Below are 113,188 nucleotides of genomic sequence, written 5' to 3' on the forward strand. Positions count from 1 at the left end.
GAAGGCACATAAACGCCGCGCAAAAGACCTGCGGCCAGGTGGTTGGCAAGCCTCCGGGCATCAACGGAGTCGGTTTTGCTGCGGCGCTCCTGGTCGGTGCCGGGGATGTCTGCCGGGTTCACGACGATGCATTCCATACCGGCGGCCCACAGCGCGCGGCATAGGGCGAAGCCAAAGGGTCCGGCTTCGTAGACGCAGTGGAACTGTGCTTCACCGTAGCGGGAGCGCAGGTGCTGCACCAGCAGGCCCGCGTCGGCTTCAATGGAAACATTCTGCAGAACGACACCAGAGCATAGTACGGCTACCTGCCAGCGCTTTTTGTGTACGTCAATGCCGACATAGAGTTCATGGTTGGAAAAACCTTCGCTTTTCATTACCTTGGAGACAGGGGCTGTCTCATGAGCTGAAGCCTTTGTGGTTGTTTTCATAACAGAAACATTTTGTCCCATTAAGTTACTTCACTGCAGCGCCGCTTCCGAGTGGATGACTGCCCGCCAGAGACGGCCCCTTTTACATATAGACTATGGTTATTTCCAAGAGTTTTATTACGCGAGTGCGCTTTTAAAATCTGCCTGATACATGGTTTCTTTTGTAGCAATGGCAAAGGCTTGTTTGAGCAGTTTATTGCAAACGGCGATGAGGGCTACATAGGGCAACTTTCCTTTTGCTAAAAGCCGGTCGTAAAGCTCCTTGCAGGCCCAGTTGCATTTTTTGGCCGTGAGCGCACACATGAATAAAACGCTGCGCAGGTAGCCATTGCCCATTTTGCAGATTCCGCGTTTTCCCTTTATGGAAGTGCCGCTTGTGTGCTCCCTGGGTGTTAGTCCTGCCAGGGCAATAAGCTGGCGGTAGTTGGTGACCTTTGTGAAACCGTCGGTGGCTATAATCAGCGTAGCCACGGCACGCTTGTCCAGGCCGGGAACGGAGCGCAGGCTCTTCATCTGATCCCCGCTCCATTGCTGCAACTCTTCGTTCATCGAAGCCTCCAGTTTTTGAAGCGCGCGCTCCAGTCTCGCGATGGAGGCCTGGATACTTTTTATTACTCCCTTATCGGCAAAGGGCATGTACAAGGTTTTTTGCTGTGTTGATTGGAATGACGGCGCTCTACCATCTGCCCTTGATGGCTTTTGGTGAACTGATGTGTAAGGATGATGAGGTGATCATAAAAAAGTCTACTAATGGTCAGCCAATCTTGCTGGTGGGCGGCGCGATTGGATGTCGTACTCATAAAAGCTCGGAACCTTCATTTCGATATCATAAAGTTTTGTTCGGTCCGGTTAAAGCGGTTTTTAAGGTGCATCAACCCAATCGGATAGCTAATGCTCGCCCGGGCTGATTCGGTTGTTGGCCGCTACCCGGCGCATTCCTTGCCAAAAAGAATCAGTTTACGACTGCACGAAACCAAAGACCACATGTCGGGATCACTTTACGGTGTCCGCGCGATCATTTTGCTTTTGGTAGTCGTATCCGGCTTTTATTTACTTCCAAAGAACATCCGGGCATACTTTCGGATTATTGTAGCTCTTGCACTGCTTGCACTTATCTGGCTTAGCACCGGCTTGCACGGAAATGCGATGAAACTGATCTTGTCCGTGATCATTCTCGGCGGGATGGTTCCGGCGCACTGGTATTTGCGCGACACTCCTGAAGAGGAGGCACAGGCTGAAGACTCCAATTTGCTCCGTTGAAGTACTCCTGCATTCCTCGCTGGGTGACATTCCGAGGCGTTTGTGTAGGCGTTGCCATCGATATCGCCAGGCTTATAAAATGATTCTGGCGGCTATGCAACAATGCGTTGCGCAATTCGTATCTTTTCAGTAGTTGCAGACCTAAGCAGCGATCCTATAAAGATGGTAACGATCGATAATTATTTAGATAGTCATTTTATCCACCGGAGCAACTGGCTCCGGGCGGCTGTACTCGGGGCGAACGACGGGATTATTTCCGTGTCCAGCCTCGCGATCGGTGTGGCTGCGGGCAGCGCATCGCGGGAGCCGATCCTGCTGGCTACCATTGCCGGGCTCGTTGCCGGGGCGCTTTCCATGGCCGCAGGAGAGTATGTTTCTGTCAGCTCGCAAACCGATATCGAGCAGGCCGATATAAAAAGAGAAGAGGCGGAGCTTCGTGAAATGCCAGAGGTAGAACTCGAGATTCTGACCCAGATCTACCAAAAGCGGGGCCTGAAACGGGAAACCGCCTTACTGGTTGCAAAGGAACTCACCGAAGCGGATGCTTTGGGCGCCCATATCCGGGATGAACTGGGTATCAACGAACTCACCCGCGCAAACCCGATCCAGGCTGCCTTTGCCTCTGGTGCCGCTTTTACTGCCGGCGGTATCCTGCCCCTGCTGGTTGCTTTTTTCGCACCCGTAAGAACGATGGAATATTTTCTCTATGGATTTACAATTGTTTTCCTCGTAATTCTGGGAGCGATGTCGGCAAAAACCGGAGGCTCCGGAGCCGGGAAGGCCATCCTCCGGATCGTCATCTGGGGAACGATAGCGATGGTCCTTTCTGCGCTCGTCGGTTACCTGTTTGGGGTGAACCTTTGAGGCGGACACTAATTGCCGCACGCGGTATATGGATTGTCGGATCTTCGGGGCCGGTAAGATTCACTAATTTATTTTCATGGCTTATTCCTTCACCGGTTTTATCGGTACCCTCGAGCCGGTTCAGCATATCTGCCGGCAATACATTTTCGCACGGGGCATTCCGCTCGGGCAGGAGATCTTCCTGGTGCCGCTTACTGAAGAATTGCAGGAGCAGATGAACGACATGCCCGGAAGCGCAGCCTTGATGGACGGCTTTGAGTTCCTTACACAGCCGATCGAATCGGTTCTGGTGTCGGCATCAGCGGCTGGACCGGTAGCCTACGCCGAGGTTTCTTTCTGGGCCGGGGAGGGCAACGAAGCCGGGATCATCTGGCAGGATGGAAGCCGGGTGCGCACCATCCGCTTTGGAAGGGGGGTGATCAACGCGATCCTCAAATACCTGGGATGTACCGCTACGGAGGGCCTGGATGAATTTGATACGATGGGATTCGGCATGCGCCGGTTTACCGACGACTGGCTTAAAGAATAAAGGGACGGCCACCTATCGGGAGGCGCGCCTTCCCCGCCTTATGGAGAAATAAGTAACCCGTTGCGCCTTTTCTCAGGAGCCTTTATACCACTCAAATTTCGACGATTTGTATTTCGGTCCCTGCGAGCTCGTGCCGGGACAGCCTTGTTTGGACGTGCGGCAGGCGACAAAAGCGGCCGCGATCAGCAAGACAGTCAGTTTTGCTTTCATAAGTTGGATGTTGTTTTGGTTGATTGCCCGGCAAAAATAGGTTTTAGGGCTGAGAAAGCGGGACGGCTGCCCCGAAGCGCCCCTGGTGCCACCGCCACTTCAAGGATGTTTCCTTTATCTTGACGTCTCAAACCCGCCTGATGAAAAAATCCTCGAACGCCCGGAACCGCGTCTTCAGAAGCCTTTTGCGGCTTTTCGGATTGTTGCTGCTTTTGGGGCTTGGCTTTGGCGCCTGGTACGCGTCGCGCGCCTTCCCGATCATCAGCGGCTACTTTGCCAAGAACCTGGCATCGGGCGTTTATGTGCAGCACCGCGATCCGGAAGCGGTGGTGCGGGAAGACCTTGCCGGCTTCCCTTTTTCCATTGCATCATGGAAGGTGAACCGGGCCGATTCATCGGTGGAGGTATCCGTATGGGGCCTTGCCCGCCATAAGGCCATCTACCGTCCGGGGCTGGGTTGTACGCTGCTGAACAAGCTGCCGGAGGCCCGGGTGCGGGCACAACGCTTTTTGTTGCCGCCTGTCCCTCCGCCGTCCGACAGCCTGCCCTGGCCGATGGGCGATAAGGTAGCCGATACTTTTCCCGCGGCGATCGACCGGCAGCGACTCGATGCCGCAATAAGCCATGCGATGAACGCGCCGGCAATAGAGGCCGGCAAGGCTGCCATTACCCGTTCCTTCCTCGTTGTCTACAACGGGCAGATCGTGGGGGAACGCTATGCGCCGGGTGCCGACCAGCGGCTTGTGCAGATCGGCTGGTCGATGTCGAAAAGCATCACCGGTGCGCTCATCGGTATCCTGGTGAAAGAAGGGCGTCTCAACCCGGATGCCCCGGCACCGGTGCCGGAATGGAAAGGGACCGAAAAAGAAAAGATCACCCTGCGCAACCTGTTGCAGCAAAGCAGCGGGCTCGATTTTGAGGAAGACTACAGCACGCCCTGCGAAGTCACCAATATGCTTTTTCGTTCCGATGATATGGCGGCATTCACCGCGGCACTGCCGCTCCGGGAAGCGCCCGGCTCCACCTTTTATTATTCCAGCGGGAATACCAATATCCTCAGCCGTATCATCCGGCAAACGGTGGGAGCGGAGCAATATGCCGCTTTTCCCTATAACGCGCTTTTTTACCGCATCGGGATGCGCTCGGCGCTGCTGGAGCCCGATCCTTCGGGTACCTATATCGGGTCGTCGTACAGCTATGCTACCGCACGCGATTTCGCCCGATTTGGTCTCCTGTATTTATACGGGGGGCGCTGGAACGGCGAGCAGGTACTGCCGGAGGGTTGGGTCGAAGCCTCCATGCGTCCGATACCTTCGGATCCGAACGGGCGGTACGGCTACCAGTTCTGGCTCAACGGCATGGACCCCGAACACCCCGGCCGCCGCAAGTTTCCCGATGCGCCGGCGGATCTTTTCTACGCCAAGGGGTTTGGCGGACAGGGCACCTACATCATTCCATCGAAGAAGCTGGTAATTGTCCGCCTCGGACAGAATGGCATCGACGAGAATACGTTCCTGCGCGAGGTAGTCGGAGCCCTGCGGTAGGACCGTTCTTTAACAGGAAAAAAGCGGTGACGCCCCTCTGCAAGGCCTGCAATGCCCGCAAACTGCGGTACCTTTGCGGCTCAATTTTGTGCTTTGCAGACCCCCGTTTTCCTCATAACCCCGCCGTTTACCCAGCTGAATACGCCTTACCCGGCCACGGCTTACCTGAAGGGCTTCCTGAACACCCGCGGCATCGCGTCGGTGCAGGCCGACCTGGGCATCGAGGTGACGCTGGCGCTGTTTTGCCGCCAGGGCCTCGAAAGACTCTTTGCAGCCATCGACGCCCGGCAGGGCGAATGGTCGGCCAACGCAGCGCGCATGCTGACGCTTCGCGACGATTACCTCGATACGATCGACGAAGTGGTGGCCTTCCTGCAGGGCCACCGGCCGACGCTGGCCCAACGCATCAGCCGCCGCGACTTCCTGCCCGAGGCTTCACGCTTTGCAGCCCTCGACGACCTGCAATGGGCATTCGGCTCGATGGGGCAGCAGGACCGCGCCAAGCACCTGGCTACCCTATACCTGGAAGATCTCGGCGACCTGGTAAAAGAAACGGTCGACGAGCATTTCGGCTTCAGCCGTTACGCAGAGCGCCTTGGCCGTTGTGCGCACAGCTTCGATGAGTTGTATGCGGCGCTCCGGCAGGAATATACTTTCATCGACCAGCTGCTTGTAGAAATACTGGAGCAGCGTATTGCTGCCGTGAACCCGCAGCTGGTAGCGCTCTCCGTGCCGTTCCCCGGCAATCTCTACACCTCGCTGCGCTGCGCTCAATGGATTCGGAAGCACTATCCTGATGTGCGCATAGCGATGGGCGGCGGCTTTGCCAACACCGAGCTCCGCTCCATTTCCGACCCGCGGGTTTTCGAATTTTACCACTTCATCACGCTCGACGACGGCGAAGCGCCCGTAGAGCAATTACTGGCGCATGTACAAGGGAAAGTGCCGCTCGAAGGTCTCAAGCGCACCTTCACCCTGCTTAACGGCGTGGTCACCTTTATTGACAACAGCGCCTGTTCCGATTACCGCCAGGGCCAGGTGGGAACGCCCGACTACAGCGACCTGCCGCTCGAACGTTATATCTCCGCCATCGAGGTGGTGAACCCGATGCACAGTCTCTGGAGCGACGGGCGCTGGAATAAGCTGACGATGGCGCACGGATGCTATTGGGGCAAGTGCACCTTTTGCGACATTTCACTTGACTATATCAAGAACTACGAGCCGCTCACCGCTTCACTGCTGGCCGACCGCATGGAGGAACTCATTGCGCAGACCGGGCAGAACGGTTTTCACTTTGTGGATGAGGCCGCACCGCCGGCGCTGATGAAAGCGCTCGCGCTCGAGATCATCCGCCGCCGCCTCGTGGTGAGCTGGTGGGCCAATGTCCGCTTCGAGAAGAGCTTCACCCGCGATCTCTGCCTCCTGCTCAAGGCCTCCGGTTGCATTGCGGTGAGCGGTGGTCTGGAGGTGGCCTCCGATCGCCTGCTCGGCCTTATCCAGAAAGGCATTACCGTGGCGCAGGTGGCCCGGGTGTGCCGCCATTTTTCCGAAGCCGGCATTATGGTGCATGCTTACCTGATGTACGGCTTCCCCACGCAAACCGAGCAGGAAACGATCGACTCGCTCGAGCTCGTACGGCAGCTATTTGCAAGCGGCGTGCTGCAGTCGGCGTTCTGGCATCTCTTTACCATGACGGCTCACAGTCCCGTTGGCCTGGACCCGGCCAAATACAAGGTGCGAAAGCGCACAGAGGCCATCGGCACTTTTGCCAACAATGATATCGATCACGACGATCCCATCGGCGGCGATCATGAGCGCTTCGGATTCGGGCTGCGCAAAGCGCTGCACAACTATATGCACGGTGCCTGCTTCGACTTCCCGCTCCAGAAATGGTTCGACTTCAAAGTGCCGCGCACAACCGTGGCACCCGACACCATTGCCCGGGCACTGGAGGAGCCTGCGCTTTCTGCAGGTAACCCAAGGGTTGTATTCCTGGGCCGGCAGCCCGCCGCCACAACCGTACAGCGGTCGAAAAAAGGCGTGCAGTGGGAAGTGCTGGCACTAAACTTCGAAACCCGTACGACGACGCACCCGGCGCAGGTAGAGCCCGAAAAAGGCCGCTGGCTGCTGGGGCTGCTGCCGCGTATCACTCCGGGTGCTCCACCCATGACCCTGCAACAGGTAAAGGCCGATTACGAAGCGGCCGGCCTCGAAGACTTCGAGCTGTTCTGGGACAACAAGCCGGTAAACAGCCTGCACAAGGCCGGTTTGCTTCGTGTGTAGGTGCCGCTGGTATAATTGTTTCATAGGATACGGCATGATCCTGAAGGTGCAGGCATACCAGGTTTCCGACAGTATCGATATCCGGGCATTCCGCGCGGCCGCTACTGCGGAGCTCTACTACAGTGACGCCGATGAGCTTTTCTACCGGCTCGACCCGCAGCGCTATCTATATGTATTCAAATACGGTGTGCTCTGCTTTCTTAATTGCGACGCGGCTACCATCGGCGATATCCTCCAAAGGGTACGGGCCGGCGCGAAAAATCCCCTGGAAGATCCGCTCATAGATGATTTCATAGTTGAAACCGATGCCACCGAGAACCGGATCTCCTACCATAAGATCGAGGTGAAGCGTACGGATGTGGAAGTGCTTCGCCTGGTGATGCTCAACGTGTCGCAGTCGGTAGCGCTGGATTATTTTTCCGAGCATGCCGAACGGCTGCTTACTGAAACGAACCGCCATACCCGTCACCTCGAGCACCATGGACGCCTCAGCATAACCGGGCGCAAGCTGCAACGCTATATCGCGCGCACGCTGATGCTGCGCAACAACATCACCGAGAACCTGTACATTTTCGACTCGCCGCCCGAAACCTGGGAAGACGAAGAGCTCAACCGAGTCGACGCCGGCATGAAACGCAACTTCGACCTGCAGGAACGCTTTCGCTATATCGCTGAAAGCCTCCAGATCGTAAAAGATAACCTCGACCTGTTTCGCGATATCATGAAGTACCGCCACAGCAACACGCTCGAGTGGATCGTGATCATCCTGATCGCCATCGAGGTCCTTCCTTTTATCTGGTTGCTGTTTTCCGGTAAAGCCCATTAAACAAAAAAGCGACGCAATGCGGCGCTTTTGGGTTTCTGTCTTTTTATATAGAACGCCTTTCGGCTGTCTTGGTTGTGCTGCCGGCGCCTATCGTGCCGCTCCCCTGGATGAAGCGGATCAGGTCTTTGTTAAGCCGCTCTTTATGGGTGTAGAAGAGCCCATGCGGCGCCCCGTCGTACACGATGAATTCGGCCCCGGGAATCAACTGCGCGGTGCGCTCGCCGCTCACCGCGATCGGCACCGTCTTGTCGGCGCTGCCATGAATGATGAGTGTCGGCACCTTTACGGAGGCGCAATCGTCGCGGAAGTCGGTATGCGCAAAGGCAAGCGCAGCCTGCTTTGTAGACCGTTGCGAGGCAAAGGAGGCCAGCATGCGGTAATACTCGAGCAGCGGGCTGCTCACGGGGTGGCTGATTAGCCCTACGCCGAAGAAGGTCTTGCCGAAGTCGTCGAGAAACGCGATCCGGTCGCTGGCGATGCCTTGGAGCATTTCGGCAAAAACGCTTTCATCGACGCCGTCGGGGTTGTCGCTCGTTTTGCCGAGCATCGGCGTCACGGAGCCTGCGAGCACGATGCGGGCAACGCGGTCGGAGCCATAGCGCTTCAGGTAGCGCACTGCTTCACCGCCGCCCATCGAAAAGCCTACGATCGTGGCATCGCGCAGGTCGAGCCCGGTCATTACGGCGTCGAGGTCATCGGCAAAAGAATCGTAATCATAACCGTCCCAGGGTTTACTCGACTTGCCGAAGCCGCGCCGGTCATACTTCACTACGCGCAGCCCGGCGTTGACGAGCGGCTCGAGCTGGTATTCCCACATTTCCTTGCTCAGGGGCCACCCGTGGATGAGCACTACCGGTTTGCCTTGGCCGTAGTCGCAATAGGACAGCTGGATCTCTTCACCACTGTTGCGATCAGTTGTTTTCAGGAATTTCATGCTGAATGCTTTTTGTGATTCACAATGCCTTTGCTGCGCCAAAAGCATTCCGCACTGGATTGTGCACACTCTGTGAAGGCTGGCGCCACCGTAATTCTACAGAAGAACCCTTATAGCCGGTAAATGGGGCAAAGGCTGAGTGGGGACGGGGAGGTGTTTTCCTATTTTTGATACATGAAAAACGGCATTATTCTTATCCTGATGGTGATGCTCACCGGACTTTTTGCCTGCAAGAAAAGCAGCAATGACCTGACACCCGAAAACATCGGGGGTAATTTGCAGGCCGGAACCTGGCGGATCACCAACTTCGTTGACCAGGGCCAGGATGAAACCAATCACTTCAGCGGGTACAACTTTACGTTCAACAGCAGCGGCACTGTTACGGCAACCAATGGGGCCGTAAACGCGAGCGGCAACTGGGGCGCTCAATACGACGACGGTGTATCGAAGCTGATCCTTTTCTTCAACGCACCGTTCGACTTCCAGGATCTTTCCGACGACTGGAAAGTGGTGGAAAGCTCCAATACCCGCCTGCGTCTGCAGGATGTGAGCGGTGGCAGCGGACAAAGCTCCACGCTCATTTTTGAGCGTAATTAATCCTAGTTTCCGGTGCGGATGGAGAAGCCAAGAGCTACGAAATTTTGTGGCGCCGCGTGGCTGAGCCCCACTCCGCCGGACAGATCCAGCTTGATATTCCTGCCGGGGTAAAAAGCAAGGCCGGCATCGAATACATGCTCGGGCTCATGTGCATGTTGCAGGTGGCCGTACACCTCGGCAAAGGCCTCCCAATGCTTCCCAAACTTCCATTCGGGTGAGAAGGTGTAGCGCCATTGCGGCTCGGTATCTTCGCCGGTCCATTCGGGACCCACATTATAGGTAAGCTTCCAGTCTTCGTTCAGTTTGTTTTCGAAAAGCAGCCGCACCCTGGGCGAAGCATAAGTGTTCCGGAAGGCTTCCGATGCAAGCTTTGGAATGCCCACCTGCGTGAGAAAAGAGATCGCGGGCCGTGCGCCTTTGGATTCGCAGATCTTTGCTTTGATGCCCGGCTCAACCGGAGCGAGCCCGGTTTGGGAGCCTTCCGTGAACCGGTCCTTTACCGTTTGCGGCCATAGTTCCGCCCGCAGCTCGATGATCTTGCCGAGGCCGTAGCGCAGCAAGGTATGCGGGTGATGATATGTATGGCTTTCATCATCGGTTTCACGTTCAAAGCCAAGCTCCGCCTGGAAGCGGCCTTTTTCAACCAGTTGGGTGGCCACCGTTTCACTCGGGCGATCGGCTTCGATGCGGTCTTGCTGGGCCATAGCCACGCCCGATGCGACAAGCAGCGCAGAAAGGAAGAGCATTCTTTTCATCCCGGATGAAATGCAGAATCCGTTCCATGCTTAATTTGCCCGCGGAGGTCGTTGTGGCCGCCACACCCGACCATATGACCGACCTTCCCCGCGCTTCCGCAAGTCCACTTGTCCCGGCCGACCGCTACCGGTCTTATGCCCGCAAGGCGCTGGTGCTCATCGGCCTGCTTTCACTCTTTCGCCTCCTGCTTGCATTCGGCCTGGAACTCGGAAACGACGAGGCTTACTATTGGATGTACAGCCAGCACCTCAAGTCGAATTACTTCGATCATCCACCGATGGTGGCTTTGTTGATCCGCTTGTCTACATTCAATGGCATCCTGCAGGGCGCAGGCTGGCTGCGGCTCGGCGCGGTAGCCGGCGGGGCAGCCGCCGCCTGGCTTTTGTTCCGCGCGGTGAGTGAGCTGCATAGCCCGCGGGCCGGGCTTTATACCTCGGTGCTTTACCTGTCGTCCTTTTATGCCGGCCTCACCGCGGGGGTATATATCATGCCCGATTCGCCGCAGATGATCTTCTGGACCGCGGCACTCTGGATGCTGGTGCGCATCGATGCGGATGAACGCAATTGGCGCAACTGGCTCCTGTTCGGGCTTTGCGCCGGCCTGGCCATACTCAGTAAGGTGCATGCTGGTTTTCTCTGGATCGGTCTTGGCGCGTATATCCTGCTGCACCGACGGCAGTGGCTGCGCCTTCCGCAACTCTATGCCGCGGCCGCCATCACCGCGGTGCTGCTGACGCCTATCGTGGTTTGGAATATTCAGAACGATTTCATCACCTATCGCTTTCACAGCCGGCGGGTTACTGTTGATCATTTCGATCTGCGTTTTTCTTACATGCTGAAGGAAGCCATCGGGCAGCTTGTTTTCAACAACCCGGTGAACGTGGCGCTTATTATCGGGGCGTTGTGGCGCTGGAAGCGATTGCCGGCGGAGACGAAAGGCGTGTTGTCGCTATTCTGCTGGATCGCACTGCCGCACGCGGCCTTCCTGCTCGCCGTTTCGCTGTTCCGGGATACCACCTTGCCGCACTGGAGCGGGCCGGCATATGTTACCCTGTTGCCGCTTGCAGCCGTGATGCTGGCCGGCGCCAGCCGCCGGCGGTTCCTGCCGCGTGCGGTTCTGGCGGCGGCCGGGTTGTACCTGTCGGTGTTGACGGGATGGTGGCTCACCGTACACTTCTACCCGGGCACCTATGGCCGGCGCGACCCAGCCACCCTGGGTACCGGCGACATCTCGCTTGACCTTTACGGCTGGGAGCTTGCAGGGAAAGCGTTTGGCGCACAGTACCGCGCTGCGGTGGATGCGGGCGCCGTCCCGGCCGGTACGCCGGTCGTCGCTTCCTACTGGTGGGGGGCGCATGTTGAATATTATTTCTGCCGCCCTTCCGGAATTGCTTTCCAGGCACTGGGTCCGATACCCGATGTTCGCGAATACCATTGGCGCAACCGCGGCCTGCCGGTGCCGCAACGGGCATTTTGCATCCTGGCCAGCGACGAAGCCTACGGGTTGCCCAAAGGTTTCCGTCAGACAAATGCGCAGTACCGGATCGAAGTAAGCCGGGGCGGGAAGCCGGCACATGCGTTTACTGTTTACCTGCTGACCCGCTGACGCGGTTGGCAACATACAGGCCGGCGCCGATGAATATAAAAGCGACGGCTGTGGCGGCACTGACTTTCTCGCCAAGGAGGAGCACCGCTTCGATGGCGCTGAGCAGCGGGATGCCGTTTCCAAACAATGCTGTGCGTGCCGGCCCAATGCGCCGGATGGCTTCGTTCCAGGCAAGAAAGGCGAGCACCGAGGCGCATACCGCGAGGTACGCGACGCTTCCGGCCACGACGGGTGTCCAGTTCACAGGAGCCGTGTGCGCGCGCTCCCAGAGATAGGCGGGCAGCAGGAGCACCGTGCCGGTGGTAAAGAGCACCAGCAGGTAGGCCCTCGGGCTTATCCCTTGCGGCCGCCGCCGCACCTGCAGCGTATAGAGCGCAAAGGACAGTGCGGCCGCTAGTATCCAGGCATCGCCGGAAACGAAGTGCAGGGTGCCGAGGGTTGAAAAATTGCCATTGGTAAGCAAGACAAGCAGTCCTGCCATACAGAGCAGGGCGCCCATCAAGGTTTGCCCCGCGAGCCGCTCCCGTAGAAATACAAAAGAGAAAAGCAATACAAAAAGCGGCGCGGCCGTTGTGCCGATCAGTGCGAGATGAATGGCGGGTACGGTGCGTCCGGCTATATAAATGAACGTGTTGAACAAGGTGATGCCGGTGAGCGCAGTGCCGAGGTTATGTGCCCACCTTCCGCGCAGGGCTGCGGCTTCGCGCCGGAGCGCGCCAAGGGCGAAGGGGAGGAGCAGGGCCGTGGCGCCCAGCCAGCGCCAGAAGGCAAGCGCGACCGGCGGAACGGAGGCGTGCAGCGCCCGCGCGATGATAAAGTTTCCCGACCAAAGCAGGACGGCCAGCAGGGCCAGCAATACGCCTTTGCGTTGCACGGCGGGATCAGCATTCATTGCGGTAAAAATACGGTTCCCCGGGAATGAAAAAGCCCCGGCAATTGCGCCGGGGCTTCCAGGTATCATCGGTTTAATAAGGCTTCGCCTGGTGCGATTCCCGATTGGCCTGTTGCACGCCTTCTTCGGCGTTGGTGCTGCCGATCGGCCCTTTCGATATGTTTTCGGGATGGCGGGCAAGGCCTTCGGCTACACGTCGCCCGTAATCGGGGTCGCAATGGGTGAACAGCTCGATCATGCGGCGCTGGATCAGCTCCTTGCAGGGGGCGAGCGTGTTCACCAGGTTCTTCACCAGCTCATCGCGCTCCCAGTCCTCAAAGGCGCGCCAGCGCTCGCCGGCCTGCCCGAAGTTGTTCTCCCGCGGAATCTTCTGGCGCACCAGGTGGGCATTGTAATGCGGGGTATGATCCTTGCCGGTGCGCTTCGCCTCCGCCACGTTGTTTTGCGAAGAAGGTTCGTAATTGACGTGCGGGTTGGATCCTTCTGCGATGTCCTGCACATATGCCATCTGGCCATCGCGCTGGTTCGTTGCCACCGGGCTTTTGGGCGCATTGATCGGCAGCTGCAGGTAGTTGGTGCCAACGCGGTAGCGCTGTGTGTCGGAATAGGAAAAGGTGCGTCCCTGGAGCAGCTTATCGTCAGAAAAATCGAGGCCGTCCACGAGCACACCGGTACCGAAGGCTACCTGCTCCACTTCGGCAAAGTAATTCACCGGGTTGCGGTCGAGTACCATACGTCCAACGGGCAGGAAGGGGAATTTGTCCGTCGGCCAGATCTTGGTGGCGTCGAGCGGGTCGAAGTCCAGCTCGGGATGCTCATCGTCGCTCATGATCTGGACGCACAGTTCCCACTCGGGGTATTCGCCGCGCTCAATGGCTTCGTAGAGATCCTGCGTGGCGTGGTTGAAATTTTTTGCCTGCACTTCCTGCGCCTCTTCCTGCTTCAGGTTACGGATGCCCTGTTTGGGCTCCCAATGGTATTTTACCAGCACACCGGTGCCGTCGGCATTCACCCATTTGTAGGTGTTCACGCCCGAGCCCTGCATCTGCCGGTAATTGGCGGGGATGCCCCATGGCGAGAAGAGGAAGGTGATCATATGCATCGCCTCCGGTGTATTGCTGATGAAGTCGAAGATGCGCTCGCCGTCCTGCTGGTTGAAAACAGGATCGGGTTTGAAGGCGTGCACCAGGTCGGGAAACTTGAGGGCGTCCCGGATAAAGAAGATCTTCAGGTTGTTGCCCACGAGATCCCAGTTGCCGTCTTCGGTATAAAATTTCACGGCAAAGCCACGCGGGTCGCGGAGCGTTTCGGGCGAGTGTCCCCCGTGGATCACCGTGGAGAACCGTACAAATACGGGCGTTCGCCTGCCTTTTTCCTGGAATAGTTTTGCCCGGGTGTATTTCGACACCGGCTCCTTGCCTACCGATCCGTAAGCTTCAAAGTAGCCGTGGGCGCCGGCGCCGCGCGCGTGCACAACCCGCTCCGGGATGCGCTCGCGGTCGAAGTGCGAGATCTTTTCCAGAAGGTGGTAATTCTCGAGCGTCATCGGGCCGCGCGGGCCTACCGTTCTTGTGTTCTGGTTGTCGTACACGGGGTGCCCCTGCCGCGTCGTGAGGTTGTTTGCCTGCGGCTGCCCGTCGCCGTTAGCCTTGCCGTTTATGTTCTGATCTTTTTGCATGGTAAAGGGTTTTCTATCGTTTCTTAAAAATAGGCAGGTGCCACGCGAAGGCAATGGACGAGCTGTTGCCTTACAGAACGGGAAGTTTACCGCATTAAAAAAATGCTAAAAGCAAACATGTACGAAAACTTTCGTTTATCATTGTAGTCAAATCCTGGTCATCATGAAAGCAATCGGATTACTCGTTTTAGCGCTCGTTTTTAGCAGGGTGGATGCTGCTGCCCAGCAGGGAAGGGAATCGGCAGAAGTCGACCGCTTTGTGCAGCGCCAGATGGACTCGCTCTCCATCACCGGGATGGCCGTGGGTGTGGTGAAAGACGGGCAGATCGTACACCTGAAAGGCTATGGCTTTGCCAGCCTTGAATGGAAGCAGCCGGTAACGGAACACACCAATTTCCAGGTCGCATCGTGCAGCAAGCTGCTATCGTCCACCGTGGTGCTGCGCTCACTGGCCGAAGGCCGTCTGCGCTTAAGCGACCCGGTGGCGCGCTATCTCGACAGCCTGCCGGCCTCGTGGAGCGGCATCCAGGTGCAGCACCTGCTCAATCACAGCAGCGGCATCCCCTTTTTCAATGGCGATCCTTACCTGGACGGGATGGCCGTGCTCCGGGCGCTCCGCGACTCGGCGCTGCAATTCAGCCCGGGAGCGCGACAGTCGTATATGAGCGGAGACGGCATTGTGCTGCGGCTGGTACTCGAAAAAGCCTGGGGCCGGCCCTACGACCAGCTGCTGAAAGACCTCGTAACTATTCCGGCCGGCATGACTGATGGGGGCTTCGATCATGAGCGCCGCAGCGGTAGCTGGATGCGGGCCGATGTGCTGCCCGGGAAGGCGACGACGTATTACCGCAATGGCAACATTGCCTACAAATTCATTTACCCGGAGTATATGTACACGGCAGGTGGATACTTTGCTTCGTTGCGCGATATGGCGCGCTGGGCAGTGGCGCTCGATAAGGAGCTTTTCTTTTCGCGGAAGCAGGAGGCTTTTGCCTATCAATGCGGTTCGGCGAGCGACAGCGCCTGCTTCAGCAATGTCGGGTGGGGCGTAGAGCGGGAGGGCGGTCTCACATTCGCTGGGCACAGCGGTGGGCCCGGCCTCGCCGACATCCTGCGCTTCCCGTCAAAAGGCTACACCATCATCGTGCTGTCGAATGACGGCGAGCTGCTGCCGGGCATGGCCCGCGCCGTTGCCGGGTTTTATATAAAAGAACTTGATCCGAAGTTATCGGCCGCGAAATTCAAGCGTCCCTGATCCTGATTTTTTTCAATGGCATAAAACACGTTCTGGCCTGCCAAGGGGCGCCTTCTAAATTCGTTATTCGTTATTCGATATTCGTTATTCGTTATTCTTTCACGCTTCGCCCATCATCAGTCCTTCAATGGTATGTGCCTGCACGATCGGCTCCAGTTGGTCCACTACCCGGCAGGTAAGGTGTTGGCGTACAGCCTCAGGAAGCGTTTCGTAAAAATGACGCGTTACCTGCAGGTCGTGCCGCTCGGCGTTGACAGCGCCGGGTGCGTCTGCGCCGAGCACCAATGCCGGCCTGGCGATGTCAGATGTATTTGCGGTACCCCGGTGTATGGTGAGTGCGGAACGCGCCGAGATATCGCCCATCTGCGGCAGCTTCCGCTGGGCACGGGCTTCATAGCGCGGGTAGTAGGCTCTGGGAGGAAACATGCCGTGTTCGAAGCCCTCCGGCAGGTCCCATTGCGTGCCTGGCGCAATCTCGAAGGGTCCCCTGTCTTCGGTCACATCTACGGTGGTGAGGTTAAAGGCAAGCGAATTGAGGCGGCGACCCGTGATGGTGTCGGGCGGCGCGGGAAAGTCACGGTGCCAGGGCTGCGCCACTGCGCCGGGGTTCGGTACGTCAAAGCCGATTTCTACGATCTTATATTCCGGCCCAAGCACGGTTGCGCAAACAGCTACCACCCAGGGATGGGTTACCAGGTCGAGAAAGCCGCGGATATCCTCGGGGTGTATTTCCACGTAATGCCGCTTAGGTCCGCGCCCCACCGCGCCGCCGGGCCGGCCGAGCGCTTCTTGGTATGCGCGGAGTATGTCTTCGTGGAGTTGCGCGACCCATTCGCGGCTGAATGCGCCTTTCAGGCCGATGATGCCCTCGCCGTACAATCCGCCCATGATTTTCGAAAGGTCATATGCGGGGTGCGGTGCCGCCTTATCGATTGTATGGGCTTCAGGGGATGCGGTTTCCATTTAGCTTTTCGGCACCGCCGCAACGATAGTGCCACAAGCGCGGTGCATACGGAGCAGCCGTTCCCGGGAGACCAGAGGCGCATTTTTTCAATAAACGCTTGCGTCCGTCTTTCTGCGCGCCGGCCACCAAAAGCGCCGCCACAGCCGGGCTGCCACCAGGATCATGAAAATGGCATACAGGATTCCTGCCTGCAAAAACGGGTCGCCGTACAGCTGCACACCCGCAATGCCGAGCACGGCGCCGCAAAGGAAAGCAGCCATTAGCGTGATCACCGGCATTACCACCACGTATTCGATCGCGGTCCGCCCGGTCAGGAACTGTTGCAGCACGAAGAAGCCATAGCTGGCCAGCAGGCTGCCTCCCACCAGGTAGCGCATCTTGAAGGAAAGGCGTTCAGCCGTGGGAATATCCGCCATGGCCACCTGCCGGAGCAGGAAGGCCATCAGGCCGGCATAAAGCAGGCAGAGTGCCAGGAAGATCCATCGCTTTGCGTTCATCAGCGGGGAAAGTTACGCCATTGTTCGACAGGGCGAGCGACGATCGCAAAGTGGCATCCCTCCACTTTTCTTTGCAATGGCAGGGTACGACATTTGTGTTTTACGAGTTTGATATTTTTTGCCATGAACGACCTGCAAGCCCGCATCGATAAAGTACTGCAGCAAGCCACCAGGACAGCTCTGGCTTACGCGCAGCGAACATTGGAAGAACGTAGCGCCTTCCTGAGCGCCATAGCTGAAGAGCTGGAGAAACGCAGCGATGTCCTCATCGACACAGCCGCCGGTGAAACCCACCTCGCGCCGGAGCGCCTCCGCACCGAGCTGCAGCGTACACAGTGGCAACTGTATTCCTACGGTCAGGCTTGCCGGGAAGGGGACTGGCTCGACATCCGGATCGACATACCCGATGGCGCGGGAACGGAAAATCCCGGTAACGGCGATGCCCCTTCCTGGACGGTTCACCGCCGGCAAAACGACCTGCGTAAAATGCTCCTGCCGCTGGGGCCGGTGGTTGTGTTCGGGGCCTCCAATTTTCCTTTTGCCTACAGCACTGCCGGCGGCGATACCGCCTGCGCCCTGGCGGCAGGCTGCCCGGTGATCGTGAAGGCGCACCCGGCACATGCCGCAACATCGCGCCTGGTGGCGGAGGCCGTGCAGGAAAGCGCGCGCCGGCTCGGTCTGCCGGAAGGCGTGTTTCAACACGTGGAAGGTGGCTTTGATGAAGGGCAGGCGCTGGTGCTCCACCCGCACACCCGCGCGGTGGGTTTTACCGGCTCACTCGAAGGCGGCCGTGCCCTTTTTGACCTTGCACAACAGCGGCCGGTGCCGATCCCGGTTTTTGCGGAAATGGGCTCGGTCAACCCCGTATTTCTACTGCCGGAGGGGCTTGCCGCCGATGCCGAAGGCTTTGCAAAACAATTCCTGCAATCCGTAACCGGCTCCGCCGGCCAGTTCTGTACGAAGCCGGGACTGCTGGTCGGCATCGACAGCCCGGCGCTCGACAGCTTCCGGGAATACCTGTCGGAAAATATCGGTTTGGTACCGCCCCAGGAGATGCTGCATCCCGGTATAGCGAAAGCCTTCCAGCACAAGCGGGCCGATGCCCTTGCCGTTGAATCGGTAGCCGTCGCCGGCACGCTTTCCTGCCCGGTGGGCAGGAACGACAGCATTCCCACGCTGGCAGAAACCGATGCGGCCGCCTTCCTGGCCAACCCGGTGCTGCACCACGAGGTGTTCGGGCCTTTTGCCCTGCTGGTGCGCTGCGCCGATGGCGGCGAGCTGCTGTCGGTTGCGGAGGCGCTTGAAGGACAGATCACCTGCACGCTGGTGGCAACCACAGATGAACTGCGGCATTGCCCGCAACTGATCACGGCGCTGCAGGCACGCTGCGGCCGCTTTATCCGCAACGGCGTGCCCACGGGCGTAGAGGTGGTGCCGGCCATGATGCACGGCGGTCCTTACCCCGCCACCACCGACAGCCGCTTTACCGCGGTGGGCGCGGACGGCATCCGGCGCTTTGCAAGGCCGGTTTGTTATCAAAACTGGGAAAACGAGTTGTTGCCGGCGGAGCTGCAGAATGAAAACCCGCTGGGGATCTGGCGCACGGTGAACGGCGTTCTCAGTCGCGATGCGCTGGGCAATAATTAAAGGAAATGCAGGCTCAGCGTCACTTTCTCGAGCAGGGCAATGGCAGCACTTTCCGAAGCCGGGTCGCAGGAGACCTTTAATTCGTAGGCGTCGCGGGCCTTGCCGTCACGCACCACGTAATACATGTCGCTCGACACATCCTGCCCGCCTTCGAAATGAAGCACTGAAATCTTTCGGTAGAGGGTGTGTCCGTTTACGGAATAGGGTCTGGCTTCCTTCATGGTATAACTTTCGTCTGAAGCCTTGTGGCCAGCGGCGATGGCCAGGGCATCCTTAGCCGTCACCGGCTTATCGTAAGTGTAGCGTGTTACGAGAAAGGGCGTGCGCTTGCCACCGACCACCACAATGCCTGCATGAATAGCTCCGGTATTTGATTTTTTCACCACGTCGAGCAGCAGGTTCGAAACTTCATTGCCTTCGGGCATTTCAATGGAGAAGGCCTTATCCACAATCACCGGATCGGCGGGTCGCGAAAAGGAAAGCAACAGAAAGAGCGGCAGCAGAAGAAAGGGTTTCATGTCACGGATTGTGTCTGCTAAACTACGCGTTCCGGCTGTACTTTTACCGCATGTTCGCCGCCGAAACGCTTGCTTACCGCGATACCCATTCCTTTACGAGAATCGTAAGCGATTACCTCGGGAACGCGGAAGCGCTCCGTCCCTTTTATAGTCACCGTCCCGACCTGGACGGAATCCGCTCCGCGCTGGAGCAGCGCTCCGGGGCTCCGGCTTACCGCCAGACCCTGGTGGCAGCCTTGCGCCGGCAATACGAAGGGGTAGAGGCGGGCGGCGCCGTCGGCGCCAATATCGGGGCGCTGCTTTCTTCCGAAACGTTTACCGTAACCACGGCGCACCAGCCCAATCTCGCTACAGGTCCGCTCTATTTTTTATACAAGATCCTGCATGCGATAAAGCTCGCTGACGACCTCGGGAAAGCCTTTCCCGGCAAGCGCTTTGTGCCGGTCTATTATATGGGTTCGGAAGACGCCGACCTGGAGGAGCTGAATCATTTTACGGTTGCAGGAAAACGTTATACGTGGAATACGGGCCAGAAGGGAGCGGTTGGACGGATGTACGTGGATAAAGCACTGACCGGCCTGCTTCGGGAGCTTGAAGGGCAGGTGGGCAATGAACCGCACGGAGCGGAGCTGCTTGCGCTGCTGCGCTCCTGCTATGCTGAAGGCCGGATGATCCAGGATGCCACCTTTCAGCTGGTGCACGCACTGTTTGGCCGTTATGGACTGGTGGTTCTGCTTGCCGATGCTCCCGAGCTGAAGCGGGTCATGATCCCGGTTTTCAGTGCCGACCTGTTCGGGCAGGAAGCCGGACCTATCGTTGCACAGACGTCGGCTGCACTCCAGGCACATTACAATGTACAGGCCCATCCCCGCGAGATCAATCTTTTCTATTTCCGCGACGACATCCGCGAGCGGATTGAAAAACAGGGCGAAGACGAATACTGCGTTGTCAATACCGACATCCGTTTCCGTGAGGCGGAGTTGCGCGCCGAGCTCGACGCGCACCCGGAGCGCTTTAGTCCCAATGTAATTTTGCGGGGGCTTTACCAGGAAACGATCCTGCCCAACGTGGCCTTTATCGGCGGCGGCGGCGAGCTTGCCTACTGGCTGCAGCTCAAGGACCTTTTCGGGCACTACGGCGTTCCATTCCCGGTGCTGGTGCTGCGCAATTCCTTCCTGGTGGTGCCGCAAAAAGAAAAGGAGCGTGCCGACAGGCTGCAACTGAGTACCACCGACCTTTTTCTGCCGGTGCTGGAGCTGATGAACCGCCACCTGGAGCGGAGTGGACAGAAGCCGCAACTGAACGGCGAGGTGAAGGAGCTGGAGCAGCTATATGAGCGGTTGCGTACTTCGGCCGCTGCCGTTGACATCACCCTGGACAAACACGTGGAAGCACTCCGCACCCGAAGCCTGCACCTGCTGACAGCCCTGGAGCAAAAAATGCAGCGTGCTGCGCGCAGGAAAGAACAAGCCACCCAGCGGCAGCTCGAGGCACTCAAGACGCAGCTGTTTCCGAAGAACGGGCTGCAGGAACGGGTGGAAAACTTCGCGGGCTTTTATGCGCTTTGGGGCGATGCCTTCATCGACCTTCTCTACCGGTACTCGGGAGGCCTGGCGCAGCAATTCACCGTTATTTATCAAACGCATTCGGCCAGTTAGCGCGCAGCCCTTCTACTTTGTGCTGCACCTCGTTTTCAAGTTGCGTTTTGTAGGCAGCAACCCTGTCGCCAACCGTTGCATCGAATGCCCCGATGATCTGCGCGGCGAGGATACCCGCGTTCTTTGCAGCGTTGAGTGCAACGGTGGCGACGGGTACGCCATTGGGCATCTGCAGAATCGAAAGCACTGAGTCCCAGCCATCGATGGAGTTGCTCGATTTTATGGGAACGCCGATCACCGGGATGGGCGTGATGGCCGCCACCATGCCGGGCAGGTGCGCCGCGCCGCCGGCCCCGGCGATGATCACCTTCAGTCCACGCCCGCGGGCGCTACGGGCATAGTCGAACATCCGTTGCGGCGTGCGGTGTGCCGATACCACGGTAAGTTCGAAAGCGATACCGAACTGCTGCAGCATATCGGCTGCTGTTTGCATGATACCGAGGTCGCTGTCGGAGCCCATAATGATGCCTGCGAGGGGAGCTGTTGGAGTCATTTTAAAAAGAATTCAGGGTGAATGCGCCGCTAAAATAGGCGCAAACGGCAAACCGTCCTGCCGTATTCTGTTGCAGTATCCGGATGTTTATCATTGGGTCCTGTACATGGCATAAAAAATCCCGACCATTCCATGTCGGGATTTCCGTGTAACAATGCGTTATTGCGGCTCGCTTTATTCTAATATCTATCGGACGATATCGCCCCGGATCCGGCCCAGCTCGATCTCCGCCGCCTTCATGTTGAAGCGGGCCTGGATAAGCCGCGACTGCGCATCGTACAGGTTTTGTTCGGCCGTGCGCAACTCCAGGAACGTAGAGAGACCAAGGCGGTAGCGTTCGCGGGCGATGGTAAGGTTTTCGCGGATGAGCGCGATATTACTTTCTTCGAGCTGCAGGGTTTGGCGGGCCAGGTCGTAATTCTGGTAAGCCGTGATGATGCCGGAGCCGACCAGGGCTTTGCTCGACTCGTACTGAAGTTCCAGGTTCTGCACTTCGAGTTGCGCCGATTTAATATTCCGGCGCGCCACAAAGCCGTTGAATATCGGGATCGTAGTCGTGATGCCGTAGTTAAAGCCCTGTGATTGGTTCAGCAGCGGCGAGAAGTTATTCGGCGGCGTACTGTTATTCGTCCGGTTGAAATTATAAGCCGATGTGAGCGAAACGGTAGGGAAACGCTCGGCCTTTCGTTCTTTGACCGCCAGTTTCGCGATGTCGATCTGCTTCTGGTTGAGCAGCAGTTGCGGGTTGCCGGCCTCGAGCGCGGCCTGCACTGAATCAAGGCGCAGGGCGGGGTTCACCGGGATGGAATCCTGCACCCGGTAGGAGGTGCCCGGCACCAGGGTCAGTTGCCGGTTGAGTTGTTCCCGGATATTCTTGAGCTCATTTTGCTGGCTAAGCAATGCAGAGCGCTGGCCGTTGAGGTCAATCTGGGCCTGTAGCACATCACTTTTGATGCCGGTGCCGATATCAAAACGATATTGGGCGAGCTTGAGCCGCTCCTGGCTGAGCGCCATGGCCTCGTTGGTGGCACGCTGTTGCTGCTGCAGCCGCGCCATATCGAAGTAGTTGCGCAGCACATCGGCCACGGTAGTCACCACCTGTGCGCGGATCTGCAACTCGCCCAGCGAAACGAGCTCGCCGAGGCGCTGGCGGGTGACGAACATCTTCAGCCCGTCGAAGATCGGCCAGTTGAGGTTGACGCCATATTGCAGGTTGCTTTGGTTTACCTGTCGCTCGGTCTTGGGACTGCTCGCGAAGGTCTGCGCAACGTTGTTGTTGTTGCGCAGGTAGGTAGCCTGCCCGTTGAGACGGGGATAGAAGGCATACCGCGAATAGCTGTAGTCAAGGGCGGCAAGCAGGGAGTCGTTGCGTGACAGGCGGATGTCGTAATTCTGCCGCAGCGCCATGCCCACCGCTTCTTCGAGCGTCAGCACGCGCGTCGTATCCTGGGCCTGTGCGCCGAGGGCCGCAAAAAGTGATATCGAAAAAAGGATCTTTTTCATAGGGTCTTAATGCACGGTTTGAGCGATTTCTTTCTTCCGGTCTTCCTCTTCAAGGATCTCAAGCTGGTTGCGCCGCTTGTTACTGGACAGGAAGGTATAGATGGCCGGCACCACAAACAGGGTAAAGATGAGCGAGATCATGATACCGCCCACGATCACGATGCCCAGCGGCACACGGCTGGTAGCTGCGGCGCCAAGCGACAGCGCGATGGGCAGTGCGCCGAGGGCCATGGCCAGCGAGGTCATGAGGATGGGACGGAGACGCTGCTGCGCCGCGTGGATGGCGGCTTCTGTCTTACTCATACCCTGAAGCCGGCTGTGGTTGGCGAACTCCACGATGAGGATACCGTTCTTGACCACAAGGCCGATAAGCATAATAATACCGATCTGCGAAAAGATATTGATCGTTTGCCCGAAGATCCACAGCGACAGCAGGGCGCCGGCGCCGGCAAGCGGGATGGTGGTCATGATGGTCAGCGGGTCGATAAAGCTTTCGAACTGCGCGGCCAGGATCAGGAAGATGAGACCCAGCGCGAGGCCCAGCGCGAAGCCGATACCGCCGGAGCTTTCCGCGTAGTCGCGCGAGGTGCCGCTCAGCGAGGTCTGGAAGGAGGGGTCCAGCAGCTTGCCGGCGATCTGCTGCATTTCCTTGATGCCATCGCCCAGGGTCTGGCCGGGTGCGAGGCCCGCTGAGATCGTGGCCGACTTAAAGCGGTTGAAGTGGTAGATCGTCGACGGCGTCGTTGCTTCTTCCATGGTCACCAGGTTGTCGAGCGAAACCATCTGCCCGCTGTTGCTGCGCACATAAAGGCTGCGCAGGTCGGACGGGTCATCACGGTCGGCACGTTCCACCTGGCCCATCACCTGGTACTGCTTGCCGCGCATCGTAAAGTAGCCAAGGCGCTGGTTGGAGAGCGCCAGCTGCAGGGTACGCGAAACGTCTCCCACGCTTACACCCAGCTGGTTGGCCTTCAGGCGGTCTACCGAAATACGCAGCTCGGGCTTGTTGAATTTCAGGTCGGCGTCCACCTGCTGCAGGACATTGCTCTTATTGGCTTCCTCGAGGAAACGGGGGAGTACCTGGGCGAGCTTTTCAAACTCGTTGTTCTGTATCACGAACTGCACGGGCTGGCCGCCGCGGCGGTTCACCGCGATCGTTTGCTCCTCGATGGCGAAGGCGCGGCCCTCATTGAACTTCGGCAGGTTTTTGTTGACCATCTCCACGATCTCCTTCTGTGAGCGCGAACGGTCCTTGGGATCGGCAAGCGTCACCCGCACGAAGCCCGAGTTGGTTGCGCCCGAGGCAAAACCAGGTGCTGTCAGCGACAGCACGGTCTTCTTCTCCGGGATGGAATCGATCATGAAATCGGAAAGACGGTTGATGTAACGATCCATGTAATCGTAGGCCGTGCCCTCGGGGGCGGTCACCTGGAGGCGGAACTGGCTGCGGTCTTCCATCGGGGCAAGCTCGGAGGGCAGCGTGGTCCACAGATAAACGGCGATGGCGCCGGCGGCGGCCACAATGATCCAGGCGACGAAACGCACCCGGATAAAGCCACGCACGGCGCGGGCATAGCTGCTTTCCATCCATTGGAAGAAAGGCTCCGTTTTGCGGTAGAACCAGCCATGGTTATGCAGGGTGTCCGAGCGGGTCAGCTTCACGTTCAGCACCGGCGTCAGCGTCAGCGATACGAAAGCCGAAATAAGCACCGCGCCCGCCACTACGATACCGAACTCGCGGAACAGGCGTCCCACGAAGCCCGGGATAAAGATGATCGGAAGGAATACGAAGGCCAGGGTTATGGAGGTGGAGATTACCGCGAAATAGATCTCCTTGGAGCCCTCGCGGGCAGCGCGCCATTTGTCCATACCCTGCTCCATCTTCTTGAAGATGTTTTCCGTCACTACGATACCGTCGTCCACCACGAGGCCGGTTGCCAGCACGATACCGAGCAGCGTCAGCACGTTGATGGTGAAGCCGCACACGTACATGATAAAGAAGGCGCCGATCAGTGACACGGGGATGTCGATGAGCGGGCGGAAGGCGATGGCCCAGCTGCGGAAGAAGAGGAAGATGATCAGGATCACGAGCACCAGCGAGATGATGAGCGTTTCCTCCACCTCGGAGATCGAGTTCTTGATGAAGCGCGTCTGGTCGAGGGCGATGTTGAGCGTGATATCCGCCGGCATGTCGGCCTTCAGCTGGTCGTAGCGCTTGTAGAATTCATTGGAGATCGATACGTAGTTGGAACCCGGCTGCGGGATGATGGCCAGTGCGATCATCGGGATGCCGCTCTCGCGGAGCTGCGATTCTTCGTTCTCGGGGCCCAGCACGGCTTCGGCCACGTCGCTAAGCCGCACTACCGAGCTGCTGTCGCTCTTCACCACCACGTTGTTGAAGTCTTCCTCCGTGTTGAGGCGGCCGAACGTACGCACGGTCAGTTCCGTGGCGTTGCCCGAAATCTTACCCGACGGCAGCTCCACGTTCTCGCGGCTCAGTGCGGTGGAAACGTCGTTGGGCGTCAGCCCGAATGCCGCCATGCGGTCGGGCTTGAACCAGATCCGCATCGCGTAGCGCTTCTCGCCCCAGATCTGGATGGCCGACACGCCGGGGATGGTCTGCAGGCGCTCCACGAGCACGTTGTTGGCCCACTCGGAGATCTCGAGCTGGTTGCGGGTGTTGCTCTGCACCGTCATCGAAAGGATGGGATCGGAGGAAGCGTCGGCCTTACTCACTACAGGCGGCGCATCGAGGTCGTTCGGCAGCTGGCGCGTTGCCTGCGACACCTTGTCGCGCACGTCGTTGGCCGCGGCCTCGAGGTCCACGCCGAGCTCGAACTCCACGTTGATGTTGGAGGAGCCGGCATTCGAAGACGAAGTGATATTCTTAATACCTGCAATACCGTTGATCGCCTTTTCGAGCGGTTCGGTGATCTGCGTTTCGATGATCTCGGGGTTGGCGCCGCCATAAGATGTGCGCACGTTGATGTTCGGCGGGTCGATGGCGGGGTAGTCGCGCACGCCCAGGAACTTGAAGCCGATGACGCCAAACACCACGATGATGATGTTCATCACGATCGCCAGCACCGGTCTTTTTAAGGAAAGTTCACTGATGTTCATGGAATCAGTTTATGGTAAGGTTAGGATTAAGGTTCTAAGAGGTTCTATGGGGTTCTAAAAGGTTAGGTTGATCGCCTATATGAAGAAACTTTTTAGAACGATGTAGAACTCTTCAAAACCTTTGGTGTCATGGTTTCGCGGAGGCAGCTCGTGCTGTATCGGCCGGGTTGCCTTTGCCACCGTGAGGAGCGTTGATCACTTTCCGTACGATGGCCTTTCCGCCCGGTTTGAGACCGAGGATGCCGGTGATGGCAACGGTGTCGCCCACATTGAGGCCGCTGGTGATCTGCACGAAGCTGGAGTCGCGGATGCCCGTAATGACGTCGATGGCTTTTACGTTGCCGCTGTCGATCACGTATACGCGCTTGCCGCGGGCCTGTGGTACGATGGCCTGCGTAGGGATCATCATCGCGTTGGGGTTCGGATCGAAGGCGATTTTTACACGGGCGAAAGCTCCGGGAACAAGCCCGGTGGCGTCGCCTTTCACGAGGGCACGCATGGTGAGGGTGCGCGTACCGCCGCCGATACCGGATTCGGTTGCGATCACCTGGGCGCTGTAAACCCGGTTGTCGTTGGCGGTGGAGAAGTTGACCCAGGAGCCTTGCTTGATGCGGCCCACGTATTGCTCGGGGAGGCTGAAGTCGATCCGCATTCCCGAAGTCTTTTGTATAGAGGTAAGCACCGACTGCGGGCTCACGTAGGCGCCGGGGCTGGTCATCTTCAGTCCCAGTTTGCCGGTAAAGGGAGCGCGGACTTCCGTTTTTCGGATATTGGCGTTCACGATGGCCAGGTCGGCGCGGGCATTGGAGATCTGCAGTTCGGCCACGTCGAGGTCCTGCTTCGATATACCGCCGATTTTCGCGAGGGCCGAATAGCGGTCTACCGTGGTCTGCGCCTGGGCAAGCTGCACCTGCAGCTTGCGGCGCTGTGCCTGGAGTTCGGCGTCGTCAAGTTTGGCGATCAGCGAGCCCTGGCCCACCACTGCGCCCTCACGCACGTTCAGCGCCGTGATACGGCCGGAAACTTCGGGGTGGATCTCGGTGGCATCGGCGGCCACGATGGTGCCGGGTACTTCGATCGATTCGGAGATACTGCGGGTGGCTACCAGGAAAGCGTCCACACGGGCCGGGGGGCGGGGACCGGCTTTCTGGCCGGCCTCAGCTTCTTTTTTGCGCTCCGAGGCGCCGCAGCCGGCGGCCAGCAGGCATATAATGGGGATAGCGGCCAGGATCTTGATCTTGTGTTTCAACGGGAGTATGGTTTAAGCTCAGAAAAGGGCAAAGGTAATCGGGACGCAATCTACGTTCAGACATTGAACGGCCTCTCCTCCGTTAACCTTAATTAACCGGCAGTACTCTTAAAATAAACAAGCGGTGCGCACAACGGATCAATGGCTCTTCACCTTCAGCGTCTGCCGGATCCGGTGAGCCTTGTGTACGAGATCGCCTTTTTCCGCGCTCATTACGGTCACGTGGCCCATTTTCCGGCCGGCGCGGGTTTCGCGCTTGCCGTAAAGGTGCACAAAGGCATTGTCGATCCGCAGCACTTCCTCCAGGCCTTCATATACCGCCGGCCCGCTGAAGCCTTCCGCGCCGATGAGGTTGATCATCACCGAAGGCAGCACCGCTTTGGTATTGCCGAGCGGGTAGCCCAGGATAATCCGCCAGAGCATGTCGAACTGCGAGCTGTAGTGCGCCTCGATGCTGTGGTGGCCGCTGTTGTGTACCCGGGGCGCCGTTTCGTTTACAAAAACCTCGTTGTTGGCGTCTACCAGCAATTCCACGGCGAAAAGTCCGGGCGAGCCGAAGTGACGAACCAGCGACAGGGCGATGGCTTCTACCTTCCACAGCACTTCAGTGGGGATTTCCGCCGGGCTCAATTGGTAATCGAGCAGGTTGAGGTCAGGGTTGAACACCATCTCCACGGGCGGGTAGAGGGTTGTCTTTCCATCGTCGCCCACCGCCACCATCTGGGCGATCTCTTTTTTGATGTTGACCAGCTTTTCGAGCACGCCGGGCGCATCAAAGCCCAGGTGCAGGTCCTCGGCACGGTGAATGATCTGTACGCCTTTGCCGTCGTAGCCGCCCTCGCCGATCTTGTGCACGGCAGGCAGCAGGCCCGTATGCCCTTCCAGGTCGGCGCGGCTGCCGGTGACCACGTAGGGCGCCGTGGGAATGGCGTGACGGGTGTAGAATTCCTTCTGGAGGATCTTGCTTTTGATGGTGCGGAGCACGGCCGGCTTCGGGTAGATGCGCCGCCCTTCGGCCTCCAGCTTTTCGAGGGCGTCGATGTTGACGTTTTCGATCTCGATGGTCAGCGCGTCCAGGTCCTGCCCGAAGCGGTACACGGCATCGAAATCGCGGATATCGCCCTGCATGAAGTGGTGGCATAGATGCGCCGCCGGGCAGTGGGGATCGTTTTCAAGCACATAGGTTTCAACCGGGTAATTGGCGGCTGCCTGTAACAACATGCGGCCGAGCTGCCCGCCGCCAAGGATCCCCACTTTTTGCATGCAGCAAAGCTATGGGAATGCTCAATAAGCAATGTTCAATTTTCAAGGCTCAGGTGCCACCAGTGTAGGTTGAACTTTGATTATTGATTGTTGAATATTAAAGCCTTGGCGCGCATGTTGTGCATCTTAAGCAAAACCCGGGTATGCATCGCTTAAACACCGCCAAAGACCTTGATGCGCTCCTTGCCGATATCGACGACCGGCCCGTCGTGATGCTGGGCGAGGCTTCGCACGGCACCCATGAGTTCTATACCTGGCGCACGGCGATTTCCCAGCGTCTCATTGCCGAAAAAGGTTTTCGCTTTATTGCTGTGGAGGGCGACTGGCCCGACTGTTACCGCATCAACCGCTATGTGAAGGGCTATCCCGACGCCGGGGGCACTATCCACGAAGTGCTGCGCAGCTTCGACCGCTGGCCTACCTGGATGTGGGCGAACTGGGAGGTGGCGGCGCTGGCTGAATGGCTGCGCGAATGGAACCGGCACAAGCCGATGGAGGAGCGCGTTGGCTTCTATGGTCTCGACGTATACAGCCTCTGGGACAGCATGCGCACCCTGCAGGAATACCTGGAAGGGGAGGACCCGGCCCTGGCACAGGCGGTGCGTAGTGCGCTGCGCTGCTTTCAGCCCTACGAAGAGAACGAGCATGCTTATGCGCGTGTAGCCCTCACCGAGCACAGCTGCCGCGACCGGGTGCTGGAGCTGCTGCGCACCGTACGCGAAAAGGTGGCCCAGTTTGCCGATGATCCCGAGGCCGCATTCAGCGCCGAGCAGAACGCCATCATCGCGGTAAATGCCGAAAACTATTACCGGAGTATGATGTCGTTTGACAATGAAAGCTGGAACGTGCGCGACACCCATATGATGGAGACGCTGCGGCGGCTCGTAGACTTCCACGGCGACGGGGCCCGCGGCATCGTGTGGGAGCACAATACGCATATCGGGGATGCACGCGCCACCTCCATGCGGCAGGCCGGTATGGTGAATATCGGGCAGCTCGCACGCGAAGAGTATGGTGTCGACAAAGTATATCTCGCCGGCTTCGGTTCCTACGAAGGCACGGTGATCGCCGGCGAGGAGTGGGGCGCCCCGATGCGTACCATGACGGTGCCCGAGGCACGGCAAGGCAGCATCGAACACAACCTCCACCGCGAAGGCAGCCATGATCGTTACCTGTTGTTCAACACCGAGGACATCCGCATGCAGTACGACACTGCCATTCACCACCGCGCCATCGGCGTGGTGTACGACCCCGACCGGGAGCGCTACGGCAACTATGTGCCCTCGGTCATGTCGAGCCGCTACGACGCCTTTATTTATATCGATCAAACGCAGGCCCTGCACCCGCTGCATCCGCACGAGTCGGCAGACAAGATCCCGGAAACCTATCCGTTCGGGTATTAACAATGTTGGACCGGCATCGGTTGCGGAAATATTCAATATTCAATTTTCAATGCTCATGTCGCAAGGTGAGGGAGGAGCCACTTGAATACTGATTATTGAGCATTGAATATTGATTATTTTCCCGCTCCCGAAGCTATTCCGGCTGCGGTCGTTGCTTTTCGTAACGATTTGTTCTCTGGGGCTCATTCATTTCCAGCCTCCAATCTTCACACGGAAACAGCACTTTCTGCCCTAATTTTGAGGGTGAATATTTAAACACCTTATCATATGTCAGAGATTGCTGCTGCGGGTACGCTGGACCGCAACGCCACACAGGCCGACTTCCTGCCGCTGCAGGGCACCGATTACGTGGAGTTCTACGTGGGTAACGCCAAGCAGGCCGCCCACTATTATATGAGTGCGTTTGGTTTCCAGGCGGTGGCCTATGCCGGCCCCGAGACCGGTGTGAAGGACCGCGCCTCCTACGTGGTGCGCCAGCACAAGCTCACCTTCGTGCTGACGACGCCGATCCGCGCCAACAACGAAATCGCCGACCACGTATACAAGCACGGCGACGGTGTGAAGTTCCTCGCCCTGCGTGTGGATGACGCCACCTCTGCCTGGCAGGAAACCACGAAGCGCGGCGGCCGCAGCTACCTGGAGCCCCAGCGCCTGCAGGACCAGAACGGAGAGGTAGTAATGAGCGGCATCCATACCTATGGCGATACCGTGCATCTCTTCATCGAGCGCAGGAACTACAACGGCGCCTTTATGCCGGGCTTCCGCGCCTGGAGCAACCCGCATTTTGCACCCACCGATACCGGCCTCCTTTACGTGGACCATTGCGTCGGCAACGTGGGCTGGAACCAGATGAATCCCTGGGTGAAATTCTATGAAGACGTGATGGGCTTCAAAAACATCCTTTCCTTCGACGACGAGGATATCTCCACCGAATACTCGGCGCTGATGAGCAAGGTGATGAGCAACGGGAACGGCTTTGTAAAGTTCCCGATCAATGAGCCGGCCGAAGGCAAGAAGAAGTCGCAGGTAGAAGAGTACCTCGAGTTTTTCGACGGCGAAGGCGTGCAACACGTTGCCCTGGCTACCAACGATATTGTGAAGACCGTGCGCGACCTCATGAGCCGCGGCGTGGAATTCCTGAAAGTACCCAACTCTTATTACGAAGACCTCCTTGATCGCGTTGGTCATATCGACGAGGACCTGGAGCCGCTCAAGGAGCTCGGCATCCTGGTTGACCGCGACAACGAAGGCTACCTGCTGCAGCTCTTCAGCAAGCCCGTGCAGGATCGTCCGACGCTTTTCTTCGAGATCATCCAGCGCAAGGGTGCCAAGAGCTTCGGCAAAGGCAACTTCAAGGCCCTTTTTGAAGCCATTGAGCGTGAACAGGCCGAGCGCGGCAACCTTTAGGAATATCGAATATCGAATAAAGAATATCGAAGTTTGAGCGAAAGCCCTCCCACCCGGAGGGCTTTCGCATACGGGCTTGCGGCTGTATCGCCCGCAATCGCAGGGTTTCTCTTGGTTGGCTCCGATTTTGGACTTTCTTTTGCACTTCATTTGGGAACTTGCCTACCGAAAGACCCCAACCGGAAATCATGCGTAAACTCATCCTGTCGCTATCCGTCCTGTTCCTGGCTACCTTAACCCGTGCACAAGGCGATGGTGCCGCCGTTGTGCGGCCGGAAAGCCTGTCTTTTATCACCTACCAGAAAACGCTCAGCCGGCCGTCTGATGCCATGCGGCATAAGATCGACACCCTGCAGAAGCAGTTTGCCGCCAAAGGACTGGAATGGCCGGCAAAAAATATTTATATCCGCTCGTTCAAGTACGACAGTCAGCTGGAAGTGTGGGTGAAAGGCGAAAAGAAAGAACCCTTCAAGCTGTTTAAGACCTATCGCGTTTGTGCGATGGCGGGAGCGCTTGGCCCCAAGCGGATGCAGGGCGACTACCAGGTGCCGGAAGGATTTTACTTCATTAATGAATTCAACCCGAACAGCCAGTTTCACCTGTCGCTTGGTCTCAATTACCCCAATGCTTCCGACCGCATCCTCAGCGACTCGCTGCAGCCGGGTGGCGACATCTATATCCACGGCTCCTGCGTAACCACGGGCTGCATACCGCTCACCGATACCTATATCGAAGAACTCTACGTGCTTGCCGCCTTCGCGCGCGATGCGGGCCAGGAATTCATCCCGGTGCATATCTTCCCCGTGCGCTACAGCAACAAAAAAAGCGCGGAATACCTGAAGTCGCTCACCAAAACGGATAATGAGCTGAAGGTGTTTGCGGAAAACCTGGAGCGTGTGTACGACCATTTCGAAGCAACGAAAAGTCTCCCGGTGATCATGACCAACAGCCGCGGAGAATACCTCTATGCCAACCTTTCCAAGAAAGCCGTGCCGGCGCCGCCTGTAAAAAAAGTACACCCTGCACGCCGCATGCGCAACGTGACGGCCGTGGCCGACGTGGTGCACGAATGGCCGAAATTCCCGGGCGGTAACAGCGAGTTTCTCGACTACCTGAAGAAGGTTGGGCACGTGCTGGCCGACGACCTGCCGGCTACGCAAAAGAAAGCGTACGTGCAGGTGGAGTTCGTGGTGGATGCCGACGGAACGCCTGTAAATTTTAAGGTGGTTAAAGGCGTCAACGCCGATTTCAACGAGGAGATCATCACCCGCCTCGAAAAGATGCCTTACTGGCAGCCTGCGCTCCTTGACGGAAAGCCGGTGGCAAAAAGAATCGTCCAGGGCTTCGCAATCGAGCCGGACCCCGAGAGCGGGAAAAACTGATCATTATCGATATTAAATGCAGAAGCCGCGAATGTGTCGCGGCTTCTGCATTATTGTGTCAGCAGCACCTGTAACGTCTCGGGAGTTTGTTGCTTGAGGATGATCCCGCTGTCGCCACACAGCCGCGACACCAGTTCGTCGTTGTGGTGACGAACTGTGAGCAGCGTCAGGTTGCGCCGCAGCTGCACGTCGAAATACTGGGCGGCATGGTGCGCCAGCGCATCTACCTTCTCGGCATGATCGTCTACCACGCAAAGAAAGCTCACGGCGCCGTTCTGCGTCAGGTTGGGCCGGAACTTCAGCGTTTCGAAGATTCGGTACAGTTCCGCGGTGAGGCCTTCGCCCACAAAGGAGAAGTCGCGCGAGCTGAGCTCCACCAGCACCTGGCTGCGCTTGTATACAATGATCGGCGGAAGCCCGTTCACCTGGCTGTTGTGAATGATGGTGCCCTCGGCTTCGGGGTCCAGGAATGATTTTACATAAAGCGGGATGCCTTTGTTCTGAAGCGGCTTGATGGTCTTGGGGTGAATCACCTGCGCACCGTAATAGGCCATCTCGATCACCTCGCGGTAATTGAGCTCGCGGATCCATTGAGCGCCCTCGTATTGCTTCGGGTCGGCATTCATTACGCCCTGCACGTCTTTCCAGATCGTTTGCCCTTCGGCTTCCAGCAGGTTGGCGAAGATGGCGGCGGTGAAGTCGGAGCCTTCGCGGCCCAGGGTGGTGCTTTCGTTGCCGTCGGTAGCACCGATAAAGCCCTGGGTGAGCACGATGGCACCGGGCGCGGCAAGCAGGGGGCGCACCGTGTCGCGCACGCGCTGCGCGGTATACTCCCAGTCGATACGCGCATCGCGGAAGTTGTCGTCGGTGCGGATGATATCCCGTACGTCGAGCCAGGTGTTGGCGACGCCCTGCTCATTGAGGAAGCGGCTTACGATTGCAGTCGACAGCAGCTCGCCGACGCAAACCACCTGGTCGTAATAGTAATCGAAATCACGAACGGGATTGTCGTGGAGCAGCCACTCCACTTCGGTAAAGAAGTCGTTGAGGAAGGAAGTGTCGGCGAGTCCAAGATCAGCGGCTGCCGCGCGGTGGCTTTCCTTGATGCCTTCAAAAAGGCGAAGCGCTTCTTCCTTATCCTTCCGGTAAAAGGCTTCCACCACCTTTTCGAGCGCATTGGTGGTCTTGCCCATCGCCGAAATCACGACCAGCAACGTATCGGATGCATACCGTCGAAGGATGCCGGCCACATTGTGTACACGCTCGGTTGTGGATACGGAGGCACCACCGAATTTGAAGACGTTCATTCAGCTTGGAGTTTGTGCAAAGAAAGGGAAGAAAGGTTCTGGGGTTCTATGGTTCTGTGGTTTTAGGGTTGGTTTTTAGATGAACCGATTGAACCAGCCTCAGAACCTTAAAACCTCAGAACCTCAGAAGCCTGCTTTAAATCTGTTCTTCGCACAGCACATCCCGGTATTCCGGTTTCTTATCAAAAACGGCCCGTGCAAACACGCACACCGGTACGATCTTGAGCTGGTGGGTGCGGGCATATTCCACCGCGGCCTGCACGAGCTGGTAGCCGAAATTCTGGCCGCGCAGCGCTTCATCCACCTCGGTGTGGTTGATGATCATGGTCTTTGGATCGTGGCGGATATAGGTCATCTCGGCCAGGACTTCCTCGCCTTCGGGGATGAAAAACTGGCCGTGATTTTCTTTCTGCTGGTGCTGGATGAGCATAAAAGCAAATTTTTAACTGGAATATTTTTTGGGCAAATGCCGTACCGCCCCCATATTTGCATTGAATGATCGCAAATTTCAATATGAGCTGGTGGTGGCATACAAACTCTTCCGGGGTTCTGTAAGGTCATTGCCGTATCGTATTACCATACCAGAAAAGCCCCGACCCCGTCGGGGCTTTTTATTTTTCGCCGATTGAAAACAACCTGCATGAAAAAAGTCAGAATCGAAACAAGCGTACGCCGCGGCCTTGCCGATGTGCATACCCCGGTAGGCATCTACCTGCGGCTGCGCGACCGTTTCCGGGACACCATCCTGCTTGAAAGCGCCGACAACCATGCCGTGGAGAACAGCTGGTCCTTCATCGGCATCAACGCTATTGCCGGTATCGAGGTGGGCGCCGACCGCGCCGAGTTCAAGCTCCCCGGACAGGAAGCCGAGCGGGTACCCCTTTCCGAAAAGGCACGCCTGCCGGAGGTGCTGGGAGATTTCCTCCAGCGCTTCGAAACCACCGGCGCCGACCCGGGTGCCCGCTTTGCCCAGGGACTGTATGGTTATTTCAGCTTTGACGCTGTCCCCTTGTTCGAGAACATTCGCTTCAAAGAAGAGCCAGACGCGCCGAACGCCGTTCCCGTGGCGCGCTACCGGCTGTACCAATACGTGATTGCCATCAACCATCACCGCGACGAGCTGCTGCTCTGCGAGAACCGCATCGCGGGTATCGAAAGCGAACGCGCTGCGGTAGAGTCGCTGCTCTTCAGCAAGGATGTGCCGGTATTTCCTTTCCGGCGGCGGGGCGCCGAAACGAGCAATATGACCGATGAGGAGTATCGCGGGCTTGTGCGCGCCGGCATCCGCCACTGCCATCGCGGCGATGTGTTCCAGGTGGTGTTGAGCCGGCGCTACGCCCAGGCTTTTTCGGGCGATGAATTCAACGTGTACCGCGCGCTGCGCCACATCAACCCGTCGCCCTACCTGTTCTTTTTCGATTATGGCGATTACCGGCTGATGGGCTCATCGCCCGAAGCGCAGTTGGTATTGCAGAATGGCCGTGCCGTCATGCACCCCATTGCCGGCACCTTCCGCCGCAGCGGTGCCGACGACGAGGACCGCCGCCGCGCCGAAGCCCTGCTCCGCGACCCGAAGGAGGGTGCCGAGCACGTGATGCTGGTGGACCTCGCCCGCAATGACCTGAGCACTGTTTGCACCAATGTGGAAGTTAGCCGCTACCGCGAGGTGCAATATTATTCGCATGTTATTCACCTGGTGAGCGAAGTGCGCGGTGAGGTAGCAGCCGGTACCAATCCCTTCGAAGTGCTCTTCCGCACCTTTCCGGCCGGCACCCTCAGCGGCGCGCCCAAGTTCCGCGCCCTGCAGCTCATCGACGAACTGGAGCCGACACGCCGCAGCTACTATGGAGGAGCCATTGGCTTTGTCGGCTTTGATGGCTCCTGCAACCACGCCATTATGATCCGTACGTTCCTGTCGCGCAACAACACGCTCTTCTGCCAGGCCGGGGCGGGCGTAGTAGCGGCCTCCGATCCCGAAAGCGAACTGCAGGAGGTACACAACAAGCTCAACGCCCTGAAGAAAGCGCTCGGGCTCGCCGAAACAATCGTTCCGCACGTCACAACCGTATAAATACAGCCATGAAGATCCTTGTATTCGACAACTACGATTCGTTTACCTATAACCTGGTGCACCTGGTGCGCAGCATCACCGGCGCGCCGCTGGAGGTGCACCGCAACGACGCCATCCCGCTGGAGCGCGTGCAGGAATTCGACAAGATCATTCTTTCCCCGGGCCCCGGTATTCCCGAAGAAGCGGGCCTCCTGTTGCCGCTGATCAGGGAATATGCTGCCACAAAGTCGATCCTGGGCGTATGCCTTGGCCACCAGGCCATCGGGCAGGCCTTCGGGGGCAAGCTGGTAAACCTGGCAAGTGTGTTTCATGGTGTGGCCACGCCGGCAAGGGTCGTGAGCCGTCAACCGTCGGCGGTGAGCCGCGACCTCTTCGTGGGTTTGGCTGATGAGATCGAAGTAGGTCGTTATCACAGCTGGGTTGTGGCTGATGAAGGTTTTCCGGATGAGCTGGAAGTAACCGCGCGCGACGACAATGGCTACATCATGGCGCTGCAGCACCGCAGCCTCGACGTGCAGGGGGTGCAGTTTCACCCGGAAAGCGTACTAACCCCGCAGGGGGCAACGATCATAAAAAACTGGCTGCACGCATAGCCGGCCAAAAAAGCATTCTCAATTCACGATTCCCGATGAAAAAGATCCTCCAATACCTTTTCGAACACAAGACCCTCCCGCGCGATGAGGCAAAGCAGATCATGCTTTCGCTGGCGAAGGGTGTCTACAACGACAGCGAGCTGGCCGCCTTTATCACGGTATACCTGATGCGCACCATCACCATTGATGAGCTGCAGGGCTTCCGCGAAGGCTTGCTCGAACTGGCACTCCCGGTTCCGCTGGCAGCATATAAGCCCATCGATATCGTTGGTACCGGGGGCGACGGCAAGAATACGTTTAACATCTCCACCCTGGCCTGCTTTGTGGCGGCGGGGGCGGGGGCGAAGGTGGCCAAGCACGGCAACTACGGGGCTTCTTCCATCAGCGGCGCCTCCAACGTGATGGAAACCCTGGGCTACCGCTTCCGCAACGATGCGGGCCAGCTGGAACGCGAGCTTGCCGAAACAGGCTTCACCTTTCTCCATGCGCCCCTTTTCCACCCGGCCCTGAAGGCGGTCGCCGGTATCCGGCGCAGCCTGGGCTTCCGCACCTTCTTCAACATGCTGGGACCGCTCGTCAACCCGGCGCGTCCGGCCTACCAGCTGGTAGGCGTATACAGCCTCGAGATGGCACGGCTGTACACGTACCTGCTGCAGCAGGAAGAGTTGCCCTTTACCATCATCCACAGCCTGGATGGGTACGATGAAGTGTCGCTCACCAACGACACCAAGGTGATTACCGCCGCAGGCGAGCAGGTACTTCCGGCCGTGGCGCTCGGAAAGCGGACGGTGCTGCCTGCCGATATATCGGGCGGCGGCACCGTAGAAGAGGCAGCCAGAATCTTCCTGCGCATCCTGAAAGGCGAGGGCACCTGGGCGCAGAACGCCGTCGTGCTTGCAAATGCGGCCCTCTCTTTGCATGGATCAGGTGTTTGTGCATCCTATACCGATGCGTACGATGCGGCCGTGGAGAGCCTTGAAAGCGGCCGTGCCCTGCAAACATTCAATAAACTGATCAGCCTGCAATGAGTATCCTCGAACAGATCATGCTTCGCAAACGCGAAGAGGTGGCCGGGCGAAAGTTCGAAGCCACGCCTACGGAGCTGCGCGAGCGCCCGCTTTTCGATGCGCCGCGCCGCTCGCTCTGCTATTCCATCGAGCTGCCCGGCAGCACCGGTATCATCGCCGAGTTCAAGCGCAGGTCGCCCTCCAAAGGCGCCTTCGTGCACGAGCTGGCCACGCCCGGCATCGCCGTAACGCATTACGACGAGCATGGTGCGGCCGGCATCTCTGTACTCACTGATGGCCCCTTCTTCGGAGGCTCGCTACAGGATCTTGCCGATACGCATGCACTTGCAGAGGCGCCGCTGCTGCGCAAGGATTTTATATTCGATCCGTACCAGCTGCTCGAAGCAAGGGCATACGGAGCCGATGTGGTGCTGCTCATCGCGGCCGTGTTGTCGCCGGCGCAGGTGCAGGAGCTGGCGGCCGAAGCCAGGAGCCTTGGCCTCGAAGTGCTGCTGGAGCTGCACCACGAGCGCGAGCTCGGGCATGTGTGCGCGGAGGTGGACCTGGTTGGCGTCAACAACCGGAACCTGAAGGATTTCGAGGTGGACCTTGAACACTCGGTGCGCCTCGCGTCGGGTATTCCCGCAGGCAAGATCCGTGTAGCGGAAAGCGGAATCCGCTCTGCGGCCGATGTGCATTTTCTCCGCAGCCAGGGATTTGATGCCTTCCTCATCGGCGAGGCCTTCATGGCCGCACCCGACCCCGGGGCCACCTTTGCCGCATTCATCAACGACCTCAAACAGGAAACCATATGAAACTGAAAGTATGCGGGCTTACCAGCGCTGCACAGATGGAGCAGGCCTACGAGCTTGGTGCAGACTATGTAGGCATGGTGCTCTATAAAGGCTCGAAGCGCTCCCTGCTGCCCGTGCTGGAGCGGGAGAAAGAAGCGATCCGGGCCCTCACCGTGGCCAAGGTCGGTGTGTTCGTCAATGAAGATTGCGACCGCATTCTCGACCTCGCCGATCAACTCGGGCTCACCTCGATCCAGCTGCATGGCAATGAGTCTCCCGAATTCTGCGATACCGTGCGCCAGCGCGTAAACATCATCAAAGCGTTCCGGATCAGCTCCGGTACTGATATCGACGAGCTCGTAAAACCTTACCACGGGGTATGCGATTTTTTCCTCTTTGATACGCAGGGAGAAACCTACGGTGGCACCGGCCAGGCCTTTGATTGGGGGCTGCTGGAAAAGCCGCTGGTAGACAAGCTGTTTTTCCTGAGCGGGGGAATCGGGCCCGGCGACGTACAAAAGGTGCGCGACTTTTACCACCCGTTTCATTTTGGCATCGATATCAACTCGCGCTTCGAAACCGCTCCCGGTGTCAAAGACATGGCGCTGGTGGCCAGCTTCCTGAGCGACATGCAGGCCACCGAGCCCGACCGCCTCGCCGATCTTTCCTGAACAAGCCATCCTATATGAACGAACCGAACATCGCATCCTGCAGCCCTGACAGCGAAGGCTACTACGGCCGTTTCGGCGGGGCTTATATACCCGAAATGCTTTTTCCCAACGTGGAAGAATTGCGGACGCGCTACGTAGAAATACTGGAAGACGAATCCTTCCGGCGCGATTACGAACTGCTGCTGCACGACTACGTGGGCCGGCCGACGCCGCTTTATTTCGCAACGCGGCTCAGCCGGCGCTACGGCACCCGTATCTACCTCAAGCGTGAAGACCTGTGCCATACGGGCGCCCATAAGATCAACAACACGGTGGGGCAGATCCTGCTGGCGCAGCGCCTTGGAAAGAAACGGATCATTGCCGAAACCGGTGCCGGGCAGCACGGCGTGGCCACGGCCACCGTCTGTGCCCTGATGGGCCTTGAATGCATCGTGTATATGGGCGAAAAAGACATCGCGCGCCAGGCACCCAACGTAGCCCGGATGCGCATGCTGGGCGCCACGGTGGTGCCCGCCACCAGCGGCAGCAAAACCCTCAAAGACGCTACCAACGAAGCTATCCGCGACTGGATCAACCATCCCTCCGATACGCATTATATCATCGGATCAGTGGTGGGCCCGCATCCGTACCCCGACCTGGTGGCGCGCTTCCAGAGCGTCATCAGCGCCGAGATGCGGAAGCAGCTGAAAGAAAAGGAGGGCACCGAGCTTCCTACGCATGTACTTGCCTGCGTAGGTGGTGGCTCCAATGCCGCCGGCGCCTTTTATCATTTTATCGGCGAGCCGGCGGTGCAGCTGGTAGCGGTGGAAGCCGCCGGTCACGGGGTGGAGTCAGGCCGGAGCGCAGCCACCACGCAGCTTGGTACTATGGGCATCCTGCACGGCAGCCGCAGCATCGTGATGCAGACCGCCGACGGGCAGGTGGTGGAACCGCACTCCATCTCCGCGGGCCTCGACTATCCCGGCATCGGGCCGCTCCATGCCTGCCTTTTTGAAAGCGGCCGTGCCCGCTTCCTGAGCGCCACCGACGACGAGGCACTTGATGCGGCATTTGAAGTGGCTCGCCTCGAAGGCATCATTCCCGCTCTTGAAACCGGCCACGCCTTTGCCGCGCTTCCCCGCCTCGGCCTTACGGAATCGGACCGGGTGATCGTCTGCCTCAGCGGCCGCGGCGACAAAGACCTTGCAACGTACATGCAAAGGATGTCCGATGTCTGATGTCGGATGTCTGATTTAGGTGGAAAGGTTCCCTTTTAACCATAGAACCCTAAAACCTCAGAACCCCTAGAACCTTATTCTCATGAGCCGCCTCACCGAATTGTTTGAACGAAAAAAGCGCCGCGTGCTGAACGTCTACTGCACGGCCGGCTACCCGGGCCCCGACGATACCCGCCGCGTGCTGCGTGCCCTGCAGGCGGGTGGTGCCGACATTATTGAGCTGGGCATGCCCTATAGCGACCCGTTGGCCGATGGTCCCGTGATCCAGGCCAGCAGCGCGCGCGCCCTTGCCGGTGGCATGACCATCGAAAAGCTGTTCGCGCAGCTCGAGGGCTTTCGCGAGGAGATCCACCTGCCACTGGTGCTGATGGGCTACCTCAACCCGCTGCTCCAATACGGCTTCGAGCGCTTTTGCGCCAGGGCCGCGGCCCTCGGCGTCGACGGGCTCATCATCCCCGACCTCCCCCTCGCTGCTTACGAACGCGAGTACCGGTCCATCCTTGAGCAACATGGTCTTCATCTGGTGTTCCTGGTCACGCCCGAAACACCCGAGGCGCGTGTGCGCCAGCTGGACGCCGCGAGCTCCGGTTTCCTTTATGCCGTTTCCTCCTCGTCGGTGACGGGCGCGGTGAAAGATTTCGATGCTGTGGAGAAATACCTGCTCCGCCTGCAGGAGCTGCGGCTTCGCAACCCGGTGCTGGTTGGCTTCGGCATCCGCGACAAAGCTTCCTTCGATGCCGCCTGCCGGCAGGCCAATGGCGCCATCATTGGCAGCGCTTATATCGAGGCTCTGGGTAAAGGAGCGGATGTCGAAAGCGCGACGGCTGCTTTCCTGCAGGAAGTGTTGGGTTAGGAGCGACATCCATCCGGAGTAAAAATGTTCTGCCCGCGGGAAAATAGCGCCTGGCGGGCATAAAAAAAGGAACCTTTCGGTTCCCTGGAGCGGGAGACGGGACTCGAACCCGCTACCTACAGCTTGGGAAGCTGTCGCTCTACCAGGTGAGCTACTCCCGCTTTTGTTTAATTAGAGTATCTACAGCTTGGGATCCGCCAGCCGGCGGACTACCAGGTGAGCTACTCCCGCGGTTAACTTTGACAAATAAACAATGAAACTCGCAATTATCAAATATAACGCAGGGAATATCCGCTCGGTACTCAATGCGCTGGAGCGCCTCGGGGTGGCGGGCGCGGTTACCGATGATCCTGAAGCGATCCGTGCCGCCGACAAGGTGATCTTTCCCGGCGTGGGCGAGGCCAGCACCGCCATGGAAAGCCTCCGTGTCAACGGGCTCGACGACGTGCTGCGCGGACTGAAGCAACCGGTGCTCGGCATCTGCGTGGGCATGCAGCTGCTTTGCCGGCATTCGGAGGAAAACGACACAGAGGCACTGGGCATCATCCCGGTGAATGTGCGCCGCTTCCAGCCGGGTGCAGCCCGGCTGAAGGTGCCGCAGGTGGGATGGAACACAGTAGAGGACCTGCGCACCCCGCTGTTCAAGGGTATCGCGGAAGGCAGCTACGTTTACAACGTGCACAGCTACTACGCGGAGGATAGTCCGTATACGATAGCCCGGTGCAACTATATCGTGGATTATGCCGCCGCGGTGAACAAAGACAATTTTTACGGCGTGCAGTTTCATACTGAAAAAAGCGCCTCCGCCGGCGACCGGATCATTCAAAACTTTCTGGAATTATAATGGAGATCATACCTGCCATTGACATCATCGAAGGCAAATGCGTGCGGCTCACGCACGGCGATTATGCACAGAAGAAAATTTACAACGAGCACCCGCTGGAGGTGGCCCGCCAGTTTGAGGACGCCGGGCTCCGGCGCCTCCACCTCGTAGACCTCGACGGCGCAAAAGCCGGGGCGGTGAAGAACTGGAAGGTGCTCGAAAGCATCGCCGGCAAAACCCGGCTGGTAGTGGATTTCGGCGGCGGCATCAAGTCAGAGGCCGATGTGAAGATCGTGTTCGAATGCGGGGCGAAGCTCGCCACCGTTGGTTCGGTTGCGGTGAAAGACGAAGCGGAGTTCCTGCTCTGGCTCGAACGCTATGGTCCGGAAGCTTTCCTGCTCGGCGCCGACGTGCGCGACGAAAAGATCACGGTAAGCGGCTGGCTTGAAAAGACCGATATCTGGGTGTATGATTTCATCCGGCAATACGTTGACCGCGGCCTGCGCCAGGTCTTTTGTACCGATGTATCGAAAGATGGCGCTCTCAAGGGCCCCGCCATCGAATTGTACACGAATATCGTTTCGAAGTTCCCGGAGCTGCACTTCATTGCTTCCGGCGGTGTTGCCTCCATCGACGACCTGCACCGCCTCGCGGAAGCCGGCTGCAAAGGCGTCATCATCGGAAAGGCGATCTATGAAGGCCGCATTGCGTTGAAAGACCTGAAAGCTTTCGGGTAAACCCCTTCGGCGCCGCTCTGGAAGACAAGGCGTGCGCGCTTGTCAGGCTGAGCCAGTCGAAGCCCATTACCCCCACCAGCACACCAGCAAATTAACACACTAGCACATTCGCATCATGTTAGCCAAACGCATCATCCCCTGCCTCGACATCAAAGACGGCCGCACGGTAAAGGGCACCAACTTCGTAAACCTGCGCGATGCCGGCGATCCGGTAGACCTGGCGGCGGAGTATACCCGCCAGGGTGCCGACGAACTTGTGTTTCTCGATATCACCGCCACCGTGGAGCGGCGCAAGACGTTGATCGACCTGGTGACACAGGTGGCTCGTGCTATCAATATCCCCTTTACGGTAGGCGGGGGGATCCGGAGCACCGAAGATGTGCAGGCCCTGCTGGGCGCGGGCGCGGACAAGGTTTCGATAAACACGGCTGCGTTCAGTAACCCGGCACTCATTGACGGCATTGCCAGCATGGCGGGAAGCCAGTGCGTGGTGCTGGCGATCGATGCCCGCTGTGAAGATGACGGCGAATGGTACGTGTACCTCAACGGCGGACGGACGCCCACCGGGCGGCTTTGCGCCGATTGGGCCCGCGAAGCTGCAGACCGCGGCGCCGGTGAGATCCTGCTTACGTCGATGAACCACGACGGCACCAAGGCTGGCTTCGCGCTCGACATTACGCGCCGGCTTTCCGACGAATTGCCCATCCCCGTGATTGCCTCGGGCGGCGGTGGCACCATGCAACACTTCCGCGATGTATTCATCGACGGGCATGCCGATGCCGCGCTGGCGGCGAGCGTGTTTCATTTCGGCGAGATCCTTATTCCTGAACTAAAGCAATACCTGAAAAAGGAAGGCATCGAAATCAGGATGTGATTAACCAGCCTTCTGATCTCGCACTATTACACCATTACCTATTACCCCATTACCCCATTCTCCCATTACTTTCGCGTTTATGGTTCAAGCCTACAATTTTCTCGGCAGCTGGCAGTTGTTTCCCGAGAAAGGAACATACGAAACGGGTGCGCGACCTCGGAGCGGCTACTATAAGATCGAAAGCCCGGAAGGGAAACGCGAACTGGTGATCACGCATAGCTGGGTGACGCTCGAAAACGAGGCATTTACATCCACCTATGCCGTCGTTGCCGACGGTGAGCTGCATCCCTTTTCCGACGCGGCACTGGCCGATTCGGCGCAGGTAGAGCTGGTAGACGCCATCACCTTCGAACTGCATTTTTACCGCTCCGGGCAGGTGGTGCTCCACATTGTGCACGAGATCCAGCCGAACGGCTACCTGAAGCTGATGATACAAGGTTTTGGTACGGATGGCGCGGCATATACCAATATCGAGATCTTTCACCGGCAGATGAGCGTGCTGCCTTATTCGGCATCCGTATCGGGTGCTGTGGTGAAGCCAACTGAAGAAGGCGTGATCCGCCATAAGGCGCTTACGGCGATGGAAGAGCAGACCAATATGCAGCTGGAACAGATCCGGAAGCAGATCGAGCTGCTGGCGCTGCAGGCCCAGGAAATCCACAAGCGTAAGGAGCTCTCGCTGCTGATCTACAGCGCGAAGGTTTCCTTCAAGCCCGAGATCGGGCAGGTGTACTACCTTTATGAAAAGCCGGACGGCAGCCACCTTATTTCGATGGTGTCGCCGAAAGAATGGGGCCCTGCGATGCCGTATAAAAGCTGCGTCGCCACCGTGCAGCTGCTGGCTGACCACACCTGGAAGGAGTTGTGAGAATATCTTATATCGAATAACGAATTGCGAATAACGAATATCGAAATGACAAAGCTTTCAGTCAATATCAATAAGATCGCGACGCTGCGCAACAGCCGCGGGGGCAACAATCCGGACGTGGTTCAGGCCGCCATCGATGTACAGGAATTCGGCGCCGACGGCGTTACGGTGCACCCGCGTCCCGACGAACGTCATATCCGCTACGCCGATGTGCGCGCCATCAAGCCGATCATCACCACGGAGTTCAACATCGAGGGCAACTCCCGCGAGCAGAAGTTCGTAGACCTCGTACTGGAAGTGAAGCCCCACCAGGTAACGCTCGTGCCCGACGAACTCGGACAGCTTACGTCCGACCACGGCTGGGATACGGTGAAGCACCGCGACTATCTCCGCGAGATCATTTCCGTATTTAAGAAAGAAGGGATCCGGGTGTCGATTTTTGTAGACCCCGTCATCGCGATGGTGGAAGGGGCCGCGGAAACCGGGACCGACCGCATTGAACTCTACACCGAAGGCTATGCGCGCGGTTATGCAAGTGACCGCCAGGCGGCGGTAGCCGACTATGTAAGTGCGGCGCGGCGTGCAACCGAGCTCGGGCTCGGCATCAATGCCGGCCACGACCTGGATCGCACCAATCTTGCTTTTCTGAAAGCCTCCATCCCGCAGCTCGACGAGGTGAGCATCGGTCATGCGCTGATCGCAGACGCGCTTTACCTTGGGCTGGAGAATACGATACAACTGTATAAGCGACAGCTTGCCTGATGGTTTGATTTAATTGAAAAGCCCCGCAGATCGCGGGGCTTTTCAATTATCATCAGCTATTCAGCTTATCATCCAGGAAGGCCATCCATTTTTTCTTTTCATGGTTACGCCGCACGGCATACACCGTAAGGGCGATGGCCAGTGCGCCGACACCGATCAGTGCCATGAGGTTGGCATTAGTGCGCTCCGGCGGCACGTAGGTTACACCCGTTTCGTTGGTCAGCGCGGGCTCGTGCACGTAACGGCCGTCTTCGGGCATGGCAATTTCCCAGAACTGGCGGGTGAGCTTGTTGAGTGCCTTGCGGGCCTCGGCGCCGTACATGGTCTGCCCGTGGCCGGACGCGATCACCTGCGGCTGCAGCTCCGCCAGCAGGCGCACCGAGCGGGCCGATGCGCCCCAGTCGATGGTGAAGTAGCGCGGCGGGCCTTGCAGCTCTTTCTTCTGCGTCATCACCGAAAAGGCCGAATTCTGGTTGGTGGTGGTCAGCGCATCACCGGCGATGAGCACGCCATCGTGCTCGCGGTAGAGGCTGATATGTCCCGGGGCGTGGCCGGGTGTATGCAGCCAGCGCCATTCGGGCATCCCCGGGATGGAGCCGTCCTCATCGAGAAATTGCAGGTGGTCTTCAGCGTTAATGGGGCCACGGGGAAACATAAACGACATCAGCGACATCAGTCCGCCGCCGACGCTGGGATCAGCCGGGGGATATTTCGAGCGCCCCGTCAGGTAGGGGGCCTCCAGGCGGTGGCAATATACCGGTACGCCCCACTCGCGGGCCAGCTCCAGCAGCGAGCCAACGTGGTCGAAATGGCCGTGGGTCAGGACGATAGCCGAGGGACGGCTGTTGCGCCCGCCGAAAACGCTGCCCACGAGCGCGCGGATTTTCTCCGCCGAGCTCTTCAGCCCGGCATCCACCAGGATCCAGTTATTGGTGCCGCCCGAGTTCTGAACGGCAAAGCAGTTCACGAATTTGTCCTTCACCCGCCACACGCCCGGCGCTACCACGAATTGGTTTTTACCGATCTCGTGCTCCGCGGTTGCCGTGACCGTGCGGTTTTGTATCGAGGCTCTGTTCATACGATTGTTTTGCTGTACCGGCACAAATAACATACCACTGGCCGGAAGCCGCTTTGGCAGCCTCTTTGTGCCCAGAAAGGGAATAAAATCCGAAAGAATATGAAGCGATGGATCTGGGTTGCCGGCCTGCTGCTCTGCAGTGCCGCCGGCGTTTCTGCCCAAAGTACGGGAGCGGGCAATGCTTCGCGCAAAAAGGCCGCTGTATCGGCTACAGGAAACAGGGCTTCCTTGCATAAAACGCCGGAGAAAAGAGTAGAGCGTTATAAAAAAGTTTCGGAAAAGGTTGTGGCGCAGCCGGAGCCCCTGCAGGAAGATAAAATCTACGACTGGAAAGACGGGCAGAGCGCAACGCCAACCGGCCACGAGGCGGCTCCCGTTAACGGTCAGGGTTATAGGGCCCCGCGTAAGGATAGCCTCCGGCGCGAACGCCGGTAGTTCCCGTTTGCAAGTAGGGCACGACAGCTTCGATCTGGAGAAAGAAGCTTGCCGTGCCCTTTTACCTGATCGCTTGCCCGATCATCAGAAAAATAGCTATTGGCCGCCTGCTTATGGCGCTGCAAACTCGAACAGCTGCCCGGGTGTTTTGCCATTGCCTTCCGAACTGATGAAAAGCGTTCCGTCGGGGGCAAAGCAAAGTCCCTCGGGCTGCGGCATCCGTGCGTTGGAAATCGGCGTGAACCATTTCAATTCTCCGTCGCGGCCGAAGCAGGCGAGCCCTTTGATGCCGGCCGATCCGAGCACATAGATCTCTTTTGTTTTCGGATGCACCGCGATGGCGGAAGGGTTGAAACTGCCTTTTCCGCCACCCATTTTTGCCATGGCCTCCGGACCGATCTCCAGGAAAGGCTCGGGCAGGAGCTTTCCGGTTCTCGGGTCGAACGAGTAGATAGCGCGTTCTTCGTGCGATTTTTTCATTTTCTTTTTCTTTCCCAGCCGGTCCTTTTCGGCCAGCAACAGGTTGCCGCTTACCGGGTCAAAGCAGATGCCCTCCACATTGAGGCCGTCGGGCAGGCCACTGGGCAATTCGCGGGCGGTTGCCTGCTTATCCCAGCCGTCAATCTCGATCAATTCGCCGTTGCTGCGCAACGTATAGGCGGTTGGCCCCACAAGGGTTACGTCTTCGATGTCGAGTTTACCGGAGGCGCTGACGGTGATGGGCGTTTTGCGGGACACGGCCGCACCTTGCGACAGGTCGAGCACATACAGGTTGCGGGTGGCGTCTTCAATCGCCAGCAGTTGCCGGTCGTTGATCCAGCTGATCCCGGATATCTCCAGCAGCTCATCCGCCAGGCGCCAGCTTTTTAGCGGTTGGTCGAGGCGATAGGCCGGCTTCTCCAGCGCCAATGTATGCTTTCCAGGAGCCGGCTTGCCCGAACAGGAAACAATTGCCAGCGTCAGTGTCAGTATTGAAACTATACTTCTCATAGCCACCTTTCCCGCAAGCACCATTCCATTAAAAAACCTGTCCGTGGGGACAGGTTAAAATTTTTTTTTAAAGCCATTGAATGCTAGTTGCAGCCAAGCAGCTCGCAAAGCTTTGCTTCCAGTTCGGCGCCACGCAGGTTCTTGCCCACGATCTTTCCGTTGGGGTCGATCAGGAAGTTTTGCGGAATGCCGGTAACATGGTACAGCTGTGCCACGGCATTGCTCCATTGCTGGAGGTCGCTTACATGGGTCCAGGTAAGGTTATCGGCTTTGATGGCTTTCATCCAGGCCTCTTTCTGCTGGTCAAGCGATACGCCCAGGACGGTGAAGTTCTTCTTCCTGAACTTTTCAAACGCTTTTACCACGTTGGGGTTCTCGAGGCGGCAGGGACGGCACCAGGAGGCCCAGAAGTCGAGCAGCACGTACTTGCCGCGCAGCGATGACAGGCTTACCGGCGTGCCGGTGGTGTCGGCCTGGGAGAAGTCCACCGCATCGGAGCCGATGGCGCCCACCAGCTGTGACTGGATATACCCGGAAAGGCTTCTGCCGACATTGGAATTCTGGATAGCCGCATCAAGTAACTTGAAGCGGTCGTTCAATTGTACCGGGTTGTCGAACAACGATGCAGTATATCCGAGTACGAAGGGAGAAACGTAGGAGTTGCGCTTGTTCGTGATAAAGCGGTCGATCTCGGTATTGAGTAGCGCCTTTACCGAGTCGAAAGATTTAATGGCGCGGGCGCGCTGCTCGGGGCTGGCGGCCGTGTTGGCAGCGGTTGCGTACTGGTTGATGCCGCCGAGGAGGGGCGTAAACACCTGCTGGAACTCGATAAAGTCAACCTGCGACTGGGAGCCTTCTACTTTCAGCTCGCTGAGATTCGGTGTGGTCGTCTCGGTTTTGACCACGGTTTTGCCGGTTTTTTCCTTATCCTTTACGGTCAGGGCTTTGCCGGAGCTGAGGCGTATCGTCGAATTTTCAACGTAGAGGTACATCGGCGCATTGTTGCCAATGGTAAGCGAACTGAGCATTGGTTCGGGGAGCTCGCCGTTCAGCTCGAAGCTACCCTTGCTGCTGCGGGCGGTGGCCAGCACGGCATTGGTTTGCGGGTGGGTGAGGCGGATCTCGGTGCTGTCTTTCAGACCGTCGATATTCCCTTTGATCTGGAAGCCCTTTTGTGCCCAGGCGCCGGCGGGGAGCAGCAACAGCAGCAGGTTTGCGATTTTTTTCATGGTTATTTCGGCTGGTGGCGAGTCTGGAGTACGGCCACTACGTCAGCTAAGGTACAATCCTTTGCCTGCAAAAGCAGCAGGTAGTGGAAAAGCAGGTCGGCGGCCTCGCCCAAAAATAACTCCCTGTTAACGTCCTTGGCTTCGATCACGAGCTCCACCGCTTCTTCGCCCACTTTCTGGGCCACTTTGTTGATGCCGCGCGCCATCAGCTTCTTGACGTAGGAGCTCTCGTCGGTGCCGTTGCGGCGCAGCTCGATGATGTGTTCGAGGTAATAGAGGAAGTCAGCCGGGCTGTTTTTTTCCGTAAAGCAGGTGTCCGCTCCCGTATGACAAACCGGGCCCGCAGGGATGGCTTTGATCAGCAGGGTGTCGGAGTCGCAGTCCACGAGGATCTGCTTCAGGCGCAGGTTATTGCCACTTTCTTCACCCTTCGTCCAAAGGCGGCCTTTCGACCGGCTGAAGAAAGTAACGAGGCCGGTGCGCTCGGTATGCTGCAGGGCTTCTTCATTCATAAAGCCCAGCATGAGTACTTTTTGCGTGGTGAAGTCCTGGACAATAGCGGGAATAAGCCCGTCGGCGTACTTGGAGAAGTCGAGTTTTTCGAGTGCGGTGGTCATCGCGGTAAAGGTAGGATGGGAATCTGTAGATCTCGGATGTCGGATGTCTGATCAATATTTTGCCACAACGGCTCAAAGCTGCTTCCGCAGCCACTTGAAAAACAGCGGCTGCTTCGGCTTCCCGAAGCGCGGGTCGTCGGGGAAGGGTTCTTCCTTGCCGGTAACCGCATAGCCGTGGCGCTGGTACCATTCGAGCAGCTCGGTGCGCACGGAGATGACCGTCATCACGATGCCGGTGCAGCCCGACTGGAGCGCGTGCCCTTCGGCAGCCTGGAGCAGCTTTTTCCCGACGCCGCCGCCCTGGGCCTCGGGGTCTACTGACAGCATACCGAGGTAGAGGTCCGAGCCTTTTTTCTCGAGGTACACGCAGCCGCGGAGCGCGGAGCTATCGTCCAGCCATTTCAACAGGGTCGCATCGGGGTGCTGCAGCTTTTCGGTGAGCTCGCTTTCATCGGTTCGCTGTTCGCCTTCGATGAGGTCGGCCTCATGGGTCCATCCGGCACGGGCCGCATTGCCGCGGTAGGCGCGGTTGAGCAGCTGGATCAGGTCGGGAATATCCTGTGCGGTGGCGGGCTTGATGAAAGGCATGTGCTCGTTTTGCTGCAAAGTAACGGCGACAGGGGCATGAAAAAGCCCTCCGGGGAGGGCGCTCAATAAGTTTGCGTGCCTGCTCAGGCGTAGCTGTTCAGCAGGATATAAAAGCTGACTCCCCAAAAGGCCAGGAAGATCAGGATCATCATGATTGTGGTACCGAGATGAAAACCTTCATGAGACTCATTCACCGCATTCATTTGTTTCAGCACTTGTTTCATAACGTAGGTTTTTATTGCGCTTATCGCTCTTTGTATAAGAGGAAAAACGTGCCAATCGGTGATGTGCGGGCTGGGGCAGGTTTTCATATCGGGTCGGTTTGGTCAATTGGGGAAGCGGAACCACAGTCGACAAGATACTGCGCCATGGCCGCGTTTGCAATAGGGCCCGACCCCTAATTTTAGCCCATGTATTCACGCAAGGAAGCCTCCGAATTGCGCCAGGCCTTCTGGACTGCCTTCGGGCAGTACATGGGCCCGGTACCGGGCGCGGAAGGGGAGAAGGTGAACTGGGTTAATTACAAAACGGGAGAAAAGGGGATTGCCTTCCGGATGGATGCCGACAAGCGGACTGCCTCCGTCGGCATCGTGCTCTCGCACAAGGATGCCGGCCTGCGACAGTTATACTTCGAACAGTTTCAGCAACTCAAATCCGCCTTCGACGCGGCAGTGGGCGAGGAGTGGGACTGGCTTCCGGAAGCCTACGACGACTGGGGCGCACCTGTAAGCAAGATCACCTTCAGTCGCGAAGGCCTCAATATTTTCCGTAAAGAAGACTGGCCGGAGCTGATTTCCTTTTTCAAAACACGCATCGTGGCGCTGGATGCCTTCTGGAGTGAGGTGAAGTATTTCTTTGAGGCGCTGCGTTAATAGTTGGGTACGAGGTGCCGTGGTTAATATCTTTGACAGACGTCAACCGAAACCAACAAGGCTTTATGAAACCCAGTTTCTTACTTTTTGTTTTCCTCATTAATTCAGGGACGGCGGGAGCACAGGAGCCGATCGTCCTAATGAATTATTCTGCACAGCGTGCTTTTTTTGATGATTTTCAAAAGCGAACACACGAGCCCGGGTTCCATTTTGCTGATTCGGGTCCGCTTGAGGGAGATAGCAGCACCGATGCGAAAGCAAGCATCGATGCAATACTCGAAGATCCCTGGCTGCGCAAAACCTATTCTGCAGGGGATGCGGTCTTTCTTTCGCGTCATATACGGCGGCAAAAGGGCAACCGTTACCATATGGATTTTTCACTAAGCGTAGTTGATTCTGTTTCCGGACGCGAAGTGGAAATGCAACTCGAAACCGCCAACCGCAGACCGGCGCAACCGCTATATGGACGCTTGCGTTTCCCGCTTACGCTTCGTGCTGCGCCGACCTCTATGGAAGAGACCCAGGTAAACGATTCGATCCGGCTGCCGAAGATTGCCGCCGGTTCTCAACTTACCTGGAACCCGGATACCGGCAACAGGAAAGGGGTATTTATCTCCGTGTATTTCTCCCTTCGAAATAAGCCAAACATCGAGTCCTGGGGGCATGGGGGCTTCCGGGAGCGGACAAATTGTATGCGGGCCGACGACACTGGCGGGATCTCGCTTCCGAAGGCGCTGTTCGAAGGTATCCCGGGCGGATCCATTGTCATTATTACGATCCTTCGCGGCAATTGGAGCGACCTTTACCAGAGAGACGGCAGCTATTCTCCAATCCACTTCTCAGCCTGGACAATCCGTGATGGACTTTTTGTTTTCAGTTATTGAATCGTTTCCCTTCGCAAATCATTGATATGGTCGACAGAATTTTTGGCGTGTTGCACCTGATCCGTTCGCTGTTTCTTTTCCTAGCGTGTGGAGTTTGCATTTCGGCGCCTTGCCAGGAAGTTAATGTGCAACATGGCACTATCGGTATCTGGGAGTTTCACCGGCAATTCGGCAACTGGCACGATCCAGTGTTCGCCTTACGGTACACTTCACCAATGCTCCCTGGTTCTGAGGTGGCACGCGATTTCAACTTTATCGGGTATCTGATCGGTTACGCACCCCATCGTCTCAATAAGTCGCCTGAAATCATTCCGGCGGGCGCTGCATCGGTCCTGGGACAGGTCATACAGCGAAACGATGATCATTCATACATGCGAAAACTCGACCCGCATCTGGCCGACTCCGTACTCGGTGACACCATTCGGTTTATGACCCTTCCTCAGGCGGACTACAAAATGCAGTTCAGCGGCCAATCCTACGCGCCATTGTCATTCGTTGTTAATGGCGACTGGCAACCGGTGACACTTGATAGCCTCGGCGTTCAGGAAAAACCGAACATAATTCGGCCGGGAGCCCTGATCAAATGGAACGCCGATCCCAAGAATGATAAGGGCGTTTACGTCACGGTTCACTACTCAAGCGGCAAGCGCGGGAATGAATTCTTTTACTATCGTGAGATGGTGGATGCACGCAACACAATGAAGGTTCCGGATAATGGCAGCGCCATTTTGCCCAAAGCGCTGTTTCGGGATGTGCCGCGCGGCGCGCTGTTCACACTCTCTCTATTGCGGGGAAGCTGGAGCTTCCTTAAAGACGCTGAAGGCACGCCGACGAAAGTGCCGCTGGTCATTTCCAGCGAATGCTTCGGCGACTTCCGCTATTACCGCTGACCTCAGGCCGCCATCTCACCCTTATCGGCCTTCATCGCCGTCCGCTTCCGTTCCGCCTGCTCCTTGATCAACTCCTTGTTGATGTTCACTGCCGCCTTCGCCCCTTCGGCAGCAGCTACCACCACGAAGTGCATATCCCGCGTGGCGTCGCCGGCTACATAGAGACCGGTGATATTGGTTTGCTGCGAACGGTTGGTGATAACAGCGCCCTTACGGCCCACATCGCAACCAAAAGCTGCTGCGAAATTGCACTGCTGGGTGAACCCGTTGACGAAGAACAGCGCGTCTATTCCCACCAGGGTGCCGTTTTTCAGGCGTACGCCCCGCAGCATGCCTTCCTTGCCTTCAAGGCCTTCAACGGCGTCCGTAATAATACGGATGCCCGAGGCTTCCAGGTATTCGCGGGTGGACGATTTGATACGACGGTTGCCGTCGGTGAAATAGGTGACGTCTTCGCTCCAGGTGTTTTGCAGGGCGAGGCAAAGCTCGGAGCCATCTTTAGTTTTTGCATATACCGCCAGGCGCCGGTCGCGCCACTCCCAGGCGTCGCAGTAGGGGCAATGGTGTACCGATATGCCGTAGTGCTCCTCGAAGCCGGGCAGCGTGGGAAGGTTGTCGCTGAGACCGGTGGCGACCAGCAGTTTGCGCGAAAGGTAACAGTTCCCTTCTTCATCAAAGGATTCGAAAAGACCTTCCGCGTTGCGGTCGGAGCGTACGATCCTTTTGCGCAGCAGCTGCACACCGTATTTTTCCAGCTCCTTGTGGCAGATCGCCAGGAACTCGGCGGGCGGGATATGGTCGCGGGTGAGGTAATTGTGCATGCCGTGCGACCAGCGGTTGCGGTACTCCTGCGTGTCGAATACAAGGATGCTGCGCCGGCAGCGCCCAAGTACTACCGCCGCGTTGAGTCCCGCGGGACCTCCGCCGATTATGATGCAATCCAGAATATCCATAGGCTTTGTCAGGCCGCTGCGGCCTCGTCGGTTGGCGGCACCGAGAGGTTGGCCTCCTGGTGTTGCGATGGAATGATGATATTTTTAAAACCTTTTGTTTCGAGGCGGGTCTGCAGTCCCCTTTGTGCGGCTTCCTCGCCATGAACGAGGTAAATGGCCCGCACCGTCTCCGGGTCCTGGTTGGCGATGAAGCGGCACAGGTCATCACAGTCGCCATGGGCGCTCATGCCGGGCAGTTGGCCGATTTCCGCTTTTACTTCCACGGGGTCGGAGAAGATCTCTACTTCGCGCTCCCCCGACAGCAATTGGCCGCCCAGCGATTTGGCGCTGCAATAGCCCACCATCAGTACTCCGTTTTTGGCATCCGCCAGGATGTTGTTGATGTGATGCCGCACGCGGCCCGCATCGGCGGTGCCCGAAGCAGAGACGATCACGCAGGGCTCTGTGTATTCCACCAGCTTGCGGCTGTCTTCCACCGAATCGATGTAGGCAAGGCCGGGGAAGTCAAAGGGATCATCGTCAATCGCAAGCACCTGCTGCAGGCGCTCGTTGAACTGGTCCGCATATTTTTTGATCGTGGCCGTTGCCTTGGTGCTCATCGGGCTGTCTACAAAATATTTGATCTCGGGAAGCCGCTTCTCCAGGCTCAGCTGGTTGAGCGCGTAAAGCACTTCCTGTGTTCTGCCGACGCTGAATGCCGGGATCACCAGCTGTCCGCCCCGCTGCACGCACACTTTTTTGATCCACTCCTGAAGGGTTTCAATCGTATTGAAACGGATATCGTGGTGCTTGTCGCCATAGGTGCTTTCGAGGATGATGTATTCGGCTTGCGGTGCCTCGGCAGGCGGGGGGAGCAGCACCGAACGCTGGCGGCCCACGTCGCCGCTGAAGAGGATGCGTGTTGTTTCATCACCGTCTTCCACCACCATACTGATGGCGGCGCTGCCGATGAGGTGCCCCGCATTGGTAAAGCAGGCCTTTACGCCGCGCCCCACGGTAAACCATTCGTCGTATTCGAAGGTGAGAAACAGGCTCAGCGCCTTTTCCACGTCCTCCGGACCATATAACGGCTCGTAGGGCTCCTGTCCGCGTTTCGCGCGCTTCTTGTTGATCCATTCCGTTTCGTAGGTCTGGATCTCGGCACTGTCGTAAAGCAGGATCTCGGCAAGATCGCGTGTGGCTGCGGTGCTGAAAATGGGGCCGGAAAAGCCTTCCTTCACCAGCTTGGGGATGAGCCCCGAGTGGTCGATATGAGCATGAGAGAGAATGAGCGCTTCGATCTTATCGGGCCGGAAGCCGAAATGCGCATTGAGGTCATCGGTTTCACGGCCCAGGCCCTGGAAGAGGCCGCAGTCGAGCAGGTAGGAGCGCCCGTCGCTGAGCGTAATCTTGTGCTTGGTGCCGGTAACGGTGCCGGCCGCACCGTGGAAGGTTAGTTTCATACCGGGGTACTATCCAATATTTATACCCGGGCTGAAGAATTTTTTTATCTCCGATCTCCGATGTCTGATTTGCAAGGTAGATACACAAGGGGAAATGAAAAAAGCCGGGTTTCTTAACCCGGCTTTTTGTCCAAAAAATCCGACATCGGAGATCCGACATCTTCATATCAGCTTACTATTCTTCAAAGTTGCCGCTGTCATCGCTCAGCTCTTCGCTGAGGTTGCGGCTGTTGCCTTGCTGGGGTTGCTGCATGCCACCGCGCTGTTCCGATTGCTGCTGGCCACGTCCATAGGAAACGTTCTGTTCCTGCTGCTGTGTTCCTTGCTGCTGTTCACTGCCAATCGACTCCTGGCCGAGGTTACGGCTGTTCTGTCCACGATTCTGTTCTCTCATGATCTTTCAGTTTTAATGAACAAATAGATGATCGACCAGAAAAAACCAATACCGTTCCAAAATCAGGCTTCGAATACCAAAAATGTTTTTTGTTCCTTATTCAGGATGGGCTTGGCTACGTTGAAAACCGGTATCCCATCGTGGGTTTTGCCCTCCAGGGTGCCGATATGGGCATGGCCGTGAAAGGCGGCGAGCACCCCATGCCTGCTCAACGGCTCAGCGAGGCGGGAGCACCCCAGGAAGGGGAAGATGGCTTCAGGTTCGCCCACCACAGTTTCGCGGATGGGGGAATAGTGCATGACGGCGATCTTCTTGTCCACCTGGTGCTCCTGGTCGAGGCGACCGAGGGCCCGCTCCAGGTGGAGCGCCTCATCCACCGCTTCCTGCACAAAGGCTTTCATGGCGCCTTCGCCGAACATCGACAGCATCCGGTTGTCGAAGCCGCCGCCAAAGCCTTTTACCCCGGCAAACCCGACCCCTTTGATCACCACAGCCTCCCCGTCGAGCATGTTGACGTCGGCACGCAGCAGGATCTGGCGGATCAGCTTGTGCCGCGACTTTTCATAGTCGTGGTTGCCGAGCACCGCCACCACCGGTATGCTGCAGTGCTTGAGCTCGTTTACCAGCACCTCGGCTTCGCTCTCGTCGCCGGTATCGGTGAGGTCACCCGCAATCACCAGGATGTCGGCCTGTCGGGAGGCTTCCTTAAAATAGTCGCCCCACTTGCCGGTGTCGTGCTCCCGCACATGGATGTCGGCAACAGCCGCGATCCGGACTTTTTTCGTCGGCTCCGCAGCTCCCCCGGTCTCGTTCTCACGTTCTTTTGTTCCCGTGTTGTCTTTTTCTTCCATGCTAAACCGTTTTGATGGTCGTTACTTTATAATCCCAGTCTTTGATATCGATGGCATATTGCGTCTGGTCGATGATGGGACCGCGGCATACTTTCTCCATTGCGGGTGGGATGTCGTACTGCTCCTGCGCGCGGCGGATCAGCTCGTCGAAGAGCCAGCGCGGGATGCATTCGTGGAATTCGCGCGGGTAGCAGAACTGGAAGGAGATGATGTGCTGCAGCAGCAGGTGCCAGTGCTGCTCCATGCGGAAGAGCACATGGCCCCAGTCCATCTTCGGGCCCCATTTTAGCCAGATGTGGTTGATGTCGGCACCGTCGTAGCGCTCGCGGTTTTGCACGTAGAGCTTGCACCACGTGAGCTCTTCGGCGGGGATCATGCGCACCGGCACATCGCAGAACGTGGTTTCCGGTGCACGCTCGTACCAGGTATCGTCTACGCGGCAGATGTTGTTGACGGTGTCGAAAATGAGATCGATGAAGTAGGGATCCTTATGCACCTTGGCCAGCCAGCGTACGTCGTAGTTCTCCACGCGGTAGCCGCGTTCCTGGAAGAACTTCAGGATCTTGGGCACCTCGCTCGACTTCGTAAAGACGTCGAGGTCCTTGGTGTCGCGGTAAATGCCCGTGTAGTGGAACATGGCGAAGGCGCCGCCCAGCATCCACTTCGTTCCGGTCTCGTGTAATAGCTCCAGTGCTTCGCGGTAGAAGGCTCTCGATTCTTCCCGCTGCTCATCCGTTAGGGTGACGATCGACATGTGGTATTTCTTCTTTTGGCATAGCGCTTAAAACGCTGTGCCAGAGTAATGACTCGCGGAAAAATGGGCAGGCAGCTGTACCGGCTCGTTTCGTACCCGGCCAGCTTAGTTCACCGATACCCCGGCCGGGCTTTTTACCTCCCTTGGTGAGGTAAAAAGCCTCTCTAAGGGGGTAGAAGAAGTACCCCCGTGCAGGCCGTCAGCCTGGTTTACCGGGGCTCCCGGCCGCCCCGAGGGAGGCATCCGGCTACCTGTGGGGTATCGCGGTACTAAAAACAAGGTATCGGAGAGGCGGGGTGGAGGAGGCCAGGAACTGAGCTTTCCGGGTGAAAAACCGGGTGGTGCTACCGGGGACGCAGGGGAGGACAGTTCAGAAGCCGGGGCGGGTACCTGGCAAGCACGCCCGGGGGACTCAGGATGTCCCCTTCCGGTGGCTGTCCTCGTAGGTCGGGCCATACAAACCGGGCACCCGGGCGCCGGCGGCGCGGAGGTACATCACCAGCTCTCCGCGGTGGTGGTAGAGATGGTTGAAGAGAAAGCCGCGCGCTACCTGCAGGCGCGGCGTCGGCGGAACAATCGTTCGCCCGTGGCTTGTCATGGTCCAGGGGCGGAGCAGGTCCTCTTCCTGCACGCTTTTCAGCGCCGCCCGCGCCTTTTCCACGTTTTGCTCAAAGAGCGCACGGGTAGCGGCAATATCCGCAGGGTCGGGGCGGTGGTCGCCCGCCGCGGAGATATCATATTCATCCTGCGTCAGCGTGCCGGCGTACCAGGAATAAATAGTGGCTATGTGCTGGGCAAGCTGGCCCAGTGTCCACCCGAAGTCGGTCACCTTGAAGCCGGTCTTGTCGGCCGGTATTGCTGCAAGCAGTTTGCGGGTGTTATTGACTTCGTGCTCGAATTCACCGAGGAGTGCTTCCAGGATCATGGTAGTTGGAATTTCGTACCGGAATATAGCACGCAGCCATTGACAAATGATGCCCTTTGACCGGGAGTGATCGCACTTTCCGCGTTTTATCGCGGTATCAAAAATGCCAAGGGCCCGCGTAGCGGGCCCTTGGTGCTTATGTTCAGCGGTTTCTGCGATTTCCGCGTGCAATCAGTAGCGATACATCTCCGCCTTGAACGGACCTTCCTTGCTGATACCGAGGTACTCGGCCTGCTCGGTGGTCAGCTCGTCGAGCTCGGCGCCTACTTTCGAAAGGTGCAGGCGGGCAACCTTCTCGTCGAGGTGCTTCGGAAGTACATATACCTTGTTCTCGTACTTGTCGCCGTTGGTCCACAGTTCTACCTGGGCCAGGGTCTGGTTGGAGAAGGAGTTCGACATCACGAAGGAGGGGTGGCCGGTAGCGCAACCCAGGTTCACGAGGCGGCCTTCCGCCAGGATGATGACGTCCTTGCCGTCAACATTGTAGATGTCAACCTGCGGCTTGATGGTATCCTTGGTGTTACCGTAAGCCGTGTTCAGCCAGGCCATGTCGATCTCGATGTCGAAGTGGCCGATGTTGCACACGATGGTCTTGTCCTTCATCTTACGGAAATGCTTTTCCGTAATAAGGTCGCGGCAGCCGGAAGCAGTCACCACGATGTCGGCTTCAGCAACGGCGTTTTCCATTTTCTTCACCTCGTAACCGTCCATAGCAGCCTGGAGGGCGCAGATGGGGTCGATCTCGGTAACGATCACGCGGCAGCCGGCGCCACGCAGCGAAGCGGCGGAGCCTTTACCCACGTCGCCGTAGCCGCCTACAACAGCCACTTTACCGGCCATCATTACGTCGGTAGCGCGGCGGATAGCGTCCACCAGCGATTCCTGGCAGCCGTATTTGTTGTCGAACTTGGATTTGGTAACGGAGTCGTTCACGTTGATGGCCGGAACGGGCAGGGTGCCTTTGGCCATGCGCTCGTAAAGGCGGTGAACGCCGGTGGTGGTTTCTTCAGAAATACCCTTCACGTGCTGCACGAGCTCGGGGTATTTGTCCAGCACCATATTGGTGAGGTCGCCGCCGTCGTCAAGGATCATGTTGAGGGGACGGTCGGCGCCGCCAAAGAACAGTGTCTGCTCGATGCACCAGTCGGCTTCTTCGATGGTCTGGCCTTTCCAGGCAAAAACACCGATGCCGGCGGCGGCGATGGCGGCAGCGGCGTGGTCTTGAGTAGAGAAGATATTGCAGGAGCTCCACTTCACTTCAGCGCCGAGGGCCACGAGGGTCTCGATGAGCACGGCCGTCTGGATGGTCATGTGCAGGCAGCCGGCGATGCGGGCGCCTTTCAGGGGCTGGGAGGGACCATATTCCTGGCGGAGGGACATCAGGCCGGGCATTTCGGCCTCCGCGAGGCGGATCTCCTTGCGGCCCCAGTCGGCGAGGCTCATGTCCTTCACCTTATAAGGAAGGCTGAAATTGAGGTTGGAGCGGGTAATCGTAGACATTTCGAGTTTGATTTGAGGCGCAAAGATAGCGCTTCCCCGCCAATGGCGGGAGGGAGCTACGGTTGTTTCATGCGGTCTCACCCCTGCTTTCCAGTCGTTAGACGTTTTTTTATAATATGTCGTCGCTTCCCGGGCTATTTTTGCACCCCGCCCGGAACTGTGAAACACGGTGTCAGCAAGGGTTTCGGATCCTAAGGTTTTACTTTAGGAGCCGAAAAAAAACCCTTAGCGGCAACCCCGGTCGCCCCGGCCTATATGAGAAACCTGACCAACCGGATCGGCGTCCTGCTGATCGCCCTTACCTTTTTTGCCATCGTGCCCGGGGCCCGTGCCCAGGGACGCCCGAAGGCACGTACCGCCAGCCTCAGCGCCGGCTTTGCCGCAACCGTTACTTCCGGCTGCGCGCCGCTGCTGGTACGCTTCCAGGATGTCAGCACCGGCGGCGCCACCCAGTGGCACTGGGAGCTGGGCAATGGCGTCACTTCAACGCAACAAAACCCCGCTACCCTCTACAACCTGCCCGGCACCTACAGCGTGCGGCTCGTGGTACGCAACAGCTCCGGTGCCGACTCCGTGCTCCGGAGCGGCTATATCCGCGTTACGGCGGCCCCTGCCGTCCGCTTCGAGCTTTCCGACTCGGTGGGTTGTCTTCCCTTCGCACTCACCCTCCGTGACTACAGCACCAGCGATTCGGCCATCGTGGGCCGTGCCTGGGACTTTGGCGACGGTACCCTGGGCAGCGGTATGACCGCACAGCACCTGTACCATCGTGCCGGCACCTATAGCGTCACCCTCAAGGTGACCAACAGTGCAGGCTGCAGCAGCTCTTTCACCAAAACAGCCGCGGTGCGGGTATCGGAAAGCCCGGTAGCGGGCTTTACCGCCGCCGACCCCACGCGCTGCGCGGCACCGCACCGCGTTCAGTTCAATGCGAACGGCAGCGGTCTGCAATACCGGTGGGATTTCGGCGACGGCACCTCGGCTACCGGCGCGCAGCCGGCACATACCTATACGGCCGAAGGCAGCTACTCCGTACGCCTCGTCGTAACCAACGCGGCGGGCTGCAGCGATACCCTGCTTCGTACCGATCTGGTACGGATCGGCGCGGACGCCTCTTTTTCGGCACCCGATAGCATTTGCGCGGGCCGGCCGCTGGGGCTGATCAACAGCAGCAGCCCGGCACCGGCGCAGCAGCTCTGGGATTTCGGGAATGGAAATACATCCGGCCTGCAGCAACCGGTTACCAGCTTTCAAACGCCGGGGATCTATACCATCCGCCTCATCAACCATTACGGCGACTGCGCCGACACGGCCGAGCGACGCCTGACGGTGCTTCCGGCACCGGTGGCGGCTTTCCGGAGCGCCGATACGGTCTCCTGCAGCGCGCCTTTTTCGGTGGCCTTTCAAAATAATTCCACCGGTGCGGCCGGTCAGGAGTGGGATTTCGGCGACGGCACCCGCTCCACCGAAGATGCACCGGTACATATTTATTCAGCCCCCGGGCATTACACGGTACGCCTCGTGGTGCGGAGCTCCGGCGGCTGCACCGACACGCTGGTACGTTATTCCTATATCAAGGTGCAACTTCCCGACCTGCGCATCGCGGGTCTTCCGCAATCAGGTTGTGCGCCGCTTACAATCTGGCCGACGGCGACTGTAGTTGGTGACAGCATTAGACGTTACGACTGGGATTTTGGCGACGGCACGCGTTCCACATCTGCTGCGCCGGGTCACGTTTATGTTCGTCCCGGCATTTATGACCTGCGCCTCACCGCTACCACCGCCAGCGGCTGCGTGCAGACACAGACGATCAGCGCCGCGGCGCAAGCTTTCGAAAAGCCGCGGTCTTCCTTCACGTTCACTCCGCCGGTTTCCTGTGCCTTTGCCGGTGTTGCCTTTCAGAACACAAGCAGCGGGGTAGGGGCCGCCACCGCCTACAACTGGTCCTTCGGTGACGGCTCCACTTCCCCGGAAGCAAGTCCGAGCCACACTTATGGAAATATCGGCCTCTTTTCGGTGCAGCTTATTGTCGCCAACGGTACCTGCACCGACACGGTATCGCTGCGCGATACGGTTCGTATCCTGGCACCCATTGCCGTGATGGCCATCGAAAAGAATTGCGACAACCGGTACGAGCGCAGCTTCCGCGACCGCTCGGTGGGTGCGCTCACCTGGCATTGGGATTTCGGCGACGGGCAGACGTCCACCGTTCAGCATCCCCGGCATACCTATGCGGCGGCAGGCACCTACCTGGTGAAGCTCCGCGTAACCAATGGTACCTGTTATTTCGAAACGAGCGATGCGGTGGAGATCATTGACGAGAAAGCGCATTTCGTGCGGCCATCCGCGCCGGTATGCAAAGGCATGCCTTATACCCTTCAAGCCGATGGCATCCGGGGCAACCGCATTGCCGGATGGAAGTGGGAGATGGGTGACGGAACAACCTACCAGTCGGCCGGTCTTGCCACGCACTCCTATACCCGCAATGGCAGCTACCGCATCATGCTTACGATCACCGATCTGAACGGGTGCACCAGCACTTATTCGGACAGCATTACCGTGATCGGCCCGGAGGCAGCCTTTACGGTAACCGACCCGCTGCTGTGCCTGCAGCCCGGTGGCAGCACCGCCCGTTTTGAAGATCATTCGGTGCCCTACGCCGGCAACCCGATTCTGCAGTACTCCTGGAATTTTGGCGACGGTGGTGTGGATAGCAGCGGCAACCGCGCGCCGGCCAACCGCTACACCGCCCGTGGCGCCTATACCGTTTCGCTCACCGTGCGCGATGCGGCGGGCTGCGTGGATACCAGGACGATGCCTTCTGCCGTGCGCGTGGCGCGACCGGTGGCAGCCTTCATTTCAGCCGACACCAGCACCTGCCTGCAGCGGGATGTTGATTTCGAGAACCGGACTGCCGGCGATGGCCCGCTTCGTTTTGAGTGGTCTTTCGGTGACGGCAGCAACAGCAGCCAGGAAGCGGCGCAACACCGGTACAGTGCTACAGGTTTTTACAGCATCCAGCTGCGCGTGACCGACCATTGGGGTTGTGCCGACACCAGCACGCGTGACAACTATATCCGCATATCGGTACCGAAGGCCCGTTTTTCGATGTCCGATACAACCGCTACCTGTCCGCCGCTGCAGGTGCAGTTTGGAAATTCCTCTACCGATTACCTGTCGCAGCAATGGGACTTTGGTAACGGCAACGGATCCGCGCTTGCGGCTCCTGCTCACCTCTATAATACCGCGGGTGTTTTTCATCCGCGCCTCGTGGTAACCGGCCCCGGTGGTTGTGCCGATACTCTGGTGCGTACGGTGATCGTCAAAGGGCCTTCGGGCACCATCCAATACGACCCGGTTTCGGGTTGCAGCCCCCTCGGCGTTTCCTTCACAGCCAGCACCCGCAACCGGGATTCGCTGGTGTGGGACTTCGGCGACGGCGCGCTCCATACCGGGCTCGACTCGCTGGTGCAGCATACCTACCGCGACACCGGCAGCTTCCTGCCGCGCCTGCTGCTGTTTGACCGCAGCGGCTGCAGCGTCGTTATCAACGGCACCGATAGCCTTCATTCGTATCGACTCTTCCCGGCCCTTGCCGCCGACAGCCGGAGCCTCTGCGATTCCGGTACCGTACGGTTCCAGGGCCTCAGCACCGGCAATGACCGGATCAGCGGCTGGTTCTGGGAGTTCGGTGACGGCGCGACCTCGGTGCTGCAAAACCCGGCACACCGGTATACCCGGCCGGGCACCTACGATGTGCGCCTCACCAACCGCGGCGCACAGGGCTGCGAAGCCACCAGCGTCGCTTTCCGGGTGCAGGTGCATGCTTCGCCGAAGGTTGGCATCAACCTTACACGTGCTGCCGCCTGTGTACCCGCCCTCTTCCCGGTACAGGGCCGGATCCTGCGTGCAGACACCACGATCCTAGAATGGAGCTGGAGCCTCGGCGACGGGCGTAATGCCGCGGGATCAATACCGGCCGCCTTTACTTACACCACGCCCGGGAGTTACCCCCTGAGCCTGCAGGTGCGGGATGCCAACGGCTGTACCGCCGGCGTGTCGGATACGGTGCTCGCCCGTGCTCTTCCCGCGGTGGATGCCGGCGCCGACTTCGTGCTTTGCCGCGACAGCAGCCGGCGCCTGCAGGCCCGCGGCGCACAAACCTGGTCCTGGTCGGCTTCGCCGTCCCTGGACTGCAGCAACTGCGCTAACCCGCGCGTGACGGCCCCCCAAACAACCCGCTATTATGTAACCGGAACCGACGCATTCGGGTGCAGCAACCGTGACTCGGTGCTGGTGACGGTGCAGCAGCGCCTCCCGGTGCAGCTCCTGTCGCGCCCCGACTCGCTGTGCCTTGGCCGCTTTGTTACCCTCCGGGCCGCGGGTGCCGAACGCTATGAATGGTCGCCGGCGACCGGCCTGGACGCGCCTTTTGCCGCCAGCACGACGGCAAAGCCGGAACGTACCACCACCTATACCGTTGTTGGTCGTGATAATGCCGGCTGCTTTGCCGATACGGCGCGGGTTACCCTGACGGTCTTCCCGATACCGCAGGTGACGGCCGGTCCCGACCTGGAGCTTCGGGCCGGAGATACAGCCACCCTGCGCACGAGCGGCTCCGCCGACATCACTTCCTGGCGCTGGACGCCTTCAGGTCAGCTGAGTTGCAGCACCTGCCCGCAGCCCGTAGTAAAGGCCGGATACAGCAGCCCGCTCCGGGTGATCGTGCGCAATGGGGGCGGCTGCACGGCCACCTCGGAAATGAAGTTTACGGTGACCTGCAACGGCGGAAACGTGTTCCTGCCCAATACCTTTTCGCCCAATGCCGACGGGATGAACGAGCGCTTCTTCCCGCGTGGAAAGGGACTCGCGGGGATCCGGTCGTTCCGGGTGTTCAACCGCTGGGGTGAGGTAGTTTACGAAAGGCTGCACTTCAATGCCAACGACCCGGCCGCGGGCTGGGACGGGACCTTCCGGGGCAAGCCGGCGCCTGCCGATGTTTACGTGTACACCTGCGAGGTGCTGTGCTCCAGCAACGAGGTGCTGCCGCTGAAAGGGGATGTGAACCTGATCCGCTAAAGGGAAGCCCGGCAGTAACCGGGCGGCCTTTTACCCAGTTTATCCGGCGTTTTAAACTACTCGCCGGAATGGCGTTCGGAGGCCCACCGTATTCGGTATATTTGAAGTTCCGGCGCCGGGTGTGCGTTCGGACCGCCGGTTGAACGGCGGCTGGTGGTTTCCAGGAAGGGAAACGCCGGAAAGGCACCAAACTAACCTTATGCGTAACTATCTGCTTTCCCTGCGCCGGCATGCGCTTGCTCTCATCCTGGTGCTGGCTGGCGCCACTGCCGCCCAGGCCCAGCTCCGGGCTGGCTTCACCGCTACTCCGCGCTCGGGCTGTGCGCCGATCCTGGTCAATTTTATCGACACCTCGTCAGGCGTCCCCACGTCCTGGCGCTGGGACCTTGGCAACAACACGATCTCCACGCAGCGCAGTCCCTCCACCACTTACCTGACGCCGGGCACCTACACCGTCAGGCTGGTAGTGACCAATGCCACCGGCTCCGACTCGGTTGCCAAAGTAGACTATATCACGGTGCTGCCCAGCCCGACCGTCAGCTTCCGGGGCATCGACTCCATCGGCTGCGCCCCGCTCACAACCGCTTTTACCAGCAGTATCACCAGCACCGGCTCTACCATTACCTCGCTGCTGTGGGACCTCGGGGATGGCACCTCGGCCAACACGGCCACCGCCACCCACGTGTACAACACACCGGGCCAGTATAATATCTCCCTCACCGCCACCAACGCGGCGGGATGCTCCAAAACGGTAGACACACCGGCCTATATCAAGGTGGGACCGAAGCCGGTGGCTTCCTTTACCAACTCCAATCCGGGCAACTGTACGCTGCCTTTTACCGTCAACTTTACGGCTACCACGCCGGGTGCCGGCAACACCTATACCTGGGATTTCGGCGACAACAGCACCGGTACGGGCGCTAACCCTTCGCATACTTATACCGCCGCGGGCTCCTACACTGTAAAAATGGTGGTGACGAGCCCTTATACCTGTAGAGACTCGGTGATCAAGACAGCGCTGGTGCAGCTCGGTTCCACCACGGCTTTCACTTCCAACGCCACCATTTGCGTGGGACAGAATGTTGCGTTCACAAACAACAGCGTCCCCACTGCCGTTTCGCAGGTCTGGGATTTCGGTGACGGCACAAACAGCAACAATGCGGTTCCTGTGAAAAGCTACGCAACTGCGGGTACCTATACGATCACGCTGACCAATACCTATTCCGGCGGCTGTACCAATTCGAGCACCCGCACCATCACCGTGCTGCCCAAACCGACAATTGCCTTCACCGCCGATCGCACGGTTGCCTGCGCGGCTCCGCTGACGGTGAATTTTACGTCTACCGTGACGAATGGCGGCACCTATCTCTGGGATTTCGGTGATAACACGACATCGACACAGGCAAATCCGTCGCATACCTATACCGCCGTGGGCGCTTACATCGTATCCCTTACGGTGACCAACGCCAGCGGCTGCTCGGAGCGTCTCGAGAAATACAATTTCATTTATATCCAGAAGCCGCAGATCACGCTGGCCGGCCTTCCTAAGGGCGGGTGCCTTCCGCTGCAGGTTAACCCCGTGCCTACCGTTACCAGCATCGAGCCGATCACGAGCTACGCCTGGAACTTCGGCGACGGTGTGGGCACTTCTACGCAGCAGAACCCGACCTATACGTATAACGCACTGGGTACCTACAATGTGACCCTGACCGTGACCACCGCCTCGGGATGTACCAATACCCTGGTAGTAAGCAACGCGGCAACGATTGACCCGAAGCCGGGCCCTGAGTTTACGAATACACCGGCCCAGTTGTGCGCCAGGATGCCGGTAACCTTTACCAACGTGAGCACCGGCACCAATGCCGGCACTTTCTACCACTGGGAATTCGGCGACGGCAATTCTTCCGGTCTTCAGAGCCCGACACACCTGTATACCGACACGGGCTATTTCTCCGTACTCCTCGTTGTGCGCAACGGTCAGTGTATCGATTCAATCCGGCACAACAAGGCAGTGCGCGTGCTGCCGCCGTTGGCCAACTTCGATGTGAGCAGCCTCTGCGCCGATAAAATGACCCGCGGATTTACCGACCGCTCTAAGGTTGATGTCAATCTTTCCCCGCTCACCTATGAGTGGCATTTCGGCGATGGCAACACCGCTGCCATCCCGAGTCCTTCTCATACTTATGGTGCTACCGGAACCTACCCGGTTATGCTGGTGGTCGTTAACGGGATTTGCCGCGATACCGCCGCCGCCACGGTCCGGATCGTGAACGAGACGGCCAACTTCAGCGTGTCGGCAACGACGGTATGCCGCAACGCACCGGTTGACTTTACACCGACAGGTATTAACCTCGCCAATGTAAGTTCTTTTGCGTGGGATTTCGGTGATGGTACCGGCTCCTCTGTTGCCGGACCCGTGAGCCATAATTACAACCTCAATAACACCTACACCGTAACCCTGCTGGTGACCGACGTAAACGGCTGTACCAGCTCCTTCAGCCGCGACATCACGGTACGCGGTCCTTCGGCAAGCGTAACGCCGCTGCAGACAACGCAGTGCCTGCTGCCGGGCGGAAATCCCGTAACCTTCAATGCGGCCGTCGTGACCGACCCCGGCTTCCCGGTGGTGGGCTATATCTGGAATTTCGGCGACAACGGCAACCTCGATTCCGCCAGCACCATTTCCGCCACACATACTTATTCCACGCCGGGTGTTTATGCCATCAGCCTTACCATCCGCGATGCGCTCGGCTGCGTATTCAACTATTCGAGCGCACCCGACGCGGTAATCATTTCAAAGCCGACAGTTGGCTTTAGCTCCGGGGATACGATCACCTGTACCAACCGCCCGATCACCTTCACCAATACCTCCACGGGCAACGGCCCCCTGCAGTATGACTGGCACTTTGGCGATAATACCACGGGTACGCAGCAATCACCGGTGCACAACTACAGCGCCACCGGCATCTATGGCGTGAAGCTTATTGTAACCGATGCCTTCGGCTGTAAAGACAGCACCGACCGTCCCAATTATATCAACATTTCTTTCCCGCATGCTTCGTTCAGCATGCGCTCGTACACCGCCAACTGCCCGCCGCTCGACGACACCATCCGCAACCTGTCTACCGACTACCTGCGTTCGGCCTGGGATTTCGGTGACGGCAGCACTTCATCGCTCAACTCGCCTTTTCACCGGTATTCCTACGCGGGTTCCTACAACCTGAAGCTTACGGTTACCGGCCCCGGCGGCTGTACCGACGACACCACGATGGTCATCGACATCAAGGGCCCGTCGGGTTCCTTTACCTATGCGCCGCTCAAAGGCTGTATGCCGTTTACTGTAGACTTCGCTGCCACGACGCAGCACCGCGATTCCATCATCTGGGATTACGGCGACGGCAACACCTGGTTTACGAAAAGCGAAACGGCGAGCCACGTTTATTCCGACACCGGAAACTTCCAGCCGCGTATCATCCTGACCGACACTTCCGGTTGCTCGGTTTCCATCTTCGGTGATGAGATCGTTCACTCTTATAAGGTGTACCCGAAGCTGGATGCAAGTCTGTTCAATCTTTGCGATTCGGGCGTGGTCAACTTCTCCGGGCTCAGCGCAAGCAACGATGTGCTTACCGGCTGGCAGTGGGACTTTGGTGATGGCGGATCGGCAACGGTGCAGCATCCATCGCACAACTATACAACGCCCGGAACCTATACCGTAACACTTACCAACACCTCCCAGTTCGGTTGTACGGGCACGGTGAGTACGCAGCCCATTACGGTGCATGTATCTCCGAAAATCGCGGTGGTGCCGCCGGCAGCGGCTGCCTGTGCGCCGGCAACCTTCAGCTTCGCGGGTAATGTGACACGCAACGTGCCCGGTACGCTGACCTGGAGCTGGACCTTCGGTAATGGCAACACATCTACTGCGCAGAACCCCACCGCGCAGGTGTATCCGGTGCCCAATACCTACCGCATCCGTGCCCTGGTGACGCACAGCAACGGCTGTACCGACAGCGCCTTCAGCGATGTGCTGGTGCGCCCGCTGCCGGTGGTGGATGCCGGCGCCGATGTGCCCCTGTGCCGCGACAGTGTATTCACGCTCAACCCGAGCGGCGCGCTGACCTATGTGTGGGATCCGAATGGAACCCTGAGCTGTCTTGCCTGCCCCAACCCGGTTGCCAGCCCCACTGTGAACACAACCTACTGGGTTACCGGTACCGATGCCTTTGGCTGCTCCGGCCGCGACTTCGTGCGTGTGACGGTGCGCCAGCCTTTCCCCTTCATCCGCCCGGTGCTGCTGGATACGATGTGCGCCGGCGCCCGCCTGCAGCTGGATGCCCGTGGTGCCGACATCTACCAATGGTCGCCGCGGACCTATCTCAACGACAGCACGCTGGCTAACCCGACGATCACACCGGACCGTGACACCGTAATCACTTACATGCTGGTTGCCCGCGACAGCGTCGGCTGTCGCCGCGATACCGCCTTCACGACCATCAGGGTGTACCCGGTTCCGCAGATCAATGCTGGTCCCGACCTGACCCTGGCCGCCGGTGATACCGTAAGGTTCCGCAGCACCTCTTCACCTGATATCCTGACCTGGCGCTGGGTACCGACCCTTGGCCTCAACTGCAACGACTGCCCGCAACCCGTGCTCCGCGCCGTTCAATCGCAGCTATACCGCGTGCTGGTTCGCAATGAAGGCGGCTGTACGGCCTTCGACGATCTGCAGGTGACCGTTACCTGCGGCGGTGGAAACGTGTTCATGCCGAATACTTTCTCGCCTAATGGCGACGGTATGAACGATAAGCTTTATCCCCGTGGAACGGGTATCCAGTCCATCAAGTCGCTGCGGATCTTCAACCGCTGGGGCCAGGTGGTATATGAGCGCCTCAACCTGAAAGCGAACAACCCGCTGGACGGCTGGGACGGCACGATCAAAGGCGTTAAGGCGCCGTCCGATGTGTACGTGTATACGCTCGAAGTGTTGTGTGTGAACAATGAGGTCGTTCCCATCAAGGGCGACGTAACCCTGATCCAATAAACAATTGAAGCCGACAAAAATGAAAAATATCCGACAACTCCTGGTGGCTGCCTTTGCCCTTTGCGGCGCAAGCGCCGGCGCGCAGGACCTGCACTTTTCCCAGTTCTACGAGACGCCCCTGGTGCGTAATCCCGCCCTGGCCGGTATCGTCAACGGCGATTACCGGGTGCAGGCCGTTTACCGCAACCAGTGGAACAGCATCGTTAATGCCTATAAGACCGTTTCGGCCAATGCCGAATACAAGGTCCGTGTAGGACAGGCCGACAACTTTGCGACCATTGGCCTGCAGGTATTCCATGATGAGGCGGGCTCCGCCAACCTGCAAACGACGCATATCCTGCCCGCGCTCAACTTTCACAAGTCGCTGAGCGCCGAGCGCAACCTGTACCTGTCGGCCGGTTTTATGGGCGGCATCGTGCAGCGCCGCTTCGACCGCAGCAAGGTGACCACCAACAACAGCTACGACAATGGCTTTGACGGTGAGCCGCTGCGCAGCAACGGCTACAGCTACTTCGACGGAAGCGCCGGACTTTCGCTCAACGGCGATTTCGGGGCAGAAGGCACCAACTCTTTCGTGCTGGGTCTAGGCTACCACCACATCACCCGCCCGAAGAACAGCTTCTTCCTGGGCAGCGGAATCGAGCTGAAGCCAAAGTATGTTATTTCGGGCGACGTGAAGCTCGGGATGACCGAGAATACACACGTGGTGTTCTACTCCGATTTTGTGATGCAGGACAAGAATCAGGAGTTCATCGGCGGCGCCCTGTACAATATTGTTTTTGGTCCCGATATCGAGTCTACGGATTTGACCCTTTCTGCCGGTGGCTTCCTTCGCTGGAACGACGCGATCATCCCAACAGTGAAAGCCGAGTTCCGCGGCCTCTCGTTTGGCCTCAGCTATGATGTCAATATCTCCAAGCTTCGCAATACAAGCTATGGCCAGGGCGGCTTCGAGCTGTCGCTTACCTACCGCGGCTTCCGCCGCAGCGAGAACTCGTCGCTCAACGCGATGAACTGCCCAAGATTCTGATTTTACGATCTCCGATGTCGGATGTCCGATAAGAAGCGGATCGCCTTGCGATCCGCTTTTTCGTGCGCCGGCAAAATCCGAGATCCGACATCGGAGATCGAACGATTCCCCCCCGGGTACGTTTATTGTATTCTCCCTATCTTTTGCTTATGAAGCTTCGATTGCCCCTGACCGTCAGCCTGTGCTTTGTGCTTTCCGCCGTGCAGGCGCAACAATTCGGTGCCGTCCCGCCATCGGTGCGCTGGCAACAGATCCGCACCGACACGGCGCAGGTAGTGTTTGCGGCCCCGGCCGGGGCGCAGGCGCAGCGCATCGCCGGCATCGTACACCGGATGGCTGCCGCCGACACCGGGAGCACCCGGTTCCGGCGCATCCCGATCGTGCTGCACAACAATACCACGCTTGCCAACGGCTACGTATCGCTTGCTCCTTTCCGCAGCGAGTATTACCTGGTGCCGGGCAGCAATATCTTCGAATTCGGCAACCTTCCCTGGAACGAACAGCTGGCCGTTCACGAATACCGCCACGTGCAGCAATACAACCGCTTCAACCGCGGACTCAGCCTGGTAGCCGGCACCTTGCTGGGGCAGGAGGGGCGATCGCTTTTCAATGCGCTTTCGGTGCCCGACTGGTACTTCGAAGGCGATGCGGTGTATGCCGAGACCGTCTTTTCCCCCCAGGGCCGCGGGCGCCAGCCCTGGTTCTTCAACAACTTCGAAAGCATCTGGAAGGAAGGTCGTAATTACAGCTGGGCCAAGCTGCGCAACGGCTCCTACCGCGACCAGGTGCCCAACCATTACCCGCTCGGTTACCTGCTGGTTAACTATGGCCGCGAGAAATACGGGGCCGGCTTCTGGACGAAAGTGACGAATGATGCAGCATCGTTCAAGGGGCTTTTTTACCCGTTCCAGCGGGCGGTGCTTCGCTATAGCGGGCAGCGATTTAAAGACTTCCGGAAGGAAGCCCTCGAATCGTACGGGCACCAGGTAAGCCGCAAGCGCGACGAGCAGGCAACCCGCGAAGTAGTGACCCACTACGAGTTTCCCTCACGGATTGCCGAAGACACCCTGCTCTACCTCAAATACGGCTTCCAGCACATTCCTGGCTTTTACGAGCGGGTTGGCGGTAAGGAACGCCGCATTGCGCTGCGCAGCATCAGCACCGAAGACTGGCTGTCGTATCGCAACGGTACCGTGGCTTATACGGCCACCAGCACACACCCGCGCTGGTCGCTTGTCGACTACAGCGACATTGTGCTGCTCAATACCGCTACGGGCAAGGAAGAGCGCATCACCCGCCACCAGAAATACTTCACCCCGGCGCTTTCGCCCGACGGGAGCCGGATTGTGGCCGTACAGATAAACGATTCTTTGCAGGCAAGCCTGCAGCTGCTCGACCGCAGCGGCAAGGTGCTGCAAAGCCGGCGCACACCGGCAGGTGCGCTCTTTGTGCACCCGCAGTTTTACGATGCGGGCACCGTGGTGGTCGGCATCCGCCACCCCGGGGCGCGGATGTCGCTGGCGTTGTACGACATCGCGACGCAATCCTTTTCGCAACTCTTACCGCCCACTTCATCAACGATCGGCTACTTCTACCCGGCCGGCGGCAAGGTGTATTTTACCTCCTCGCTCAATGGAACCGACGATCTGTACGAGCTCGATGTGGAAACGAAAGCAACCTTCCGGCTCACCACCGGCGGCGTCGGTCATTACTTTGCCTCCGTAGGCGCCGGCAAATTGCAATGGTCTGACTTTACCGGCAACGGTTTCCGGATACAGGAGCAGCCGCTTTCGCAACTGCAGCGGATTGAAGTGCCGGTAGGGCAGTGGGGGCTTTCCCAGCCGCCCTTCCCGGTAGCCGGTGCCGACAGCGTGGAGTCGGTGCTCGACGGCGAGCGCCGTGTCTTTGCCGTGCAGCCCTATAAGGGCGGTTCGGGGCTGATCAATGTACACAGCTGGCGCCCTTATTACGAAGACCCGGAATTCACGTTTTCCATATTCAGCGACAACGTGCTCAACACATTCAGCAATGAGCTTTTCTACCGCTACAATATTAATGAATCGGCCCACTCTGTTGGCTTCAATACATCTTATGGCGGACTCTTTACGGTGTTGAGCGCGGGGGTGGAGCATACGTTTAACCGGACGGTGACCCGCAGGCTGCAAAGCAGCACACGGGTGGAAAACTACAGCGCCACAGACGTTCATGTGGGTTATTACGTGCCCTTGAATTTCACCCGGGGAAAGACCTACCGCTACCTCCGTTTCGGTACCGACCTCGTATTCAACTGGACCAGCCCGGTGGGTGCCACAAAAGGCATTGTTCCCGCGTCATCGAGCGCCTACCTGAGTCACCTGGTTGCCTGGACACAGGTTCTGCCCAGGGCGCACCAGCAGCTATTTACGCGCCTTGGCTACTCGCTGGTGGGCAACCTGCGGCACCGGCTCGATGGAAATGGTTACCTGGCGCTTGGCACCGGAACACTTTACTTACCTGGCGTCGCCCGCACCCATAGTTTGCAACTGCAGGGAAGCATCCAGCAGGTGGATACGCTGAACCGCATCTTTTCCAATCGCTTTGCCAACAGCCGGGGCTACGAGGATTACTTCAACAGCCGGATGTGGCGCCTTTCGGCCAACTACCACCTGCCGCTACTGTATCCCGAGATCGGTGCTGCCAACATCGTCTATCTCTCGAGGATTCGTGGAAACGGTTTCTTCGACCTGTCGCGCTTCTATTCGAACAACAAGCAAAACTCCGTCGACCTGAAGACAATCGGCGCTGAGGTATACTTCGACACAAAATGGTGGAACCAGTACCCGGTAAGCGTGGGCCTTCGTTATAGCTACCTTTTAGATGCGGCTAAAGTGGGCGCGTCGAGCCCGCATGTTTGGGAGATTGTGCTGCCCATATCACTGCTGCCCCGTTAAACGGCGGGAAAGAAAAAACGCTGATTCCACAGGCGGAATGCGCAAATCATATTAGATCAAAAAAATCTGCGTTCGTTCTCGCCGTCGCGATCACATGATCCGCCCCTGGTTCTTATGTATCCGGGCAATATGTGGCTTCAGTGCCTGGCGCAGCGTGAGCTTCACCACGTCGCCCATGGTGCGGCAACGGGCAAACTGCGGGTTGTCGAAGTGTTGTCCGAGTTGCTCCTTCAACTGGCGGGTTTTTTCTTCTGAAGAAATGCCATCCTCGGTCATGATCTGCAGCAGGTTGAGCAGGCGACGGCGTTCCACGGTGGCGCGGAAGGCCATCAGGGTGCGTTCTTCGGCCTGGTATTGCGCGATCGAATCGGGGTTGAGATGCTCCAGCGCGAGTTCCACAAGGGGGCGGTTCTCTTTGAAAAATTGCGGGAAGTACAGGTTCTTCCGGCCCTCGTACGATTGCTGGTCGAAGTCGATGGCGCGGATGCGGTATTGATAGTCTTCAATATCCGGCGTCACGTTCACCACGAAGTTGTAGCTCCGCATGTCGCCGAGCAGGCGCACAAAACAACGTTCGTTGAATTTCACGAACTCTTTCGCAAGCCGGATCTTGTTGGTTTCGGGCAGCTCCAGGTGCTGTTGTATAAACACGTCACCGGGGAGGCCGGGTATGTGTTCTTCCACAAGGGTGCCGTTATTGGTGAGGTATGTAATGCGGTTGGGGGAGAGGATGTGCTCGAGCTCAAGGCCGTACACCCGCGACGCATCTTCCTTCTTGATATAATAATGATCGTAGTTGTCGTTGAAGCGATTCACGATCCGCACCCGGAACGGGTTTGAATTGCCGAAGGTGCAGTAGTCGATCCGCGCTACATCGAGGTGCTTGGTGAAGGTGAGATCGCCCTCGGTCTTCAGGATGGCGTAGGTCTGCACGAGGCTGTCGCGGATAAAATCCCAGTCGCGCAGGTCGTAGGACGCGATCTCCCACAGTGTGTCTTTTCCCTGCTTGTCTTTCAGCGGGATCGAGTAACTGATGTTCAGCAGGTCGTTGTAGGTAACGGGCAGGCTGATCTCGCGGCCATGCAGGCGCAGGTACTGCCGCAGATCCCCGCTTACAGGAAAGAACGGCTTTTTCCGGGAGGGCTTGTCCGATTCGAGCTGCATGGTGCTAAGTTAGGCAGGCACTGTTTGCAATAGTCGTGCTCACTCAATCCCTAGCTGTGCCCGTAGCTTTTCGAAGTAGGCCGGCGTTTTCAGCAGCCGGCTTCCATACCAGCTGAAAAGCTCGCCGTCCACCAGCAATATTTTCGTTTCCGGCAGCCGGGCCTGCAGCTCGTCGATGTGTTCCTGCTTGAACGGATAGGGTTCCGATGAAAGCAGCAGCAGCTCGCAACCCCGCAGCTCGGCGACCGTTACCTCGGGGTAGCGCTTTCGCTTTTCAAAGATATTGTGCACGCCCAGCCGGGTGAGCATGTCGTGGATGAAGGTGTCGCCGCCGGCGGTCATATAGGGATCTTTCCAGATCAGGTAAGCTGTATCCGGCTGGTCTTCGAAGATAGGATCGAGCTCCTCGAAGGCGTCGAGAATCCGGGTCACGATCGTTTTGGCGGCGTCGTCGCGGTGCACGAGGCTGCCGATGGCACGGATCGCTTCAATCGCGTCTTCCAGCGTAGCGATATCGCTCGACCAGGTTGGAAACTCGGCGGCCAGCGCCTCCACCTGCTCGCGAACGTTTTCCTCCTTGTTGGCCAGCACCAGGTCGGGGCGCAGCTCGCGCACGCGGTCGGGATTAATCGTTTTGGTGCCGCCCACGCGGGGCTTCTCACGAAACCATTCCTCGGGGTGCACGCAGAACTTTGTGATCCCGACCACCTCGTCTTCGAGCCCCAGGTCATACAGGAGTTCGGTCTGCGAAGGCACCAGGGACACAATCCGTTGCGGCGGATCAGGTAGGTTGAGGGGTTTGCCAAAAGGGTCGGTGAGGCGAATCATAACGGGAAAATACAGAAGACCGGAGACTTCGGCCGGCAAGAAATAAAAAAGCCCCGGCAAGTAGCTGTCGGGGCTTTTCACTATCACCAACCTCATGTTGTTTTTGATGGTACAACAGGAGGGAAAACTCCTTTTTTTAGTTCGCTTTCATGGGAATCGGAAGTTGGTGACACAAATCACTGGCGGTGGTATTCAAAGGTTGTGGCTGGTTTTTCAAGGATTGGACTGGTCTTTCGGGTTGGATACGGATTAAGAACGGGCTGGTTACATAGGATTGGAAAAAAGGAAGTTGATCGATACTGGATTTTCTTTCGGTCTTTCAATGGATGGATTTCAAAGAGCGTTGTTGTTGTCGGATCGGTTTCTGGATATTGGTTGGATTTTTCAGGACTTTGGATTTCAAAAAGCTTTTCGTGGATATTGGTTACCTGATCAATCAACTTCTGACACAAAAGTAAACTCCTCCGGTAGCGTATACAAGTGCAAAAACGCTCTATTTCCGTGCTTCGGTTATTACCGGCTTTCTCGTAACGTTGCGAAAAGGAGGCTCGTACTTTTACGAATGTCCGGAATCGTTAGATTACGAATGCCTCGGTATTTACCGGCAAAAAAAAGCCGCCCGGAGGGCGGCTTCAAGATTTTTCGATGTCCGATGTCTGATTTATTTGAAAGCAATAAATCGGAGATCAGAGATCCGACATCGGATATTATCACGCGAGTGCCTGCAGCACATCATACTTCGTCACGATCTGGTAGGTGCCGCTTTCGTCTTTTGCGAGCACCGCGCCACAGTCTTTGGTGATGTAGGCGCCGATCTTTTCAACCGGTGTATCGAGGCCGATTTCGGGCAGCGGCTTTTCCATCACCTGGTCGATGCGCTGCACGCGGATCTCCGGGTTGGCGAAAACTTTCTGGAAGAGCCCGTTCTCGGAGATGGAGCCCGTGAAGGTGCCATTGCCGTCGGTCACGGGAATATGCTCGATGTCGTATTTCTTCATCAGGTCCACGGCGGCCGATACCGGCTCGGTGCCTTCGATGGTGATGAGCCGCTTGCGGCCGCGGGCACTTACGAGATCTTTGAAGGTCTTCACTTCGAAGAAGCCGCGCTCGGCCATCCACTGGTCGTTATAGATCTTGCCCACATAGCGGCTGCCGTGGTCGCACAGCAGCACCACCACTACGTCGGTGGGTTTCAGCTTGTCTTTCAGCTTCATCAGGCCGGCCATAACCGAGCCGGAGCTATAGCCACAGAAAAGTCCTTCTTCTTTGGCGAGACGGCGGGCCCATACGGCACCATCGCGGTCGGAAACCTGCTCGAAGTGGTCGATGACGCTCATATCGTAGTTGCCCGGAACGAAGTCTTCACCGAAGCCTTCCGAGATATACGGATGCACTTCGTTCATATCGATCTCACCGGTACGGAAGTATTTGGTAAGGAGCGAACCTTCCACGTCGATGGCCCATACCTGCACGTCCTTATTCTGCTCTTTGAGGTACATAGCCGTACCCGTAATGGTGCCACCCGTGCCGGCGGTGGTGATGAAGTGCGTGATGGTGCCGTCGGTCTGATGCCACAGTTCGGGACCGGTGGACTCGTAGTGGCCGAGGCGGTTGGCGAGGTTATCGTACTGGTTGAAGTGGTAGGAGTTCGGGATCTCTTTGGCGAGACGGGCAGCCACTGAATAATAGGAGCGGGGATCATCGGGCTCCACGTTGGTTGGGCACACGATCACTTCGGCACCGAGTGCGCGCAGGATGTCGACCTTCGACTGCGATTGCTTGTCGGTGGTGACGAAAATGCACTTGTAGCCTTTTACCACGGCGCCGAGCGCGAGGCCCATGCCCGTATTGCCCGAAGTGCCTTCAATAAGGGTAGCACCGGGCTTGATGCGGCCTTCAGCCTCTGCCACTTCGATCATCTTGAGGGCCATGCGGTCCTTTGTCGAGTTGCCGGGGTTGAAATATTCCACCTTGGCGAGCACGGTGCAGGGCAGGTCTTTCACAATCCGGTTGAGACGAATCAGGGGCGTGTTGCCGATCGTTTCGAGGATATTATTCTTTACATCCATATAGCTTGTTGAGGGCGCAAAGGTACGTTTTCCCGGCCGCTTCAACGAGGCCGCTGTTGGTACACATGTGTTTTGAACGTAATAAAGACGGCTGGGCCTTGACCTGCCGGGGATAACCCGATCCGGTAAAAAAGTGAACGCGGCTATTGGCCCGGCGGCAACATCGGGAGGAAGAAGCGCCCCACCGGGCGGGCCTTTCAAAGCGTAACACCGGCGATGAGAAAGACCGGCGACCACCGGCCCGGAATTATTTCAATAAGGCCCGATTCCCAACGCTGAAAATGAAATATGAAAAACTATTCTTATTCGCAGGTATTTCACTTGCAGGCATCGGATGCGCCGACAACGGCCAGGATAACGCAACCACCACGAACACAACCACGGATTCTTCTTCAATGAACTCAATTAATAGAACGGGCACCGGTGCCAGCAGCGACACCAACGGTGGCGTGAACGGCACAGGTACGAGCTCCGGTACAGATGCAGGTACCAGTTCGGGCACCGGCTCTGGCTCTTCCGGCACCGGTACGGGTAGCGGCACCCCGGGTGGAGGCTCCGGCACTTCCGGATCAGGTGGCACCACAGGTGGTGGAACATCCGGCGGCGGCACTACTACAACCGGGGGCGGTCATTAAACTTCTACCGTAAAAAGAAAAACCGCGGGCATGGAGCCCGCGGTTTTTCTTTATGGGTGCCCGCCTAAAGCCGGTCGAGCTGTTGTTGGCGGCGGGCCGACAGGAAGCGGTCGAGCAGGAAAAGGCCGAGCAGGATATTGATCATCAGGAAGGCGTTGACCCAGTTGTTGTCGAGGAGGCGGCTGAAGTCGACGCGAACCAGCTCGTCGGCGCCTTGCGGCGCAGGGGCGGCACTGCCCTGCCCCAGGGCGTAAATGATCGTGGCGGCAATGAGCGCCAGGAAAAAGCCGGCAAGCCCCCAGATGACGCGGTTATTGATATAGTGCCGTGCCGCGGGGGCGATCTGCTCCTGCGCTATGGCTTCCATCACATTGCGGGAAAAGCGAAGGGAAGGCGTTTCCAGTTCGGTCGCTGCAAGCAGTTGGTGGGTCTCCAGCAACTCCTCGTAGCGGGCGCGCCAGGCAGCATTTTCGGCAAGCAGGCGTTCGATGGCGCTTTTTTGCGCACCGGTGGCGATTCCATCGATGTATTCCCACAACTGCATTTCCATCTCTTCCGGCAGGGGTTTCATAGTTTTTTGTTTTGCGTTCAATAGAGATCGCCCACCTCGCGGGCAAAGTGGGATTGCATTTTTTCGCGCAGCCTTGTCCGCGCGCGGTGCAGGCGAACTTTGGCAGCATTGGTTTCCACGCCCAGCACCGCGCTGATCTCCTCCAGGGTTTGCTCCCCCTTGTAATAAAGGGTCAAAATGTGAGCGTCTTCGGGCGATACCAGCTGCAGTGCCTTGTTAACGAGTTCAATGCGCGACTTTTGCTCGATGGTATCGGCGCCGATCCCGCCGCTGATCTGCTCCGCCCGGCCGGATGTATGCTCATCGTCGAGGGAGCGTGTAACGAGCCGCTTTTTCCGCAGCCAGGTAAGGCTGCTGGTGGTGGCAATGGTATACAACCAGGTGCTGAATTTCGATTCACCCTTGAAATCGGCCAGCGCCCGGTACGCCTTTACAAAGACGTCCTGCGACACCTCTTCCGCATCTTCCCTGGTTTTTACATAGCGCAGCACCACCGTGAACACAAGGCTCTGGTAGCGCTCGACGAGGCCCGCAAAGGCCTGCCGGTCGCCGCGCAGCACCCGGTGAATGATGTCGATATCGGCCGTTTCAGTGGGCATTCGGGAATAAGACTACGGGGAAAAGAATCGGGTTACAGCAAAGGTAACTTTTCAAAAAGGTTTTAGAGGTTCTGAAAGGTGGCCTGAAGCCGGTGATCCGGCCAGCCCTGTTTCGCAAGGTCAACTATTCGGCGACGGATACGGTTTTTTCGGGCTTCAGGAACCCCGGAACCATAGAACCTCAGAACCATAGAACCTCAGAAGCTTCTTCCGTGTATTTTTGCCCGGTATGTCAGAAGAAAAATCCCTGAATTTTATCGAAGAGATCATCGAGAACGATCTCAAGGATGGTAAGTATAAAAGTATCGTCACCCGCTTTCCGCCGGAGCCGAACGGCTACCTGCACATCGGGCATGCCACGGCGATCTGCCTGAATTTCGGGCTTACCCAGAAATACCCGGGCTATACCAACCTGCGCTTTGACGACACCAATCCCACCACCGAGGAAACGGAATACGTGGACTCGATCAAGGAAGACGTAAGGTGGCTGGGCGTGGAGTGGAAGCACGAAGCGTATGCTTCCGACTATTTTGAAGAGCTCTACCAGATGGCGGTAAAGCTTATTAAAAAGGGCCTCGCCTACGTGGACGACCTGTCGTCGGAAGAAATTGCCCGGCTGAAGGGAACACCCACGGAGCCCGGTAAGAACAGTCCGCACCGCGACCGCTCGATCGAAGAGAACCTGCAGCTGTTTGCCGACATGCGCGCCGGAAAGTACAAAGATGGTGAGAAGGTGCTCCGCGCCCGGATCGATATGGCGCATACCAATATGCTCATGCGCGACCCGCTGATGTACCGCATCAAGCACGCCCATCACCACCGTACCGGCAACAAATGGTGCATCTACCCGATGTACGACTTCGCCCACGGTCAGAGCGACTCTATTGAAAACGTAACGCACTCGATCTGCACCCTTGAGTTTGTGCCGCACCGCGAGCTGTACGATTGGTTCATCGAAAAGCTGGAGATCTTCCCCTCGCACCAATACGAGTTTGCCCGCCGCAACCTCACCTACACGGTGATGAGTAAGCGCAAACTGAAGCAACTGGTAGAAGAGAAGTACGTGGATGGCTGGGACGACCCCCGGATGCCCACTATCAGCGGCATGCGCCGCCGTGGTTACACGCCCGAAGCCTTCCGCGATTTCTGCGACCGCGTGGGCATCGCCAAGCGCGAGAACCTCATCGACGTGGGCCTGCTCGAGTTTTGCGTACGCGAGCATCTCAACAAGATCGCCTTGCGCCGCATGGTCGTATTCGACCCGGTGAAAGTGGTGATCACCAATTACCAGGAAGGCAATGGCCCCGAGCTGCTGGAGGGCGAAGACAACCCCGAGGATCCGAATAGCCCGACGCGCCAGATCCCCTTTACAAAAGAAATTTTCATTGAGCGCGAAGACTTCATGGAGAATCCTCCGAAGAAATACTTCCGCCTCTTCCCGGGCGGCATGGTGCGCCTGAAATTCGCCTATATCATCAAGTGCGAGGAGGTAATTAAGGATGCTGACGGCACCATCACCGAGCTGCATTGCACGTATATTCCCGAAAGCAAAAGCGGTCACGATACCTCGGGCATCAACGTTAAAGGCACGCTGCATTGGGTGTCGGCCACCAATAATATCACCGCGGAGGTCCGGCTCTACGACCGCCTGTTCAAGGTAGAAGATCCCGCCAGCGAGGAAGGGGATTTCAAGTCGTACATCAACGAAAACTCACTGGAAGTCGTCAAGACGGTATACGCCGAGCCGGCGCTGAAAAATGCCCGCATGAGCGAGCGCTACCAGTTTCTGCGCAAAGGCTATTTCACCCTCGATACCAGGGAAACGCACGGACGGCTTGTGTTCAACCGAACCGTGGGGCTGAAAGACGCCTGGGCAAAGGAGCAGAAGAAGGCTTAAGGCCCCCTGTCCCCCGAAGGGGGCACCTAGGTCAATCATTTTCACAAATCCGAACATTCAGTTGGAAGTGAGTTAATAAAAGGCCCGGATCGAAAAGCGATCCGGGCCTTTTTGTTGAAACGCCTTCATGTAGCACAGTATGGTACAAGGAAAGCCGCTTCGGTCTAAGTGCCCCCTTCGGGGGACAGGGGGCTATTTCTTGATAAACGTATACGGATCATACTCCACAAACTCATTCTGCTTCGTCGTCACCGAACGCACTTTCCCTTTCAGGATGTCGAAGCGGATTGAAAAGATGCCGTATTCGATATTGTTATAGGTCATCAGCCATTCGTCTTTGTCCATGTATTGGAGGGTAGCGCTCAAATCGGGGTGGTTGGGAAAGCGCACGATCAGACCGTTACCCTGCACGGCGATCCCGATGCGGCCGTAAAGCCCGTTTTCGTAGGTGCCGGCATATTCGCTGAGCGGCAAGGCCGGCTTCTGGTCTTTTACCCGTGCTTTCCAGCCCGCGATCTCCTTCAGTTGTTCCTGCATCTCGTTGCGGAAGCCAGCCAGGAAGAATGCACTGCGGTCGGTATACGGCACGCCGAGGTAAGCGTCGAGCACCTGGTAGCGCAATGCCTCAAAGAAATTCTGGTTATCGTTATTGGTAAGGATCGCAATGCCAAGACGTTCTTCCGGAACGAAGCATACGTTGCTGACCATACCACCGGCGCCGCCCGTGTGCCAGTATACCTGGCGGCCGGCGTAGTCGGTGCTGAACAAGCCGAGACCATATCCGCGGAAGTGCGTGGGGAACACCGGCGAACGACGGCTGCCTACGGTGATGTTCACATCGCGTGTTTTTTGCAGCACCGCGAAGGGCATCAGCTGGCGCCCGTTCCAGCGGCCGCTATCGAGCTGGAAACGCAGCCAGTTGGCAAGGTCTTTCACATTCGAAACGATCGAAGCGGCCGGCGCGAGGTTGTTCCAGTTGTCGTATGGCACGCGCTTCAGTGTGCCACTGTAGGAAGTCGTGTAGGGCAGGGCCACGTTGGGCTGCTTTTCAATACCGGTTGAAAGGGGCAGTGTTGCATTCATCTGCAGGGGGCGCAGGATGCTGTCGGTGATGAAATCTTCCCAGCTGCGGCCGGTCACCGGGGTGATGACAGATCCCGCGGTCAGGAAGCAGCTGTTGCAGTAGCCATAGTCCTGGCGAAACTGCAGCGTGGGTTTCAGCAGGCGCATGCGGCGCATGATGTCGGCCCGTGACAGGTTGGTATTCCAGAACGTGAAATCACCCTGGAAGGTTTTCGTTCCGATGCGGTGCGACAGCAGGTCGCGCAGGGTTACGAGCTGCGTGGTGGTGGCATCATACAGTTTGTAGTCGGGAAAATATTTCGTGACGGGGTCATTCAGGGAAAGCTTCTTTTGCTGCTCGAGCAGGGCCAGCGCGGTGCCGGTAAAAAGCTTCGTGTTCGACGCAATCATAAACAGGGTGTTCGCATCCACCGGCTGCCGGCTTTCGATGCTGCGGACGCCAAAGCCCTTCTGAACCACCACCTGGCCGTCTTTGACGATAACGATCGACAGCCCGGGAAGATCCCAGTCGCGGAGCCCGCGGGCAATATAGCGGTCGAGGCTATCGGTAATGAAGGTGGGCTGCTGGGCCCCGGCAGCAGTCAAAACGAAGAGCGAGAGAAGAAAGGGTATGATCTTTTTCATCCGGTCAGGTTGTTTTGCGGAAAGTACAACAATTCCCTTTTTGGGGTCGCCGCCCATTCATTTCTCGGCAGCGTGCCGCCTCCAAACGCTATTCGCTTGCACGGACCCGTTATTGCTAAGCTGGCATGAATTTTTTAGGAATGCACCCATTCCTCACCAATTCAAATGTTATATGAAAAAAGCTTTGCTTTTACCGGCGGTGATTGCTGCTTCGGTATTTGTATCCTGCAACAGCGGCACTTCCGAGAACGGATCATCCGACACCACGGTCAGCACGACTCACAGCACGGTAGTTGACACCGGCGCCACCCCCCGGCCAACCGCAGGTACCGAAAACGCGACCAGCAACACGGGCTACAGCTCAACACCCCTCAATGCAAGCGACATGGCCTTCGTGAAAAAAGCCGCGATGGGTAGCATGATGGAAGTCCAGTCCGGACAGCTTGCCCAGACCAATGCCATGAACGACCGGGTAAAAGCATTTGGCTCCATGATGGTGCGCGACCACCAGCAGGCCAACCAGGAGCTGATGAGCCTTGCCAAAGCAAAGGGCATGATGCTCACCGACTCTATGGATAAAAAAACGATGGACCACATGGCCGAAATGCAGAAAATGCAGGGCAAGTCCTTCGACAAGCATTACATGGGCATGATGGTGACCGACCACGCTAAAGACATTGCCGAATTTGAAAAGACCGCCAGGAGCTCACCCGATGCCGACCTGAAGGCCTGGGCCGCCAAGATCCTCCCGACGCTGAAAATGCACAAGGACAGCGCCGATGCGATCAACAAGGTGATCAAGTAAATCGTTTTTGTTTGATCGATTAGATATAGTTAACTAATGACAAGCCCCGCTTTCCAGCGGGGCTTTCTTGTCTATTTCGGTACCGGGTGCTATTTGTATTCACCAAAAACGCTCCGCAGCACATCCGCGATCTCGCCCAGCGTTGCATACTTTTCCACCGCGTCGATAACAGCTGGCATCAGGTTGCCGCCATCGGTGGCCTTGCCGCGGATCGTTTCGAGCGCCGCCGTTACGGCAGCGGCATCGCGGCGGGCACGCAGGGCCTGCAGCTTCTGCGATTGCGCATCGCGGATGGAGTCGTCGATGCGGAAGCCGGGCACGGGATCCTCCTTGTCGACGGTAAATTTGTTGACGCCCACGATGATTTTTTCACCGCTTTCGATACCGCGCTGGTAGTCGTATGCGCTGCGGGCTATTGCTTCCTGGATGAAGCCCTGCTCGATCGCCGATACGGAGCCGCCCATCGAATCGATCTGCGCGATGAGTTCCCAGGCGGCGTGTTCCACTTCGTTGGTGAGGTTTTCAACGAAATAGGAGCCGGCAAGCGGGTCGACGGTGTCGGGAGCGCCGCTTTCGAAGGCCACTACCTGCTGGGTGCGGAGCGCGATGCGGGCGGCTTCCTCGGTTGGCAGGCTCAGGGCTTCGTCGTAGCCGTTGGTGTGCAGCGACTGGGTGCCGCCCAGCACCGCCGCCAGCGTTTGGATTGTTACCCGCGCGATATTGTTCAGCGGCTGCTGCGCCGTGAGCGTAGAGCCGCCGGTTTGTGTGTGAAAGCGCAGCATCATCGCTTTCGGATCGGTGGCACCGAGCTCCTTCATGATGCGCGCCCACATCCGGCGCGCAGCGCGAAACTTCGCTATCTCCTCAAACAGGTTATTATGCGCGTTGAAAAAGAAGGAGAGGCGCTTGCCGAAAACGTTGATGTCGAGGCCCTGAGCCAGCGCCGCTTGAACATAAGCCTTCCCGTTAGACAGGGTAAAAGCGATCTCCTGGACCGCTGTAGATCCGGCCTCACGGATATGGTAGCCGGAGATCGAGATCGTGTTCCACTTAGGAAGCTCCTTGCTGCACCACGCGAAGATGTCGGTTATGATGCGCATGGAGGGTTTCGGCGGGTAGATATAGGTGCCGCGCGCCGCGTATTCTTTCAGGATATCATTCTGGATCGTTCCCGAGATCTTCTTCAGGTCGGCGCCCTGGCGCTTCGCCTGGGCTACGTAGAAAGACAGCAGGATGAAGGCCGTGGCATTGATGGTCATCGAGGTAGACACGTCTTCGAGCCGGATACCTTTGAAAAGTGTGTCGATATCGTCGAGCGAATCGATGGCAACCCCCACCTTGCCCACTTCACCTTCGGACAGCGGGTGATCCGAATCGTAGCCGATCTGCGTCGGCAGGTCGAAGGCAACCGAAAGGCCCATCACCCCCTGCGACAGCAGGTAATGGTAGCGTTTGTTACTTTCTTCGGCGGTGGAGAACCCGGCGTACTGGCGCATGGTCCAGAGCTTGCCGCGATACATATCGGGCTGCACGCCGCGTGTAAAGGGGTATTCGCCGGGCTTTTCGTCCGGCGCCTGCGGCAGATCCGCAGGTGTGTAGAGCTGCTTTATTTCGATGCCGGAGTCGGTGTGGAGGGGCTTCATTCGTAAACCGTCAGCCGTGAACCGTGAGCTGTTCAGCGGTGGTAGATATTTATTAATTCAGAAGCCGCGCGGCGTCAGCGCTCACGGCTGACGCTTCACGGCTCACGCGTCTATCGCATGATCTTCTTTGCTTCGCTGTTCAGCGTTTCCAGCGCAGCGGTGTGCAGGGCCGTGCCTTCCTGCTGCAGCATCACCTCCAGCAGTTTTTTGTTGAGGTCGCTGGCGCGGGCTTCGGGCGGCAGGGTGCCGGCCACCTGGTTGATCACGAGCAGGGTCTGGTCGCGCAGGTTGCGCACGGCGCCCCAGGCGGCATCGGATACATAGATCTGCTGCGAGGCGTTGTAGTCGAATTCCTGTTTGATATTTTCCACAAGCACATAGCGCATATCGCTGGCGCCGAGGTCGGCGGCAGCAGTGCGGCTGATAAGTGCCGGGAGCGAGATGCGCTCGCAAAGCAGCACCAGGCGCTCGTAGGCGGTGAGTTGCAGCGGGAGCGAGTTGTTTGGAGCCGGCGGCGGTGGGGGCGGAGTGTTTTTCCGGAAAAGCGCCACCAGGGCTACGGCGAGGGCAAGGGCGGCTACCAGTAAGGCAACCGTTGAATAATCCATATCCATAGCGGCAAAAATAGGGGAAACAGGGGTCGGGAATCGTGAAACGGCAATCTTGAATCGTGAATGGTTCCGCCGGCGAAGCGACGGCCTCCGGCCGTCATTGCGAGCGCAGCGAAGCAAACTCCTGCATTACGCAGGGTGTTCGCAGCCGAAGACTTTGCGCATCGAAGCTCTCTCAGATGCCGACCAGTCTTCAGGTCGGGGAGTTTGCTTCGCTGCGCTCGCAATGACAGCTTCGCTGTCGGCTTCGCTCATGACTGACAGTTCGCCTCTTGTCAAAGGAATGCCATTATTTGCCCGCCCTGGAAGCGTAAACTGACTCTTTCGTAAATTTGCGCCATGGAAACGACGATCATAGCTCCGGTTTCATTTACGGCTTCCGCGGCCGAAGAGATCCGCCGCCTGCAGGCCGAGCCCGGCTTCGACACCAGCAAGGAATTGCGCATCGGCGTTAAGGGCGGTGGCTGCTCCGGCATGTCGTATGTGCTGGAATTTGACCAACGTACTGATAAAGACGCGTCTTATGAAACCGAAGGGATTCATTTTATCATGGACCGGAGCCATGAACTTTACCTCTTCGGGGTAAAGGTAGACTGGGAAAACGGCCTTAATAACCGGGGCTTCACGTTTATCAACCCTAATGCATCGACTACCTGTGGCTGCGGGTCTTCGTTTGCGGTATAGGCGCGAACCGTCAATCGAGAATGCTCACGCCCGATAATAAAAGAACGTCCCGCTTTGGCGGGACGTTCTTTTTTACCGATCGTTGCGGATAACAGCTTATGGCAATTTCACGCCCACGAAAAAGCTCAGCACGCGGTGCTTATTCGCGTTATCGGCCGAGCTGTTGCTGCCCGATTGCAGTTTGGCAAGGCCAAGACCGTAGTTGGCACCGATGACCACGAATTTCGTTTCCAGCCCGATCGTACCGTTGAGCCCATAGTCGAAACGGCGCATTACCCCGAAGCCGGTGCCTTCTTCCTGGTTGAGCGTGGTAGGATCGTCGTTGGAGAAGCGGATTTTGCGGGAGCTGTTGGAGCTGATCAGTGAGCTGCTTTCGGTGTTGACCTTGCCCCCCACGCCAACGGCTGCGTAAGGCCCGGCGCCTACGAAAAGCCGGGCACCCAGGCCAATCGGCGGGCGCACGATCACGTTCACCGGCAATTCAATGTAATGCGGGTTGACCGTCTGCTTGTAATAATTCAGCTGACCCGGCTCGCCGCGCTGCACCTTGGAGCCTTTGCCGGTAAAGAGAAGCCCGGACTGCAGGCTCACGATTTTGGTTCCCAGCTTGACATCGCCAAGCAGGCCAACCTGGAAGGAAGAAAGCATATTCGCTTTGTCCACCCGACCGTTAGCAGTGTTGGAAACATTGGCCAGGTTGATACCGGCCCGGAGTTGCTGGGCCGAAGCTGTACCGGCGGTAGCGACGGCAAGCGCCGCAATGATTAAGGGTTTCTTTCGCATAATGGTGTTTGTTTAAAAGGGACGGCAATATAGTTCAGCCGCAAATACGAAAAAGGTCGGGCCCCGGATTTTCCGGGGCCCGACCTTTTTATCGCAGCATGGCTTCACCCTGAATAACGGGGCCGTGACCCGTCATGCATACCGGTCAGGAATCAGGTTTTTCCCGGCACGATTAACAGGAATAGTATAGGCATTGGATTCAGTCAAACTAAAATAATTCAGTTCAAATAAATTTCCAACCCGCTTTATGCACAGCCTTATGGCTGCGGCAAGCACTGCATTATAAGATAAGGAAAGGATTGTCTGCGTTGAATGTGCGTTTCAACTTCGTCTTTCTGTTAGCGTTCCCGAACCGGGATTTGAACCAGGAGATCATCTTCGACAGCATAGCGTTCCGTTTAATTTGTTAACAGAAGAGGTTGATTTTCAGAGGGCTGGTGTTTGTGCAAACTCCGGGCCAGAGGCAGAATGGAGGGTAGCTGTCCGGGTGATGGTCCTCTAAGATAAACATTGCTTCTAATAAAACAAACACAGCCACAAAAAAAACCGGACATGTGTCCGGTTTTTTTATCTCCGATGTCGGATGTCCGATATCCGATATAAATCGGACATCGGATATCGAACATCATCAAATTAATAATCCATGCCACCCATGCCCGGCATACCGGCGGGTGCACCGGCGGCGGCCTTCGGCTCGGGCTTGTCGGCAACCACGCACTCGGTGGTCAGCAGCATACCGGCGATGGAAGCAGCGTTCTCCAGCGCGATGCGGCTCACCTTGGTGGGGTCGATAACACCGGCGGCGATCAGGTTCTCGTACTGCTCGGTGCGGGCATTGAAGCCGAAGTCACCACTGCCTTCACGAACCTTGTTTACCACTACGGAGCCTTCGATGCCACCGTTGGCAACGATCTGGCGCAGGGGCTCTTCGAGCGAGCGGCGCACGATCTGAACACCGGTCTTCTCGTCGATGTTGAGCGTATCGACGGAGTTGAGGCTTTCGATAGCGCGCACATAGGCTACGCCACCACCGGGAACGATGCCTTCTTCAACGGCAGCGCGGGTAGCGTGCAGGGCGTCGTCAACGCGGTCTTTCTTTTCTTTCATTTCCACTTCGGTGGCAGCACCAACGTGCAGCACGGCAACACCGCCGCTCAGCTTGGCCAGGCGCTCCTGGAGTTTCTCGCGGTCGTAGTCGGAAGTAGTGTTCTCGATCTGGGCGCGGATCTGGTTGATGCGGGCCGTAATGGCTTCTTTCTCGCCAACGCCGCCAACAACGGTGGTGTTGTCTTTGTCAACCACCACGCGCTCGGCGCGGCCGAGGTAGGAGAGGTCGGCGTTTTCGAGCTTGTAGCCCTGCTCTTCAGAGATCACGATGCCCTTGGTGAGCACAGCGATATCCTGGAGCATTTCCTTGCGGCGGTCGCCGAAGCCCGGTGCCTTCACGGCAGCGATCTTCAGGGTGCCGCGCAGCTTGTTCACCACGAGGGTAGCCAGCGCTTCGCCTTCGAGGTCTTCAGCGATGATCAGGAGGGGAGCGCCTTGCTGGGCAACCTTCTCCAGGATCGGGAGGATGTCTTTCATGGTCGACACCTTCTTGTCATAGATCATGATGTAGGGGCGGTCGAGCTCGGCCTGCATCTTCTCGCTGTTGGTAACGAAGTAGGGAGAGATGTAACCGCGGTCGAACTGCATACCTTCTACAACATCAACGGTAGTTTCGATGCCTTTGGCTTCCTCGATGGTGATCACACCGTCTTTGGAAACCTTGGCCATTGCCTCGGCGATGAGTTTGCCGATCTCGTTGTCGTTGTTGGCGGAGATGGTAGCCACCTGCTCGATCTTCTGGTTGTCGTTGCCTACGGTCTGGCTCTGCGACTTCAGGTTCTCAACAACCGCCTTGACAGCCTTGTCGATACCACGCTTCAGGTCCATGGGGTTGGCACCGGCGGCCACGTTCTTCAGGCCTTCGGTGATGATAGCCTGCGCGAGAACGGTAGCGGTAGTGGTACCGTCACCGGCGATGTCGGCGGTTTTGGAAGCTACTTCCTTCACCATCTGGGCGCCCATGTTCTCGATGGCGTCTTCGAGTTCAATTTCCTTGGCAACGGATACCCCGTCCTTGGTAACGGCGGGAGCACCGAATTTCTTTTCGATCACCACGTTGCGGCCTTTAGGACCGAGGGTAACCTTAACGGCGTTGGCCAGAACGTCCACGCCTTTCTTCATCTTATTACGGGCATCAGTTTCGAAAAACAGTTGTTTTGCCATGATTATTCGTGTTTGAATGTTTTAATGATTGGGTGAAAAGTCATGCTTCGGCTTCGCTCAGCATGACCGTGCCCGTGTCACCGGGAGCATGTCGAAGGGTGACGAAGGGCCGGGGGCTTAGACGATTGCCAGGATGTCGCTCTCACGCATGATGAGGAAGTCGTCGCCTTCGATCGAGATCTCGGTGCCGGCGTATTTGCCATAAAGCACGGTGTCGCCTTCCTTCACGGTTACGGGCTCGTCTTTTTTGCCGGGACCGGCAGCGATAACGACGCCGCGCATCGGCTTTTCCTTGGCCGTGTCCGGGATAATGATACCACCGGCAGTCTTTTCTTCAGCTGCAGCCGGCTTAACGATCACTCGGTCGTGGAGGGGGGTAACATTTACTTTGTTCGCCATACCTATGAATTTTTGGTTTTGTTTGAAGAATTAGAGAGAGCCGCAAGGTAAGGGAGAACCGGTCGCTCGCGGTGCGCAGGGTTGATCGAAAAATGTGCCGCCCGGCCAAATGCGAAATTTTTGCAGTTTTTGGCCGAAAGCTCAGATCCTGGACACGTTAAATTTGTCAGGAAAGGAAATTCTGTCAGGTTGGCGCCTGCCCGTTTTCCCGGAACGGCAGGGAGCGCCGGCCGCGGGCCGGTTAGTTGCCGGTGAGCGCCCAACAGGATCCTGCGAACAGCGATCAGCTCCCTCCGGATCTTCGTCAGCGTGCCCCGAATGGCCGTCAGGGTGCTCCGACCGACGACTGGCATGCTCCGACTGGCGGTCAGGGTGTTCCGAAAGACCGTTAGCCGCCCCCGAACACGGATGAGGCTGCACCGAACAGCGGTCAGAGAGCTCCGCGTAATGGTTGGCGGGTTCCGAAGGCGTCTTCGTTCGCTCCGAAGCAAAGAGCGCGGTTTCCGCTTGCCTGCGGCGGGCCCCGCGTAATAAATTAAGGCTTCCGTCGTAACATTGCGCCCCATGACGGAAGCATTTGACCTGGCAAAAGCCGACCGCGACTGGCGTTTTGCCTGGCAGGACCGCCCTTTTCGCCGCCGGCTGTTGCTGGCACTCGGCGGTATCGTGGCGGTGCTGGCGGTACTGCCTTTCTTTTTCCAGGCCATCGAGGCCCGCGGCGGGCGAAGCATCACCGATCCGCTGCTCGGGGTGCTGGGCCCGGCGGATGTGTCGATCCCGATCTTCGCCTGCATCTGGGGAGTGGTAATCCTCGGGATCCGACGCGCGGCGAAGAGCCCCGACTTTCTCTACCGCTTTATTACCAGCTACGTGCTGCTCACGCTGCTGCGAATGGCCACGATCTGGCTCACCCGCTTCGACCCCCCGCCGGGGTTGCTGCCCCTGGTAGACCCGATCGCTAACCGCTTTTACGGGGAGACCTTTATCACCCGCGATCTGTTCTTTTCCGGACATACGGCAACGTTATTTCTCTTTGCCTACAACTTCCGGCCGGGCTGGGAACGCTGGGGTGCCCTGCTTGCCGGGAGTGCCGTGGGCGTGCTGGTGCTGGTGCAGCACGTTCATTATACCATTGATGTACTTGCGGCGCCACCGCTAACGTATTTGTGCTATTTCGCCGCGAAAAAGACCTTCTTTAACTAAAAACCTTTGGCAGGCACGCAAAATTTCTGTTTTTTTACCCCGATAGAATGGGTGACCCTGCCCGAACGAAACCGGCAGGCCCGGAACCCTTTAAACTTCTGATCTGCAATGAGGAAATTTCATATACCTGATTTTGTTTTAGGCGAGAAGATCACGGACGAGCAAATGGCGTTTTTCCAAAAGCACGGTGTGTTGATGTTTCGCAATTTCATCCCGGTTGAAACGGTTGAGACCATCAAGCGGGAAGTGACCCGCATCGAAAAGGAGCTGCTGGAAGAAGGCGTTGACAAGATTCACGGTATTCCGCTGAAATTCGGCAAAGACGAGCACGGCAACAAAACGATCCAGCGCATCTGCTTTACCTCTAAGTACAGCATCCAGCTCCAGGAGCTGCTGAAAGACCCGCGCCTCCAGGCACTTACCGAGCTTGTAAAGCCCTACGAAGGCCGTATCGGCGAGTACGAAAAAGACGGGCTGGTACTTAATAACTATATCCGCACTCCCAACAGCGCCTTTTCGCAGATGGGCTGGCATACCGACTCGCCCCGCGACCTTTTCCTGGGGCAGCGGATCATGCCGATGCTCAACGTAGGCATTCACCTCGATAATTGTCCCTTTGAGAACGGCGGCCTGCGCGTACTGCCCGGCACGCACACCCAGGGCATCCTGCGCCTGCTGTTCGGCAAGAAATACTTTATCGACCATCGACCCGACAAGCGCGAGGTGGGCTTCGATATCAATGCCGGCGACCTCACGGTACACGATGGCCGCCTGTGGCACCGCGTACAGCAGTCGCCCCACTTCGGTGAGGCCAGCCGCCGCCGCGTGATGTACGTACCCGTTGTTACCGGCAAATACCAGCCGAAGAACGACAAGAGCAAGACGCCGTTTTATCACCGGCTTGCTTCTACGGTGCAGAATTAAGAGAATATCGAATATCGATTACATGAACATCGAATAACGAAGTGGCCCCGACGGTAGTGTCGGGGCTTTTTCTTTGTCGTGTTTACCATCGATATTCGATCTTCGTTATTCAATATTCGAAATTCACATGACTTACGCACTGATAACAGGTGCCTCCAAAGGCATCGGCAAGGCCATCGCCCGCGAATGGGCCCGCCGCGGACACAACGTGTTGCTGGTGGCGCGCAGCGAAGGAGCTTTGCAGCAGGTGGCCGCCGATATCCGCAATGATTATAAGGTGGAGGCCGGCTTTTTCGCTGCTGACCTTACCGACCCGGCCGCACCGCGCCGCATTTTCGACTGGTGCCGCGAGCAGGGATATAGCATCGATACACTTATTAATAATGCCGGCTTCGGCGCTTCCGGTCCTTTTGACAGCCTGCCGCTCGAAGAGCAGCTGGCGATGATGCAGGTGAACATGAACGCGCTGGTGACGCTCACGCATCTCTTTTTGCCCGAGCTGAAACGCCAGCCCAAGGCCTACCTGCTCAATATTGCGTCCTCCGCGGCCTACCAGGCGGTGCCCTACCTGTCGGTGTACGCCGCCTCAAAGGCTTTTGTCCTCACCTTCACCCGCGGCCTCCGCTTTGAGCTGAAAGGTTCATCGGTATCGGTAACCTGCGTATGTCCCGGCGCTACCGACACCGACTTCGCCAGCACGGCGCAGGTAGGAGAGAAGGCCCTCAAGGCCGCCGACAAGGTGAATATGACCCCGGAAGTGGTGGCCCGCCAGGCGGTAGACGCCCTGGTGACCGGCAAAGCCGAAAAGATCACCGGCTTCATCAACCAGCTCGGCGCCTTCCTCGTATGGCTCGCGCCGAAGGGCGTTGCCGAGAAAACGGCGGCAGGACTTTATAAATAATGCGGTAATGTGGTAATGCGGTAAATAATTCTTCCTGAACGGGCAGCCTTTCCCGCCGTAATAACCCGTTGCTAAGTATTAACGCATTATCACATTACCGCATTACCGCATTCCGCTATCTTTGCCGGCTCTAAAGTTCTTAAGCCGATGATCAGCAGAAGGAATATCCGGGTGAAAGTGATGCAGACCTTGTATACGTGGACCACCCAGGCCGATGGCGCAAAAGACGCCGATGCGCAGCGACTCTTACAGAAGCATTTCGACCGTTCGCGCGACCTGCTGCAGTACATGCTTTATTTCCTGTCGGAGGTGGCGTCTTACGCCGAGCTGGACTCGTACCAGCGCCGCTCCAAGCACCTGCCGAGCGCCGAAGACCTGAACGTAAATATTAAGATCGCGGGCAACGAGCTGCTCTGGACCATCAAGGAAGATCCTTCCCTGGCGGCCGAGTGGAACCAGTCGAATGCCGCCAGCCGCATTGACCGCGACCTGGTGCGCAGCCTCTACCAGAAAATGGCGGCGAGCACCCAATACCACGAGTACATCGCCAGCGAGTCGCGCGAGCGCAAGAGCGAGCGGGCCATCCTCGAATTCATACTCGAAGAGCTGATGCTCCCCGACGACAACTTTATCAGCCATATCGAGGAGCTGTTCGCCAACTGGGACGACGACGGTGAAATGGTGGTGCAGATTATCCAGGGCTTTCTTCAGAAGCCGGCGGCCGTGCACATCGACCAGTTCATTTCGGGCGAGAAGCTGCAGTTTGCCAAAAGCCTGCTGAGCACGGTACTGGAAAAACGCGAGCACCTCGAAAGCTATATCCACCCCAAGTTGAAGAACTGGGACGCCGAGCGCATCGCCGCCCTCGACATGATCCTGATGAAAATGGGTGTAGCCGAGCTGCTCTACTTCGAAACCATCCCGCCCAAGGTTACCATTAACGAATACATCGAGCTGGCCAAGGAATACAGCACGCCCCAGAGCGGCCAGTTTATCAACGGCATTCTCGACGGCATTCATAAAGACCTGGTGACCGCCGGGGAGCTGCACAAAACGGATTTCCGTAAAAGCCGCTAAAGCTTAGCTTTGCCACGCAAACAAACGGTTATGAAAGCGATCCTCCTTCTTTCCGCCGCAGCTGTTACGCTGGCGGCCTGCAATGCCAACGATTCTTCGGCCGGCGCACAAAGCGATTCCGCCCACCGTGCGCGCGCCGAGCAGGTAATGCAGGATACGGCCAATTTCACCACCATCGAATGGCTCGACTCCACCAACCAGGACCTGGGCAAGGTGATGATGGGCGCCAAGGTGGAAGTGGTTTGGCGTTTCCGCAACTCGGGCAATAAACCCCTGGTGATCGAAAGGGCGCAGCCCGGCTGCGGTTGCACCGTGGCTGAAAAGCCCGAGGCGCCGATCGCCCCGGGTGGCGAGGGCCGCATCCGCGCCACCTTCGACAGCGAAGGCCGCGCCGGCTCCAACCACAAGAACGTGCTGGTGATGGCTAACACAAAGCCCCGCCAGGACCACGACCTGCAGTTTTCGATCGAAGTAGGCAACCAATAATTTTTCTCCAAACTACAATTGCACCATATGTACTTTTTACAAGCACAGCCAGGCGGCTCCGGTTTCTCGATGATCTTTATGGGTCTGATGATCCTGGTATTCTGGCTGTTTTTTATCCGCCCGCAGGCGAAGAAGCAGAAGCAGCAAAAAACCTTCACCGAAGGCATCCAGATCGGTGACCGTGTGGTAACTATTGCCGGCATCCACGGCAAGATCAACCGCGTGAACGATGACGGTACGATCAACCTCGAAGTGTCGCCGGGCTCTTACCTGAAAATCGAAAAGTCTTCCATCTCCATGGAGATGTCGAACGCGCTGAACAAGCCGGCGGTAACCACCGAGAAGAAGGCATAAGCCGTAAACCTGAGCCCCTTCGGAAAAGTGGCTCCTACAGGTTAGCAAAACTGACTTTACATTTACAACCGGGACGGATGTCCCGGTTTTTTTATGCTGAAAGTCGGACTCACAGGAGGGATCGGATCGGGAAAGTCGGTAGTGGCGCGGGTTTTCGCGGAGCTTGGTGTGCCGGTATACGATGCCGATGCCGCCTCGAAACGACTCTATGCCACGCATGCCGGACTGCAGCAAGCGCTGCGCGAACACTTTGGTGCCGACATTTTCAATGAAAAGGGACTCGACCGCGCGCGCCTGGCAGGCATCGTTTTCAATAACCCGGAGCAGCTCGAGCTGCTGAATGCCCTCGTGCACCCGCCCACCATTGAAGACGCCGAAAACTGGATGCGGACACAATCAAAACATCCCTACGTGATCAAGGAGGCGGCCCTTTTCTTCGAGGCGGGCTCGGCGGCGGGCCTCGATTATATCATCGGCGTGGACGCGCCGGCACACCTGCGCCTGCAGCGCGCGATGCGCCGCGATGGTGTTACCCGCGAAGAAGTGCAGGCCCGCATGAAGCGGCAGATAGACCCCGTGATCAAGATGATGCTGTGCGATTTTGTGATAAAAAACGACGAGCAGCAGCTGGTAATCCCGCAGGTGCTGGAGCTGCATGAAAAGCTGCTGTCGCTTTCGTTGGCGAAGCCGACAGCGTAGCTGTCATTGCGAGCGTAGCGAAGCAAACTCCCCGACCTGAAGACTGTCAATTGTCATTGAGAGCTTCAGCCTGCAAAATCCTGCCGGCTCCAACCACCCTGCGTAAATCAGGAGTTTGCTTCGCTGCGCTCGCAATGACGCCGAAGGCGTCGCTGATGCGACGCCTTCGGCTTTAATATCTAACATCAAACATCTAACATCAGCCATTTTACTTCAGCTTCGCCAGCGCTTCCCTGATCCGCGCAAAGCCTTTTTCAATATTCTCCATGCTGTTTGCAAAGGACAGCCGCAGGCACTGTTTGTCGCCGAAGGCCGAGCCGGTGACGGTGCTAACATGGGCCTTTGTGAGCAGGTACATCGACAGGTCGTCGGCATTGTTGATTTCCGTTTCGCCATCGGTTTTGCCGAAATAGGCATCCACGCAGGGGAAAGCGTAAAAGGCGCCGTCGGGCTCCACGAAGCGGAAGCCGGGAATGCCGGCCATCAGCTCCAGCACGCGGGTGCGGCGGCGGGCAAACTCCGCTACCATGGCCTTGGTGGCATCCAGCGGTGCTGTGAGTGCGGTGATTGCGGCGCGCTGCGTGATGGCATTGGTACCCGACGTGAATTGCCCCTGGAGCTTTTCACAGGCCTTCGCAATCTCCTTCGGTGCCGCAAGGTAGCCCAGGCGCCATCCCGTCATCGCAAAGCCTTTCGAGAGGCCGTTGATGACGATGGTGCGGTCTTTCATCCACGCAAACTGCGCGATGCTTTCCATGCAGTTGTTGTAGTTGATGTATTCGTAGATCTCGTCGGAGATCACCAGTACGTTGGGATGCTTCCGGAAAACCTCCGCCAGCCCCTGGAGTTCGTCACGGCTGTAAACGGCGCCGCTGGGATTGCAGGGCGAGGAGAACATGAACAGGCGCGTCTTCGGCGTGATCGCTTCCTCCAACTGCTGCGGGGTGATTTTGTAGCTGTGGTCGATCGACCCGGGAATCCTGCGCACCACCCCTTCGGCCAGCTGTACGAGGGCTTCGTAGGTCACCCAGAACGGCGTGGGAATGATGACCTCATCGCCGGGGTTGATGACGGCAAGCACGGCGTTGGCAAGACTGTGCTTGGCGCCGGTGCTGACGATGATCTGGTCGGGAGTATACTCGAGGCGGTTATCGCGCTTCAGTTTGGCGCACACAGCCTCCCGGAGGTCGAGGTAGCCGGCAACGGGCGTATAATGGCTCCAGTTGTCGTCAATGGCCTTCTTGGCGGCTTCCTTGATATGCTCGGGCGTGTCGAAGTCGGGCTCGCCGAGGCTGAGGTCCACGATATCAATTCCCTGGGCGCGCAGTTCGCGACCCAGCTTGGCCATGCGCAGTGTTTCGGGTTCGTTGAAAAGCAGCAATCGTTTCGCTAATTCCATGAGTTGCAAGTGAAGGGGCAAATGTAAGGAGATAGAAGGCAGAAGTGTGATCTTGGATGTCCGATCTCCGATCTCTGATGTCGGATATGCCTGACATCGATACTGCGGGTTGGTGCCACCCTAGCGCGGAAGCGCCGAGAGGTCGGGACGGCGGGCACGCGGACGGGCCCTTTCATAGTCGAGCAGGACTTCGCCGAGGTGTTGCATGAAAGGATAACCTGCCGTATTGTAATCATAGCGGTCGTCGTTGTAGATGCCGTCGCTGTTGCATGAAATGACGGCGCTCAGAAAGAACTCGACGCCCGCGTCAAAATCAACGATATAAGCGGCGTCCACCAGGAAGCCGTAGGCGTTGCCGATCTTATTGAAAATGCGCACGCCCGGCCGGGGCTTGCCGCGGCCCGCTCCATAAAGCAGGAACTTGGCATAGGTGTCCGGAAAGCGGGTGCTGTCATAGCGCGGGAAGTCGGCCTCGCGCGGCCACCGCGAAGCCCAGTACAGCAGGAAGCGTCGCGACTCCTCGCCGATCCGGAAACGCTGTTTCGGCGGCAGCGCATCGGGCATGGCCAGGCTGATCATCATCTGGTGCAGGTAGGGGAGCGGGAGCCGGTTGCGGCGCGAGAAATCGAAGGGCTCGTTCACGAGCGTACTGCCCCGTATGAAGCCGGTTCCGAGCCGTTCGCTGCGGGGAGCATAGCGCAGGCTGCTTACCCGGGGTTGCTGGGCGTATTGCAGGTGTCCTGCCGTATCGAAGAATTGAACGGGGTTGGTAGCACGGTTGGCGGCTTCGGGCAGTGAGATCGCGAGCCGGTGCACGATCTGGGTGCTGTCGTAGCCCATTGCCTGCAGGCTTTGGTTCAGGTATTCCTGTCCCAGGAATTCATACAGGCGGTTGAAGGCGTCGTTATCGCTTACAAGCAGCGCCTTGCGGATATAGGTTTCGATCGTCGGGCGACCGTCCGGCGCTTCCGGGTCGTTGTAAACGCGCGCCTGGCCGGGCCGGGCTGCTTCCGTAATCATCGTGCTGCTTTTATCGAGCCCCGGGATCCCGAGCTCTTCGAGCCGCTGCAGGGCCAGGGCCGCGGCCGGGAGCTTTACGGTGGACGCCGGGTAGAAATAGCGCGTAAAGTCGCCCCAGCCGAAGTGGGTGAGGTGCGGGTGGTTGGCGCTGTCGCGGTCCACGCGGGTGTAAAGGATCTGGATGCCCCAGCGTGGCTGGCGGAGCAGGGTGTCGAACCATTCGGGATGACTGCGGAGCAGGGAGTCGAGCAGGGGATCGGCGGCCGGAACGGCCCTGAGCGGCGGGGCGGCCGCGGCGGCGCGCCGGGCGGGGCGGCAGGCGCTGAAAAGGGTAGCTAAGACGAAAGCCGCGACAGCGGCCCATTTGGCGATCCCGGTTGTCATATCGTTAAATTGCCGTAATGCCTTGTCCAATGGCCTTTTATAGCCGTCGGACACCGCGAAGAAAGCAGGTGAATGTAAGCCGAAAAGGCTATATTTGCCCCTCTTTAAAAAAACCGTGTATGCAATTGAAAGGCCTGGTCCGTTTCTTCACGATCCTGCTGATTCTTTACTCGATCTATGAATTATCCTTTACCTGGGTGGTGCGCAGCCATGAGAACAAAATGATGGCTAAGGCCAAGACACAGGTGAACTTTAATTACCGGGGCAGCAACCCTCCGGCGGCGGAAAAAGACCAGGCAGTACAGCAGCGCTACAAGCGCTTGCTCGACAGCACAAAGAGTGTAACCGTTCATTATGGCCCCACCGGTGCCATTTCGTACCAGCAGGCAAAAGAAAACGAGCTGAACCTCGGCCTCGACCTGCAGGGTGGTATCAACGTAACCCTCGAAGTGGAACTGGGCGGACTGCTGCGTTCCATGGCCAACAACTCCAAAGATCCCATCTTCCTCCAGGCGCTTGCCAATGCTGAGAAGGCAAAAGCCAACAGCAATGCCGACTACGTTTCGCTGTTCCGCCAGGAATACAAAAAGCTGAACCCGAACGGTCGTCTTGCCCAGCTCTTTGCTGTAGCCGGCCAGGACCGCATCAAGCCCAACGACGGTGATGACAAGGTGGAAGGCGCCATCCGCACCGAGGCCAACGATGCCTTCGACCGCACCTTCCGCGTACTGCGCACCCGTATCGACCAGTTCGGCGTTGCCCAGCCCAATATTAACCCCGACCGCGACCGTGGCATCATCACGGTAGAACTCCCCGGTGTGCAGGACCAGGAGCGTGTACGCAAGTACCTCCAGTCTTCGGCCAACCTCCAGTTCTGGGAAGTTTACAATATGTCGGAGCTGCAAACCGGCCTGATGGCTGCCGATGCGGCATACAACAGCGCTGTTACCGGTGGCGACACCGCTGCTGCCAAGCGCCAGTCGCTGTTCATGAACATCCAGCCGATGCAGGCCGACAACGGCATCATCGGTTTCGTTCGTGTAAACGACACCGCCCTGGTTAGCGCCAACCTGAGCCGCCCCGAAGTTCGCGCCGCCCTGCCGGCCGACGTAAAGTGGGCCTTCGGTATCCCCGAAACGAAAGACAACAAGACCGCTGAATTCGTAGCCCTGCACGCCCTCAAGACCGGCGGCCGTGAAAAGGCCCCCATCGAAGGCGAAGGCATCACCGAAGCCCGCAGCGACTTCAACCAGGTGAATGGTCAGTCGGAAGTAACGATGAAGATGAACCCTTCTGCCGCGCGCACCTGGGCTAATATGACCGCCGCCAACACCGGCCGTTCCATCGCCATCGTACTCGACAACATCGTATACTCGGCTCCCCGTGTAAACGGTAAGATCGAAGGCGGCTCTTCCAGCATCTCCGGTTCTTTCTCGCCGGCTGAAGCCACCGACCTTGCCAACATCCTGAAAGCCGGTAAGCTGCCCGCCCCCGCCAAGATCGTGCAGGAGCAGGTAGTAGGCCCGACCCTGGGTGCTCACGCCATCAAAGGCGGTATGATGGCCTTCGGCCTCTCCTTCATTGTGATCTTCCTGCTGATGCTGGTTTATTACAACACGAGCGGCTGGGTAGCCAACATCGCCCTGATCCTCAACCTGCTGTTCACCATCGGCGTACTCACCGGCCTTGGTGCCACGCTGACCGCCGCCGGTATCGCGGGCCTCGTGCTTACGATCGGTATGGCGGTGGATACCAACGTAATTATCTATGAGCGTATCAAGGAAGAACTGACGAAAGGCAAGAGCTACCCGCAGGCCGTCAGCGAAGGCTACCGCCGCTCGCTGCCGCCGGTGCTCGATGCCCACGTAACTACCCTCCTTACCGCTATCATCCTCTTCTCCTTCGGTCTCGGCCCGGTGAAAGGTTTTGCCACAACCCAGATCATCGGTATCCTGCTGTCGCTGTTCTGCGGCATCCTGGTAAGCCGCTGGGTGAGCGATATCTTCATGCGCAAAGGCCGTCACCTCGAGTACTTCACCGGTGTTTCGAAGCGTGTGTTCAAGCATGCCGCATTTAAATTCATCGAATACCGCAAAGTGGCGTACGCCATCTCGTTCGTGGTGCTGGCACTCGGCGTTGCCGCGATCTTCCATGGCTTCGACGAGGGTGTGGAATTCAGCGGTGGCCGCAGCTACCAGGTGCGTTTCGACAAGCCGGTGAATGTTGACCAGGTGCGCGACGACCTGAAGGCTTCCTTCGGTGCGAACCCGGTGATCAAGACCATCGGCAGCAACAACCAGCTGGACATCACTACGTCATACCTCATCACCGATACCCGCCCGGCTGCCGACTCCATCGTGGAAGGCAAGTTGATGGCCGGCCTGTCCAGGCACCTCCCGGCTGGTACTACTTACGAGCAGTTCGACAAGAACTACAAGCTCGGTTCCACCACGGTGCTGCCGACGATTTCCGATGACCTGAAGACCGGTGCCAAGTGGGCTACCTTCTGGTCGGTGCTGATCATCGCCCTTTATATCTTCATCCGCTTCCGCGACTGGCGCTACTCGATGGGTACGATCGTGGCCCTGGCGCACGACGTACTCGTGACCCTGGCCGTGTTCTCCTTCCTCCGCGAGATCGTTCCCTTCCCGCTGGAGATCGACCAGCACTTCATCGCGGCCATCCTGACCGTTATCGGCTTCTCGATGAACGATACCGTGATCGTGTTTGACCGTATCCGCGAATACACCCGCCAGATGGTGGGCGCACCCAAGGAAGTGGTCATCAACAAGGCCATCAACGATACGCTGAGCCGTACGATCATGACCTCGCTGACCGTGTTCCTTACCATCCTCATCCTGTTCCTGGTAGGTGGTGAAGTAACCCGCGGCTTCGCCTTTGCGATGTTGATCGGTGTGGTTACCGGCACGTATTCCTCGATCTTCGTGGCAGCCCCGATCCTGGTGGATATGGGTGGCAAGCGTTCCCTTGGCGGCAACGAGCCGGTAGCGAACGCCGAGCCGGTTGTAAGCTCGAAGAAAGAGCTGGCCAAGCACTGATTTTCCGGAAAAGCATAATAGTGAAGCCCTCCGCAGCCGCGGGGGGCTTTTTTTGTCTGAACCGGAAAGGGGCGGGAGGAAATGAGGATGGTGCCGGTGCTGAACGTTTGCCGGCCGTACCGCATTTTGCGTCAGCGAGATTGAAAATTCAGTCTCCGGATGCGAAAATTCAGTCTCCGGATGTGAAAATTCAGAGTCCGGATGTGAAAATTCAGAGTCGGGATGCGAAAATTCAGACTCCGGATGCGAAAGTTCAGATCCCGGATGTGAAAACCCATCATCGGGGTGCGAAAATTCGGACTGGCGATCCGAATTTCGAGAGCGCGCCTTCCAATTTTCGCATCCGGAATGCGAAAATTGGAATTTCCGAAGCGAAAATGAAAAGGGCCCTTTTCAGGGCCCTTCGGGTAATATTCGTTGCTGCGCTTCCGATCAACCAAGAAGCGCCAGGCTCTTTTCAATCGCCTCGATCTTTTCTTCGGCATCGCGCTGTTTCTTGCGCTCGCTTTCCACCACTTCGGGCTTGGCATTCTGCACAAAGCGCTCGTTGCCCAGCTTTTTGGCTACCGACTCCAGGAAGCCGCGGTAGTAATCGAGGTCCTTTTGAAGTTGCTCGCGCTGCACCGACGTGTCGACGGCCTGCTCGGAAGTGATGTAGAACTTGTTGGTGCCCAGCACCACGGCGATGGAGCCCGGAACGGCATCGTTCACGAATTCGATTTCCGCGTTCGCCTGCTTGCCCAGTATCGGCCGGATGGCGGTAAAGGCTGCCTGCTTGTCTGTCTGGATCGAAACCGTAACGGGGTCTTTCGGCTTCAGGTTGTTCTTTACCCGGGCATCGCGGAGCGCCGAAATGGCTTCCTGCAGCAGCGTGCCCTGGGCGATAAGATCAGCGTTAACCGCTCCCGCAGGCGTGAACTGCTTCACACAGAGGTCGTCGGAGCGCTCCGCCAGCTGGTGGTAGATTTCCTCGGTGATAAAGGGCATGAACGGGTGGAGCAGCTGCATCAGCTCGCTGAAGAAATCGACCGTTTTGCGATATACAGCGGCGTCGATGGGTTGCTCGAAACCGGGCTTGGCCCATTCGAGGTACCAGCTGCAGAAGTCGTCCCAGATCAGCGAATAGATCGTCTTCAGCGCTTCCGAAAGACGGAAGCCCTTGTAGAGGTCTTCCAGCTGCGCCTTCACCTGGTTGAGGCGCTGCTCGAACCATTGCACGGCAAAAGGAAGGTTCCCGGCTTCCTGGTTGTTGTCGCCCTGAGCTTGCCGAAGCGACCACATCTTCACCAGCTTCAGGGCATTCCAAAGCTTGTTGTTGAAGTTGCGTCCCTGCTCGCAGCTCGAGTCGTCGAACAGCAGGTCGTTGCCGGCGGGGGAGGAGATGAGGATGCCAAAGCGCACGGCGTCGGCACCGAAGCGGTCGATAAGATCGAGCAGGTCGGGCGAGTTGCCGAGGCTCTTGCTCATCTTGCGTCCCTGCTTGTCGCGCACCATGCCGGTGAAGTACACATGCTCGAAGGGGCGCTCGTGCTTGTATTCCATGCCCGCCATGATCATACGCGCCACCCAGAAGAAGATAATGTCCTGGCCGGTAACGAGCACGTTGGTGGGGTAATAATATTCAATCTCGGGGTTGCCCGGTTTGCTGATGCCGTTGAACACTTCCATCGGCCACAGCCAGGAGGAGAACCAGGTGTCGAGCACGTCCTCGTCCTGGTGAATGGTCACTGGTGAATGGTCAATATTATGCTGCGCTTTGAATTTGGCCACAGCTTCTTCCACGGTTGCCGCCACTACGAACTTCCCATCGGCGTCGTACCAGGCCGGGATGCGCTGGCCCCACCACAGCTGGCGGGAGATGCACCAGTCCTTGATGTTTTCAAGCCAGTATTTATAGGTAGCCAGGAAGCGCTCCTCGGGGTGGATCTTCACCTCGCCGCTCGTGACCGCGTCGAGCGCGAGGCCGGCGAAGTGCTTCATCTGAACGAACCATTGCGTGGAGATGCGGGGCTCTACCACGGCGTTGCTGCGCTGCGAGTAGCCAAGGCGGGTGCTGTATTCTTCTTCCTTTACCAGGGCGCGATCGGCACGCAGCTGCTCCACGGAAGCCTTGCGGGCTTCAAAGCGGTCCATGCCGACAAACACCTCGGCGGCGGCGCTCAGCGTGCCGTCCGGGTTGAGCGTGTCGATGGTGGGCAGGCCGTGCTTGAGTCCCAGGTTGTAGTCGTTGATGTCGTGAGCCGGCGTCACCTTGAGGGCGCCGGTTCCGAAGGCGGGATCCACGTATTCGTCGAAGATGATCGGAACGGCGCGGTTAACGAGGGGCACGATGATCTTTTTGCCTTTCAGGTGTGCATAGCGCTCGTCGTTGGGGTTCACGCATACCGCGGTGTCGCCCATGATGGTTTCCGGACGCTGCGTGGCGATGGTGATGTATTCATCCGAACCCTCTACCCGGTAACGTACATAATAGAGCTTACCGGTGATGTCCTTGTATTCCACTTCCTCGTCGGAGAGCGCGGTCTGCGCGGCGGGGTCCCAGTTGATCATGCGGGCGCCACGGTAGATCAGTCCCTTTTCGTAGAGGTCAACGAATACCTTGATGACGGCCTCGTAGTAATGGTCATCCATGGTGAAGGTGACGCGGTTCCAGTCGACGGAGCAGCCCAGCTTTTTGATCTGGTGGTAGATGATGCCGCCATATTTCTCCTTCCACTCGAAGGCGTACCTGAGGAATTCGGGGCGGGAGAGCTCGCTCTTTTTGATGCCTTTTTCTTTTTCCAGCATCTGTACCACCTTGGCCTCGGTGGCGATGGAAGCATGGTCGGAGCCGGGCACCCAGCACGCGTTGAAGCCGCTCATGCGGGCATGACGAACCAGCACATCCTGAACCGTTTCGTTGAGGGTATGGCCCATATGCAGCACGCCGGTGACGTTGGGCGGCGGGATCACCACCGTAAACGGCGGGCGATCGTCGGGGGTGCTGTGGAAATAGCCTTTTCCTTCCCAGTGGGCGTACCAGGATGCTTCTACCTGGCCGGGCTCGTAATTCTTCGAAAGCGTATTGTTCATGATGACCGTTCTAAACGTGAAATTGGGGGGCGAAAATACAAAATCGTGAGCGGTGAGCCGTGAACCGTGAGCAAAAAGAAACCGCAAAGCCCTGCTTTGCGGTTTTGTAAGCGCCAGCCGTTCACGGCTGACTGTTCACGACTTAGTTATCGAAATCCAGCTGGCTGTTGTTGATGTAGTTCACCAGCGCGGCTGCGTTCTTGAGGTTGAGTTTTTTGAGGATGTTGTAGCGGTGTACTTCCACGGTCTTCACCGAAATGTTGAGGGCGTCGGCAATTTCTTTCGAGGAGTGGCCCTTCTTGATGAAGGAGATGATCTCGATCTCGCGCTGGGAGAGGGAGTTGAGGCCGGTCTGCTGGTCTTCGCCCGAAATGACCTGCTCGGAGAGAATATTCTTGATCTCGTCGCAGATGTATTTTTTCCCGTTGTTGATCTCCATGATGGCTTTGAACATCTCTTCGCGGGAAGAGTTCTTGGTTACATAGCCCATCGCGCCTTTCTGCATCATCTTCCGGGCATAGGTGGGCTGGGTATGCAGCGATACACCGAGGACTTTCGAGCCCGGGGAGAATTTCCGGATGAGTTGCGTCGCTTCGATCCCGTTCATCCCGGGAAGGTTGATATCCATGATAACGATATTGGGACGCAGGTTTTTAGCCAGCTCAACGGCTTCTTCACCGGAGCCGCTCTCGGCTACTACGGTAAAGCGGGGATCGGTATTCAGAATAAAGCTCCAGGTCTCGCGTACAAGTGTGTGGTCGTCGGCGATCAGAATCGTGATTTTGTCCATGCTGGAAGTTATACGGTTTTCAGTGGCAAATGAATGATAAGGCTACAGCCACGCTGCGGAGCGCTTTCAACACGCAGCGTACCGTTCGCCAAATATACCCTATTTTCTATATTCCGCAGACCGGCGCCGCGTTTCACTGCCGCGGGGTCAAAACCAACGCCGTTGTCGCTGATCAGCAGGTGGAGCTCTTCACCGTCGCGGCGTATCCCGATTGCGATCCGGTCCGCGCCCGAATGCCGGAGCGCGTTGCTCAGCGCCTCCTGCACAATCCGGTAGAGCATTAGCTGCACATTATCGGCCAGCAGCTCGTCCAGCCCGGGTTCGACGTCGAGCTGCACCTGTAGTTTCCGGGTCAGGTTGACGCTTTCCACGAGGTCGCTGATCGCCTCCATCAGGCCCAGGTCGCCGAGGCTCGGGTTCATCAGCGAGCGCGACAGCTGGCGGATCTCGTTGATGACATAAATGACGTTCTTCGACGCTTTTTGAATGAGCTCTTCCCGCAGTTCTTTGTTGCTCATGGAGAGCTCGAGGTAAAGCTTCGTGGTGGTCAGCACCTGGTTGACGTTGTCGTGCAGTTCCTTGCCGATCTCGGCGCGCTCCCGTTCCTGTGTTTCGATCGTCGCCTGGCTGATGAGTTTTTGCCGGGTGAGGGTCTGGCGCTCCCGTTGTTTGCGCTCGCTGATATCCTGCATCGCGCCGATCATCCGGGTGGCCTTGCCCTCGGCATTGCGCAGCACATAGCCCCGGTCGAGCACGTCGCTCCAGCTTCCGTCGGACCGCAGGAAACGGTACTCGCCTCTCCAGAAGTCGCTGTCAGGGTCCTCCAGCAGGCGGTTGAGGCTGTTCAGCATGCCCGGCCGGTCGTCGGGGTGCACCAGCGCCTCCCAGCGGTCGATCGGCACCTCGGAGCCGGCATGGCCGAAGAGGGTGCTGATGCCCTCGCCCCAGTAGAGGTCGTTGGTCACCAAGTCCCAGTCGTAAAGCGCGTCCGAGGTGGCCCGTGTGGCGAGCTGGAACCGTTCGTGGCTGCGCAGGAGCGCGTCCTCGGCGGCGATCTGCTCGGTAATGTCTTTGATGATGATGATGCGTGCCGGGCGGTCGTCGTACCGGATCAGCTCTGATGTGATTTCGATGTGTACGGCGCGGCCGTCGCGGTGATTGTAGGTGAGCCGCTGGGCCAGGCGCGACCGGTCAATGCGGCGCCGGAATTCTTCGGTGGGCAGGTTGCCGCGCCAGAGCTCCTCGAGCTGCATCCCGGCCAGCTCCTCGCGCGGTGTGCCGCAGAAGGCCGCTGCTTCGCGGTTGGCGCGGATCACCTCACGGGTTTCCGCGTCGATGATGAGGCAGGGCAGCGGGTTGCTGTCGAAGAGCAACCGGTAATTCTGTTCCGACTGGTGCAGGCGTCGTTCCGCTTCGATGGTGCTGGTTACATCATCATGGGTTCCGATCATCCGAAGCGGGAGCCCGTTGGCGTCGCGGGCCACCACCATGCCGCGGGCATTGACCCACCGATAGCTGCCGCGGGCGTCTTGGATGCGGTACGTATACTCGTAATAAGTTTGGTGGGAACGGACGAATTCTTCCATAGAGCGCAGCAGGCCGCCCATGTCATCGGGGTGGATCCGGTCCATCACTTCGGACAATTCAGGGCGCAGACTGCCTTCAGCAAAACCATATAACCGGTAGTACGAAGGCGAGAAGTAAATGTGGCCGGTGGTGAGGTCGTGGTCCCAGAGCCCGAGTTTGCTGCCTTCGAGGGCAAAGCGCCACTGCTCTTCGGAGCGGGCGAGGGCGCGCTCGGTGCGGCGCAGCTCGCTGATGTCGTGGGCAACCACCAGCACGCCGACGATCTTTCCCTGCTCGTCGCGGGCCGGCAGGAAAAAGTTGTGAAGACTGATAATGTCACCGCCTGTTTGAGACGGCACGTCGAGCCAGCTTTCGCGCTCCTTGCCGGCGAGCACTTCGGCGTACAGCTCGCGCAGCATCTGGTGACGCGTGGGGGGACTCAGGTCGAACACATGGGTGCCCGGCTGAATGACAATGCCGATATGCCGGCGCACCTGCTCCCAGGTGGTGTGGTTATAAAGCTGGATGCGCAGCTGCGTATCGATTAGCAGGAAGTATTCGTGGGTATTGGAATACAGCAGCCGGAGGATATCGATAGCAGGTGCCGGCAGTTCGGGGAAGCCGCCGTCAGGTTGGGCCTCGCGGCCCGGTATCTGGTAAGATGATTGTTCCAAGGTACGCAGTTGATATCGGCTGTTCCAGCCCGTAATATTCCTTTAAAGTTAAGAGCAGGGAACCATAAAAAATAACCCGGCCGCGAAGCAAGCTGCCGTTTTTTTGTGTTACTTGTGCGTTCACCCTGGTAATGTTATGGAAAGAAAGATCACCTCCTGGTATAGCGAAAGACTTCAGAAAGAAATGCCCGTGGCAACGTACGGCCACTTTGGATTTGCACTGCTGCTGGTGCCTACCGCGGCGGCCGACTACCTCGAATACGAACGGTTCCAGCTGATCGATGCATTGGCACCTTTTATCGACGGTGGCAAGGTGAAGGTGTTTTCGGTCAACAGCATCAACAACGAAAGCTGGCTCAACAATCATATGGATCCGCGTCACAAGTCGATCCGTCACCAGCAATTCAACAGCTATATCTATGAGGAAGTGATTCCGTTCATCCGTATGAATACGAGCGCGGAGACACCCATCATTGTATGTGGCGCTTCCTTCGGTGCGCTGCATTCGATGAACCTGTTTCTGAAGCGCCCTGACCTGATCAACGGCGTGATCGCCATGAGCGGTGTGTACGACCTGACGGAATATACCAAAGGCTACTGGGACGACGACGTCTATTTCAACAGCCCGCAGCACTATATGCCCAACCTCACCGACCACGGTGTGCTCGAGCAGATCCGACGCAGCAATCACATTCATTTATTCTCCGGCAGTGGTCCTTACGAAGACCCCAATGCCGCGCGAAGCTTCGCCGGCATCCTCTATGGCAAAGGCATCAACTATGAGCTCGACATCTGGGGCGAAGAGTGGCGCCACGACTGGGATACCTGGCGGAAAGTGCTGCCGCATTACCTCGGCACGCGGTTCTGAAAATTTCAACCGTAAAGAAGAGCAGGAGAACCCGGTGAGGTGCCTGCTCTTTTCTTTATCTATGCGCTGTTGGCGGCTGTCCTTTGATCAATCCGGTTAAAGCGCGCTCTGCCTTTTCAATCGATATTCCCTTGCCCAGCACGCCTTTGAACAGGTCGCCGGTTTCGCGCACCCGGTCTGCGGCATTGACCATGGTAAAATCGGAAAGGCGGAGTCCTTTGCGTACTTCCTCCCATAACAGCGGCATGGATACCGTGGCTCCCGGTTTCGGACGCAACGAGTAGGGGGCGGCCACGGAGGCCTGCGGCCGGTTTTGCAGGAAGTCGATATAAACCATACCCTTCCGGTCTTCGGTGTGCCGCTCAATAGATGTGAATTTCGGCAGTTCGGCCTGCACGGCTCTTGCCAGCTTGCGCCCGAACTCTTTCGACTGCTCGTAGGCGTAGCGGCCGCCCAATGGAATGTAGATGTGAATGCCTGTCGACCCGGAAGTTTTGGGCCAGGAAGGCACCCCGATGCTTTCGAGCAATTCGTGCGTTACCTGCGCCGCGCGGATCACCTGGCTGAACGGGTTGCCGTCGGGATCGAGGTCGATGATACACCAGTCGGGGTTGTCGGGCCGGCTCCTGCGGCTATGCCATGGGTTCATCTCGATGCAGCCAAGCGAGGCGATGTAGAGCAGGCTGGCTTCGTCGGTGCACACCAGGAACTCTTTTTCCCGGCGGTCCATAAAACTGTAGTAGGGGAAGGTTTCGATATACTCCGGAGCCTTGCCTTTTACATCTTTCTGGTAAAATGATTTCCCGTCGATACCGTTTGGATGCCGGTTGAGAATCTGCGGCCTGTCTTTCATGTAGGGCAACAGTAGCGGCGCCATCGCGTAGTAATAGTTGATCACGTCGCGCTTGGTATAGCCTTCCTTCGGCCAGAATACCTTACTCAGGTTGGTAAAGCGCAACTCGTGGCCGCCGATGGCGCGTGTCTGGCTTTCCTCGCTCGGGTTCAGCAATGTTTTGCGACCGCGCTTCACCGGCGCCGCCAATACCTTTTGCTCCACCAGTGCGTGTTTTTCCATGCGCGGTGCCTCGGCTTTCTCCCAGCGCACTTCCTTCGGTTTTTTGTCGGGCCGCAGGCCTTTGTATGAAGGTTGCCGCAGCGCGCCGGTTGATGATCGTTCGCGGTAATGGATCTCGGCCACGAGGCGGGGCTTCACCTAGAAAACATCGGCGGGCGGCGGTTCGGGGCGGAAGCGGGAAGGCTTGTTGTATTCAGGCACCTCCGAAAAGGGACAGGTGGGGGTGGCCAACGGGGCAAACTGCTCCAGCAATTCCAGCTGCTGCCTGCGGTTGAATCCGGTACCCACCGGGGTGACGAAACGAAACTCCTTTCCTTCGTAGATGCCAAGCAGCAGGGCGCTGAAGGGTTTGCTGCTGCCTTCGTTGATGGTGTACCCGCCGATCACCAGCTCCTGCGATTTTTCAGTTTTCACCTTCAGCCACTCGGGCGTACGCAGCCCGGGTGTATAAATGCTGTCGGGGTCTTTGGCCATCACGCCTTCCAGGTGCAGACTGCGGGCCTGCTCAAAGGCTTCCGATCCTTTTCCCGGGATCGGTTCGCTGACGCGGATAAAGGAGTGTTTCTTCGGAACTACAGCCCGAAGGATCGCCTGGCGCTCGCGCAGGGGCAGCTCCATCAGTGAGCGGCCCTCCAGCCACAGAATGTCGAAAAGGTAATAGAGGAGAGCGCCGTCGGCCTCGCTCCGCCAGGCCTGCAGCCCCGCAAAGTCGGGGAGGCCCTGCTCGTTAAGTACCACAAGCTCACCATCCAGCACCGCCTGCAAGGGCCATCCGGCAAGCGATTGCGTGAGCGGGTAAAATTTATCGTTGAAGGATTTGCCGTTGCGCGACCGTAGTTCTACGGTGCCTGCATCGAGGTAGGCGAGCGCACGATAACCGTCCCATTTCATTTCAAACTGCCAGCCCGGCTGCTCCGGAGTGCCGGAGACGAGCGTCGCCAGCATGGGTGCCAGGTTTTGCGGCATCGGAGCAATAGTGCCCTTTTTCCAAAGGCTGCGTGCGGCAGCCGTTAACCGGGTTGCGCTTGTGGATCGCTTCATGGTTAACAGGGAAGCAAAATCCGGTCCCGGGATGACTTATCTGGATAAATTGCCGGAACGGGTGAATAGCAAGGGCTTAGCTGCGTCAGGCCGGTACGCCTTCTACCGTTGCGTTGATGCCGCGGTCGATGATGGCCTCGGCTTTGCGTTTCATGTCGTCGAAGGTGCCGTATTGAACGGCGTACTTGCCGCGGAAGTGAATGATATACGCGCATTGCTCTGCCTGCTCGTGCGAATGGCCACAGATGTCAATGAGGGATTCGATCACCCATTCGAAGGTGTTGACCTCGTCGTTCCATACGATCAACTGGCAGGGTTCTTCCGTTGCCACATCCGTGTCCACAGATTCCAGGGGCTTCACAAATTCTTTCGAGAGAGGCATAGCGCGGTTTTTACTCCGCAAAGGTAAGCGCCCCGGCATAAAACCGAATGGCAGAGGCCCCGCAAAACGGCGCCGGGCGCGGACGGCGCTGAAATTCGCGGGCCGCAGGCCCGGAAAAGGAACGGGTGCGGCCTGCGGGCGGGTCGTTTTTCCATTTTGGTTTGGCCGGCAAACAACAATCATGTTCCGTACTTCCTGCACTTATCTGGTTTTCGTGATGTGCGCGCGCAGCGTTGCCGAAGATCGGCGGGCACGAGGCACGCTTCCCCGGCGCCGCCGCTTTAGACCGGGGCAACTTGTTTTTTTCGCATCGGTGGGGGCTACGACGCAATGGCATAAAGATGATGAAGTGCTCGGTTCTTATATCGGGATCTATGGCCTGAACGCGGGTAAGATTACCGCGCGCGCCGCTGGTAAACGCAGGGGGCAAAAGCTGCAACAGAAAATTGAATCGGTGGAAGTGCCGCACGGTGAAACCGGCGGAATCCTTGCCTGTGGGCGATTACAGACAATGATGATGGCTCGACCACCCTCTTTGAATTGGATCTGAATCACTTGCGCTGAAAAAATTTTTGCGTTGCGCTGATTTTTTTTTGGTGTGTAAACTTTGGCTCCTATATTTGCACTCCCAACGCGAACAACACGAAGGGAAAGTTCTTAAAAAAGGGAGTTTAGCTCAGCTGGTTCAGAGCATCTGCCTTACAAGCAGAGGGTCGGCGGTTCGAACCCGTCAACTCCCACCAAGAGCCCCGCAAATGCGGGGCTTTTTTTATGCCCTGTCATTTCTATATACTTTACTCTACGCAGCGTGATCGCTACTACATCGGTCACACCGGTGATACGCTGGAGCAACGCCTGCGGCGGCACCTTAGCGGCCACAAAGGTTTTACCGGCGCACAGGCCGACTGGACAATCGTTTACAGCGAGGAATTTGAAAATAAAGTGGACGCCTACGCACGCGAGCGCGAGATAAAGTCGTGGAAGAGCCGCAAACGAATTGAGCTTCTGATCAAAAGCCGTCGGTAGCGATGCTGGTTCAGAGCATCCCGCTTTCAGCGGGAGGGTCGGCGGTTCGAACCCGTCAACTCCCACCAAGAGCCCCGCAAATGCGGGGCTTTTTTTATGCCCTGTCATTTCTATATACTTTACTCTACGCAGCGTGATCGCTACTACATCGGTCACACCGGTGATACGCTGGAGCAACGCCTGCGGCGGCACCTTAGCGGCCACAAAGGTTTTACCGGCGCACAGGCCGACTGGACAATCGTTTACAGCGAGGAATTTGAAAATAAAGTGGACGCCTACGCACGCGAGCGCGAGATAAAGTCGTGGAAGAGCCGCAAACGAATTGAGCTTCTGATCAAAAGCCGTCGGTAGCGATGCTGGTTCAGAGCATCCCGCTTTCAGCGGGAGGGTCGGCGGTTCGAACCCGTCAACTCCCACCAAGAGCCCCGCAAATGCGGGGCTTTTTTTATGCCCTGTCATTTCTATATACTTTACTCTACGCAGCGTGATCGCTACTACATCGGTCACACCGGTGATACGCTGGAGCAACGCCTGCGGCGGCACCTTAGCGGCCACAAAGGTTTTACCGGCGCACAGGCCGACTGGACAATCGTTTACAGCGAGGAATTTGAAAATAAAGTGGACGCCTACGCACGCGAGCGCGAGATAAAGTCGTGGAAGAGCCGCAAACGAATTGAGCTTCTGATCAAAAGCC

The 113,188-nt window shown here is 57.8% G+C and carries 99 protein-coding genes, 2 tRNA genes and 1 pseudogene; 52 read left to right on the forward strand and 50 right to left on the reverse strand.

Going from position 1 to position 113,188, the window contains the following annotated elements:
- On the reverse strand, positions 1-428 hold a 428-nt coding region (locus EPD60_RS11550; RefSeq protein WP_165871461.1), incomplete at its 3' end, for an IS110 family transposase.
- Between the two features lie 117 nt (positions 429-545).
- Positions 546-1,064 carry a transposase gene (locus EPD60_RS11555; protein ID WP_131449633.1) on the reverse strand — a complete coding sequence of 173 codons (519 nt, stop codon included), beginning with the start codon at positions 1,062-1,064 and terminating at the stop codon, positions 546-548.
- Positions 1,065-1,412: 348 nt separating this feature from the next.
- Here EPD60_RS11555 and EPD60_RS11560 point away from each other — a divergent pair, with 348 nt between their 5' ends.
- The 3 genes from EPD60_RS11560 to EPD60_RS11570 all read left to right on the forward strand — a co-directional run bounded on the left by EPD60_RS11560 (position 1,413) and on the right by EPD60_RS11570 (position 3,081).
- Entirely contained in the window at positions 1,413-1,688 is a 276-nt protein-coding gene (locus EPD60_RS11560) for a hypothetical protein (RefSeq protein WP_131449634.1), read from the forward strand.
- A 162-nt stretch (positions 1,689-1,850) separates the two neighbouring features.
- A complete protein-coding gene (locus EPD60_RS11565) occupies positions 1,851-2,552 on the forward strand; it encodes a VIT1/CCC1 transporter family protein (protein WP_131449635.1) in 702 nt (233 codons plus the stop codon).
- A 76-nt stretch (positions 2,553-2,628) separates the two neighbouring features.
- Positions 2,629-3,081: a hypothetical protein gene (locus EPD60_RS11570; RefSeq protein ID WP_131449636.1), complete on the forward strand. Its 453-nt coding sequence runs from the start codon at positions 2,629-2,631 to the stop codon at positions 3,079-3,081.
- Between the two features lie 72 nt (positions 3,082-3,153).
- On the opposite strand, the gene EPD60_RS16995 is transcribed toward EPD60_RS11570, so the two are convergent.
- Positions 3,154-3,291 carry a hypothetical protein gene (locus tag EPD60_RS16995; RefSeq protein WP_165871522.1) on the reverse strand — a complete coding sequence of 46 codons (138 nt, stop codon included), beginning with the start codon at positions 3,289-3,291 and terminating at the stop codon, positions 3,154-3,156.
- A 140-nt stretch (positions 3,292-3,431) separates the two neighbouring features.
- Between EPD60_RS16995 and EPD60_RS11575 the strand changes: the two genes are divergently transcribed.
- The 3 genes from EPD60_RS11575 (at position 3,432) to EPD60_RS11585 (ending at position 7,944) form a co-directional block, all read left to right on the forward strand.
- Positions 3,432-4,835 carry a serine hydrolase domain-containing protein gene (locus tag EPD60_RS11575; protein WP_131449637.1) on the forward strand — a complete coding sequence of 468 codons (1,404 nt, stop codon included), beginning with the start codon at positions 3,432-3,434 and terminating at the stop codon, positions 4,833-4,835.
- Positions 4,836-4,928: 93 nt separating this feature from the next.
- On the forward strand, positions 4,929-7,118 hold the full coding sequence (locus EPD60_RS11580) for a B12-binding domain-containing radical SAM protein (protein WP_131449638.1): 2,190 nt from the start codon (positions 4,929-4,931) through the stop codon (positions 7,116-7,118).
- Between the two features lie 34 nt (positions 7,119-7,152).
- Positions 7,153-7,944 (forward strand): RMD1 family protein, encoded by a 792-nt coding sequence (locus EPD60_RS11585; RefSeq protein ID WP_131449639.1) that lies wholly within the window; start codon positions 7,153-7,155, stop codon positions 7,942-7,944.
- 43 nt (positions 7,945-7,987) lie between these two features.
- Here EPD60_RS11585 and EPD60_RS11590 read toward each other — a convergent pair whose 3' ends face one another.
- Positions 7,988-8,878: an alpha/beta fold hydrolase gene (locus EPD60_RS11590; RefSeq protein WP_131449640.1), complete on the reverse strand. Its 891-nt coding sequence runs from the start codon at positions 8,876-8,878 to the stop codon at positions 7,988-7,990.
- Between the two features lie 174 nt (positions 8,879-9,052).
- Here EPD60_RS11590 and EPD60_RS11595 point away from each other — a divergent pair, with 174 nt between their 5' ends.
- Positions 9,053-9,475: a hypothetical protein gene (locus EPD60_RS11595; protein ID WP_207896632.1), complete on the forward strand. Its 423-nt coding sequence runs from the start codon at positions 9,053-9,055 to the stop codon at positions 9,473-9,475.
- 2 nt (positions 9,476-9,477) lie between these two features.
- Here the strand turns inward: EPD60_RS11595 and EPD60_RS11600 are convergent, their stop codons facing one another.
- A complete protein-coding gene (locus EPD60_RS11600; protein ID WP_131449641.1) occupies positions 9,478-10,230 on the reverse strand; it encodes a transporter in 753 nt (250 codons plus the stop codon).
- A 26-nt stretch (positions 10,231-10,256) separates the two neighbouring features.
- Between EPD60_RS11600 and EPD60_RS11605 the strand changes: the two genes are divergently transcribed.
- Positions 10,257-11,837 carry an ArnT family glycosyltransferase gene (locus EPD60_RS11605; protein WP_165871523.1) on the forward strand — a complete coding sequence of 527 codons (1,581 nt, stop codon included), beginning with the start codon at positions 10,257-10,259 and terminating at the stop codon, positions 11,835-11,837.
- Here the strand turns inward: EPD60_RS11605 and EPD60_RS11610 are convergent.
- Both EPD60_RS11610 and EPD60_RS11615 read right to left on the reverse strand, forming a co-directional pair.
- Positions 11,812-12,729: a DMT family transporter gene (locus EPD60_RS11610; RefSeq protein ID WP_165871524.1), complete on the reverse strand. Its 918-nt coding sequence runs from the start codon at positions 12,727-12,729 to the stop codon at positions 11,812-11,814. The two genes, EPD60_RS11605 and EPD60_RS11610, sit on opposite strands and share 26 nt — an antisense overlap.
- Before the next feature lie 73 nt (positions 12,730-12,802).
- Entirely contained in the window at positions 12,803-14,407 is a 1,605-nt protein-coding gene (locus EPD60_RS11615; RefSeq protein ID WP_131449644.1) for a catalase, read from the reverse strand.
- Positions 14,408-14,570: 163 nt separating this feature from the next.
- On the opposite strand from EPD60_RS11615, the gene EPD60_RS11620 reads away from it, so the two are divergent.
- A complete protein-coding gene (locus EPD60_RS11620) occupies positions 14,571-15,662 on the forward strand; it encodes a serine hydrolase domain-containing protein (protein ID WP_131449645.1) in 1,092 nt (363 codons plus the stop codon).
- A 99-nt stretch (positions 15,663-15,761) separates the two neighbouring features.
- On the opposite strand, the gene EPD60_RS11625 is transcribed toward EPD60_RS11620, so the two are convergent.
- Positions 15,762-16,625: a phytanoyl-CoA dioxygenase family protein gene (locus EPD60_RS11625; RefSeq protein ID WP_131449646.1), complete on the reverse strand. Its 864-nt coding sequence runs from the start codon at positions 16,623-16,625 to the stop codon at positions 15,762-15,764.
- A gap of 87 nt (positions 16,626-16,712) precedes the next feature.
- The gene (locus EPD60_RS11630) at positions 16,713-17,123 is read right to left on the reverse strand and encodes a hypothetical protein (protein WP_131449647.1); all 411 of its coding nucleotides are present in this window, start codon (positions 17,121-17,123) and stop codon (positions 16,713-16,715) included.
- A gap of 123 nt (positions 17,124-17,246) precedes the next feature.
- Between EPD60_RS11630 and EPD60_RS11635 the strand changes: the two genes are divergently transcribed.
- Positions 17,247-18,770, forward strand: a complete 1,524-nt coding sequence (locus EPD60_RS11635; protein ID WP_131449648.1) for an aldehyde dehydrogenase (NADP(+)) — start codon at positions 17,247-17,249, stop codon at positions 18,768-18,770.
- Here the strand turns inward: EPD60_RS11635 and EPD60_RS11640 are convergent.
- A complete protein-coding gene (locus tag EPD60_RS11640; protein WP_131449649.1) occupies positions 18,767-19,288 on the reverse strand; it encodes a hypothetical protein in 522 nt (173 codons plus the stop codon). The genes EPD60_RS11635 and EPD60_RS11640 overlap by 4 nt on opposite strands.
- Positions 19,289-19,338: 50 nt before the next feature.
- On the opposite strand from EPD60_RS11640, the gene bshC reads away from it, so the two are divergent.
- A complete protein-coding gene (bshC, locus tag EPD60_RS11645; RefSeq protein WP_131449650.1) occupies positions 19,339-20,946 on the forward strand; it encodes a bacillithiol biosynthesis cysteine-adding enzyme BshC in 1,608 nt (535 codons plus the stop codon).
- On the opposite strand, the gene purE is transcribed toward bshC, so the two are convergent.
- The 5 genes from purE to EPD60_RS11670 form a co-directional block, all read right to left on the reverse strand.
- Entirely contained in the window at positions 20,918-21,439 is a 522-nt protein-coding gene (gene purE / locus EPD60_RS11650; RefSeq protein ID WP_131449651.1) for a 5-(carboxyamino)imidazole ribonucleotide mutase, read from the reverse strand. The two genes, bshC and purE, sit on opposite strands and share 29 nt — an antisense overlap.
- A 186-nt stretch (positions 21,440-21,625) precedes the next feature.
- Positions 21,626-22,942 (reverse strand): TolC family protein, encoded by a 1,317-nt coding sequence (locus EPD60_RS11655; protein ID WP_131449652.1) that lies wholly within the window; start codon positions 22,940-22,942, stop codon positions 21,626-21,628.
- A gap of 6 nt (positions 22,943-22,948) precedes the next feature.
- Positions 22,949-26,062 (reverse strand): efflux RND transporter permease subunit, encoded by a 3,114-nt coding sequence (locus tag EPD60_RS11660; protein ID WP_131449653.1) that lies wholly within the window; start codon positions 26,060-26,062, stop codon positions 22,949-22,951.
- 127 nt (positions 26,063-26,189) lie between these two features.
- Positions 26,190-27,311 carry an efflux RND transporter periplasmic adaptor subunit gene (locus EPD60_RS11665; RefSeq protein WP_243647820.1) on the reverse strand — a complete coding sequence of 374 codons (1,122 nt, stop codon included), beginning with the start codon at positions 27,309-27,311 and terminating at the stop codon, positions 26,190-26,192.
- A 138-nt stretch (positions 27,312-27,449) separates the two neighbouring features.
- Positions 27,450-28,574, reverse strand: a complete 1,125-nt coding sequence (locus EPD60_RS11670) for a 5-(carboxyamino)imidazole ribonucleotide synthase (protein ID WP_131449654.1) — start codon at positions 28,572-28,574, stop codon at positions 27,450-27,452.
- A 143-nt stretch (positions 28,575-28,717) separates the two neighbouring features.
- On the opposite strand from EPD60_RS11670, the gene EPD60_RS11675 reads away from it, so the two are divergent.
- The 3 genes from EPD60_RS11675 to EPD60_RS17000 all read left to right on the forward strand — a co-directional run bounded on the left by EPD60_RS11675 (position 28,718) and on the right by EPD60_RS17000 (position 32,766).
- Entirely contained in the window at positions 28,718-29,977 is a 1,260-nt protein-coding gene (locus EPD60_RS11675) for an erythromycin esterase family protein (RefSeq protein ID WP_131449655.1), read from the forward strand.
- 267 nt (positions 29,978-30,244) lie between these two features.
- On the forward strand, positions 30,245-31,384 hold the full coding sequence (gene hppD / locus EPD60_RS11680; RefSeq protein ID WP_131449656.1) for a 4-hydroxyphenylpyruvate dioxygenase: 1,140 nt from the start codon (positions 30,245-30,247) through the stop codon (positions 31,382-31,384).
- 188 nt (positions 31,385-31,572) lie between these two features.
- Positions 31,573-32,766 (forward strand): energy transducer TonB, encoded by a 1,194-nt coding sequence (locus tag EPD60_RS17000; RefSeq protein ID WP_165871525.1) that lies wholly within the window; start codon positions 31,573-31,575, stop codon positions 32,764-32,766.
- Positions 32,767-32,816: 50 nt separating this feature from the next.
- On the opposite strand, the gene EPD60_RS11690 is transcribed toward EPD60_RS17000, so the two are convergent.
- On the reverse strand, positions 32,817-34,073 hold the full coding sequence (locus EPD60_RS11690; protein WP_131449657.1) for an aspartate kinase: 1,257 nt from the start codon (positions 34,071-34,073) through the stop codon (positions 32,817-32,819).
- Between the two features lie 136 nt (positions 34,074-34,209).
- On the reverse strand, positions 34,210-34,503 hold the full coding sequence (locus EPD60_RS11695; RefSeq protein ID WP_131449658.1) for a GNAT family N-acetyltransferase: 294 nt from the start codon (positions 34,501-34,503) through the stop codon (positions 34,210-34,212).
- Positions 34,504-34,713: 210 nt separating this feature from the next.
- Here EPD60_RS11695 and EPD60_RS11700 point away from each other — a divergent pair, with 210 nt between their 5' ends.
- The 7 genes from EPD60_RS11700 to trpA all read left to right on the forward strand — a co-directional run bounded on the left by EPD60_RS11700 (position 34,714) and on the right by trpA (position 41,279).
- Positions 34,714-36,144 (forward strand): anthranilate synthase component I family protein, encoded by a 1,431-nt coding sequence (locus EPD60_RS11700; protein ID WP_131449659.1) that lies wholly within the window; start codon positions 34,714-34,716, stop codon positions 36,142-36,144.
- Between the two features lie 8 nt (positions 36,145-36,152).
- Entirely contained in the window at positions 36,153-36,737 is a 585-nt protein-coding gene (locus tag EPD60_RS11705) for an anthranilate synthase component II (protein WP_131449660.1), read from the forward strand.
- Positions 36,738-36,772: 35 nt separating this feature from the next.
- The gene (trpD, locus tag EPD60_RS11710) at positions 36,773-37,765 is read left to right on the forward strand and encodes an anthranilate phosphoribosyltransferase (RefSeq protein WP_131449661.1); all 993 of its coding nucleotides are present in this window, start codon (positions 36,773-36,775) and stop codon (positions 37,763-37,765) included.
- Entirely contained in the window at positions 37,762-38,559 is a 798-nt protein-coding gene (gene trpC, locus EPD60_RS11715) for an indole-3-glycerol phosphate synthase TrpC (RefSeq protein WP_131449662.1), read from the forward strand. Before trpD ends, trpC begins: the two co-directional genes overlap by 4 nt.
- A complete protein-coding gene (locus EPD60_RS11720) occupies positions 38,556-39,209 on the forward strand; it encodes a phosphoribosylanthranilate isomerase (RefSeq protein WP_131449663.1) in 654 nt (217 codons plus the stop codon). Before trpC ends, EPD60_RS11720 begins: the two co-directional genes overlap by 4 nt.
- Before the next feature lie 14 nt (positions 39,210-39,223).
- Positions 39,224-40,426, forward strand: coding sequence for a tryptophan synthase subunit beta (trpB, locus tag EPD60_RS11725; protein WP_131449664.1), 1,203 nt, complete (start codon positions 39,224-39,226; stop codon positions 40,424-40,426).
- A gap of 82 nt (positions 40,427-40,508) precedes the next feature.
- Positions 40,509-41,279: a tryptophan synthase subunit alpha gene (trpA, locus tag EPD60_RS11730; RefSeq protein WP_131449665.1), complete on the forward strand. Its 771-nt coding sequence runs from the start codon at positions 40,509-40,511 to the stop codon at positions 41,277-41,279.
- A gap of 85 nt (positions 41,280-41,364) precedes the next feature.
- On the opposite strand, the gene EPD60_RS11735 is transcribed toward trpA, so the two are convergent.
- Positions 41,365-41,440, reverse strand: a tRNA-Gly gene (locus EPD60_RS11735).
- Between the two features lie 92 nt (positions 41,441-41,532).
- Between EPD60_RS11735 and hisH the strand changes: the two genes are divergently transcribed.
- From hisH to EPD60_RS11760, 5 genes are all read left to right on the forward strand, one after another.
- Positions 41,533-42,123, forward strand: coding sequence for an imidazole glycerol phosphate synthase subunit HisH (gene hisH / locus EPD60_RS11740; RefSeq protein WP_131449666.1), 591 nt, complete (start codon positions 41,533-41,535; stop codon positions 42,121-42,123).
- A complete protein-coding gene (gene hisA / locus EPD60_RS11745) occupies positions 42,123-42,839 on the forward strand; it encodes a 1-(5-phosphoribosyl)-5-[(5-phosphoribosylamino)methylideneamino]imidazole-4-carboxamide isomerase (protein WP_207896634.1) in 717 nt (238 codons plus the stop codon). The genes hisH and hisA overlap by 1 nt, the downstream gene beginning before the upstream one ends.
- Before the next feature lie 115 nt (positions 42,840-42,954).
- The gene (gene hisF / locus EPD60_RS11750) at positions 42,955-43,713 is read left to right on the forward strand and encodes an imidazole glycerol phosphate synthase subunit HisF (RefSeq protein ID WP_131449668.1); all 759 of its coding nucleotides are present in this window, start codon (positions 42,955-42,957) and stop codon (positions 43,711-43,713) included.
- Between the two features lie 79 nt (positions 43,714-43,792).
- The gene (locus tag EPD60_RS17165) at positions 43,793-44,581 is read left to right on the forward strand and encodes a DUF2452 domain-containing protein (RefSeq protein ID WP_207896636.1); all 789 of its coding nucleotides are present in this window, start codon (positions 43,793-43,795) and stop codon (positions 44,579-44,581) included.
- Positions 44,582-44,626: 45 nt separating this feature from the next.
- Entirely contained in the window at positions 44,627-45,343 is a 717-nt protein-coding gene (locus EPD60_RS11760) for a pyridoxine 5'-phosphate synthase (protein WP_131449669.1), read from the forward strand.
- 52 nt (positions 45,344-45,395) lie between these two features.
- Here EPD60_RS11760 and EPD60_RS11765 read toward each other — a convergent pair whose 3' ends face one another.
- A complete protein-coding gene (locus tag EPD60_RS11765; RefSeq protein WP_131449670.1) occupies positions 45,396-46,421 on the reverse strand; it encodes an MBL fold metallo-hydrolase in 1,026 nt (341 codons plus the stop codon).
- A 99-nt stretch (positions 46,422-46,520) separates the two neighbouring features.
- On the opposite strand from EPD60_RS11765, the gene EPD60_RS11770 reads away from it, so the two are divergent.
- Positions 46,521-46,856 (forward strand): hypothetical protein, encoded by a 336-nt coding sequence (locus tag EPD60_RS11770; RefSeq protein WP_131449671.1) that lies wholly within the window; start codon positions 46,521-46,523, stop codon positions 46,854-46,856.
- Between the two features lie 111 nt (positions 46,857-46,967).
- On the opposite strand, the gene EPD60_RS11775 is transcribed toward EPD60_RS11770, so the two are convergent.
- The 5 genes from EPD60_RS11775 to EPD60_RS17005 all read right to left on the reverse strand — a co-directional run bounded on the left by EPD60_RS11775 (position 46,968) and on the right by EPD60_RS17005 (position 50,504).
- The gene (locus tag EPD60_RS11775) at positions 46,968-47,846 is read right to left on the reverse strand and encodes a hypothetical protein (RefSeq protein ID WP_131449672.1); all 879 of its coding nucleotides are present in this window, start codon (positions 47,844-47,846) and stop codon (positions 46,968-46,970) included.
- Positions 47,847-47,929: 83 nt separating this feature from the next.
- Positions 47,930-49,075, reverse strand: coding sequence for a TlpA disulfide reductase family protein (locus EPD60_RS11780; RefSeq protein ID WP_131449673.1), 1,146 nt, complete (start codon positions 49,073-49,075; stop codon positions 47,930-47,932).
- A 2-nt stretch (positions 49,076-49,077) separates the two neighbouring features.
- A complete protein-coding gene (gene hisIE, locus EPD60_RS11785) occupies positions 49,078-49,692 on the reverse strand; it encodes a bifunctional phosphoribosyl-AMP cyclohydrolase/phosphoribosyl-ATP diphosphatase HisIE (protein ID WP_131449674.1) in 615 nt (204 codons plus the stop codon).
- Positions 49,693-49,764: 72 nt separating this feature from the next.
- Entirely contained in the window at positions 49,765-50,280 is a 516-nt protein-coding gene (locus EPD60_RS11790; RefSeq protein ID WP_131449675.1) for a GNAT family N-acetyltransferase, read from the reverse strand.
- Positions 50,281-50,363: 83 nt separating this feature from the next.
- The gene (locus tag EPD60_RS17005; protein WP_165871526.1) at positions 50,364-50,504 is read right to left on the reverse strand and encodes a hypothetical protein; all 141 of its coding nucleotides are present in this window, start codon (positions 50,502-50,504) and stop codon (positions 50,364-50,366) included.
- 186 nt (positions 50,505-50,690) lie between these two features.
- On the opposite strand from EPD60_RS17005, the gene EPD60_RS11795 reads away from it, so the two are divergent.
- The 3 genes from EPD60_RS11795 (at position 50,691) to EPD60_RS11805 (ending at position 52,926) form a co-directional block, all read left to right on the forward strand.
- Positions 50,691-51,152, forward strand: a complete 462-nt coding sequence (locus tag EPD60_RS11795) for a DUF4268 domain-containing protein (protein ID WP_131449676.1) — start codon at positions 50,691-50,693, stop codon at positions 51,150-51,152.
- 65 nt (positions 51,153-51,217) lie between these two features.
- Positions 51,218-52,036 carry a hypothetical protein gene (locus EPD60_RS11800; protein ID WP_131449677.1) on the forward strand — a complete coding sequence of 273 codons (819 nt, stop codon included), beginning with the start codon at positions 51,218-51,220 and terminating at the stop codon, positions 52,034-52,036.
- 26 nt (positions 52,037-52,062) lie between these two features.
- The gene (locus EPD60_RS11805) at positions 52,063-52,926 is read left to right on the forward strand and encodes a hypothetical protein (protein WP_131449678.1); all 864 of its coding nucleotides are present in this window, start codon (positions 52,063-52,065) and stop codon (positions 52,924-52,926) included.
- A 2-nt stretch (positions 52,927-52,928) separates the two neighbouring features.
- Here EPD60_RS11805 and EPD60_RS11810 read toward each other — a convergent pair whose 3' ends face one another.
- The 7 genes from EPD60_RS11810 to ahcY form a co-directional block, all read right to left on the reverse strand.
- Complete coding sequence (locus EPD60_RS11810; protein WP_131449679.1) at positions 52,929-53,879, reverse strand: NAD(P)/FAD-dependent oxidoreductase; 951 nt, start codon at positions 53,877-53,879, stop codon at positions 52,929-52,931.
- An 8-nt stretch (positions 53,880-53,887) separates the two neighbouring features.
- Positions 53,888-55,321, reverse strand: coding sequence for an MBL fold metallo-hydrolase RNA specificity domain-containing protein (locus tag EPD60_RS11815; protein WP_131449680.1), 1,434 nt, complete (start codon positions 55,319-55,321; stop codon positions 53,888-53,890).
- Positions 55,322-55,496: 175 nt separating this feature from the next.
- Positions 55,497-55,715, reverse strand: a complete 219-nt coding sequence (locus EPD60_RS11820; RefSeq protein WP_131449681.1) for a hypothetical protein — start codon at positions 55,713-55,715, stop codon at positions 55,497-55,499.
- Between the two features lie 62 nt (positions 55,716-55,777).
- Positions 55,778-56,566: a metallophosphoesterase family protein gene (locus EPD60_RS11825; protein WP_131449682.1), complete on the reverse strand. Its 789-nt coding sequence runs from the start codon at positions 56,564-56,566 to the stop codon at positions 55,778-55,780.
- Between the two features lies 1 nt (position 56,567).
- Positions 56,568-57,320 carry a nucleotidyltransferase gene (locus EPD60_RS11830; RefSeq protein ID WP_131449683.1) on the reverse strand — a complete coding sequence of 251 codons (753 nt, stop codon included), beginning with the start codon at positions 57,318-57,320 and terminating at the stop codon, positions 56,568-56,570.
- 412 nt (positions 57,321-57,732) lie between these two features.
- Positions 57,733-58,245: a DinB family protein gene (locus EPD60_RS11835; RefSeq protein WP_131449684.1), complete on the reverse strand. Its 513-nt coding sequence runs from the start codon at positions 58,243-58,245 to the stop codon at positions 57,733-57,735.
- A 171-nt stretch (positions 58,246-58,416) separates the two neighbouring features.
- The gene (gene ahcY / locus EPD60_RS11840; protein WP_131449685.1) at positions 58,417-59,745 is read right to left on the reverse strand and encodes an adenosylhomocysteinase; all 1,329 of its coding nucleotides are present in this window, start codon (positions 59,743-59,745) and stop codon (positions 58,417-58,419) included.
- 255 nt (positions 59,746-60,000) lie between these two features.
- Between ahcY and EPD60_RS11845 the strand changes: the two genes are divergently transcribed.
- The 4 genes from EPD60_RS11845 (at position 60,001) to EPD60_RS11860 (ending at position 73,828) form a co-directional block, all read left to right on the forward strand.
- Entirely contained in the window at positions 60,001-64,824 is a 4,824-nt protein-coding gene (locus EPD60_RS11845; RefSeq protein WP_131449686.1) for a PKD domain-containing protein, read from the forward strand.
- A 199-nt stretch (positions 64,825-65,023) separates the two neighbouring features.
- Complete coding sequence (locus EPD60_RS11850) at positions 65,024-69,868, forward strand: PKD domain-containing protein (RefSeq protein ID WP_131449687.1); 4,845 nt, start codon at positions 65,024-65,026, stop codon at positions 69,866-69,868.
- Positions 69,869-69,887: 19 nt separating this feature from the next.
- Positions 69,888-70,898, forward strand: a complete 1,011-nt coding sequence (locus EPD60_RS11855; RefSeq protein WP_131449688.1) for a PorP/SprF family type IX secretion system membrane protein — start codon at positions 69,888-69,890, stop codon at positions 70,896-70,898.
- Positions 70,899-71,047: 149 nt separating this feature from the next.
- Positions 71,048-73,828, forward strand: a complete 2,781-nt coding sequence (locus EPD60_RS11860) for a TolB family protein (protein WP_131449689.1) — start codon at positions 71,048-71,050, stop codon at positions 73,826-73,828.
- A 90-nt stretch (positions 73,829-73,918) separates the two neighbouring features.
- Here EPD60_RS11860 and EPD60_RS11865 read toward each other — a convergent pair whose 3' ends face one another.
- The 3 genes from EPD60_RS11865 to EPD60_RS11875 all read right to left on the reverse strand — a co-directional run bounded on the left by EPD60_RS11865 (position 73,919) and on the right by EPD60_RS11875 (position 77,889).
- Complete coding sequence (locus EPD60_RS11865; RefSeq protein ID WP_131449690.1) at positions 73,919-74,992, reverse strand: hypothetical protein; 1,074 nt, start codon at positions 74,990-74,992, stop codon at positions 73,919-73,921.
- Between the two features lie 39 nt (positions 74,993-75,031).
- Positions 75,032-75,820, reverse strand: coding sequence for an ABC transporter substrate-binding protein (locus EPD60_RS11870; protein WP_131449691.1), 789 nt, complete (start codon positions 75,818-75,820; stop codon positions 75,032-75,034).
- A 710-nt stretch (positions 75,821-76,530) separates the two neighbouring features.
- Positions 76,531-77,889: a pyridoxal-phosphate dependent enzyme gene (locus tag EPD60_RS11875; RefSeq protein ID WP_131449692.1), complete on the reverse strand. Its 1,359-nt coding sequence runs from the start codon at positions 77,887-77,889 to the stop codon at positions 76,531-76,533.
- Positions 77,890-78,284: 395 nt separating this feature from the next.
- Between EPD60_RS11875 and EPD60_RS17170 the strand changes: the two genes are divergently transcribed.
- The gene (locus EPD60_RS17170) at positions 78,285-78,524 is read left to right on the forward strand and encodes a hypothetical protein (RefSeq protein WP_207896638.1); all 240 of its coding nucleotides are present in this window, start codon (positions 78,285-78,287) and stop codon (positions 78,522-78,524) included.
- A 64-nt stretch (positions 78,525-78,588) separates the two neighbouring features.
- Here the strand turns inward: EPD60_RS17170 and EPD60_RS11885 are convergent, their stop codons facing one another.
- Positions 78,589-79,095 carry a hypothetical protein gene (locus tag EPD60_RS11885; protein WP_131449693.1) on the reverse strand — a complete coding sequence of 169 codons (507 nt, stop codon included), beginning with the start codon at positions 79,093-79,095 and terminating at the stop codon, positions 78,589-78,591.
- A gap of 17 nt (positions 79,096-79,112) precedes the next feature.
- Complete coding sequence (locus EPD60_RS11890; protein ID WP_131449694.1) at positions 79,113-79,694, reverse strand: RNA polymerase sigma factor; 582 nt, start codon at positions 79,692-79,694, stop codon at positions 79,113-79,115.
- A 229-nt stretch (positions 79,695-79,923) separates the two neighbouring features.
- Between EPD60_RS11890 and EPD60_RS11895 the strand changes: the two genes are divergently transcribed.
- Positions 79,924-81,591, forward strand: coding sequence for a glutamine--tRNA ligase/YqeY domain fusion protein (locus EPD60_RS11895; protein ID WP_131449695.1), 1,668 nt, complete (start codon positions 79,924-79,926; stop codon positions 81,589-81,591).
- Between the two features lie 192 nt (positions 81,592-81,783).
- Here EPD60_RS11895 and EPD60_RS11900 read toward each other — a convergent pair whose 3' ends face one another.
- Positions 81,784-83,298 carry a serine hydrolase gene (locus tag EPD60_RS11900; protein ID WP_131449696.1) on the reverse strand — a complete coding sequence of 505 codons (1,515 nt, stop codon included), beginning with the start codon at positions 83,296-83,298 and terminating at the stop codon, positions 81,784-81,786.
- Positions 83,299-83,470: 172 nt separating this feature from the next.
- Here EPD60_RS11900 and EPD60_RS11905 point away from each other — a divergent pair, with 172 nt between their 5' ends.
- Positions 83,471-84,103: a DUF4142 domain-containing protein gene (locus EPD60_RS11905; protein WP_165871527.1), complete on the forward strand. Its 633-nt coding sequence runs from the start codon at positions 83,471-83,473 to the stop codon at positions 84,101-84,103.
- Positions 84,104-84,192: 89 nt separating this feature from the next.
- Here EPD60_RS11905 and EPD60_RS11910 read toward each other — a convergent pair whose 3' ends face one another.
- Both EPD60_RS11910 and EPD60_RS11915 read right to left on the reverse strand, forming a co-directional pair.
- The gene (locus EPD60_RS11910) at positions 84,193-85,746 is read right to left on the reverse strand and encodes an acyl-CoA mutase large subunit family protein (protein ID WP_131449698.1); all 1,554 of its coding nucleotides are present in this window, start codon (positions 85,744-85,746) and stop codon (positions 84,193-84,195) included.
- A 110-nt stretch (positions 85,747-85,856) separates the two neighbouring features.
- A complete protein-coding gene (locus EPD60_RS11915; protein WP_131449699.1) occupies positions 85,857-86,360 on the reverse strand; it encodes a DUF7935 family protein in 504 nt (167 codons plus the stop codon).
- 336 nt (positions 86,361-86,696) lie between these two features.
- Between EPD60_RS11915 and EPD60_RS11920 the strand changes: the two genes are divergently transcribed.
- Positions 86,697-87,041, forward strand: a complete 345-nt coding sequence (locus tag EPD60_RS11920; protein WP_131449700.1) for a HesB/IscA family protein — start codon at positions 86,697-86,699, stop codon at positions 87,039-87,041.
- A 96-nt stretch (positions 87,042-87,137) separates the two neighbouring features.
- Here EPD60_RS11920 and EPD60_RS11925 read toward each other — a convergent pair whose 3' ends face one another.
- The 3 genes from EPD60_RS11925 to EPD60_RS11935 form a co-directional block, all read right to left on the reverse strand.
- Positions 87,138-87,824, reverse strand: coding sequence for an outer membrane beta-barrel protein (locus EPD60_RS11925; protein WP_131449701.1), 687 nt, complete (start codon positions 87,822-87,824; stop codon positions 87,138-87,140).
- 633 nt (positions 87,825-88,457) lie between these two features.
- Positions 88,458-90,095: a chaperonin GroEL gene (gene groL / locus EPD60_RS11930; RefSeq protein WP_131449702.1), complete on the reverse strand. Its 1,638-nt coding sequence runs from the start codon at positions 90,093-90,095 to the stop codon at positions 88,458-88,460.
- 117 nt (positions 90,096-90,212) lie between these two features.
- Positions 90,213-90,494 (reverse strand): co-chaperone GroES, encoded by a 282-nt coding sequence (locus EPD60_RS11935; RefSeq protein ID WP_131449703.1) that lies wholly within the window; start codon positions 90,492-90,494, stop codon positions 90,213-90,215.
- A gap of 564 nt (positions 90,495-91,058) precedes the next feature.
- Here EPD60_RS11935 and EPD60_RS11940 point away from each other — a divergent pair.
- The 7 genes from EPD60_RS11940 (at position 91,059) to coaE (ending at position 96,138) form a co-directional block, all read left to right on the forward strand.
- Positions 91,059-91,697 carry a phosphatase PAP2-related protein gene (locus EPD60_RS11940; protein WP_131449704.1) on the forward strand — a complete coding sequence of 213 codons (639 nt, stop codon included), beginning with the start codon at positions 91,059-91,061 and terminating at the stop codon, positions 91,695-91,697.
- A 165-nt stretch (positions 91,698-91,862) separates the two neighbouring features.
- The gene (locus tag EPD60_RS11945; RefSeq protein WP_262708842.1) at positions 91,863-92,621 is read left to right on the forward strand and encodes a phytanoyl-CoA dioxygenase family protein; all 759 of its coding nucleotides are present in this window, start codon (positions 91,863-91,865) and stop codon (positions 92,619-92,621) included.
- Between the two features lie 127 nt (positions 92,622-92,748).
- Positions 92,749-93,522, forward strand: a complete 774-nt coding sequence (locus EPD60_RS11950) for an SDR family NAD(P)-dependent oxidoreductase (protein ID WP_131449706.1) — start codon at positions 92,749-92,751, stop codon at positions 93,520-93,522.
- 147 nt (positions 93,523-93,669) lie between these two features.
- A complete protein-coding gene (gene nusB / locus EPD60_RS11955; protein ID WP_131449707.1) occupies positions 93,670-94,599 on the forward strand; it encodes a transcription antitermination factor NusB in 930 nt (309 codons plus the stop codon).
- Between the two features lie 30 nt (positions 94,600-94,629).
- The gene (locus tag EPD60_RS11960; RefSeq protein ID WP_131449708.1) at positions 94,630-95,085 is read left to right on the forward strand and encodes a DUF1573 domain-containing protein; all 456 of its coding nucleotides are present in this window, start codon (positions 94,630-94,632) and stop codon (positions 95,083-95,085) included.
- Positions 95,086-95,112: 27 nt separating this feature from the next.
- Complete coding sequence (gene yajC, locus EPD60_RS11965; RefSeq protein WP_131449709.1) at positions 95,113-95,439, forward strand: preprotein translocase subunit YajC; 327 nt, start codon at positions 95,113-95,115, stop codon at positions 95,437-95,439.
- Positions 95,440-95,532: 93 nt separating this feature from the next.
- The gene (gene coaE / locus EPD60_RS11970) at positions 95,533-96,138 is read left to right on the forward strand and encodes a dephospho-CoA kinase (RefSeq protein ID WP_131449710.1); all 606 of its coding nucleotides are present in this window, start codon (positions 95,533-95,535) and stop codon (positions 96,136-96,138) included.
- A gap of 208 nt (positions 96,139-96,346) precedes the next feature.
- On the opposite strand, the gene EPD60_RS11975 is transcribed toward coaE, so the two are convergent.
- Both EPD60_RS11975 and EPD60_RS11980 read right to left on the reverse strand, forming a co-directional pair.
- On the reverse strand, positions 96,347-97,537 hold the full coding sequence (locus EPD60_RS11975; RefSeq protein ID WP_131449711.1) for a pyridoxal phosphate-dependent aminotransferase: 1,191 nt from the start codon (positions 97,535-97,537) through the stop codon (positions 96,347-96,349).
- Positions 97,538-97,657: 120 nt separating this feature from the next.
- Positions 97,658-98,941 carry a serine hydrolase gene (locus tag EPD60_RS11980; RefSeq protein WP_131449712.1) on the reverse strand — a complete coding sequence of 428 codons (1,284 nt, stop codon included), beginning with the start codon at positions 98,939-98,941 and terminating at the stop codon, positions 97,658-97,660.
- A 119-nt stretch (positions 98,942-99,060) separates the two neighbouring features.
- Between EPD60_RS11980 and secD the strand changes: the two genes are divergently transcribed.
- Positions 99,061-102,000, forward strand: coding sequence for a protein translocase subunit SecD (gene secD / locus EPD60_RS11985; protein ID WP_131449713.1), 2,940 nt, complete (start codon positions 99,061-99,063; stop codon positions 101,998-102,000).
- Positions 102,001-102,432: 432 nt separating this feature from the next.
- Here secD and EPD60_RS11990 read toward each other — a convergent pair whose 3' ends face one another.
- From EPD60_RS11990 to EPD60_RS12000, 3 genes are all read right to left on the reverse strand, one after another.
- Positions 102,433-105,072, reverse strand: coding sequence for a valine--tRNA ligase (locus EPD60_RS11990; protein WP_131449714.1), 2,640 nt, complete (start codon positions 105,070-105,072; stop codon positions 102,433-102,435).
- Between the two features lie 142 nt (positions 105,073-105,214).
- Entirely contained in the window at positions 105,215-105,862 is a 648-nt protein-coding gene (locus EPD60_RS11995; protein ID WP_131449715.1) for a response regulator, read from the reverse strand.
- 8 nt (positions 105,863-105,870) lie between these two features.
- On the reverse strand, positions 105,871-108,102 hold the full coding sequence (locus EPD60_RS12000) for a sensor histidine kinase (RefSeq protein WP_131449716.1): 2,232 nt from the start codon (positions 108,100-108,102) through the stop codon (positions 105,871-105,873).
- Between the two features lie 136 nt (positions 108,103-108,238).
- On the opposite strand from EPD60_RS12000, the gene EPD60_RS12005 reads away from it, so the two are divergent.
- Positions 108,239-108,970, forward strand: a complete 732-nt coding sequence (locus EPD60_RS12005; RefSeq protein ID WP_131449717.1) for an esterase family protein — start codon at positions 108,239-108,241, stop codon at positions 108,968-108,970.
- A 55-nt stretch (positions 108,971-109,025) separates the two neighbouring features.
- Here the strand turns inward: EPD60_RS12005 and ligD (EPD60_RS17260) are convergent, their stop codons facing one another.
- The 3 genes and pseudogenes from ligD (EPD60_RS17260) to EPD60_RS12015 all read right to left on the reverse strand — a co-directional run bounded on the left by ligD (EPD60_RS17260) (position 109,026) and on the right by EPD60_RS12015 (position 111,468).
- Positions 109,026-110,045 (reverse strand): non-homologous end-joining DNA ligase, encoded by a 1,020-nt coding sequence (ligD, locus tag EPD60_RS17260; RefSeq protein ID WP_394346041.1) that lies wholly within the window; start codon positions 110,043-110,045, stop codon positions 109,026-109,028.
- A 54-nt stretch (positions 110,046-110,099) separates the two neighbouring features.
- Positions 110,100-111,086, reverse strand: a pseudogene (gene ligD, locus EPD60_RS17265) (non-homologous end-joining DNA ligase); the annotation flags it as partial.
- Positions 111,087-111,171: 85 nt separating this feature from the next.
- Positions 111,172-111,468, reverse strand: a complete 297-nt coding sequence (locus tag EPD60_RS12015) for an ATP-dependent Clp protease adaptor ClpS (protein ID WP_131449718.1) — start codon at positions 111,466-111,468, stop codon at positions 111,172-111,174.
- A 181-nt stretch (positions 111,469-111,649) separates the two neighbouring features.
- On the opposite strand from EPD60_RS12015, the gene EPD60_RS12020 reads away from it, so the two are divergent.
- The 5 genes from EPD60_RS12020 to EPD60_RS12040 all read left to right on the forward strand — a co-directional run.
- The gene (locus tag EPD60_RS12020) at positions 111,650-112,018 is read left to right on the forward strand and encodes a DUF6929 family protein (protein WP_131449719.1); all 369 of its coding nucleotides are present in this window, start codon (positions 111,650-111,652) and stop codon (positions 112,016-112,018) included.
- Between the two features lie 115 nt (positions 112,019-112,133).
- Positions 112,134-112,211: transfer RNA gene (locus EPD60_RS12025), tRNA-Val, on the forward strand.
- Positions 112,212-112,239: 28 nt separating this feature from the next.
- On the forward strand, positions 112,240-112,494 hold the full coding sequence (locus EPD60_RS12030) for a GIY-YIG nuclease family protein (protein WP_131446651.1): 255 nt from the start codon (positions 112,240-112,242) through the stop codon (positions 112,492-112,494).
- A 96-nt stretch (positions 112,495-112,590) separates the two neighbouring features.
- Entirely contained in the window at positions 112,591-112,845 is a 255-nt protein-coding gene (locus EPD60_RS12035; RefSeq protein ID WP_131446651.1) for a GIY-YIG nuclease family protein, read from the forward strand.
- Positions 112,846-112,941: 96 nt separating this feature from the next.
- A partial coding sequence (locus tag EPD60_RS12040; protein ID WP_131449720.1) for a GIY-YIG nuclease family protein occupies positions 112,942-113,188 on the forward strand: 247 nt, incomplete at its 3' end.

Source organism: Flaviaestuariibacter flavus, assembly GCF_004337505.1.
In the GTDB taxonomy this organism is placed as follows: domain Bacteria; phylum Bacteroidota; class Bacteroidia; order Chitinophagales; family Chitinophagaceae; genus Flavisolibacter; species Flavisolibacter flavus.

Bases quoted from the DNA above. Each gene is read 5' to 3' on its own strand.
- EPD60_RS11555 (WP_131449633.1), bottom strand. From the start codon at position 1,064: ATGCCCTTTGCCGATAAGGGAGTAATAAAAAGTATCCAGGCCTCCATC.
- EPD60_RS11560 (WP_131449634.1), top strand. From the start codon at position 1,413: ATGTCGGGATCACTTTACGGTGTCCGCGCGATCATTTTGCTTTTGGTA.
- EPD60_RS11565 (WP_131449635.1), top strand. From the start codon at position 1,851: ATGGTAACGATCGATAATTATTTAGATAGTCATTTTATCCACCGGAGC.
- EPD60_RS11570 (WP_131449636.1), top strand. From the start codon at position 2,629: ATGGCTTATTCCTTCACCGGTTTTATCGGTACCCTCGAGCCGGTTCAG.
- EPD60_RS16995 (WP_165871522.1), bottom strand. From the start codon at position 3,291: ATGAAAGCAAAACTGACTGTCTTGCTGATCGCGGCCGCTTTTGTCGCC.
- EPD60_RS11575 (WP_131449637.1), top strand. From the start codon at position 3,432: ATGAAAAAATCCTCGAACGCCCGGAACCGCGTCTTCAGAAGCCTTTTG.
- EPD60_RS11585 (WP_131449639.1), top strand. From the start codon at position 7,153: ATGATCCTGAAGGTGCAGGCATACCAGGTTTCCGACAGTATCGATATC.
- EPD60_RS11590 (WP_131449640.1), bottom strand. From the start codon at position 8,878: ATGAAATTCCTGAAAACAACTGATCGCAACAGTGGTGAAGAGATCCAG.
- EPD60_RS11595 (WP_207896632.1), top strand. From the start codon at position 9,053: ATGAAAAACGGCATTATTCTTATCCTGATGGTGATGCTCACCGGACTT.
- EPD60_RS11600 (WP_131449641.1), bottom strand. From the start codon at position 10,230: ATGAAAAGAATGCTCTTCCTTTCTGCGCTGCTTGTCGCATCGGGCGTG.
- EPD60_RS11605 (WP_165871523.1), top strand. From the start codon at position 10,257: ATGCTTAATTTGCCCGCGGAGGTCGTTGTGGCCGCCACACCCGACCAT.
- EPD60_RS11610 (WP_165871524.1), bottom strand. From the start codon at position 12,729: ATGAATGCTGATCCCGCCGTGCAACGCAAAGGCGTATTGCTGGCCCTG.
- EPD60_RS11615 (WP_131449644.1), bottom strand. From the start codon at position 14,407: ATGCAAAAAGATCAGAACATAAACGGCAAGGCTAACGGCGACGGGCAG.
- EPD60_RS11620 (WP_131449645.1), top strand. From the start codon at position 14,571: ATGAAAGCAATCGGATTACTCGTTTTAGCGCTCGTTTTTAGCAGGGTG.
- EPD60_RS11625 (WP_131449646.1), bottom strand. From the start codon at position 16,625: ATGGAAACCGCATCCCCTGAAGCCCATACAATCGATAAGGCGGCACCG.
- EPD60_RS11630 (WP_131449647.1), bottom strand. From the start codon at position 17,123: ATGAACGCAAAGCGATGGATCTTCCTGGCACTCTGCCTGCTTTATGCC.
- EPD60_RS11635 (WP_131449648.1), top strand. From the start codon at position 17,247: ATGAACGACCTGCAAGCCCGCATCGATAAAGTACTGCAGCAAGCCACC.
- EPD60_RS11640 (WP_131449649.1), bottom strand. From the start codon at position 19,288: ATGAAACCCTTTCTTCTGCTGCCGCTCTTTCTGTTGCTTTCCTTTTCG.
- bshC (WP_131449650.1), top strand. From the start codon at position 19,339: ATGTTCGCCGCCGAAACGCTTGCTTACCGCGATACCCATTCCTTTACG.
- purE (WP_131449651.1), bottom strand. From the start codon at position 21,439: ATGACTCCAACAGCTCCCCTCGCAGGCATCATTATGGGCTCCGACAGC.
- EPD60_RS11655 (WP_131449652.1), bottom strand. From the start codon at position 22,942: ATGAAAAAGATCCTTTTTTCGATATCACTTTTTGCGGCCCTCGGCGCA.
- EPD60_RS11660 (WP_131449653.1), bottom strand. From the start codon at position 26,062: ATGAACATCAGTGAACTTTCCTTAAAAAGACCGGTGCTGGCGATCGTG.
- EPD60_RS11670 (WP_131449654.1), bottom strand. From the start codon at position 28,574: ATGCAAAAAGTGGGGATCCTTGGCGGCGGGCAGCTCGGCCGCATGTTG.
- EPD60_RS11675 (WP_131449655.1), top strand. From the start codon at position 28,718: ATGCATCGCTTAAACACCGCCAAAGACCTTGATGCGCTCCTTGCCGAT.
- hppD (WP_131449656.1), top strand. From the start codon at position 30,245: ATGTCAGAGATTGCTGCTGCGGGTACGCTGGACCGCAACGCCACACAG.
- EPD60_RS17000 (WP_165871525.1), top strand. From the start codon at position 31,573: ATGCGTAAACTCATCCTGTCGCTATCCGTCCTGTTCCTGGCTACCTTA.
- EPD60_RS11690 (WP_131449657.1), bottom strand. From the start codon at position 34,073: ATGAACGTCTTCAAATTCGGTGGTGCCTCCGTATCCACAACCGAGCGT.
- EPD60_RS11695 (WP_131449658.1), bottom strand. From the start codon at position 34,503: ATGCTCATCCAGCACCAGCAGAAAGAAAATCACGGCCAGTTTTTCATC.
- EPD60_RS11700 (WP_131449659.1), top strand. From the start codon at position 34,714: ATGAAAAAAGTCAGAATCGAAACAAGCGTACGCCGCGGCCTTGCCGAT.
- EPD60_RS11705 (WP_131449660.1), top strand. From the start codon at position 36,153: ATGAAGATCCTTGTATTCGACAACTACGATTCGTTTACCTATAACCTG.
- trpD (WP_131449661.1), top strand. From the start codon at position 36,773: ATGAAAAAGATCCTCCAATACCTTTTCGAACACAAGACCCTCCCGCGC.
- trpC (WP_131449662.1), top strand. From the start codon at position 37,762: ATGAGTATCCTCGAACAGATCATGCTTCGCAAACGCGAAGAGGTGGCC.
- EPD60_RS11720 (WP_131449663.1), top strand. From the start codon at position 38,556: ATGAAACTGAAAGTATGCGGGCTTACCAGCGCTGCACAGATGGAGCAG.
- trpB (WP_131449664.1), top strand. From the start codon at position 39,224: ATGAACGAACCGAACATCGCATCCTGCAGCCCTGACAGCGAAGGCTAC.
- trpA (WP_131449665.1), top strand. From the start codon at position 40,509: ATGAGCCGCCTCACCGAATTGTTTGAACGAAAAAAGCGCCGCGTGCTG.
- hisH (WP_131449666.1), top strand. From the start codon at position 41,533: ATGAAACTCGCAATTATCAAATATAACGCAGGGAATATCCGCTCGGTA.
- hisA (WP_207896634.1), top strand. From the start codon at position 42,123: ATGGAGATCATACCTGCCATTGACATCATCGAAGGCAAATGCGTGCGG.
- hisF (WP_131449668.1), top strand. From the start codon at position 42,955: ATGTTAGCCAAACGCATCATCCCCTGCCTCGACATCAAAGACGGCCGC.
- EPD60_RS17165 (WP_207896636.1), top strand. From the start codon at position 43,793: ATGGTTCAAGCCTACAATTTTCTCGGCAGCTGGCAGTTGTTTCCCGAG.
- EPD60_RS11760 (WP_131449669.1), top strand. From the start codon at position 44,627: ATGACAAAGCTTTCAGTCAATATCAATAAGATCGCGACGCTGCGCAAC.
- EPD60_RS11765 (WP_131449670.1), bottom strand. From the start codon at position 46,421: ATGAACAGAGCCTCGATACAAAACCGCACGGTCACGGCAACCGCGGAG.
- EPD60_RS11770 (WP_131449671.1), top strand. From the start codon at position 46,521: ATGAAGCGATGGATCTGGGTTGCCGGCCTGCTGCTCTGCAGTGCCGCC.
- EPD60_RS11775 (WP_131449672.1), bottom strand. From the start codon at position 47,846: ATGAGAAGTATAGTTTCAATACTGACACTGACGCTGGCAATTGTTTCC.
- EPD60_RS11780 (WP_131449673.1), bottom strand. From the start codon at position 49,075: ATGAAAAAAATCGCAAACCTGCTGCTGTTGCTGCTCCCCGCCGGCGCC.
- hisIE (WP_131449674.1), bottom strand. From the start codon at position 49,692: ATGACCACCGCACTCGAAAAACTCGACTTCTCCAAGTACGCCGACGGG.
- EPD60_RS11790 (WP_131449675.1), bottom strand. From the start codon at position 50,280: ATGCCTTTCATCAAGCCCGCCACCGCACAGGATATTCCCGACCTGATC.
- EPD60_RS17005 (WP_165871526.1), bottom strand. From the start codon at position 50,504: ATGAAACAAGTGCTGAAACAAATGAATGCGGTGAATGAGTCTCATGAA.
- EPD60_RS11795 (WP_131449676.1), top strand. From the start codon at position 50,691: ATGTATTCACGCAAGGAAGCCTCCGAATTGCGCCAGGCCTTCTGGACT.
- EPD60_RS11800 (WP_131449677.1), top strand. From the start codon at position 51,218: ATGAAACCCAGTTTCTTACTTTTTGTTTTCCTCATTAATTCAGGGACG.
- EPD60_RS11805 (WP_131449678.1), top strand. From the start codon at position 52,063: ATGGTCGACAGAATTTTTGGCGTGTTGCACCTGATCCGTTCGCTGTTT.
- EPD60_RS11810 (WP_131449679.1), bottom strand. From the start codon at position 53,879: ATGGATATTCTGGATTGCATCATAATCGGCGGAGGTCCCGCGGGACTC.
- EPD60_RS11815 (WP_131449680.1), bottom strand. From the start codon at position 55,321: ATGAAACTAACCTTCCACGGTGCGGCCGGCACCGTTACCGGCACCAAG.
- EPD60_RS11820 (WP_131449681.1), bottom strand. From the start codon at position 55,715: ATGAGAGAACAGAATCGTGGACAGAACAGCCGTAACCTCGGCCAGGAG.
- EPD60_RS11825 (WP_131449682.1), bottom strand. From the start codon at position 56,566: ATGGAAGAAAAAGACAACACGGGAACAAAAGAACGTGAGAACGAGACC.
- EPD60_RS11830 (WP_131449683.1), bottom strand. From the start codon at position 57,320: ATGTCGATCGTCACCCTAACGGATGAGCAGCGGGAAGAATCGAGAGCC.
- EPD60_RS11835 (WP_131449684.1), bottom strand. From the start codon at position 58,245: ATGATCCTGGAAGCACTCCTCGGTGAATTCGAGCACGAAGTCAATAAC.
- ahcY (WP_131449685.1), bottom strand. From the start codon at position 59,745: ATGTCTACGATTACCCGCTCCAACCTCAATTTCAGCCTTCCTTATAAG.
- EPD60_RS11845 (WP_131449686.1), top strand. From the start codon at position 60,001: ATGAGAAACCTGACCAACCGGATCGGCGTCCTGCTGATCGCCCTTACC.
- EPD60_RS11850 (WP_131449687.1), top strand. From the start codon at position 65,024: ATGCGTAACTATCTGCTTTCCCTGCGCCGGCATGCGCTTGCTCTCATC.
- EPD60_RS11855 (WP_131449688.1), top strand. From the start codon at position 69,888: ATGAAAAATATCCGACAACTCCTGGTGGCTGCCTTTGCCCTTTGCGGC.
- EPD60_RS11860 (WP_131449689.1), top strand. From the start codon at position 71,048: ATGAAGCTTCGATTGCCCCTGACCGTCAGCCTGTGCTTTGTGCTTTCC.
- EPD60_RS11865 (WP_131449690.1), bottom strand. From the start codon at position 74,992: ATGCAGCTCGAATCGGACAAGCCCTCCCGGAAAAAGCCGTTCTTTCCT.
- EPD60_RS11870 (WP_131449691.1), bottom strand. From the start codon at position 75,820: ATGATTCGCCTCACCGACCCTTTTGGCAAACCCCTCAACCTACCTGAT.
- EPD60_RS11875 (WP_131449692.1), bottom strand. From the start codon at position 77,889: ATGGATGTAAAGAATAATATCCTCGAAACGATCGGCAACACGCCCCTG.
- EPD60_RS17170 (WP_207896638.1), top strand. From the start codon at position 78,285: ATGAACTCAATTAATAGAACGGGCACCGGTGCCAGCAGCGACACCAAC.
- EPD60_RS11885 (WP_131449693.1), bottom strand. From the start codon at position 79,095: ATGAAACCCCTGCCGGAAGAGATGGAAATGCAGTTGTGGGAATACATC.
- EPD60_RS11890 (WP_131449694.1), bottom strand. From the start codon at position 79,694: ATGCCCACTGAAACGGCCGATATCGACATCATTCACCGGGTGCTGCGC.
- EPD60_RS11895 (WP_131449695.1), top strand. From the start codon at position 79,924: ATGTCAGAAGAAAAATCCCTGAATTTTATCGAAGAGATCATCGAGAAC.
- EPD60_RS11900 (WP_131449696.1), bottom strand. From the start codon at position 83,298: ATGAAAAAGATCATACCCTTTCTTCTCTCGCTCTTCGTTTTGACTGCT.
- EPD60_RS11905 (WP_165871527.1), top strand. From the start codon at position 83,471: ATGAAAAAAGCTTTGCTTTTACCGGCGGTGATTGCTGCTTCGGTATTT.
- EPD60_RS11910 (WP_131449698.1), bottom strand. From the start codon at position 85,746: ATGAAGCCCCTCCACACCGACTCCGGCATCGAAATAAAGCAGCTCTAC.
- EPD60_RS11915 (WP_131449699.1), bottom strand. From the start codon at position 86,360: ATGGATATGGATTATTCAACGGTTGCCTTACTGGTAGCCGCCCTTGCC.
- EPD60_RS11920 (WP_131449700.1), top strand. From the start codon at position 86,697: ATGGAAACGACGATCATAGCTCCGGTTTCATTTACGGCTTCCGCGGCC.
- EPD60_RS11925 (WP_131449701.1), bottom strand. From the start codon at position 87,824: ATGCGAAAGAAACCCTTAATCATTGCGGCGCTTGCCGTCGCTACCGCC.
- groL (WP_131449702.1), bottom strand. From the start codon at position 90,095: ATGGCAAAACAACTGTTTTTCGAAACTGATGCCCGTAATAAGATGAAG.
- EPD60_RS11935 (WP_131449703.1), bottom strand. From the start codon at position 90,494: ATGGCGAACAAAGTAAATGTTACCCCCCTCCACGACCGAGTGATCGTT.
- EPD60_RS11940 (WP_131449704.1), top strand. From the start codon at position 91,059: ATGACGGAAGCATTTGACCTGGCAAAAGCCGACCGCGACTGGCGTTTT.
- EPD60_RS11945 (WP_262708842.1), top strand. From the start codon at position 91,863: ATGGCGTTTTTCCAAAAGCACGGTGTGTTGATGTTTCGCAATTTCATC.
- EPD60_RS11950 (WP_131449706.1), top strand. From the start codon at position 92,749: ATGACTTACGCACTGATAACAGGTGCCTCCAAAGGCATCGGCAAGGCC.
- nusB (WP_131449707.1), top strand. From the start codon at position 93,670: ATGATCAGCAGAAGGAATATCCGGGTGAAAGTGATGCAGACCTTGTAT.
- EPD60_RS11960 (WP_131449708.1), top strand. From the start codon at position 94,630: ATGAAAGCGATCCTCCTTCTTTCCGCCGCAGCTGTTACGCTGGCGGCC.
- yajC (WP_131449709.1), top strand. From the start codon at position 95,113: ATGTACTTTTTACAAGCACAGCCAGGCGGCTCCGGTTTCTCGATGATC.
- coaE (WP_131449710.1), top strand. From the start codon at position 95,533: ATGCTGAAAGTCGGACTCACAGGAGGGATCGGATCGGGAAAGTCGGTA.
- EPD60_RS11975 (WP_131449711.1), bottom strand. From the start codon at position 97,537: ATGGAATTAGCGAAACGATTGCTGCTTTTCAACGAACCCGAAACACTG.
- EPD60_RS11980 (WP_131449712.1), bottom strand. From the start codon at position 98,941: ATGACAACCGGGATCGCCAAATGGGCCGCTGTCGCGGCTTTCGTCTTA.
- secD (WP_131449713.1), top strand. From the start codon at position 99,061: ATGCAATTGAAAGGCCTGGTCCGTTTCTTCACGATCCTGCTGATTCTT.
- EPD60_RS11990 (WP_131449714.1), bottom strand. From the start codon at position 105,072: ATGAACAATACGCTTTCGAAGAATTACGAGCCCGGCCAGGTAGAAGCA.
- EPD60_RS11995 (WP_131449715.1), bottom strand. From the start codon at position 105,862: ATGGACAAAATCACGATTCTGATCGCCGACGACCACACACTTGTACGC.
- EPD60_RS12005 (WP_131449717.1), top strand. From the start codon at position 108,239: ATGGAAAGAAAGATCACCTCCTGGTATAGCGAAAGACTTCAGAAAGAA.
- ligD (WP_394346041.1), bottom strand. From the start codon at position 110,045: ATGGAAAAACACGCACTGGTGGAGCAAAAGGTATTGGCGGCGCCGGTG.
- EPD60_RS12015 (WP_131449718.1), bottom strand. From the start codon at position 111,468: ATGCCTCTCTCGAAAGAATTTGTGAAGCCCCTGGAATCTGTGGACACG.
- EPD60_RS12020 (WP_131449719.1), top strand. From the start codon at position 111,650: ATGTTCCGTACTTCCTGCACTTATCTGGTTTTCGTGATGTGCGCGCGC.
- EPD60_RS12030 (WP_131446651.1), top strand. From the start codon at position 112,240: ATGCCCTGTCATTTCTATATACTTTACTCTACGCAGCGTGATCGCTAC.
- EPD60_RS12035 (WP_131446651.1), top strand. From the start codon at position 112,591: ATGCCCTGTCATTTCTATATACTTTACTCTACGCAGCGTGATCGCTAC.